Source organism: Stenotrophomonas tumulicola, assembly GCF_014117215.1.
Taxonomy (GTDB): Bacteria; Pseudomonadota; Gammaproteobacteria; order Xanthomonadales; family Xanthomonadaceae; genus Stenotrophomonas; species Stenotrophomonas tumulicola.
Genome location: NZ_JACGXS010000010.1, coordinates 56,756 through 151,122, shown reverse-complemented (window position 1 = coordinate 151,122; position 94,367 = coordinate 56,756). Strand labels below are relative to the sequence as shown.

The window sequence follows — 94,367 nt, the reverse complement described above, 5'->3', positions numbered from 1 at the left end:
GCACAAAAGGGGACGGAGGGGATTAAGTCGTTTTTGGCCGCTGGTGGCCAAAAACGACTTAATCCCCTCCGTCCCCTTTTTTACCAGTCGAGCTGGGCCGGCAGCAGGCCGCGAAGCTCCTGCTCGGTAAGGTTGCGCCACTGGCCGGGCTTCAGTGCGCCGATCTTGATGTTGTCGATGCGGACGCGGCGCAACTGGGTCACCCGATAGCCGAATTCGGCGGCCATCAGGCGGATCTGCCGGTTCAAACCCTGCTGCAGCGTGATGCGAAAGCCGAACTTGGCGATCCGCGAGGTGCGGCATGGCAGCGTCGTCTGGTCATGGATGCGCACGCCGCGGGCCATGCCACGCAGGAACTCATCGGTCACCGGCTTGTTCACTGCCACCAGGTATTCCTTCTGGTGGCCATTTTCCGCACGCAGGATCTGGTTGACGATGTCGCCATTGCTGGTCATCAGGATCAGTCCTTCAGAATCCTTGTCCAGCCGCCCGATAGGGAAAATGCGCTGCTCGTGCCCGACGAAGTCGACGATATTGCCCTTCACCGAACTTTCAGTGGTGCAGGTCACTCCCACCGGCTTGTTGAGCACGATGTAGACATGGCGACGGCCGCCGGGCCGGCTGGCCTGGCGGGCACGCAGTGGCTGCCCGTCGACAAGCACCTTGTCCTCTTCACCGACCACCGCGCCGGTGCCGGCAGGACGTCCATTGACGGTGACGCGGCGTTCGCCGATCAGCCGGTCGGCCTCGCGGCGGGAGCAGAAGCCGGTTTCGGCGATGTATTTGTTGAGACGGATGGTCATGCGTGCATTATCAGCCATGTTGGGGCCGGATATCCGCAGCGTCGCGCCAAGGCAGAAGCGGTAGCGCCGAGCCATGCTCGGCGGGCACCACCAGACACCGCGATGAAGAGCCGCCGAGCATGGCTCGGCGCTACCGCTTTTTATTTCTCATGAAAAAGCCGCATCGTTTCCGATACGGCCTTGATGCGGCCAGCAGGGCATCGCCCTGCTCGACCAACCGGGGTCCAGGTCAGACGCTGCGCGGACCGCGCGGCTTGAAACCATCCCGACGCGGCGGACGGTCGTTGCCACCCGGACCACTGCGACGCGGGCCGCCCTTGTCGAAACGCGGCTTGGACGGCGCACGCGGGGCCTGGCTGATGTCTTCGCCCGGCTCGACACGACGCATCTGCAGCTGCTGGCCGGATACCCAGACCTTCTTCAGGTGGGTCAGCACGTCCTGCGGCATGTCCACCGGCAGGTCCAATACCGAGAAACCATCGTGGATGTCGATGCGGCCGATGAAGCGGCTTTCCAGGCCGGCTTCATTGGCGATGGCACCGACGATGTTCGCCGGCTTCACGCCATGCTGGTGGCCCACTTCGATGCGGAACGTTTCCATGCCCTGCTCCGGCGCGCCGCGCGGTGGCATTTCACGACGCGGACGCTCCTGGAAGCCTTCGCCTTCGGCACGCGGGGCGCGTTCGAAACGTGCGCCACGATCAGCACGCTCCGGACGGTCACCGCGATCGAAGCGCTCGCGCGGAGCACGCTCTTCGCGGGCGGCGCGCACCGGCGGCTGCAGCAGGAACGGCGTGTCACCCTGCATCATCTTGGCCAGCGCGGCAGCGACATCGATCGCCTTCACCTCGTTCTCGGCCTCGAAACGCTCCAGCAACTGGCGGTAGAAGTCCAGTCCGCCCTGGCCCAGCGTCTCGGTGATGCGGGCGGTGAACTTGTTGACACGGTTGTCGTTGACCGCTTCCACGCTGGGCAGCTGCATCTCTTCGATCGGCTGCCGGGTGGCACGTTCGATCTGGCGAAGCATGCCCTTCTCGCGCGGGGTGGCGAACAGGATCGCCTCGCCGCTGCGGCCGGCGCGGCCGGTACGGCCGATGCGGTGCACGTAGCTTTCGGTGTCGTACGGAATGTCATAGTTCAGCACATGGCTGATGCGCTCCACGTCCAGGCCGCGTGCCGCCACGTCGGTGGCTACCAGGATGTCCAGCTTGCCTTCCTTGAGCTGGGCGATGGTGCGTTCGCGCTGTGCCTGCTGCATGTCGCCATTGATCGCCGCCGCAGCCAGGCCACGGGCCTGCAGCTTGCCGGCCAGTTCTTCAGTGCCGGCCTTGGTCCGCGCGAAAATGATCATTGCATCGAACGGCTCCACTTCCAGGATGCGGGTCAGCGCGTCCAGCTTGTGCATGCCGCTGACCCACCAGTAACGCTGGCGGATGTTGGCCGACGTCGTGGTCTTGGTGGCAATGGTGACTTCAGCAGGATCCTTCAGGTAGGTCTGCGCGATGCGGCGGATCTGCGAGGGCATGGTGGCCGAGAACAGCGCCACCTGGCGCTTCTCCGGCAGCTTCTTGAGCACCGCCTCGACATCGTCGATGAAGCCCATGCGCAGCATCTCATCGGCTTCGTCCAGCACCAGCGTCTTCAGTTCGGACAGGTCCAGCGTGCCGCGGTTCAGATGGTCGATGACGCGGCCGGGCGTACCTACCACGACATGTACACCGCGGCGCAGCGATGACAACTGCTGGCCATAGGGTTGGCCGCCGTACACCGGCAACACCCGGAAACCGGGGATCTTGGACGAATAGGTCTGGAATGCCTCGGCGACCTGGATGGCCAGCTCGCGGGTCGGCGCCAGCACCAGCGCCTGGGGCTTGATCTGCTGCAGGTCGATGTTGGACAGTACCGGCAGGGCGAACGCTGCAGTCTTGCCGGTGCCGGTCTGGGCCTGGCCCAGCACGTCGCGGCCTTCCAGCATCGCCGGGATGGTGGCGGCCTGGATCGGCGAGGGGGTTTCGTAACCGACTGCGGCCACGGCCTGCATGACGGGCTCGGAAAGGCCGAGCTGCGCGAACTGCAGCGGCGCCTGGGTATCTTGGGACATGGGGAACTCCGAAGGCACTGCCACGAACGTGGCAGGCGAAAAAAGGGGGGTATTTTGCGCGTAGGGCGCCCTTCTGTCGCGTGCCCTGGCGCTTTTTCGAGCCCAAAGGATACAGCACCTTGCATGAACCCTGCGTACAGCGCCATGGGGCCGCCCACTGGCAACGGGCCTGTCCTACGGCTCCCGTGCCATGCCCCGGCTGCTCCCGCCGCCCGCCATGGCGCACAATAGGCGCCGTTTTCCAAAGGATACCCCCATGCAGATCCTCGAGTTCGACCTTGATGGTGACTACGTGGAACTCAAGCAGCTGCTCAAGCTGACCGACCTGGTCAGCAGCGGCGGTGAGGCGAAGATGGCCATCAGCGAGGGACTGGTGCTGGTCGATGGCACCGTGGAGCTACGCAAGGCGTGCAAGATCCGCGCCGGCCAGCAGGTCGAGTTCAACGACAGCCTGATCCGGGTACTGGCGCTGGCCTGAGGCAATACCGGCCGATAACCGGGGCAGCCATGCCCGCTCTGCCACGTGCGCTACCCCGCGGCAGCCACCGGCTGGGTCAGGTGATGGGCGATGAGCTGGCGGAAGGGTCGCACCCCCTGCGCCATGCGCAGGCCGGCCGCACGCAATACACGTGCCGGTGCGCGTTCGTCGGTGTAGAGGCCGGCGATCGCATTGGTCGCCTCGTACAGCGGCAGGGATGCCAGGCGATGCCCACGCTGGTAGCGCGCCAGCATCCCCGCATCGGCGATATCAGCGCCGCGGGCGTGCTGTGCAGCCAACAGGCCCGCCAACCGGTGCTGGCTGGCCAGGCCCAGGTTGAAGCCGTGGGCGGTCACCGGGTGCATGCCCACGGCCGCGTCGCCGATCAATGCGGCACCCGTCGCGACGAAGCGCTGCGCATACACGCCCACCAGCGGATACGCCTGCGGCCGCGCCACCGGCTGCATCTGCCCGAGTCGATTGCCGAAGAATCCCGTGATGATCCGGCCCAGTTCCTGCGGTTGCATCGCCAGCAATGCATCGATCTGCTGCGGCGGCAGCGTGATCACGGCCGAGGCCTGGTCGCCGTTGAGCGGCAGCAGCGCCATGGTGCACCCGTATCCGAACCATTCCCAGGCCACGTGGCCATGGTCGCGCTCGACCTGCATCCGGCAGACCAGCATCGACCTGCCGAAGTCGCGCGTGCGCGCACCGACCCCAAGCATCCGCCGTGTCGGCGAGAAGCGGCTGTCGGCGGCCACCAGCAGCCGCGCATGCACGCTGCTGCCATCGTCCAGCTGCACCTGATGTCCGTCGGCGACCGGCCGTACACCCTGCACCTTTCGCCCATCCAGCAGTTCCAGCCCTGGCTGCTCCCGCACCGCGTCCCACGCCGCGCGACGGATCAGGTGGTTCGGCACCAGCCAGCCGAGCGGGCCGTGCTGGCCGCGTCCACCGCTGAAATGGAGCGCGAACGGTGACGTACCGTCCATCACCTTGGCCTGGCGCAATTCGGAAATGTCGCCCGGCGGCAACCGCTGCCACACCTGCAACTGTTCAAGGGTCTGCCGCGACGCATGGGTCAGCGCGATCTCGCGTCCATCGAAGGCAGCCTCGGCCAGCGCCTGCCGAGGCTGCGGATCGACCAGGGTCACCCGCAACCCGGTAGCCGCCAACGAGCGGGCAAAGCACAGGCCGACCGGCCCGGCGCCTGCCACCACTACATCCGTTGCCTGCATGCCTGCACCTCCTCCAGCGTCGTCATCACGCCCAGCCTAGCCTCACCGGGACGGCCCGGCCCTTGATCTGGATCATGCCGCGCCTGGGCGGATCACAGCAGCGCCCATGCCAGCATCAGCACGCCGGCCAGCGAAACCACCCAGGCCAGGCTGCGTACGTAGGGAACGCCGAACGCGTACAGCGGCACGTAGACCAGCCGTGCCCAGAAATACAACTGCACCGCCAGTGCCGTACTGCTGTCCTGGCGACCAGCCACCACCACCGCCAGCGCCGCAGCGGCAAACATCGGGAACGTCTCCAGGAAGTTCGCCTGCGCGCGCTGCAGGCGACCGGCCAGTACGCCGACCGGCCTGCTGTCACCATCGCGTGCCGACGCATTCCAGCGTGTGCCGCGTTCGCGGGTCACCGCGGCGGCGGCGGCAAGATATCTGCACGATGCCCAACAGCATCGCCCACGCCAGCATCTGGATCTCGATAGCCATGTCGGTTCCTCAGGCGCCCGGCGGGCGTACGCTGTAGCCGGACAGCCGCCACACCTGGTCTTCATCCAGGCGGAAACTGACCAGTTCGCGGACCGGCTGTGCACTGTTGGCGAACCGGGTCGGGAAGGTAACGCTGACATACAGCCCTTCGGGCACCGTCGCATCGCCGTTGTACTTGACCCGGCTGATGCTGGGCTGGCCGCGGCCGACCAGGGCGCCCAGGCGCGCACGGTCGGCGCCGACGATTTTCAGGAACTCATCGCGCTTCTGCGCCTTGCGGGCCACGGTCGACGCACCGTCCCACGCCTCCCCCGCCCGGTTGCCATCCACCAGTTGCGCCACGCGCAGCGCGGCCTGCTGCATTTCCGCGTTCTGCTTTTCCAGTGCGGCCTGCTGGGCCGGGGTCAATGCCGGTGCAGGCGCCGTCGCCGGACGAGAAGGCGCAGGCGTCGCGGTGGGCGCTGGCTGGACCGGCGTGCTGCGCGCGGCGGCCTGCGCCGCCGGCTGCTGGGCGATGGCCGGCGCCGCCAACGCAAGGGACAGGGGAACCAGCATGGACAACGACAGCGGGAAACGCTTCATGGCCACCTCGACCGGGGAACGTGCCCGCAGTCTACGCCAACGTCCGACGGGCATGACGGTGTCAGTGCGAGGCGGCGTCCTGTGCCAGCGCGGCTTCGCCAGGCGCCTCTGCCGTTCCCGGTTCCGCCTGGCCGGGCACCAGTGCCTGCTCGCTTGCCGGCGCCGTGGGCGCCGGCGGCAGGGTGGCCACATCAATCTCCGACAAGGGACTTTCCTGCGGGCACACCGGATCGGGGAAGCCGAAGCGTTCCTTCAACGCCTGCCCGCAGGTATTGACCGCTTCCAGTTCCGCGCCCTCGTGCTTGCACTGCTGGTCGAACGCCACCAGGAAAGCATCTTTCCGGCGCACGAAATCGTCCCCACACACGCGCATCTGCTTGATGCGTTCCAGGTCGTCCTGCACGGCATTGGTGCCGTCCAGGCCGAACTGGCGCAGTTCCTCGGCACTGAGCAGGCGCAGGCTGCGGTTGGGCACGGTCATCATCAGGTCCGCCACGCCCACGGCCACGCCGTTGCGCTGCAGGTAGTCCTTGACGTTGTCATACACCTCGTGCAGTTCGCGGTTGAGCTCCGCGCGCGAAGTGGCCTTGGAACTGATACGCATCATCCGGTGGATGCCGACCTTGCCCGACACCAGCCGGTTGTCGCCGGCAGCCAGCACGAACACGCACGCACTGTGGCAGATCGAGCCTTCGCGCACCCATATGGTCCAGTTGGATTCGCCGATGCTGTCGCCAGCGACGATGGCCGACTCGACCTGCCCGCCACTGGAATCCAGGTCGAGGATACGCTTGTGGATCCCAAACTGGTCGGCCACCACCGACAGTCGCCATACCAGCTCGGCGAAACCGGCATTGACCTTGCCGCTGTAGCGCACCCGCAGCAGGCCGCGTGCGGCGCAGGCCTGCAGCGCCGGTTCGATCTGCTCCCGCGCCAGCCCCGCGAGCTCCTCGCCATCACCGGGCTCGGTCGCATAGTCGGTGCTGCAACTGATCCACGCCGTGCCATTTTCCAGCGCGGCGGCCGGCCACGGGCGGTCGGCCCGGCTGGCCGGCAGCGGGGTCGGCGGCGGGGCATCGGCCACGTTGATCGACACCATGTGGTCGCCGTCGGCGCTGGGCGCGCGCGTGGCGGCCTCGTTGGCCGTTACATTGCCCGGATTCTCCAGTTGGCTGCACGAAGCCAACGCCAGGCACAGCAGGGGCGACCACCATTTCAGCGACATGAACCATCGAACCGGTCAGGAAACACCCGCACAGTCTAGGGCCTATGCGCGGCGCGGCGACAACCGTTCCTGAACTGCGGCGGGCACCGCACATTGATGTCCGAAAGTGGCGAGCCCCGCCCATGGACTGGGCCTAGACTGTCCCCATGGACGCTACTGCCACCCTCGACACCGCAACCTGCGAACGCGCCCGTCTGGCACGCGACGCCCGCTTCGACGGGCTGTTTTTCACCGCCGTGCGCAGCACGGGCATCTACTGCCGCCCGGTGTGCCCGGCGCCCCCGCCGAAGCCGTCGAACATCAGTTACTACCCGACCGCTGCCGCGGCGGCGGCGGCCGGCTACCGGCCATGCCTGCGTTGCCGGCCCGAACTGTCCCCCGCCGCCCAACAGGCACAGGGCCAGGAAGTGGTAAGGCGCGCGCTGGAACTGATCCACGACGGATTCCTGCAGCAGGACAACGCGACCGCGCTGGCCGCGCGCGTCGGGGTCGGCGCCCGGCAACTGCAACGGTTGTTCGTGGCCACGCTCGGGGCTACGCCCTTGCAGTTGCATACCACCCAACGGTTGCTGCAGGCCAAGCAGCTGCTGACCGAAACCCGGCTGCCGGTGACCGACGTGGCGCTGGCCTCCGGCTTCAACAGCCTGCGTCGCTTCAATGATGCCTTCGTCACCGGCTGCGGCATGCCGCCCAGCGCGATCCGCCGCGTGCCTGGCGCATTGAAACCCGGCCATGACGGACTGCGCCTGCGCCTGGGCTATCGTCCTCCGCTGGATTTCGGCCTGATGCTGCAGTTCCTGCAGCGGCGCATGATCCCCGGCATCGAGCGCATCACCCAGGACCGTTACGAGCGCGCGATCGGCACGCCACGGCACCCAGCGCTGCTGCGCGTGCGCGCTGATCCGCGCCGCAGTGAGCTGTTGTTGCAGCTTGACGGTGTCGATCCGCGGCAGGTGCCCCACCTGGTTCGCCGCGTGCGCCACATGTTCGACCTCGACGCCGACCTGCGCCAGGTGCACGCCACGCTGGCGGTGGAGCCGTTGCTGGCGCGCGGCATCGAACAACGTCCCGGGCTGCGCGTGCCTGGCGGTTGGGAAGGCTTCGAAGTCGCCGTGCGCGCAGTACTCGGCCAGCAGGTCAGCGTTGCGGCGGCGACCACGCTGGCGCGGCGACTGGTGCAGGCGCATGGGCAAGCGCTGGACGGCATGCCGGAAGGGCTGGATCGTCTGTTCCCGCTGCCTGCGCAATTGGTTGACGCACCGCTGGAGGAAATCGGCCTGCCGCGCACGCGTGCGGAAACGCTGCGTGCCCTCGCGCGCGCCTGCGAAAAGGGCCAGCTCGACTTCGGGCCCGGCCAACGGCTGGAGGCGTTCATCCAGCAATGCATCGCCCTGCCGGGCATTGGCGCGTGGACGGCGCATTACATCGCGCTGCGGGCGCTTGGCCAGCCCGATGCCTTCCCGGCTGGCGACCTGGTGCTGCAACAGATGCTCGGCACGCCAGAGAAACGCTTGACCGAGCGCCAGGCCGAGGCCCGGTCGCAGGACTGGCGCCCGTGGCGTGCCTACGCCGTGCTGCACCTGTGGCACCTCTCCGTCCCCTTTGCAGGAGCTTCGCCATGACACTGTATTACGACCGTTTCGACACGCCGATCGGCGAGCTGACCGTAGCCGGCGACGGACATGGCATCAGCCACATCCTGTTCCCGCGCAACCGGCATGACGCCAAGGGACGCGAACATTGGCAGCATGGTCCGCAGATGGTGCGCGACGCGCGCGAGCAGTTGCTGCAGTACCTGCATGGCGAACGCAGCAGCTTCGAGCTGCCGCTGTCACCACGCGGCACGCCATTCCAGCTGCGGGTGTGGCACGCGCTGGCCGGCATTCCCTTTGGGCAGACATGGAGCTACCTGGAACTGGCCACCCATCTCGGCCAGCCCACTGCCACCCGCGCGGTGGGTGCCGCCAATGGGCGTAATCCGCTGCCGATCGTGCTGCCCTGCCATCGCGTGATCGGACGCGATGGCTCGCTTACCGGGTTCGGCGGCGGACTGGAAACCAAGGCAGCGCTGTTGCGCCTGGAACAGCGCCAGGTCGGGCTGTTCGACCCGGCATGACTTTCGTTGTCTTGGGTACGTCATCGCCGCGCCCTAGAATGGCGCGATGACCTATCGACATATTGCCTGGGCGCTGGCCGCCACGTTGCCGCTGGCGGCCTGCTCCACCCCACCCGCCGCCGTCGCTCCCGGACCAGCCGTCGCTGCACACACGGCCGCCACGCCGAAGCTGCTGCTGATCTCCATCGATGGCCTGCGTGCCGACGCGCTGGATCGCGGCATCACCCCGAACCTGCAGCGCATCGTCGATGGCGGCGTGCGGGCACGCTGGATGACACCGTCCTATCCGGCGTTGACCTTCCCCAACCATTACACGCTGGTCACCGGCCTGCGCCCGGACCACCACGGCATCATCCACAACAGCATGGATGACGCCGGGCTTGGCCGCTTCAAGCTGAGCGACCGCAAGGCGGTCTCCACGTCCGAGTGGTGGGGTGGCGAACCCATCTGGGTAGCTGCCGAGAAGGCCGGCGTGCGCACCGCCACCTGGTCGTGGCCAGGCAGCGAAGCGCCGGTGCAGGGCATCCAGCCCAGCCAGTGGCGCCACTATGACGCGAGCGTACCGTTCGAAGACCGCGTGCAGACCGTACTGGGATGGCTCCAGCAGACCGATGCGGATGCGCCGCGGCTGGCCACCTTGTACCTGGAACACGTGGACCATGCCGGCCATGACCACGGTCCCGACTCACCGCAGTATGCAGAGGCGATCGAGCGCGCCGACCAGGTGATCGGCGAGGTGCTGGACGGGCTGCAGCAGCGCGGCCTGGCGGACACCACCAACGTCATCGTGGTATCCGACCACGGCATGGCACCGGTGCCTTCGGGCCAGGCCGTTGCCACCGAAGACATGGTCGACCCTGCACTGGCACGCAGCATCAGCGTCGGCCAGTCGGTCGGCTTCGAACCGCGGGCCGGCCACGAAGCCGCTGCCGGGCAGGCCTTGCTGGGCCGGCACGCGCATTACCAGTGCTGGAACAAGGGTGACCTTCCGGCACGCTGGCATTACGGCAGCAATCCGAGGATCCCGCCGATCGTATGCCAGATGGACGAAGGCTGGGATGCCCTCAGCCGCGAAACGATCGCCAAGCGCGAATTGCGGGACCGCGGATCGCATGGCTACGACAACGCCCTGCCCTCCATGCGGGCCGTGTTCATCGCCCGCGGGCCCTCGTTCAAGCAGGGCCAGCTGATCGAAGGCTTCGACAACGTCGACGTATATCCGCTGCTGGCGCGCTTGCTGCAGGTGCCGGTGCCGGCTACCGACGGCGATCCACAGACGCTGCTGGAAACCCTGCGCTGAGTGCAGCGGCTGCTGCAACAGGTTGTTGCCCCGGTGGCGCCTGCGCGTGCACATCGGCCATGCGATCCTGCATGCCCGTCCCAGCCAGCGAGAACGCCCGCATGACCACCATCATCGCCCCGCGCGTGCACGACATCGGCGGCCTGCAGGTCCGTCGTGCCGTGCCGACCCTGCAGGCACGCAGCGTCGGCCCGTTCGTGTTCGTCGACCAGATGGGGCCCGCCGTGCTGGATCCCGGCACCGGCATCGACGTGCGTCCGCACCCGCATATCGGGTTGGCGACGGTCACTTTCCTCTGGTCCGGCGCCATCGGTCACCGCGACACGCTCGGCTCGGACCAGGTCATCCGCCCCGGCGACGTCAACTGGATGACCGCCGGCCGCGGCATCGCGCACTCCGAACGCACGCCGCCGCCAGAACGCGAACACGGCCATCCGTTGCATGGCATGCAGACCTGGATCGCCCTGCCGAAGAATTACGAGGAGGTGGAACCGGCGTTCCACCACCACAGCGCCGCTACCCTTCCGCAGCAACGACGCAACGGCGCCTGGCTGCGGGTGATCGCCGGCCGCGCCTACGGCGAGGAGTCCCCGGTCAAGGTTTTTGCCGATACGCTGAACGTTGCCATTGACCTCGATGCGGACGCCGAGATCGATATCGACACCGGCCATCGCGAACGCTCGATCTACATCCTGGAAGGCCAGGCCCAGTTGGATGGCGTTGACGTGCCGCCGCAACACCTGATATTACCTGCCGAAGGCGCGCGTGGTCGGCTTCGGGCGAAGACGCCGTTGAAGGCAATGCTGATGGGCGGCGAGCCTCTGGATGGGCATCGTCACTTGTGGTGGAACTTCGTATCGAGCTCCAAAGAGCGTATCGAACAGGCGAAACACGACTGGGAAAATGGCCGTTTCGGCACGATTCCTGGCGACGACAAGGAATTCATCCCGTTGCCAAGCCCCTGATCATCCGTCTGATATCCAGGGGTGTTTCAATCGTGTGAGCCTGCAATCGCTGCCCTTTGGTGCCCGCTTGGGCTTCTTTCCATTGGAGATTTCAGCGATGAGCATGGGCAAACGATTGGCAGCCGAGTTCCTCGGCACGTTCTGGTTGGTCCTCGGCGGCTGTGGCAGCGCGGTGCTGGCAGCGAACTTCGGCGGTGACGGCAACCCGCTGGGCATCGGATTCCTGGGGGTGGCGCTGGCCTTCGGCCTGACCGTGCTCACCGGCGCCTATGCATTCGGGCATGTATCCGGCGCGCACTTCAATCCCGCCGTCAGCGTGGGCCTGTGGGCGGGCGGCCGGTTCGCCGGCAAGGACCTTGCCCCTTACCTCATCGCGCAGGTGCTGGGAGGCCTGCTGGCCGGATTCATCCTGATGCAGATCGCCAAGGGCAGCCCCTCCTTCGCCCTTGATGCCGGGCAGGCCGGCGCATTCGCCAGCAATGGCTATGGCGCACTGTCACCAGGCGGGTACAGCGCCGCGGCGGCCTTCCTGTGCGAGGTGGTGCTGACGGCGGCCTTCCTCGTCGTCATCATGGGCGCTACCCATGGCCGCGCGCCGGCCGGTTTTGCGCCGCTTGCCATCGGCCTGGCATTGACCCTGATCCATCTGATCAGCATCCCGGTGACCAATACCTCGGTCAATCCGGCCCGTTCAACCGCCGTGGCCGTGTTCGCCGGCAGCGGGGCGATTGGCCAGCTGTGGCTGTTCTGGGTTGCTCCCCTGCTGGGCGGGCTGATTGGCGGCCTGATCGCCAAGTGGCTGGGCGAAGACCGTCCCTGACATGCCGCTTCCCGGCAGCCGTTGCGGCGATGCCCCGGGGCGTCGCCGCCCGGCGCGGATAGTTACGCATGAAAGCGAAAATTGTGCACCTGCTCACGTTCCGTTAAGGTCGTCGAATCACCTGCCAGCCTGCCTGGCAGGCCAGCACGGGCACCCGGGGATGGGGCCCGGTCGTCATGGCGGCCAATCCGGTCCGCTGCTGGTGTCACCGACTCGTTGCCTGGGGGAACCATGAACTTCGTGCCTGCCGCCGTCCTGTTCTGCCTGTCACTGCCCATCTTCAGCGCCATGGCGCAGAACACCGCCCAATGCCCATCGCTGCCCGCTGGCAGCAGCCTGCAGTGGCAGGAACGGGTATCCGGCGACCTGCTGGTCTGCCGGGCCAGCACTGGCGAGGGACGCGAAGTGATGAGCCTGATGCTCTCCCGCAACGATCCGGACATTCCCCTGCCGCGCGCCCTGCGCCAGGAAAGGGACAGCTTCGCCGGCGAAACCATGTACTGGTACCAGCCCGACCTGGGCGGCCAGGAACCGCCGGGCTTCGCCGACCGCCGCATCAGCGTGGTGAAGATCGACAAGAACCGTTACGCACAGTTGTCGCTGTACCCGGCCAACAGCGAAGAACGCAGCGGCCTGCAGCAGATGGTCCGTGGCATGAACCTGACGCCAGCGGCCGTAGCCGCCGGGCGCTGAGATGACCGCTGCGTCGGCAGGGCCACCTGCCGGCCGACGCATTGCCGGGCAGGACTCAGAAGCGGCCTTCCTGGAAGTCGACGAAGGCCTGCATCAGTTCCTGGCGGGTGTTCATGACGAACGGACCGTGCCGTGCCACCGGCTCGCGCAGCGGGCGGCCCGCTACCAGGATCAGCCGCGCGCCAGCCACGCCAGCCTGCAGTTGCAGCGCGTCGCCTCCGCCGAGCACGGCCATTTCCTGGCTGGCCACCGCACGCGCATCATCGCCTGCACCGAGGCGCATATCACCTTCGAACACGTAGGCGAACGCATGGTGGCCGCTGGGCAACGTGTAACTCCAGGCAGCGCCCGGGTCCAGGCTGACGTCCAGGTAGACCGGATCGGTGGCCGGCTGCACGATCGGACCGACCGTATCGTCCACGCGACCGGCGATCACCTTCACCTGCACGCCGGACGTGGGCTGCACCAGCGGAATGCGGTCAGGCGCGAACTCCTGGTATTTCGGCGCCGTCATCTTCTCGCTCGCGGGCAGGTTCACCCACAGTTGGAAACCGCGCATGCGTCCGCTTTCCTGTTCGGGCATCTCCGAATGCACCAGGCCGCGGCCGGCCGTCATCCATTGCACGCTTCCCGGGGTCAGCAGGCCTTCATTGCCATGGTTGTCCTTGTGCCGCATGCGCCCATCCAGCATGTAGGTGACCGTCTCGAAACCACGGTGCGGATGGCTGGGGAAACCGGCAATGTAGTCTTCGGCCTTGTCGGTACCAAACTCATCCAGCAGCAGGAACGGATCGAGTTCCGGCAACGCCGCGCCACCAATGACCCGGGTCAGGCGCACGCCGGCCCCATCGGAAGTGGGCGTGCCACGGATGGTACGCAACACGTGGGTAGAAGCCTGGGAGGACATGACAACTCCAGAAAAGGGACTGACAGCAAGATGGTGGTTGCCGCGGGAAGGACCAAGCCTGGCCGCCGCAACCGATTGTTCCAGCGCTGGCAGCCCGGAAGGCCGGGCGACCGCGACGGCGTTACGACCAAAGTACTAGCCTGCAAACCCCCTGTCTGCATTGACCCTGCCAAGGGCAAAGCGGACCCTTACGACGTTCTTCCGGGAGAGGTCACCTCATGAAAGGTTTCTCAAAGCTGGGCTGGGCCGTTCTCGCCCTGCTCGGCGCATTCTGTCTGGGCACCGTCGCACTGCGCCGCGGTGAGCCCATCAACGCCTTGTGGATCGTCGTTGCCGCAGTCTCCATCTACCTGATTGCGTACCGCTTCTACGGCCTGTTCGTGGCCAGCAAGGTGCTCCAGCTGGACCCGACCCGGGCCACGCCCGCCGTGCTGAACAACGATGGGCTGGATTACGTGCCCACCAACAAGCACGTGCTGTTCGGCCACCATTTCGCCGCCATCGCCGGCGCAGGCCCACTGGTTGGCCCGGTGCTGGCCGCGCAGATGGGTTACCTGCCCGGCCTGCTGTGGCTGGTGGTCGGCGTGGTACTGGCCGGTGCGGTACAGGACTTCATGATCCTGGTGCTGTCCAGCCGCCGCAACGGCCGTTCACTGGGCGACCTGGTGCGCGAAGAAATGGGGCCGGTACCAGGTACCATCGCGCTGTTCGGCGCATTCCTGATCATGATCATCATCCTGGCGGTGCTTGCGATGGTGGTGGTGAAGGCGCTGGCGGAAAGCCCGTGGGGCATGTTCACGGTGATCGCCACCATGCCCATCGCGATCTTCATGGGCGTCTACATGCGCTACATCCGCCCCGGCAAGATCGGCGAGATCTCGGTGGTCGGCCTGATCCTGCTGCTGGGCTCGATCTGGTTTGGTGGCATCGTGGCCGCCGATCCGGTCTGGGGTCCGGCCTTCACCTTTACCGCCAAGCAGATCACCTGGATGCTGATCGGCTACGGCTTCATCGCCTCGGTGCTGCCGGTATGGCTGCTGCTGGCCCCGCGTGACTACCTGTCCACCTTCCTCAAGATCGGCACCATCATCGCGCTGGCCGTCGGCATCCTGATCGTCATGCCGGAGCTGAAGATGCCCGCGCTGACCCAGTTTGCCGCCAGCGGAGACGGCCCGGTGTGGAAGGGCGGAATGTTCCCGTTCCTGTTCATCACCATCGCCTGCGGTGCGGTGTCAGGCTTCCACGCACTGATTGCTTCGGGTACCACGCCGAAGCTGCTGGCCAATGAAGCGCACGCACGCTACATCGGCTACGGCGGCATGCTGATGGAATCGTTCGTCGCGGTGATGGCCCTGGTGGCCGCCTCGATCATCGAACCCGGCATCTACTTTGCGATGAACAGCCCGGCGTCGGTGATCGGCGCGGACGCCATCTCGGCGGCGCACTACATCACCACCAACTGGGGCTTCACCATCACCCCGGAGCAGTTGGAAGCAACCGCGGTGGCCATCGGCGAGCCGACCATCCTGCATCGTGCCGGTGGTGCACCGACGCTGGCGGTGGGTATCGCGATGATCCTGCACGAAGCGATCCCCAGCGCGGGCGATGCGATGATGGCGTTCTGGTACCACTTCGCGATCCTGTTCGAGGCGCTGTTCATCCTCACCGCGGTGGATGCCGGCACCCGTGCCGGTCGCTTCATGCTGCAGGACCTGCTGGGCAACTTCATCCCGGCATTGAAGAAGACTGAATCGTGGTCGGCCAACATCCTGGCCACGGCGGGTTGCGTCGCGCTGTGGGGCTACCTGCTGTACTCCGGCGTGGTCGATCCGTTCGGCGGCATCCAGACGCTGTGGCCGCTGTTCGGCATCTCCAACCAGATGCTGGCCGGCATCGCGCTGATGCTCGGCACGGTAGTGCTGTTCAAGATGAAGCGGGACCGCTACGCCTGGGTCACCGCCGTGCCGGCCGTGTGGCTGCTGATCTGCACCACCTGGGCCGGCCTGATCAAGATCTTCGACAGCAACCCGGCACAGGGTTTCTTGGCCCAGGCACACAAGTACCAGGACGCCATCGCCAGCGGCACCATCACCGCGCCGGCCAAGACCGTCGGCCAGATGCAGCAGATCGTGCTCAACGCCTACGTCAACACCACCCTGACCGTGTTGTTCCTGCTGGTGGTGTTCTCGATCCTGTTCTACGCGCTGAAGACCATCGCGGCCGCACGCCGCGCGCCGCAGCGCACTGACAAGGAAACCGAGTACGTGAAGCTGCTGCCGCACCAGATGGCGGATCTCTGATGAGCACCGAACTGGTACCCGTCGGCCAGCACCAGGCCCATCGCCGCGTCTGGCGGCGGCTGGTGCAGACCGCCCGGCTGTGCTGCGGCATCCCGGATTACGACAACTACGTCCGGCACGTGCTGGAGAACCATCCTGATCGCACTCCGATGGACTATCCAACGTTCTTCCGCGAGCGCCAGGAAGCGCGTTACGGCGGAAAGAACGGAGGACGCTGCTGCTGAGCGGTAGTGCCGGGGCGTGCCCGGCGGCGGATGAGATGAGGTAGCGCCGAGCCACGCTCGGCGAACGCGGGTGACGGCCAACGGCGCCGTCACCCGCCATGTACAGGGACCGCCGCCAGGCGGGTACCGCCAACAAGCCACGCTGCCGCATGTGATGCAGTGAAGACAGTGTTAAGCTCGGAAACATGCCGCCGCCTGCGGTTTTTTTTTGCCTGTTTTCTTTCGATCGACAGAGGACCCCATGCCGACCGAACCCGTTTCGGCCCTGATCTCCAGCGACATTGTCGGCCTGGGCCTGATCGCCGCCACCCTTGCCCTGATCTTCTGGGCCGCCAGCGGTCCCACGCCACTGCTGAAGAAGATCTTCGCCTGGGTTCCAGCGCTGCTGCTGTGCTACTTCGTGCCGGCCATCTACAACACCGCCGGCATCATCGACGGCCACAACACCGCGTTGTACAACCCGGTGGCGCGCGACGTGCTGCTGCCGGCCGCGCTGGTGCTGCTGACCCTGTCCATCGATCTCAAGGGCATCGCCAAGCTCGGCCCCAAGCTGTTGCTGGTATTCGTCGCTGGCACCGCCGGCATCATGCTCGGCGCCATCGTGTCCTTCCAGGTGATGAAGCTGATCCATCCGGAAACCGTGGCCGGCGATACCTGGGCGGGCATGGCCGCATTGGCTGGTAGCTGGATCGGCGGCGGCGCCAACATGGTGGCCATGCGCGAGATCTTCGGCACCGACGCCACCACCTTCGGCCAGTTCGCCGTGGTCGATGTAGCTTGTGCCAGCTTGTGGATGGCCATCCTGCTGTTTCTTGCCAACCGCGCCCCGCAGATCGATGCACGCAATGGTGCCGACACCCGCGCCATCGACGAAATGAAGGCGCGGATCAGTGCCTACGAGGCACAGAACGCGCGCATTCCCAGCCTGACCGACCTGATGGTGATCGTCGGCGTGGCACTGGGTGGGGTAGGCCTGGCACATGCCATCGCCGCACCGTTGGCCGGGTGGTTCAAGGCCAACGTTGGTTGGGCCAGCCAGTTCAGCCTGGACAGCCAGTTCGTCTGGGTGGTGCTGCTGTCCACCGCACTGGGGCTTGGCCTCAGCTTTACCCGGGTCCGGCGCCTGGAATCGGCGGGTGCATCGCGCCTCGGCACCGTTTTCCTGTATTTCCTGATTGCCTGCATCGGCATGCAGATGGACCTGCTGTCGTTGCTGGATCGTCCCTGGCTGTTCGTGCTGGGCGTGATCTGGATGGCCACCCATGTACTGGTGCTATGGATCGTCGCCAAGCTGGTCCGCGCCCCCTTGTTCTTCTTCGCCATCGGCTCGCAGGGCAACATCGGTGCAGCAGCATCGGCACCGGTGGTGGCCGCGGCATTCCATCCATCGCTGGCCCCGGTCGGCGTGCTGCTGGGAACGGTGGGTTATGCGACCGGTACCGGCCTGGCCTATGTCACCGGCTTGATCCTGAAATGGATGGCCGGGGCCTGACCTCCGGGCATGCATCGCGGCATGCCCGGAAGGATACCTTTTCCACTTGCGGTAGAGACCGCCGCCCACTAGCCTTCGGCGATCGATCACCACCCAAGGACTGCCCGTGAAACATCGTCATCTCCTGCTGGCCTCGGCGATCGCCGCAGCCACGCTGGCCCTCGCCGCCTGCCAGAAGGAACCCTCGCCAGGCGCAGAAAGCGGCGCCACGACCAGCGCCCCGGCCGGTGAAACCGCGGACCAGTTCGTCGCCCGCATCAATGCCGAGTACAAGGCGGCCTATCCGGAGATGACGTCGGCGCAGTGGCTGTCCTCCACCTACATCAACAGCGATTCCGAACGCGTGGCGGCCAAGGCCAACGAACGCTCGCTGACCCAGCTCAACAGTTGGATAGAACAGGCTGGCAAGTTCGACGGCCAGCCGATGTCCGATGACAGCAAGCGTGCCATCCAGCTGCTGAAGCTGATGTCCTCGATGCCCGCACCACGCGACCCGGCCAAGCTGGCCCAGCTGACCCAGATCGCCACGCGCATGGAAGGCAGCTACGGCGCGGGCAAGTACTGCACCGACGCCAACGATCCGAACTCCTGCCGCCAGTTGGGTGACCTGGAGCAGGTGCTGTCCAGCAGCCGCGACTACGACCAGCAGTTGGATGCATGGCAGGGCTGGCATGGCACCACCAAGGACATGCGGGGCGATTACCAGCAGTTCGTCAGCCTGGTCAACGAAGGCGCCAAGGGCCTGGGCTTCGCCGACGCCGGCCAGATGTGGCGCAGCGGCTACGACATGCCACCGGAGCAGATCGGTCCGGAAACCGACCGCCTGTGGGAACAGGTCAAGCCGATGTACGAACAGTTGCACTGCTACGCGCGCGGCAAGCTCGATGCGACCTATGGCAAGGACAAGGCCGAGGTGGGCAACGGCCTGATCGCCGCGCACCTGACCGGCAACATGTGGCAGCAGGACTGGTCCAACCTTTGGGACCAGCTGCAGCCCTACCCCGGTGCCGGCAGCCTGGACATCACCGCCGCATTGGAAAAGCAGTACCAGGGCAACCTGAGCAGTGCACTGGCCAAGGCCGGCGGCAATGCCAACGTGGAGGGCCTGTACAAGGCGCAGCGTGAGGCCGAGCTGCGCACTGCAAAGCAGATGACCGAGCGTGCACAGGACTTCTACGTGTCGCTGGGCATGCCGGAACTGCCGAAATCGTATTGGGAGAAGACCCAGTTCATCAAACCGCAGGACCGCGACGTGGTCTGCCACGCCAGCGCCTGGGACATGAACATGGAAGGCGATGTGCGCACCAAGATGTGCATCAAGCCGAACGAAGAGAACTTCACCACCATCTACCACGAGCTGGGCCACATCTATTACGACCTGGCCTACAACCCCCTGCCGCCCCTGTTCCAGGGCGGCGCCAACGATGGTTTCCACGAAGCCATCGGCGATACCATCGTGCTGGCGATGACGCCGAAATACCTCAATTCGATCGGCCTGGTCGACAAGCCAGAGGAAAGCCGCGAGGCGGTGATCAACAACCAGATGCGCATGGCCCTGTCGGGCGTGGCGTTCCTGCCGTTCGGGCTGATGATCGACCGTTGGCGCTGGGGTGTGTTCGATGGTTCGATCACCCCGGACAACTACAACAAGGCATGGTGGGACCTGAAGGCCCGCTACCAGGGCGTGGCGCCGGCCAGCACGCGTGGCGAGGAGTTCTTCGACCCGGGCGCCAAGTACCACGTGCCGGGCAACACGCCCTACACCCGCTACTTCCTGGCGCGCATCCTGCAATTCCAGTTCTACAAGGGACTGTGTGATGCATCGGGCTACAAGGGCCCGCTGCATGAGTGCAGCTTCTACGGCAACAAGGAAGCCGGGCAGAAGTTCTGGGCGATGCTGAGCAAGGGTGCCAGCCAGCCCTGGCAGGCCACGTTGAAGGAACTGACCGGTGGTGAAAAGCTCGACGCCGGCCCGATGATCGAGTATTTCAGCCCGGTCAATGCATGGCTGAAGGAACAGAACCAGGGCCAGGCGTGCGGCTGGCAGGCCAGCGCGGCACCGTAATGCCAGACCGGTGGATCCGGTAGAGCGGGGCCATGCCCCGCCGTGGCGAGCCATGCTCCGCTGTGACGGGCATGGCCCGTCACTACCGCCGATCGTCAGTTGTCCTTGCCTGCTGCCAGCCTCGCGGCCAGCGCGGCCTTGAATTCCTCGAAGGTCTGCCCCTGTGCCGTCGCTTCGGCCTGTGCCGCATCGCGCAGCGCATCCGAATAGACCAGGCGTACCGGCGTGCCCTGGCGTTCATGCAGCTCGCCGGCCTGCATGATCAGCGCCAGCACGTGCGCGGCGCTCTCGGTCTGCCCGGCAATGCGTCCATCCATGCCCAGCACCCACTCGCCATCACGGCGCACGATGCCGGCCAGCAGCGTGCGCTGCTGGTCGCGCAGCTCCGCATGCGGTTCCACCGGCGAGGCGGTGGCCTGCTCACGGTTGGCGGCTTGGGTTTCGCGGCGCCGGCGGATGTCGCGGCGCAGTTTGGAGGTGGTCGACATCGGCAGCTTGCAGCATACGGGGGGCGCAAGGATACCCTACACCACCCCGCCCGCTGCTTCACGGCAGCGCGCGCTCGCGCCGGTGCTCCCAGTACCAGAACACGAAACCAACCGCGAAGAAGCCCGCCTGCCCCAATGCCAACTGCAAGGGTGAGTGGCTGAGCAGCGGTGAAACCACGCCTGCCACCAGGGTGCTGGCCATCAACTGCAGGAAGGCCTGCAGCGACGAAGCCAGGCCGCGCTGGTGGGGATACATGTCCAGCACCGCCAGCGCCAGGATCGGGAAGATCAACGCCATGCCCAGTCCGCCTAGGAAGATCGGCAGCACGGCCCATGGCAACGCCAGTTGCGGCGCCAGCGCGACGTAACCGATGTTCAGGACCGCCGAGAGCGCGCAGCAGACGAAACCAGTGGCCACCTGACGGGTCGGCGTGGTGCGCCCTGCCATGCGCCCGGACAGGTACGAGCCGGCGGTCATGCCGCCGATGGTGGGTATGAACAACCATGCGAAACCACCCTCGCCCAGCCGCAGGTGCTGCATCACGAATGCCGGCGCGGAGGCGATATACAGGAAAATGCCGCCGAAGTTGATGCTGCCGGCCAGCGCCAGGCGCATGAAACGCGGATTGGAGCCAATGCGCAGGTAATCGCGTACCAACCCGCGCGGGGACAACGGCGTGCGTGCCTGCACCGGGTGGGTTTCAGGCAGGAAGCGGGCCGTGGCCGCCAGCAACAGCAGCGAGAACACCACCAGGAACCAGAAGATCAGCGGCCAGCCTGCGCCACTGAGCAGGATCCAGCCCCCGATGATCGGCGCGATCGCCGGCGCGATACCGAAGATCATCGATACCTGGCTCATCAAGCGCTGTGCATCATGCCCCTGGTACACGTCACGGATCACGGCACGCCCGACGATCATGCCCACGCCCGCGGAAAGGCCCTGCAGCGCACGGAATGCCAGCAGCGTGGGCAGGTCGGTGGACAGCGCGCAGCCGACCGAGGCCGCTACGAACACCACCAGCCCCCCCAGGATCACCCGCTTGCGGCCCCAGGCATCGGACAACGGCCCATGGGCCAGGCTCATCAGGCCGTAGAACAACAGGTACACGCTGACGGTCTGCTGCACCGCTACTTCATCCACGCCCAGCCGCTGCGCCAACTGCGGAAACGCCGGGAAGATGGTGTCGATGGAGAACGGGCCGAACATGGCAAGGCCTGCTAGCAGCAGGGCCAGGCGGCGGGTCGAGGGCGAAGCGGCAGTCATGGAAGCATCCGGAATGGCCGCGCACTCAATGCGCGGCGGGCGCCGGCCCCGGCCCCGGAAAGGACAGGAAGGCGGCGCCGCATGAATACGAGAATGGCGCCATGATAGGGGGTCGGCCTTCCCATTGCCACGCGATCCCGCCCCGGACCGTCCGGGGAGTCGTCGCGCATTCAGCCGATCTGTCCGGGTGCCGGGTCCCCCGTCCTTCCAGCGCAACCGCTATAATCGACGGGCAACACGGTGGGAGAAGCAGGACACCGCTGCCGAAGGCGCAACGCCCGTAATCGCTCAGGCCCGATACCACCCGCATCAAAACTCTGGAGAGACCGGTTCGATCCGGCGCCGAAGGGGCACGAAGCCGCGCAGATGCGCGCTTCCAAACTCTCAGGCAAAAGGACAGAGGGGCGCCCCGCAAGCTGCCTGTTGGCGGCCTGCCTACGCGCGTGCCCTTTCCCGACGGATCCTTCGCCATGTCCCAGAATACCCCTTCGCTGCGCGAGCTCGAGCACCACCAAGCGTTCGTCGAGCGCCACATCGGCCCCAACGATGCCGAGGTCGCACAGATGCTCGATGTCGTCGGCCATGCCTCGCTGGATGCACTGACCGATGCCATCGTGCCGGTCCGGATCAAGTCGCCGGCGCCGCTGGCGCTGCCCGAATCGATCACCGAGGTGCAGGCGCTGGCCAAGATCCGCGCGATCGCCGACAAGAACACCGTGCTGCGCAGCTTCATCGGCCAAGGCTACTACGGTACCCACACGCCGAATGTCATCCTGCGCAACATCCTGGAAAACCCGGCCTGGTACACCGCCTACACCCCGTACCAGGCGGAAATCTCGCAGGGTCGCATGGAAGCGCTGATCAACTTCCAGACCCTGTGCGCCGACCTGACCGGCATGGAAATCGCCAACGCCTCGCTGCTGGACGAAGCCACCGCTGCCGCTGAAGCGATGACCCTGGCCAAGCGTTCGGCCAAATCGAAGTCGGCCACCTTCTTCGTGCACGACGCCGTGCACCCGCAGACCCTGGAACTGCTGCGCACCCGCGCCGAGCCCATGGGCATCGTGCTGCGCGTGGGTACCCCGGCCGAAGCGCTGGAAGCGGAAGCCTTCGGCCTGCTGCTGCAGTACCCGGACACCTTCGGCCAGGTCGGCGACTACAAGGCGCTGGTCGATGCCGTGCACGCGCGCGGCGGCCTGGTGGCCGTGGCCACCGACCTGCTGGCGCTGACCCTGCTGGCCGCCCCGGGCGAATGGGGCGCGGATATCGTGGTCGGCAACAGCCAGCGTTTCGGCGTGCCGTTCGGCTTCGGCGGCCCGCACGCGGCCTTCATGGCCTGCCGTGACGCTTACAAGCGTTCGATGCCGGGCCGCCTGATCGGCGTCTCGATCGACGCGCAGGGCAACCCGGCCTACCGCCTGACCCTGCAGACCCGCGAGCAGCACATCCGCCGCGAGAAGGCCACCTCCAACATCTGTACCGCGCAGGTGCTGCTGGCGGTGATGGCATCGATGTACGCCGTGTACCACGGTCCGGAAGGCCTGACCCGCATCGCCCGCCGCACCCACCGCCTGGCCTCGATCCTGGCGGCTGCGCTGCGCACCGCTGGCGTGCAGGTGGGCAATGACTTCTTCGATACCCTGCACGTCACAGCGGTCGACGCCGATGCGATCCACGCCAAGGCACGTGCGGCCGGCTACAACCTGCGCGCGATCGACAGCAGCTCGGTAGGCATCAGCCTGGACGAGACCACCACCCGCGATGACATCGTCGCCGTGGCCGCAGTGTTCGGTGCCAGCCTCGACGTGGAAGCGCTGGATGCCAGCACCGCCGACGCGCTGCCGTCCGGCCTGCTGCGGCAGTCCGCATTCCTGACCCACCCGGTGTTCAACACCCACCACAGCGAGCACGAACTGCTGCGCTACCTGCGTTCGCTGGCCGACAAGGACCTGGCGATGGACCGCACGATGATCCCGCTGGGCTCGTGCACCATGAAGCTCAACGCCACCGCCGAGATGATCCCGGTGACCTGGCCGGAGTTCTCGCAGATCCACCCGCTGGTGCCGGCCGAGCAGGCGCTGGGCTACAAGGAACTGATCGATTCGCTGGAAGCGATGCTGGTCGAGTGCACCGGCTACGACGCCGTCAGCCTGCAGCCGAATTCCGGTGCGCAGGGCGAGTACGCCGGCCTGCTGGCGATCCGCGCCTACCACCGCTCGCGCGGCGAAGATCATCGTGACATCTGCCTGATCCCGGATTCGGCGCACGGCACCAACCCCGCCTCGGCGCAGATGTGCGGCATGAAAGTCGTGGTCACCAAGACCGATGCCAACGGCAACGTTGACGTCGAGGACATCCGCCTCAACGCCGAGAAGTACAGCGACCGCCTGGCCGCGATCATGATGACCTACCCGTCCACGCACGGCGTGTTCGAGGAAGAGGTGGTGGAGATCTGCGAGATCATCCACCAGCACGGCGGCCAGGTGTATACCGACGGCGCCAACATGAACGCCCTGGTCGGCGTGGCCAAGCCGGGCAAGTGGGGTTCGGACGTTTCGCACCTGAACCTGCACAAGACCTTCTGCATCCCGCACGGCGGCGGCGGCCCGGGCGTTGGCCCGTGTGCGGTCAAGTCGCACCTTGCCCCGTTCCTGCCGGGCACGCTGGGTGGCAACGGTCCGGTCGGCATGGTCAGCGCCGCCAGCTTCGGCAGCGCCTCGATCCTGCCGATCAGCTGGATGTACATCGCGATGATGGGCACCGAAGGCCTGCGCAAGGCGACCCAGGTCGCGCTGCTCAATGCCAACTACATCGCCACGCGCCTGGCGCCGCACTTCAAGACCCTGTACACCGGTCGCAATGGCCTGGTGGCACATGAGTGCATCCTGGACGTGCGCCCGCTGGAGAAGACCAGCGGCATCGGCGCCGAAGACGTGGCCAAGCGCCTGATCGATTTCGGTTTCCATGCCCCCACCCTGAGCTTCCCGGTTGCCGGCACGCTGATGGTGGAGCCGACTGAAAGCGAATCCCTGCATGAACTGGATCGCTTCATCGACGCGATGATCCAGATCCGCGAGGAAATCGCCGCGATCGAAGACGGCCGCCTGGAACGTGAGGACAACCCGCTGAAGAACGCACCGCACACCGCCACTGCGGTGACCGCCAGCGAGTGGACCCACGCCTATCCGCGCGAGCTGGCCGCCTTCCCGCTGGCCAGCCTGAAGCAATCCAAGTACTGGCCGCCGGTGGCGCGCGTGGACAATGTATATGGCGACAAGAACGTGATGTGCGCCTGCATCCCGATCGATGCCTACAAGGACGACGAAGTCGACGCCTGAAGCCAGGCAGTCCGGCCACGACCCGTTCCACAGACGGCCCGCGCAAGCGGGCCGTCTCTTTTCCATGGGGCCGCCATCCCTGCACGACGAACCACTGTCGTGTTCGGCATTGTCTTTTGCGCCAAATGAAAGACATGGCGCGGGGATCAGCTTCACATCACCTTTGGCGATTGTCTCCCGTCGCATTCAACGTGGCCTACGCGCGCAATGCAATCCAGACACCCATCGCACAATTCCAAAACAGTGCCCATCCTGCGGCATGCGTCACATTGCGCCGCGTTTGCTCTTTCTGCATCGGCGCACGATGCCTCCACGCCCTGACGCTGGCCAGTCAGGACGGATCCCGGATCGCGACCGGGGTCGACGACGCCGCCCATTCCGCGCGGCGAAACCACGTTTCTTGGAGAATCATCATGAATCACCTGAAAACCCTCGTCACCTCGGCTGCGCTCGCCTTCGCCTTCGCCATCCCGGCTGCCAATGCACAGAACGCACCAGGCCAGGATCGCGGCGTAGCGGATTGCGCACTGCAGTTCGTCCAATGCTTGACCGGTGGAGGCAGCGCGGTCACCTGTGGCATCGCGTTCGCACAGTGCCTGGCCAGCGGGGGTGCCGCTGCCGGCGCAGCAGACCGCCGCGAAGACTGAAATCGCACGGGACGGTGCGGACGGAACGGTGCGGACGCGGACACGGACGCACCGTTTCATGACATACGACAGCGGCAGCTCCTGGTGAAATCCTGCCATCAACGGGGAAGGGGGCATTCGGCCGCTTTTGGAGATATTCGATGAACATTCCAATGTCCTTCATCTGCTCTGCAGTGCTTGGTCTGGCAGCACTCGTACCTGGGCAGGCCCATGCCGCGTCGACAGCCCATCCGGAGGGCGCCGTCGACTGCTTCAAACAGTTTTTCCAGTGCTACTACCTCAACGGAGGCGACCTGATTACCTGCAGTGCAGCATTCGCCAAATGCCTGGCGTCCGGGTCCAGTGTCGCCATGCTGCCCGGCCGCAGTGACTGATGCCTTTCCAGTCCGCAGGTTGATTGCTTTCGCTCACCTTTCCATGGAATCGATCATGTTGAAGTTCCGATCCACCGCCGGGGCCCTTGCGCTTGCCCTCGCTCTTGCCGTTCCCACTGCCCACGCGCAGACGTTGCCCAGCGGGAATCCCGTTGCCTGTGCCGTGGAGTTCGTCAAATGCGTGGCTACCACAGGTAACTGGATTACCTGTGGTATCGCATACAGACAGTGCGTGGACAAACCCTGAGCCCGTCGACGGGATGCCCGAGCCGGGCATCCCGTCGGGAACACATTTGCCTACTTCAATGCCGGGGCGGCACGCATTCGTCGAGCGACGGCACTGCCCGACGCGATGACCAGGGTCAACCCGACCATGGACAGGAACTGCAGGCGGGTATCTGCTTCGGAAAGCAGCAGCGCGAAGATCATCGCCAGGATCACCAGCGCGATGATCGTCAGCCACGGGAATGCCGCCATGCGGAACGGCAGCGCCACCCCGGCGGCATCCGCACGGCGCCGCAGCACCAGTTGCGACAGCAGCGACAACGTCCACACCAGCAGGCATGTGGAACCGACGATATTGAGCAGGACCGGCAGCACCTTGTCCGGGAACAGCAGTTCCAGCACCGTTGCGACAAAACCAAACAGCACGCTGGCCAGCACCGCGAACACCGGCACGTGGCGGCGGTCGGCCCAGCCCAGCAGCGCGGGGGCCTCGCGACGCTGCGCGAGCGAGAACATCATGCGCGACGCACCATAGAGGTTGGCATTGAGCGCCGACAGCAGTGCGATGACCGCTATCAGGGTGATCGCAGCGGCCGCACCTGGAATGTTGGCCGCTTCCAGTACCGCTGCGAAGGGCGATTTCAGTGCGGCGCTGGTCCACGGCACCACGGCGATGATCACGCTGAGCGAGCCGATGTAGAACACCAGGATGCGCCATGCCACCGTCCTGATCGCACGCGCGATGCTGCGCTCGGGATCCTCCGTCTCTGCTGCGGCCACGGCCACGATCTCGGTACCGCCAAAGGCGAACACCACCACCAGCAATGCCGCCCCGATCCCAGCCAGCCCGGTAGGGGCAAACCCACCATGGGCGGTGAAGTTGGACAGTCCCGGTGAAACCGCATGCGGCAGCCAGCCCATCAGCAGCGCCACGCCGATCGCGATGAAACCGAGGATGGCGACCACCTTGAGGATGGCGAACCAGAACTCGAACTCACCGAAATTCTTTACCCCCAGCAGGTTGATCGCAGTAAAGAAGAGCATGAACGCCAGCGCCGCCATCGGGACCGACAGCCCCGGCCATACCGTAGCCAGCAGGCCGGCTGCCCCCACCGCTTCAGCGGCGATCACGATCACCAGTTGCACCCACCACAACCACCCCACCGTAGCCCCTGCCGTGGGGCCTAATGCGTCACCCGCATAGACCGAGAACGCGCCGCTGGTCGGCTTGGCTGCCGCCATCTCGCCGAGCGCGTTCATCACGATGATCACCAATGCGCCAGCGACCAGATACGACAGCAATACCGCCGGTCCGGCCAACTGCACCCCCACCCCGGAACCCAGGAAAAGCCCGGCGCCGATGGCGCTGCCCAGCCCCATCATGATCAGCTGTCGGGGCTTGAGCGCATGCTCCAGGCGTGTGGTCGAGGCGGCGGCGTTGGAAGGCGGGTTGGCGGGCATGAAGGGACGCTATGTGCGGCAACAAGACCGCCACATTACCTTGTCCGGCGCCAGCGGGCATAGGCCGGATGGCCTGGCAGCTCAGTTGCCGGCCAATTCGCCGATGCGGACGCGGTAGGCGCGTGGCGAGACACCGGTTTCGGCCTTGAATTTGCGGGTGAACGCGCTCTGGTCGGTGAAGCCGCACGCCTGGCCGATGCTGGCGATGCTGTCGTTGCCATGCAGCAGATGCATGGCCATCTGGATCCGCAGGCGGGTCAGCACCTGCTGCGGGGTCATCTGGAACACCTTGCGGAAGCTGCGCTCCAGCTTGGACAGCGAGAACCCGGTGATGTCCAGCAGCGTCTGCATGCGCACGTTCTCCGCGTAGTGCGCATTGAGATGGGCCAGGGCCAGCCGCAGGTGCTCGTACTGCGCTCCCAGGCTGTGCTTCTGGCCAAGATCACGGGAGATGCCGATCAGCCCTTCGATGCGCCCATCCACCCGCAGCGGCCGTTTGCAGGTGAGGCACCAGCCCGGTTCGCGGTTGGCGAACAGGTGCAGCTCCATCAGGTTCTCTATCACCAACCCATCCAGCACCCGCGCATCCTGGTCGGCATAGTCGGCGCTCAACCCGGTCGGATAGATCTCCGCGGCGGTACGGCCGATGATTTCCTTGCGCGACTTCAGCCCCAACCGCCGCAGCATGGTCTGGTTGATGTGGGTATAGCGCCCCTCGCAGTCCTTCATGAAGAACAGCACGTCCGGAATGGCGTCGAACAGGGATTCGATGTCGGCGGGTTCAACACGCATGCGCATAGCATAACTGACCCGGGTTTCACCTGCGCGGGACCTGGGGTTAACACCCGACGCGCCACTGTCTACCGGTGCAATGCCCCTTCCACCAGGAGACCGTCGATGGCCGCCAGCAAGCCCTCCAGCAAGCGCAGCGCCAGCAAGAAGACTGCCAAGGCCGCCACGCCCGTCCGCAGGCAACGCGGTGACGGCGATGAACTGCATCAATTTGCCGGCGGCACCCATCCCACGCTGACCACCAACCAGGGCCTGGAGGTTGCGGACAACCAGAATTCCCTGCGTGATGGCCCGCGCGGGCCGACGCTGCTGGAAGATTTCATCCTGCGCGAGAAGATCACCCACTTCGACCACGAGCGCATCCCCGAACGCATCGTGCATGCACGCGGCAGCGCCGCGCATGGCTACTTCCAGCTGACCCGATCACTGGCGAAGTACAGCCGCGCCAAAGTGCTGACCGAGGTGGGGGTGAAGACCCCGCTGTTCACCCGTTTTTCCACCGTGGCAGGTGGTGCCGGCTCGGTGGATACCCCGCGCGACGTGCGCGGTTTCGCGGTCAAGTTCTATACCAAGGAAGGCAACTGGGACCTGGTCGGCAACAACATCCCAGTGTTTTTCATCCAGGATGCGATCAAGTTCCCTGACCTCATCCACGCGGTGAAGATGGAGCCGGACCGGGCATTCCCGCAGGCCGCCAGCGCCCACGATACATTCTGGGACTTCATCTCGCTGATGCCCGAATCGATGCACATGGTCATGTGGGCGATGAGCGACCGGGCCATCCCGCGCTCGCTGCGCATGATCGAAGGATTCGGCATCCACAGCTTCCGCCTGCTTGATGCCGACGGCGCCTCCACCTTCGTCAAATTCCACTGGCGTCCGAAGCTGGGGCTGCAGTCCACGATATGGGACGAGGCAGTGAAACTGCAGGGTGCCGACAACGATTTCCAGCGCCGTGACCTGTTCGAGTCCATCCAGCGCGGCGACTTCCCGGAATGGGAGCTGGCGGTGCAGCTGTTCACCGAGGAAGACGCCGAAAACTTCCCGTTCGACCACCTGGATCCAACCAAGATCATCCCCGAAGCACTGGTGCCGCTGCAGGTGATCGGGCGCATGGTGCTGGACCGCTGGCCGGACAACTTCTTCGCCGAGACCGAGCAGGTGGCGTTCTGCCCGGCCAACGTGCCGCCGGGCATCGATTTCAGCAACGATCCGCTGCTGCAGGGACGGCTGTTCTCCTACCTGGATACCCAGCTGATCCGCCTTGGCGGTCCCAATTTCAACCAGCTTCCGGTCAACGCGCCCAAGTGCCCCTTCGCCAACCACCAGCGCGACGGACACATGCAGATGCAGGTACCGAAGGGTCGGGTCGCCTACGACCCCAGTTCACTGCAGGAGGACAGCCCGCGCGAAACCCCCACCGGCTTCCGCAGCCACGCCGGCAGCGATGATGGCCGCAAGGGCCGCACGCGTGCAGCCAGTTTCGCCGATCACTACAGCCAGGCACGCATGTTCTTCCGCAGCCTGGAAAAGCCGGAGCAGGCACACCTGGCCAGCGCCATCGTATTCGAGCTGTCCAAAGTGGAAACGCCCCACGTACGTGAGCGCGTGGTCGGCCAGCTGCGCAACATCGACGCATCACTGGCACAGCGCGTAGCCGATGGACTGGGCATGGACACGCTGCCCGCGCCAGCCCCGACCGCCCTGCCCGCGCAGGACCTGCCGAAGGCTCCGGAGGTGCGCGTGATCGGGCGTGGCAAGGACACGGTGCAGGGCCGTTGCGTTGGCATCCTGTTCGACCACGGTTCCGATGCCGGGGTGATCGCCAGCCTGCGCAAGGCCGCGCGGAAGGCCGGTGCCGAGGTGAAGCTGGTGGCACCCACGCTGGGCGGCGGCGTGCTCAGCGATGGCAAGCTGCAGGCGGCAGATGGCCAGTTGGCCGGCACGCCATCGGTGCTGTTCGATGCGATCGCCGTGGTGCTCAGTGCGGACGCGGCCAGATTGATGACGAAGGAATCTGCCGCGGTGGATTTCGTCAGCAATGCTTGGGCACACCTGAAAGCCATTGCCCGCGACGAAGGCGGCGCGACCCTGCTGAAGGCCGCGCGCGTCGGCAGCGACGCAGGTGTCGTCGATGCGGCTGACTCCAAGCGCTTCCTCGCCGCCGCCGCAACCCGCCAATGGGCGCGCGAACCCAAGGTGCGCCAGCTGGCCTGACCCCATCGATGGAGAAACCGACATGACACAGGGTGACAAATCCGCCTATACCGACAAGCAGAAGCGCCAGGCCGCGCACATCGAGGAAAGCGAAAAGGAAAAAGGCCGTTCCGCCGAGGACGCCGAGCGCATTGCCTGGGCCACGGTGAACAAACAGGATGGCGGCGGCAAGAAAAGTGGCAGTGGGCGCGCCGGAAGCAGCAGGCCGGGCCATCACTGACCCGGCCGCGCGCCAGCGTTTTCACGGTTACTGCGCATGCAACAAGGGCAAGGTAGGGGCAACCAACGCATGGAGTTCCGAATGCTGCCTACCTGCCCGCCGTGTTCCCATCTGCTTGCCGCCTGCATCGGCCTGGCCTTTGCTTCGACGGTCTCCGCACAGGTGCCCACGCCGGCTGCACCGCAGGCAGCCGCCATCGCAGGGGCCCCGCTGGACACCGCGCCGCGCTCGCCGTTGCATGCACAGGTGCTGCTGGACCGCGCCAACTTTTCGCCCGGGCAGATCGACGGCGTGACCGGTTCCAACCAGCGCCGTGCGGTGGAAGGATTCCAGCGCGCGCGGGGCCTGGAAGCCACCGGGGAACTCGACGAGGCGACCTGGAAGGCGCTGGGTGCCGAAGACACGGTGCCACTGGCACGCTACACACTGACAGCCGAGGACGTCGCCGGCCCTTTCCAGCCAACGCCGAAGGGACCGGCCGCCCAGGCAGCGCTGAAGACGCTCGGCTTCGGCTCGGTGCAGGAAGCACTTGGTGAGCGATTCCATGCATCGCCGGAGCTGTTGGAAGCACTGAATCCCGGCATCGACCTGGGCAGGGCGGGATCGGTCATCCAGGTTCCCGACATCGGTAGCGGCCCGCTGCCCAAGGCCACCACGCTGGTGGTCGACAAGTCCGCATCCACCCTGCGATTGATTGATGCCCAGGGCAAGGTGCTGGCACAGGTGCCGGTGTCATCGGGCAGCAGGCATGACCCGTTGCCGATCGGCCGCTGGAAGATCCTGGGCATCTCGCGCGATCCGACGTTCCACTACAACCCCAAGCTGTTCTGGGATGCGAAGAAGGGCGAGAGCCGGCAGACGCTGCCACCTGGGCCGAACAACCCGGTGGGCCGCGTGTGGATCGATATTTCCAAGCCCCACTATGGCCTGCATGGCACGCCGGAACCCGGCCATGTCGGCAAGACCGAATCGCACGGTTGCGTGCGCATGACCAATTGGGACGCGCTGCGGGTTGCCGACGCCGTCGATGCCTCCGTAACCGTGGTGATGCAGGAGTAAGCAGATGCGCCTGATGCCGTTGATTGCAGTGGGACTGGTCGTTGGCGTGGGCGCCGGATGGTGGCTGCGCGGGAACCCGGGAGAAGCCTTGGACATCGCGCCGATGGATCCTGCCTCTGTGCTGGCGGCAACCGATGAGGCGGCCATGCAACGGGCTGCAACCCTGCCGGAACCTGCTGCAGACCCGCCGGGCGAAGCCCGTCCCTCCTCCGGCAACAGGCTGCTGTTGCCGGTGCAGGGCGTGCAACCCTCCCAGTTGAGCGACACGTTTACCGATGCGCGCAGCGCCGGACGTGTCCACGATGCGATCGACATCATGGCCAGCGAAGGCACGCCGGTACTGGCGGTCGCCGACGGCCACATCGAAAAACTGTTCGACAGCGAACGCGGTGGCATCACCATCTACCAGTTCGATCCGGATGGCCTGCACTGCTATTACTACGCCCACCTGCAACGGTATGCCGATGGGCTGGCTGAGAAGAAGCAGGTCAAGCGCGGCGATGTGATCGGCTACGTCGGCAGCAGCGGAAACGCGAACCCCGACGCGCCGCACCTGCATTTCGAGGTGCACCTGCTGGGGCCTGAAAAACAATGGTGGAAGGGCGAATCGATCAACCCCTATCCGTTGCTGGCTCCCCGGTAATGACGGGCCATGCCCGTCACACAAGCAAAAGCAGCGGGTCATGGACCCGCTCTACCACCGATCATCAGCATGCTCCGCCCGGATGTTCGAGCGGCCAGCGCCAGGTAGTGACGGGCCATGCCCGTCACATAGGCAAAAGCAGCGGGTCATGGACCCGCTCTACCACCGATCATCAGCATGTTCCGCCCGGATGTTCGAGCGGCCAGCGCCAGGTAGTGACGGGCCATGCCCGTCACACGGGCAAAAGCAGCGGGTCATGGACCCGCTCTACCACACAAAGAGGCCCCGCTTTCGCGGGGCCTCTTCCTGATCAGGCGAACGGGTCCTGCAGCACCATGGTGTGGTCACGGTCCGGACCGGTCGACACGATGCTGATCGGGCAACCGGCCAGCTCTTCCAGCGAACGCAGGTAAGCACGCGCGGCCGGCGGCAGGTCTTCCCAGTTGGTGATGCCATGGGTGTTCTCGGTCCAGCCCGGGAACTCCAGGTACACGGGGGTGCATTCTTCCCAGCCCTGGCCATCCAGCGGCGCGTACTCAGTGCGCTTGCCGCGGTATTCGTAGGCGATGCACACCTTCAGCTTTTCCATGCCATCCAGCACGTCCAGCTTGGTGATGCACAGGCCGCTGATGCCGTTGATCGCCACCGCGCGCTTCAGCGCCACGATGTCCATCCAGCCGCAACGACGCGGGCGGCCAGTGGATGCACCGTACTCGGCGCCACGGTCGCGGATGCCCTGGCCGATCTCATCGTCCAGCTCGGTCGGGAACGGGCCACCACCGACGCGGGTTGCGTAGGCCTTGGCGATACCCAGTACGTAGTCGATGGAATCGGCACCGACGCCCGCTCCGGCCAGGGCGCCGCCAACGGTGGTATTGGAGCTGGTCACGTACGGATAGGTGCCGTGGTCGATGTCCAGCAGCGCGCCCTGCGCACCCTCGAACAGTACGCGCTTGCCCTGCTTGCGCAGCTCATGCAGGATCCCGGCCACGTCGGACTTCATCGGCTGCACGTACTCACCGAAAGCCAGCGCTTCGTCGAAGGTCTGCTGGAAGTCCACCGCATCGGTGCCCAGGTACTTGGTCAGCACGAAGTTGTGGTAATCCAGCGCGGTGCGCAGCAGTTCTTCCAGCTGTGCCGGGTAATGCAGGTCAGCGATGCGGATGCCGCGGCGCGCCACCTTGTCTTCGTAGGCCGGGCCGATGCCACGGCCAGTGGTGCCGATCGCCTTGCCGCCAGCGGCACGCTCGCGCGCCTGGTCCAGGGCGATGTGGTACGGCATGATCAGCGGCGCGGCCGGGGAGATCTTCAGGCGTGAACGCACTTCCACGCCGGATGTTTCCAGCTCGGCGATTTCCTTCTGCAGCGCGGCCGGGGAAATCACCACGCCATTGCCGATCAGGCACAGCGCGTCGGCGCGCAGGATGCCCGACGGGATCAGGTGCAGCACGGTCTTCTTGCCGTTGATGACCAGCGTGTGGCCGGCATTGTGACCACCCTGGAAACGCACGACGGCACCGATTTCCTCGGTAAGCAGATCGACGATCTTGCCCTTGCCTTCATCGCCCCACTGGGCACCAAGCACTACGACAGACTGACCCATGACGGGCTCCTCGAATTGTGTGCGGCCATCGGGGCCGCGGACGGGTAGACCGCGGCAAGGCCAGCCAACGCGGGATGGCCGCTCCAGCGGGGAGCAGCCGGCGATGGAAAGCCCGGACACGGAAAAAGCCGAACGGGAGGCCCGTCCGGCTTTTGTGCATTATCCGGGTTTCAGGTGGCCGCTGCCACCCCGCTGGCGTGTTCCGTCAGCCCGGGTTCGAAGAAGCAGGCTGGGGGGCACGCGGCAGGATGCGGGCAAATGGCGCGGTGGGTCGCGGCATACAGCCGAATGCCTGATCGAACCCTTGCAGCTGGCGCGCCAGCTCCGCGCGGAAGGGCCCCGGCGGATGCGGATCCTCACCCGCCTGCCGTTCCAGCTGCGCACGGGTCGGGTTGGCGGCGTGCAGGCTGGCGGCGGCCATGAAGAACCGCGGGGGGTCGAAGCGGCGCCCGGCAAGCTCCGCCTCGGCCTCGCCGGCACGCTGTGCGGCACTGAGGCCGCGAAGATCGCAGGCGGCCTCTTCCAGCACCCGCGGCGCGTCAAGGTGTGCCTGCCCGATCCACAGATCGTCAATGCGCTGCTGGATGGCGGCGTCTTCCTGCTCCAGCAACGCCTCACCCTGTTGGCTGAGTCCGGGTTCGTCAGCCAGCAGGTGCGCCAGCTCATGGCCCAGCAGCGCGCCAAGCATGCCCCATTCCGCTTCTGGAGATTGACCGGATGCTGCGGCAAGGGTGGCCAACATCGCCGGCGACACGCGTACCTGGCGGTCGATCACGTGCGTTTCCAGGGCGATCCAATGGGCCAGGGGCGCGGCGGCGGCGGACCGGTCATTGCCGATGATGGCGACGATCTCGCGCACCTCCATTGTGGCCAGTGCCTGCAGGCTGTCCAGCAAATGATCCGAAGCCTGCAGGCGGCTCCAGTCGCTTCCACTGCCGCGATAGGCCACCGACACGATCGCTGCGTCCAGTACCGACTCCAGCACGGCCTTGTCCGCGGCCGGCAACGAGGACTCGGCGACATCGTTGCGGAACACCTCCCTGACCTGGTCGAAGATCTGCGTTGCACGCTGCGCCAGCGCGGGATCTGCCCCGTCGCCGTACCAGGCACTCAAAGCCAGGGCGCCGCCGCGGGTCGATTCCAGCCAGGGCAGGAACATGTCCGGATCGATCCTGCCATCCAGGTATGGCGCCACCCGAAGCGCCTGCTGGAAGCGCAGGAACATCTTCCAGTCGTCCATCGACCGGGTCGACAGCAGTTCCCGCACCTTCCTGCACGCCTCGATGCTGGTGTGCAACGGGATGGCCGGATCCAACCCCAGCGCCTGCCACGCCGCTGCCCAGGGGAATCCTGGAAGGGCCGCATCGGCCTCGGCCTGCGTGTAGGCGCCCAGATGGTCTGGCGCCTGTGCCAGCACTTTCTCCATGTCCAGCACGGTCCGCGCAGCAACCACGGCTTCGCCTTCGGTCATGCCGGTCCTGGCCAGCAGACCGGCGATCCGCTCCAGGTAGGCCACGACATCCGGGTGGGTGGCAGGCTGCCGGTAGATCCCGCGCTGCTCCTCTGGCCGCAGGGCGATATCGGCCACCATCACCCCGGCATGGAAGTAGCGTTCCAGCCCGAGCACCGATTCCCGCCCCTGGGCCATGCCTGTGCAGATATGCCGTTCCACGTCGGCCCGGTTCGACAGTGCATTGATCGCATCCAGTCGCGGCACGAAGGACGCCCATTGCGGGCCGGAACCGGACAGGGCATTGGCCCGGATGCGGGCGATGGCACCCTCGGCGCCCACTGCCTGGAGGGACGCGCGGGAAAGCCGGTCTTCCAGGCCTGCAGCAACCGCACGTCTTGCGTCACCAAAGAAGCTGGGCATTTCGCTGCTGGCGGGATGCTGCAGCTTCCAGAAGCCGTTGACGTACTGATCGAAGTCCGTGCAGGGGCTGGCGAGCCACGCCGCGATTCCCTGCCAGAGCAGTGAGCTGCCCCCGCCCATGCTTTCTTCCGCGACAGCCAGCGTTTCCTCTTCCGCCAGTTCAGCCAAGGGCTGGCGGAACCCTGAGAGCAGTCCGGCGGGGAACGCGCGGGCGGTGCCGAGCCCATCGGCAGGAGACGGCAGCGCGCGCAACTGCCGGGCGTCGGTAATCGCGCGCAGGCCAGCAGGCCCGAACGGCGTGCGTGATGCGGGGAGCGAGGCCGATGCGTTGGCAGATATCCGCGCAGCGGTACTGGCGAACTGCTCGCCGGCAAGCAACAGGGCGGTGCATGCCGTCAGTACGGTCCGCGTATCCCATGGCCGGTTGCCAACGTATCGGATGCCCGGCAGCGGGCGCGGAGCCTGCCGGTTGCTGCCGGATACCGGACCCCTGCGCTGCGCCTGGCGGACCTCGTTGTTGCCCTGGCTGCGGCGAACATCACTGGATGCTAGCGGCATCGTCGTTGCTCCACACCACGGAGCCTGGACACTAGGCCAGTCGTCCCGCCACTTTAAGTGCTGAACCCGACAACGAGCGATTCCTGCAATGCCACCGCCAGGCTTAGTGCCGCGCCCACCACAACAAACTGAGCCCGGCCAGCAGCACCACGCCGCCAAAACTACGCAGCGCCGGCCCTGGCAGGTCCAGCAACCGCTCGGCCATGCGCTTCCACGCCAGCGGCGCAGCGAACAACAACAGGCCTTCCAGCACGGCCACCAGGCACAGGGCGGCGAACAGGTCTTTCATCGAAATACTCCACGAAAAGCACGGGGCCCGGACATGCCGGGCCCCGTGTAGGAAGCGAAGCGACGACCTCAGCGGTCGTTCTTCATGTACTGCAGGAACGGATCATTCTTGTCCAGCACGATCACGCCGTTGCCATCGGTCAACGAATTCCGATAGGCCTCAAGGCTACGGGTGAAGGCGTAGAACGACGGGTCGGTCGAACCGGCGCGACCGTAGATGCTGGTCGCCTCCGCATCGCCCTCGCCTCGCAGCCGCTGCGCGTCACGTTCGGCCTCTGCCACCAGCACCGTCGCCTCACGATCGGCCTGGGCACGGATTGTGAGCGATTGTTCCTCGCCCTCCGCACGCAGCTTGGCCGCTTCCTGCTTGCGTTGCGCGCGCATGCGCTCGTACACGTCGTTGATCACCTGGCTGTCGGTCGGCAGGTCGATCTGCTTGATGCGCAGGTCGATGATCTGCATGCCCAGGCCCTGCACCGCTTCATTGATGCCGGTCAGCTGGTCGGCGATCAGTTCGCTGCGGTCACCGGACACCAGCTGGGTGAGCGAACGCGAGTTGATCTGGTTGCGCAGCGAGTCGGTGATGATCGGCGCCAGGCGGGCATTGGCCACGCGCGGATCGCCACCGGTGGCGCGGAAGTATCCGCGGACGTCGGAGATGTAGCCGATGGCGAAGAAGTCGACGCTGACGTCCTTCTGTTCGGCGGTGAAATAGCGCGCCGGTGCGGTATCAAGCACCTGGAAGCGGCGATCGAACACCCGCACCGACTCCACCAGCGGCAGTTTGAAGTGCAGGCCCGGCTTGATGTCCGCGCGCACCACCTTGCCCAGGTTCAGCACCATGCCGGTCTGGTCTTCGCGGACCACGTACACGGAGCCGAGCAGGCCGAACAGGATCACGACCACCAGGCCGATCCACAGGGAATTTCTCATTGGCTGCCCTCCTCACGGCCGCTCGGTCGTCCCGTCGGGCGGCCAACCGGCCGACCTGCATCACGCGGGGCGGGGGCTGCACTGCCAGTGACGGCAGGCAGCACGACATCCGGGTTGGAGAGCGGCAACTGCGCTGCCCCCCCCACCCGCGAATCGCCCGGAACGGGCACGTACAGCAGCTGGCGACCATCGCCGCCGATGATCTTGCGGTTCTCCGACAGCACCTGCTCCACCGTTTCCAGCCACAGGCGCTTGCGGGTCACTTCCGGCGAGTTCCTGTACTGCTCCTGCAGCAACGTGAAGCGCTGGGCATCACCCTCTGCGCGGGAAACCACCGCCGCCTTGTAGCCTTCGGCCGTGGTACGGGTGCGCGCGGACTGGCCACGGGCTTCCGGGACCACCTTGGCCGCATAGGCCTGCGCTTCGTTGATCAGGCGCTCCTTGACCTGCTGCGCGCCGTTGACCTCGTCGAACGCGGGCTTGACCTCTTCCGGCGGACGCGCATCGGGCAGGGTGAGCCCGGTGACGGTGACGCCGGTGCGGTAGGCCGCCAGCAGGGTCTGCAGGCGGGTCTCGGCGGCCGTTGCCAGCGGACCACGGTTGTTGAGCACCGAGTTCAGGTCGGCACGTCCCACTTCCTCGCGCACCGCACTCTGCGACGACTGCTCCAGCACCTGGTTGGCATCGAAGGTGCCGAACAGGAACAGGCGCGGGTCGTCGATGCGGTACTGCACGTTGAGCGAGACATTGACGATGTTCTCGTCGCGGGTCAGCACCGGGACCTGGATCGAGAAGGTCTTGATCTCGGTGGCGTTGACCTTGGTCACCGACTCGATCGGCCAGGGCAGCTTGAAGTTCGGGCCGGGCTGCAGGATCCGCGAGAACTGGCCGAAGCGCAGTACCACGCCCCGCTGCTGCTCACCGATCAGCTGGAAGCTGGAAAACAACAACAGCAGCACCGCCGCCACGGCGATCCAACGAACAATGCCTCCGTCCAACATGTCCTTCAACGGACCGGGGAAACCGCCCCAGCCACCACCAAATCCGCCGCCGCGGGGCTTGGAGGGCCCCCGTCGGTTCTCGTCGGGACCTTGTCCGCCCCTGTTGCCGCCGGGTGTATTCCAGGCCATGCACGCTCCATCTCAATTGGGCCGCGTCACGGGCCGTTCCCGTGACACCAGCCATATACCGGTTGGGTGATTCTACAAGATGGGGCAGACCAGCAGGATTGGAAGGGGGTAAGGTGACGATTCCTTCGTCAGCGAGCGTTTCAATGGCCTTTCCGGAGACTTTCACGGCCTTCCGCATCCACAAGGACGACCAGGGCCACCATGGCGGCCTGGAGCAGCTGCGGCTGGACGACCTGGCCGCCGGCCAGGTGCTGGTGCGCGCGCAATGGTCTTCGGTGAACTACAAGGACGCGCTGGCGGGGACCGGCAAGGGCCGCATCCTGCGCAGGTTCCCGCTGGTGGGCGGCATCGACGTGGCCGGGACCGTGGTGGCTTCCACCGACCCGGCATGGCGCGAGGGCGATGCGGTGCTGGCTACCGGCTGTGGCCTCAGCGAAACCCGCGATGGCGGCTACAGCCAGTATGTGCGGTTGGAATCCAGCGCGGTGATCGCCCAGCCTGCCGGTTTGACCGCGCGCGAAGCGATGGTCCTGGGCACTGCCGGCTTTACCGCTGCACTGGCCCTGCTGCGCCTGCAGGACAACCGGCTTGCCCCCGCACACGGCCCCCTGGCGGTGACCGGCGCCAGCGGCGGCGTGGGCAGCCTGGCGGTGGACATCTTCAGCCGGGCTGGCTACGACGTGCATGCCATCAGCGGCAAGGCGGAGCAGGCTGACTGGCTGCGCTCGATCGGGGCGGCGGAGGTCCTGCCGCGGCAGGCACTCGCAGACACCGGCCCGTTGCAGTCGGCACGGTTCGGCGGTGGCCTGGACAACGCCGGCGGCCCCATGCTGGCCAGCCTGCTGGCACAGACCGTGCCCTATGGCAGCGTGGTCAGTGCCGGGCTGGCTGCCGAACCCTCGCTGGAAATGACCGTGATGCCGTTCATCCTGCGTGGCGTTTCGCTGCTGGGGGTGTCTTCGGCCAATGCGCCGCGCGATCTGCGCGAACAGGTATGGGAGCGGCTGGGCGATGCATGGAAGCCGGCACACCTGGACAGGATCTGCACGCGCGAAATCACCCTTGCCGACCTGCCCCTGGTCTTCGAGGGCATGCTTGCCGGCGGTTCACACGGGCGAACCGTCGTACGGATCGACTGAACGTGGCAGGCGGGCGACGGACGGTGCCGCCCGCGCTTCACCCCGGACCGAGCCGCGCACTACACTGCGAGCATCATCCGGGGAACAACATGGCACGCATCCTGATCGTCGACGACTCACCGTCGCAGCTGTTGGGGATACAGCGCATCGTCGAGAAGCTGGGCCACCAGATCCTGACCGCCACCGATGGAGCGGCCGGGGTGGAAGCAGCACGCGCCCAATTGCCCGACCTGGTGCTGATGGACGTGGTGATGCCCAACCTCAACGGTTTCCAGGCCACGCGCACGCTGGCGCGCGACGAAACCACCCGGCACATCCCGGTCATCCTGGTCACCACGAAGGACCAGGACACCGACCGGATGTGGGGCATGCGCCAAGGTGCCAAGGCCTACATCACCAAGCCATTTTCGGAGGATGAGCTGTCCGAGGTGCTGGAGCGGGTGTTCGCCGGGCAGGCGGGATGATCGCGAACGAAAAGCGGTAGCGCCGAGCCATGCTCGGCGGAAACCATCAGGCTTCATTCCCCCCAAACCCGCCGACCATGGCTCGGCGCTACCGAGGCGGGGCGGTTGCCCTGGCTTCAAGCCGTGCGCAGCACAACGGCCATCACACCGTTTCGCCGAAGGCCTTGGCCAGGTCGCGGTAAGCCTGTTTCTGCACGTCATCGGCAGGGCTCGGCGCGATGATCTCCAGCTCGATGATCTGGTCGCCCTCTGGATTCCCCGGCAGCCCCCGCCCACGCAGGCGCAGCTTGCGCCCCGCATCCGAATCGGCCGGGATCTTCAGTTCCACCGCGCCACCCAGCGTCGGCACGCTGATGCTGGTGCCCAGCGCCGCTTGCCAGGGCGTCACCTGCAGGGTGTACAGGATGTTGCGGCCATCCACTTCGAACTGCGGATGCGCTGCATATTCCACTTCCAGCAGCAGGTTGCCGCCGCCGGTACCCTGCCCTCCCAGGCGGATCACCTGGCCAGGACGGATACCCTTGGGCACGCGCACGTCCAGTTGCCGGCCGTTGACCGTGATGCGCAGCGAGTCACCGTTGTAGGCCGCCTCCAGGGGGACCGACAGCTTCGCCCGGGTGTCACGATTGGGCGCGTGTCCACCGCTGCTGAAACCCGCACCGGGCCCACGAGGGCCGGCACCACGCTGGCGGGCGAACAGGCTTTCGAAGAAATCGCTGAAACCCGCACCGCCACCGGCACCGCCGCCGAACACTTCCTCGAAATCGTAGCCACCGCCGCCGGCGTAATTCGGCGGCACGTTGAACTCTTCGCCCGGCCGGTAGCCCTGCGCGCGAAGCTGATCGTAGGCCGCGCGCTTCTGCGGATCACGCAGCGCTTCGTATGCCTCGTTGATGCCCTTGAACTTGTCTTCGGCGCCGGCCTCCTTGCTGACGTCCGGATGGTACTTGCGCGCCAGCCGCCGGTAGGCGGTCTTGATCTCCGCATCACCCGCGCTGGGCTCCACCCCCAGGGTGGCGTAGTAATCCTTGAATTCCATGCTGCTACCTCGAAATGATCCGCCGGTGCCGGGGACCGGCCGGCGCATATTCTACCGTCTGGCGGGTGAGGGCCCCGGCCGCCACGCCTTGATCCTGCGCAATGCCCCGCACGGTGCCGGAGCGCATCATCATGCTGCCACCCTCCACCGCCCGTCCGGCCAAGATGGGTGTGCACGCAAGGTTCTCAAGTCCTTGACGCAGCCATCCCACCGCCATGCCTAACCTGACAGGCCTGCAAGGAGTCCCCATGAGCATCACCGTTGGCGAGCAGATTCCCGAAGTCACCCTCAAGCGCATCCGTGATGGCATCGAAACCCTGGATACACGCGCATTGTTCGAAGGCCGCAACGTGGTGCTTTTCGCAGTGCCGGGCGCGTTCACACCCACCTGCTCGGCCCACCACCTGCCGGGTTTCGTCGAACACTTCGCCGCATTCCGGCAACGCGGCATCGAGGTGTACTGCATGGCCGTGAACGATCCCTTCGTGATGAAGGCGTGGGCCGAAAGCCAGCACGTTCCCGCCGGGCTGCTGATGCTGTCCGACGGCAACGGGGAATTCACCCGGGCGCTCGGCCTTGAGATGGACGCCAGCACGTCAGGCATGGGGGTGCGCTCCCGGCGTTTCGCCCTGTACGTGGAGGACGGCACCGTCCGCGAAGCGTGGATAGAAGCGCCCGGGAAATTCGACATCTCTTCTGCCGAGCAGGTGCTGGAGCACTTGCCCGGCTGATTCATCGGAACGCCGGGCCAGGCCCGGCACAACCAGGAGAACAGGCCAGCCATGTCAAAGCCAGCCAAGCACCATCCGGTCTATCCCGCCGGCATCAGCGACCGCCAGACGCTGCGTGAAAACGCCCGTCGCAACGTCGAAGACGGCGCGATCACCGACAGCTACAGTGCCGACCGCAAGGCAGTCATCCACCTTCTCAACGACGCGCTGGCCACCGAGTATGTCTGCGTGCTGCGCTACTACCGCCACTTCTTCATGGCCAAGGGCATGCTGGCCGATGCGGTCAAGGCGGAGTTCCTCGAACATGCCCAGCAGGAGCAGGCGCATGCCGGCAAACTGGCCGAACGCATCGTGCAGCTGGGCGGCGAACCGGATTTCAATCCCGATACGCTGAGCGCGCGCTCGCATGCCGAGTACAAGGAAGGCAGCGACCTCCGCGACATGGTCCGCGAGAACCTGGTTGCCGAGCGCATCGCCATCGACAGTTACCGCGAGATGATCAACTTCGTCGGCGACAAGGACACCACGACCAAGCGCATCCTGGAAGAAATCCTGGCGCAGGAAGAGGAACATGCCGATGAATTCGCCGACCTGCTGGATGGCTGGATCGGCAAGTAGCGGCATGATGGGGTGGCGGGCAACGGTCGGTCGCCCCCATCGACGGCACGCCGGCCTACCGCAGCACGCGGAACCGCACGCGCGTCCAGGTGCCATCGCTGGCCAGTGCGGTCAGCGCATGCTCACCTGGCTGTTCCAGGCGCTGGCTGAAAGACTGCGTGCCGCGGGTGCGTGCGATCCAGCGCCCGTCCAGCAGCCAATCGATCTCCTGGTCACTTCCCAATGCCCGAAGCTGCAGGCGCACGCCCTGCGCAGCGCCGGGGGAACGTGCCAGCGTTGCACCATCATTCAATCCATCGATGTGCAGCGCGATGCTGGACTGGCGACCATCATCACGGCAGTCGGCGGCCAACGGGGGAAGTCGCGAGGCATCCCGGTTCGCCTGCGGCAACCACGGTGACAGCAGCGCAGGCCAACGCGCGAGTTCGCGTTCGGCTACCACATGGGGGGCGCTGCAATCGGCGGACAGCCGCCGCCCGGTGGTCGCGTCCACCTGGTAGCGTTGTCGGCCTGGCTGCCAGCGACGTGCATCGCGTTCGGCGAACGTCGGCGGCACATTACCGTCCAGCAACCAGGCTGGCATGCGACGCTGGCACAGCCCTGCATGCAGCGCATCGGCCAGCTCGCCGCTGGGCCAGCAGATGTCCGCCCGGCTGACGCTGGCCGGCATGGTGGCCGGTGCATTGTCGCCGCGCTGCCTCGGCAGGCTGTCGACCACTTCGAACAGCAACGGCAACGCCGTGACCGCACCATACTGCCCAGGTAATGGCGTTCCATCCGGCCGTCCCACCCATACCCCGACCGTATGGCGACGCGTGCTGCCAATCGCCCACGCGTCGCGGTAGCCATAACTGGTCCCGGTCTTCCATGCCACCCGCGGTCGCCCGCCCGGATCGAAGGTATCGGTGCCCTGGCCCGGTCGTGGGTTGGACTCCAGCATCTCGCGGGTTATCCAGGCCGCCCCTGGCGACACCAGCCGGCGCTCCACCAAGGGCTCGGCATCGGTGTAACGGACACGCCCGGCGATGCCATCACGGTTGAACGCGGCAAAGGCCCCGACCAGGTCCTCCAACCGTGCCCCGGTGCCACCGAGGATGAGCGACAGGTTCGGCGCGCTTCCGCGCGGGAAGCGCAGCTGGATGCCGGCATGCGAAAGCCGGGCCGCGAATCGTGCACGCCCCACGCGATCCAGCAGGTCCACCGACGGCACGTTCAACGACAGCCGCAAGGCGGTGGCGGCGCTGACCGGACCATTGAAGGCTTCATCGAAGTTGCCGGGCCGGTAGCCGCCGAAGCTCTGCGGTGCATCCACCAGCAGGCTTTCGGAATGGATCAACCCATCGTCCAGTGCCATCGCATACAGGAAGGGTTTCAACGTCGACCCGGGCGATCGCCATGCCTGCACCATGTCCACGTGGCCCAGCCGCTGACGATCCCCGAAATTCAGCGTTCCCACGTACGCACGCGCCTGCAGCGTCTGGTTGTCCACCACCAGCAGTGCCGCGGACGTGCGTTCGGGCAAGCGGGAGAAGTAGCTGGCCAGGCGCTCTTCCAGCGTGCGCTGCAGGCCTATGTCGATGCTGCTCTGGATACGTGCTTGACCCGCATGCGCTGCATGCAGCCGTTGCGCCAGCAGTGCCGCGTGCAGTGGTGGCCGCAGCGAACGGGCCACCACCGTTTCCATGCGCGCATCGGCAACCGCCTCGTTGGACCAGTCGCCCAAGGCCGCCATCCTTGCCAGTACCTTGTCGCGCGCCTGCTGCGCCGCCTGGGGGTGGCGGTCCGGGCGCAGCCTGCTGGGCGCCTGCGGCAGCACCGCCAGCAGCGCCGCTTCGGCATGCGAAAGCTGTGCCGCTGGTTTGCCCAGATAGGCCCAGCTCGCCGCTTCGACGCCCTCGATGGTGCCTCCATAGGGCGCGCGCTCCAGGTACAGCGCAAGGATCTGGCGCTTGGACAGGTGCGCTTCCAGCTGCAGCGCGCGCAGCATCTGCTTCAGCTTGCCCCAGGGCGTACGGGTATGCGGATCCAGTATGCGCGCCACCTGCATCGTCAGCGTCGAGCCACCGGATACGATCCGGCGCTGCCGCAGCATCTGGCCGCCGGCACGCACCAGTGCCACTGGGTTGATGCCCGGGTGCCGCCAGAACCAGCGGTCTTCATACCCCAGCAAGGCCTGCAGGTACAACGGCGATACATCGTCCACCGAAGTCGGGTAGCGCCAGACACCCTCGGCATCGGCGAATGCGCGCAGCGGACTGCCATCGCGCGCCACGACCAGGGTGCTGGTATCGCGCTGTGCCGGCAACGGTGGCGGGAATGCCTGGTCCAATGCCAGCAGCAGTACCAGCAAGCCCGCCGTCGACCAGCGCAGGCAACGCAAAATCAGCCGCGACCGATGTTTCCAGTACCTGCGCACGCCGGACCATGCGCTCAAGCCGACGCTCCAGGGGCGGGTACGTCATCACTGGGCCAGTGCGTCCTGATCTGCCCGCGCCTGGGGACATGGCCTTCCCCATGAACCTCCCGGAGCTGACGATGACCTCCCCCGCTTGCATGCCCCGCCTCCAGGCCGCGCTGCTTTCTGCCGCCCTTTGCCTTGCCCTGCCCGGCGCCATGGCCGCCGAACCTGCCCCGCACTGGGGCTACGAACAGATCGCCGCACCAACGCAGTGGGCCGAGTTCGCGCCGTCCTGCAGCGGCAACCTGCAGTCCCCCATCGACCTGTGGAGCAGCTCGATCCAGCATGGCACGCATCGCAAGCTGTCGGCCGACTATGGGTATGCACGCTTCGATGTCGTCAATAACGGGCACACCCTGCAGGCCACGCCGCAGCCGGGCAAGGACAACTACATCGAACTGGAAGGCGAGCGCTTCAACCTGCTCCAGTTCCATGTCCACACCCCCAGCGAGCACCGGGTAGATGGCCGTGAGCACGCAATGGAACTGCACCTGGTACACGCCAACGCGGACGGCAAGCTTGCCGTCGTCGCGGTGTTCTTCGATGTCGGCGAGCCCAACACCGCCCTGGGGGAACTGTTCGAGCGCATCCCCGGCGAACTGGGCCAGGCCGGCAATGCCATCTCGCTGTACAGCCGCATCAATCCGGAAAAACTGTTGCCCGACCATTCGCGCGTGGTCCGATACACCGGTTCGCTTACCACCCCGCCGTGCTCGGAAGGCGTGCTCTGGAACATCGAGCTGGAGCCCCAGCAGCTGTCCCAGGAACAGCTCGATGCCCTGCGCCATGTCTATCCCCACAACGCCAGGCCGATCCAGCCGTTCAATGCACGCCCCCTGGCCGACGAACCCGCGGCCCGCTGAGCAACGCATCCGGGAGGCGCCCATGCGCTTCCCGGAAACGCCCGGTGGCAGCCGTGGTCACGGCTGCACCACCGTGATCGACGCCGGATTGCTCCGACCGACGCCGCGCAGCTGCGGGCGGTACATGTCTTCCACCAGTGATGGCGGCACCATGTACGTTCCCGGCGTCACCGCACGCACCAGGTAGAAGACCGTAGCCTTGCTGCCACGCGAGAGCTTGAGTGCGGCGACGTAACGGTCATCGCGGAATTCTTCGTGCTGCACCTCGGCCGCATTGCTGCGGTCGTCGATGCCGATGCCATCGACCACCACATCGGCCCACTGTTTGGCATCGCCCAGGTTGAAGTTCTCGATTTCCAGGCCAGCCGGCAGCAGGTCGGTCAGCAGCGCATCGGGCATGCTGCTGTCGGACGTCACGGTGACGCGTACGATCAGCGCCTCGCCTTCCTTCAGCGGACGGGGCGACCATGGCTTGCCATCGGTGCCGAACCAGCTGCGTTCCACCCCGATCACGCTGTTGTCCGGCGCGGGTGCACTGCGGGGAATGCCGGCCACGTCGATGCTGGCGAACATTGGTGGCTCGCCGGTGGGCGCAAAACGCACGCCACTGGCCAGCTGCGCGGCATCGAAACTGCGGCCGAACAGCCTGCGCCCATCGATGGCCTCGCTCCGTGCCCCGATCACCAGCTCACCGGCCACCAGCTTGTCCTGGTTCGCCGCCAGTGCCTTGCCCAGTCGCGCAATGGCCACCTGTTCCTGCGTGCTCAGCCACAACCAGCCACTGTTGCGCCGCGCATCCAGCTCACGGCCAAGTTCGACCGAACGGGCATCCCAGGCCGGCTTGGCCAGGTTGTGCTCATGGGTCAGCGCGATCATCAACGCATCGTCGCGGATGGCACTGCCGTAGTCGCCGAAATACGACGGGCGCTCGCTGCTGGGCTTGGCGAAACCGGCAGCGATGGCGGCCTCACCACGCTTGCGGTCTCCCTGCAACGACAGCGCTACGCCCAGATGCACCAGCGGCAGGCCACCGATGGCCTTGCCACGTTCGTTGTCGTACAAAGTCCGCAACGTGCCCAGCGGGGCGCGGTTGACCCGGGCCAGCACGTAACCGGAATACGCCTGGTTGGCGAACTTCAGGTTGTCGCGCCGGTCCTGCCCATAGAAGGGGTTGCCGCCGGACAGCAGGTCTTCGCCCAGCCGGGCCAGGGCCTTCTGCAGCACGTTGTCCGGCACCGCGAAGCCGGCATCGCGGGCATCGAGCAGGAACTCGGTGATGTACGGGGTCAGCCACGGATTCACGTATCCGTCGTCACCCCACATGGAGAAGTTGCCGTTGGCCACCTGCATCGAGGCCAATCGTCCGAACGCCCCTTCCATGCGCTCGCGACGCACCTTGGCATCCAGCCCATCGGCCCCCAGCATCGTCGACGTCGCCTGGTCCAGGATCAATGCGGCATAGCCCTTGCTGGTGGTCTGTTCGGCGCAGCCATATGGGTAATCCAGCGCCCCTTGCAAGGCACTGGCGAACGGGATGGGCGGCAGCGGGCTGACCAGCAGGCGCGCTGTCACCGACCCGGCCATCAGGCCGTCAGCGAGACTGCTGTCCAGCGCGACCGGTGCCAGCGGATCCAGCGTACGCACCTGGGAGCGCAACACCTGCGGCCATGCCGCGCGTACCGGCAGGTCGTAGCGGCGGTCGGCCTTGAAGCCGTTGCCATCCACGCGCACGCGCAGGCTGGCCACGCCATGGCCTTCGCGCGCACCGAGCGGGAAACTCAGCGTGGTCTTTGCATCGGCAGCCAACTGCATGCTGCGACTGCCCTCGCCCAGGCTCAACGGGCCTTCGGCATCCACGCGCACGTTGAACTGTCCCGGCTTGCCGGTGAAGTTCTGCACATCCAGGGTCACCGTACTGCGGTCACCGGGGGCAAGCACGCGCGGCATGCTGGCTTCGGCCAGGATCGGTGCACGCACCACCGTTTCCACGTCGCGTCGGCCATAGTGGTCATCGGAATAGACCAGCGCCGACACCCGCAGCGTACCGTTGAAATCAGGCACCTTCAGCCGGACGCGCGCATTGCCGCCGGCATCGAGCTGCACCGGGCCACTGAACAGGTCCACGGTCTGCACCCGCGCCGTCGGCCGCTTGGCCTGCGGCAACGCCTGCAGGGCCATGTCGCCGCCAAACTTCAGTTTCCCGCTGCTGCCGTCGAAACTCTCGATCACCCGGCTGTAGATGTCATAGGCATCGATGCCCAGGCGCCGTTGCGCGAAGAAATGCGCCGCCGCATCCGGCACCGGGAAGCGGGTGATGTTGAGGATGCCCACGTCCACGGCCGATACGGTCACGTGCGCCGCCTTGCCGGCCAGCTGCGGCACGCTGACGGTGATCGGCAGGTCCTGTTCGGGGCGCATCTGTTTCGGCGCCACCAGGCCAACCGCCACCGTACGGGACTTGCGGTCCATGGGTACGTGCACCACGCCCACCGCGCGCGCCGGGGTGATCTTGCTGGGCGCACTGCCACCGCGGAACACCAGCGCCGTGATGTAGACGTCGTGGCGCTCCCAGTCGGCAGTGACCGGAATCCTGAACGTGCTGCCCGGCTTGGCGTCGATGTCCTGCACATACAGCATGCGGTCGGTCTCCACCATCAACAGGCCACGCCCGGCATGCGGCGGGGTTACCGTCACCTGCAGCATGTCACCGGCCTTGTAGCCGGTCTTGTCCAGCGCCAGCTTGACCTTGTCCGGACGCGCGTCCAGGCCACGATTGTCATCGCCCCAGCTCCAGCCGGCGCGGAACGGATAGCGGCTGGTCAGCCCGGTCGCCGGATCGAACACATCCACCCGATACTCCCCCCATTCGACCGGGACATCGAAGGCCACCGCACTGCTGCCGGCATCGACGGTACGGGTATCCTTGTTCTCGAAGCGGCGGGTGAAATCGTAATCCCAGCGATTGTCGTTGAAGGTCCAGTGGTAATCACGCAGTTCGCGCACCAGGGTGACCTTCATGCCCTTGGCCGGCTGCGGCGTGCCGGCCGCATCCACGCGCAGCAGCTCGAAGCGCGCCGTGCCATTGGCATCGGCGCCGTCGCCCGGATCGAACAACGGGCGTATGCCGACCAGCGCCGGTGCCGGCCACATCACCCGCTTCAGGCTGCGGGTAACGGTGCGTCCGCCGGTTTCGTACAGGCTGCCGGACAGCACAGCGGCCACCGGCGTCTTCGCCTTGGCGGCCTCTTCAGGAAGATCGATGTCCTGGCGCAACTGGCCATTGGCCGCCAGCCCGGTGTCGACCACGTCCTTGGCTTCGCGCGGCAACTGCACCGTAGGGTCGCCGAAGAAGTACCCCGGCAGGCCCTCGACAGGTTGCTGCTCCACGGCTACCGCCAGCCGCGCGGTGAAGCGGTTGCCGTCGGCCGGCGCGCCATACAGGTAGGCGCCGTCGACATGCACGCGCAGCGGGTCGCCGGGCTTGAGGTGCTTCTGCGGGCTGTCCAGGTCCAGCTTCATGCGCTCGGGCAGGAACTCCTCGATGCGCAGGGGCATGCCCTGGATCGCTTCCTTGCTGGCCGGGTCGGTGCGGAACTCGACCTGCCAGCGCCCGGTGGGCGCCTCAGCGGGAATCAGCTGCTCGAAACTGAAATAGCCCTGCGCCCCGGGTTGCAGGCGCGTTTCGCGGAATATCCTGCCGTCAGGTTGCTTCAGCCGCAGGAACACCGGCTGCTGGCCGTTGCCATCCTTGCCTGCGGCAACCGGCTTGCCGTCGTTGTCGCGCAGCAGGGCCGACAACCGCACGGTCTCGCCCGGGCGGTACAGGTCGCGTCCGGACCAGGCGAAGACATCGAACCAGGCATTGTCACGACCGGACACGGCGAACTCGCTCAGGTCCAGCGCCGGCTGGTTGAATGGCAGGAAGCTGGTGTCCTTGCCACTGCCGGCAACCAGTACGTGGCTGGCATCCAGGGTGTAGTCCAGCAATGCATTGCCATTGCCGTCGGTGCTGCCGCGCAGGACCACCTCGCCCTTGCCATCCAGTACGCGCACGTCCACCTTCTTCAATGGCGTACCGTCCTTCAGTGATGCGGTGTGCACGAACAGCTTGTCCTTGTAGGCACGGGTGTGCAGGCCGATGTCACTGACGGTGAAGAACGCCGTGTCGAACTCTCCGTCGAAGGCGCCGGTGCGCTTGAGCACGGCGAAATACAATCCCGGCTCCTGCAGTTCCTTGATGTCCTGCGTCGGCAGGTAGGTCAGCACGCGCTCGTTCTGCTTGCCGCCCAGGATGAAGCGGTTGACGTAGACCGGCTCGGCCAGGCGGCTGATCGGCGTGCGTTCGCTATAATCACTGTCCAGTTCCCAGCTGCCCCGGCGGCCGCCACGCTGGTACTGGCTGAAGAAGGTCGGCAGCTCCTTCTCGCGCACGCGCAGGAACTCCACGTCCACTTCCGGCACGTTGACCGATACCACCGGCAGGCCGCGGCTGTCGCGTGCCGGCAGCACGCTGCCCTGGGAGGCAAAACCGGCCACCGGCTTCAGTTCGCCACTGAAGACCTTCTGCCGCAGTTCCTTGCCCAGGCGGTTGCCATCGGCGGCCAGCAGGTCTGCCGACACCACCAGCGAGTACTCCCTGGCCGCTTCGACGAAGGGATAGCGCAAGGTCCTGCCGTCATCGGACAAGGTCCAGCTGCTGTCCTCGCCGCCGACCTTCTCCTCGAAGCGCACCAGCGTGTCGAAATCCTGGGTGCCCACCAGCGGGCGCGAGAATTCCAGTGCCAGCGACAGGCCGTCGTTCTTCTGGTCAGGATAGGCCCGCAGCAGCACGAACTCCGTCACCTGCTCGGCCTGGGCCGTGATCGCTTCGCCGCTGGCCGCCGGCAACTGCCCGCTGTCGTTGCGGCTGCACCCAGGCAATCCCCCCAGCACGCCTGCTGCCAACAGGGCTGCCGCCCATCCCCAATGCCGAAGCCGCGCCGGACCGGTCATGTCGTCACTCCTTGATCTAGGCAGCCAGTATAAGGGGACCATCAATGCGTTGATGCCGCTGCGCTCGCCGGGCATGGCCCGGCGCTACCCCTCCTTATGGCCTGGCGCTAGCCCTCCCTGGCGTACAGGCCGACATAGTCCTGCACCGGCATCGCCGCCAGCGCCACCGGATCCTCCGACGCGGCCAGGATGTCCTGTCGCTGCGCCGGGCCGAACCGGTTCGACACATGACGCTGGAACTTCTCAAGCAGCAGCGGCATGCCTTCGCTGCGACGTCTTGCATGGCCCAGCGGATATTCCACCACCACTTCCGGCAATTCGCTGCCGTCATCGAAACGCACGGCCAGGCCGTTGGCGATGCTGCGCTTGCCGGGGTCCAGGTAATCCGCACTGAAGCCGGGATCCTCCACGCACTGCATTTTCGCCCGCAGCATGTCGATACGCGGATCGGCAGCGACCGCATCTTCGTAATCAGTCGCCTCCAACCGGCCATGCAGCAGTGCGACCGCCACCATGTATTGCACGCAGTGGTCGCGATCGGCGGGGTTATGCAACGGGCCGTGTTTGTCGATGATCCGCACGCAGGCCTGCTGCGTACGGATCACCACCTGCTCGATCTCCTGCACCGACCTGCCCGCTGCCTGCAACTGCCGATGCAGGGCGATCGCTGCCTCCACCGCCGTCTGCCCGTGGAACTCGGCCGGGTAGCGGATCTTGAACAGCACGTTCTCCATCACGTAGCTGCCGAACTCCCGCTCCACCTGCAGCGGCTGGCCACGCAATGACACGTCCTGGAAGCCCCAGGTGGGCGCGCTCAGCACCGAGGGATAGCCCATCTCACCGGTTTCGGCCATCAACGCCAGGCGGACCGCACGGCTGGTGGCATCGCCCGCCGCCCAGCTCTTGCGCGATCCGGTGTTCGGCGCATGCCGGTAGGTGCGCAGCGCCTGCCCATCGACCCAGGCCAGCGACACGGCATTGAGCATGCGCCCGCGATCCAGCCCCAGCATCCCGGCCACCACGGCCGTGGAGGCCACTTTCACCAGCAGCACGTGGTCCAGCCCAACGCGGTTGAATGCGTTGCGCAGCGCCAGTACACCCTGGATCTCATGAGCCTTGATCATCGCGGTGAGCACATCACGCATGCGCAGCGACGCCCTGCCGGACCGGCACAGCCAGTCGGCAGCGGCCAGGATCCCGCCCAGGTTGTCGGAAGGATGGCCCCATTCGGCCGCCAGCCAGGTGTCGTTGAAATCCAGCCAGCGCACCATCGCACCGAGATTGAAGGCCGCCTGCACCGGATCCAGCACGTGCCCGGTTCCCGGCACCCGCGCACCGTTCTCCACCACGGTGCCAGGTACCAGCGGTCCCAGCAGTTTCGTGCACGCGGGGAAGGACAGCGCTTCCAGCCCGCAACCCAGCGTATCCAGCAGGCAGTAGTGCGCGGTCTCATATGCCAGCGCCGAGTCGATCGAGGTGTCGCGGACGTAGTCGACGATGTCCACCAGCAGCGCGTCCCACGCGGCGCGGTCGTTGGATGGGGCGAGGTTGCTGGACATCATCGATCTCCTCTGTAACGTCGGGTCATGCCCCGCGGATCACCGCCAGGCGAGGCCGCTGCGTTCGCCGGGCATGGCCCGGCGCTACAACGTATCGGCAGGCACGCGCACCGTCCCTTCCATCAGCACGCGTGCGCTGCGGCTCATGATGGCCTTGGTGACTGTCCACTGGCCGTCAAGGCACCGGGCTTCGGCCCCCACGCGCAAGGTGCCCGACGGATGCCCGAACGTCACCGCCTCGCGTGCGCCACCACCGGCGGCCAGGTTCACCAGGGTGCCCGGGATGGCCGCCGCGGTGCCGATGGCCACTGCCGCGGTGCCCATCATCGCGTGGTGCAGTTTTCCCATCGACAGCGCGCGGGCATGCAGGTCGATCTCGACGGCGGCAATCTGCTTGCCGCTGGAAGAAACGTAATCCTGCGCGGGCGCGACGATGGCGACCTTGGGCGTGTGCTGGCGCGTAGCGGCAAGCTCGATGCTGTCGATCAAGCCCATGCGCACCGCACCGTGGGCACGGATCTTCTCGAATTTCTCCAGCGCAGCACGATCGTCGTTGATCGCCGGCTGCAGCTCGGTGCCGGTGTAGCCCAGGTCAGCGGCATTCAGGAAGATGGTCGGGATGCCGGCGGTGATCATCGTCACCTGGAAGCTGCCGACGCCGGGCACGTCCAGCGTATCGACCAGGTTGCCGGTGGGAAACATCGCCCCGTCCTCGCCGTCGTCGGAGGGATCGAGGAATTCCAGCTGGATTTCCGCAGCCGGGAAGGTCACCCCGTCCAGCTCGAAGTCACCGGTCTCCTGTACCTGGCCGTCGATGATCGGCACGTGCGCGAGGATGGTCTTGCCGATGTTGGCCTGCCAGATGCGTACGCTGCACACACCGTCATGCGGCACGCGCGCCGGATCGATGAAACCGTTGCTGATCGCGAACGGGCCGACCGCGGTGCTCAGGTTGCCGCAGTTGCCGCTCCAGTCGACGAACGCCGTGTCGATGGACACCTGGCCGTACAGGTAGTCGACGTCGTGATCCGGCACCGAGGGCGTCGAGATGATCACGCACTTGCTGGTACTCGATGTCGCACCGCCCATGCCATCGGTGTGCTTGCCGTACGGATCGGGCGAGCCGATCACCCGCATCAGCAGCGCATCGCGCGCGGTACCGGGCACCTGCGCTGCGGTCGGCAGGTCCTGCAGGCGGAAGAAGACACCCTTGCTGGTGCCGCCACGCAGGTAAGTGGCAGGAATGCGGAGCTGGGGGAGATGGGTCATGTCGGGATGCCTTGCAGGGAACCAGGGATTCAGCGCTGTATGGCCAGCGCGGGTGAGTGTCGTCTTTGCCGGGTCTGCATGCTGCGACGCTCCCAGCGGAACAGCCACAGGATGAGCAGCTTGGTGCTGCCGTCGCAGGCCCGCACGTTGCGCGGGCCTGCGTGCCATCACGCCGCCTGCGAGGCCTCCAGGAAATCCTGCGCGAAGCGCTGCAGCACCCCGCCGGCCTCGTAGATCGACACTTCTTCGGCCGTATCCAGGCGGCAGGTAACCGGCACCTGCAGTTGCTCGCCGTTCCGGCGGCGGATGACCAGGACCAGCCCGGCGCGCGGCACGCGCTCGCCCAGCACGTCAAAGGTCTCGGTGCCGTCGATGCCCAGGGTCGTGCGGTTGACGCCGTCCTTGAACTCCAGCGGCAACACGCCCATGCCGATCAGGTTGGTGCGATGGATGCGTTCGAACCCTTCGGCCGCGATCGCCTCCACGCCGGCCAGGCGCACGCCCTTGGCGGCCCAGTCACGCGAACTGCCCTGCCCATAATCCGCTCCGGCGATGATGATCAACGGCTGCCTGCGCTCCATGTAGGTCTCGATCGCTTCCCACATCCGCATCACCTGTCCTTCCGGTTCCACGCGTGCCAACGAACCCTGCTGGACCTGGCCGTCGACGACGACCATTTCATTGATCAGTTTCGGGTTGGCGAAGGTGGCACGCTGCGCGGTGAGATGGTCGCCACGGTGCGTCGCATAGGAGTTGAAGTCCTCCTCCGGCAGGCCCATCCTGGCCAGGTATTCGCCGGCCGCACTGCTGGCCAGGATGGCATTGGACGGCGACAGATGGTCGGTGGTGATGTTGTCGCCCAGCACCGCCAATGGACGCATGCCGGTCAACGGCCGCTCTCCGGCCAGCGCGCCCTCCCAATAGGGCGGACGACGGATATAGGTACTCTGCGGACGCCAGTCATACAGCGGGGCGACTTTCGGGCCCTGGTCGACCTTGAAGGTGAACATCGGCCCGTAGACCTGCCGGTACTGCTCCGGCTTGACGCTGGCGGCGACCACAGCGTCCACTTCGGCGTCGCTTGGCCACAGGTCCTTCAGGGTGATTGCATTGCCCTGCGCATCCACGCCCAGCACATCCTTTTCGATGTCGAAACGCACGGTGCCTGCAATCGCATACGCAACCACCAGCGGCGGCGAGGCCAGGAAGGCCTGCTTGGCATAGGGATGGATGCGGCCGTCGAAGTTGCGGTTGCCCGACAACACCGCAGTGGCGTACAGGTCGCGGTCGATGATTTCCTGCTGGATCGCCGGATCCAGCGCGCCGCTCATGCCATTGCAGGTGGTGCAGGCAAAACCGACGATGCCAAAGCCCAGCTGCTCCAGGTCCGGCAACAGTCCGGAAGCTTCCAGATACAGCTGCACGGCCTTGGAGCCAGGCGCAAGCGAACTTTTCACCCACGGCTTCCGGTCCAGTCCCGCGCGGTTGGCATTGCGTGCCAGCAGTGCCGCGGCGATGACATTGCGCGGATTGCTGGTGTTGGTGCAGCTGGTGATGGCCGCGATGATCACCGCGCCATCGGGCATCAGGCCCTCTGCCTGCTCCTGCCTGCCGGACGCCAGCTTGGCCGCGTCGGCAATGCCACGCGCCGCCAGTTCGGTCGTCGCCACGCGCTTGTGCGGGTTGGATGGGCCGGCCATGTTGCGCACCACGCTGGACAGGTCGAACTGCAGCACGCGTTCGTACTCGACCGCGGCCAGGTCATCCGACCACAGGCCGGCAGCCTTGGCATAGGTTTCCACCAGTTGCACCTGCGCTTCCTCGCGGCCGGTCAGGCGCAGGTAGTCCAGGGTCTGCTGGTCGATGGAGAACATCGCCGCAGTGGCACCGAATTCCGGCGTCATGTTGGAGATGGTGGCGCGGTCGCCGATGCTCAGCGCACGCGCACCCTCGCCGAAGAATTCGATCCAGGCACCCACCACCTTGGCACCGCGCAGGAACTCGGTCAGCGCCAGCACGATGTCGGTGCAGGTGATGCCCGGCTGCGGCCGCCCGGCCAGCTGCACGCCGATGATGTCCGGCAGGCGCATCCACGAGGCACGGCCGAGCATCACGCTTTCTGCTTCCAGCCCACCCACGCCGATGGCGATCACGCCCAGCGCGTCCACGTGCGGGGTATGGCTGTCGGTGCCGACGCAGGTATCCGGGAAGGCCACGCCATCGCGCACCTGCACCACCGGCGACATCTTCTCCAGGTTGATCTGGTGCATGATGCCGTTGCCCGGCGGGATCACGTCGACGTTCTTGAACGCCTTCTTCGTCCAGTTGATGAAGTGGAAGCGATCTTCATTGCGGCGGTCCTCGATGGCGCGGTTCTTCTCGAACGCGGCCTTGTCGAAGCCCGGGAACTCCACCGCCAGCGAGTGATCCACGATCAACTGGGTCGGGACGACCGGGTTGATCTGGGCCGGATCGCCACCGGCATCAGCGATGGCGTCACGCAGGCCGGCCAGGTCGACCAGTGCGGTCTGGCCGAGGATGTCATGGCACACCACGCGCGCGGGAAACCACGGAAAGTCCAGGTCGCGGCGACGTTCGATCAGCTGGCGCAGCGAAGCGTCCAACGTGGCCGGGTCGCAGCGGCGCACCAGGTTCTCGGCCAGCACCCGCGAGGTGTACGGCAATGTCGCATAAGCACCTGGCTGGATCGCATCGACCGCGGCACGGGTATCGAAATAGTCCAGCGAAGTGCCGGGGAGGGTCTTGCGGTAATCAATATTCATGGCTGGCGATAGCTGCTTCTCTGGCGGGCCGGGTGCGTGGTTGCGACCGCCCGGGCGTCTTTCCGCCGCCCGGGCCGCCTGCATCACTTGCGCTTGTCGATCGGCACGAAGGCCTGGTCTTCCGGGCCGGTGTAGTTGGCGCTGGGACGGATGATCTTGCCGTCGATGCGCTGTTCGATGATGTGCGCGCTCCAGCCGGAGGTGCGTGCGATGACGAACAGCGGGGTGAACATCGCCGTCGGCACGCCCATCATGTGGTAGCTGACCGCACTGAACCAGTCCAGGTTGGGGAACATCTTCTTGATGTCCCACATCACCGTTTCCAGGCGCTCGGCGATGTCGTACATCTTCATGCTCGACTGTTCTTCGGACAGTTCGCGGGCCACGTCCTTGATCACCTTGTTGCGCGGATCGGACACGGTATAGACCGGATGACCGAAACCAATCACCACTTCCTTGCGCTCCACCCGTGCCTTGATGTCGGCCTCGGCCTCGTCCGGGTTGTCGTAGCGCTTCTGCACTTCGAAGGCCACTTCATTGGCGCCACCATGCTTGGGCCCGCGCAATGCACCGATGCCACCGGCAATCGCGCTGTACATGTCGCTACCGGTGCCAGCGATCACGCGGCAGGCAAAGGTGGAAGCGTTGAACTCATGTTCGGCATACAGGACCAGCGAGGTGTGCATCGCCTTGACCCACGATTCCTGCGGCTTCTCGCCATGCAGCAGGTGCAGGAAGTGGCCGCCGATGGAATCGTCGTCGGTCTCCACGTCGATGGCGCGACCGTTGTGGCTCCAGTGGTACCAGTACAGCAGCATGGACCCCAGGCAGGCCATCAGCTTGTCGGCGATATCGCGCGCACCCGGGTGGTTGTGGTCATCCTTCTCCGGCGCCACGCAGCCAAGCACGGAGACACCGGTGCGCATCACGTCCATCGGGTGGGCCGACGGCGGCAGTTCCTCCAGCGCCGCCTTGACCGCTGCCGGGATGCCGCGCAGCGACTTCAGCTTCGCCTTGTAGGACTTCAACTCGGCCCGGGTGGGCAGCTTGCCGTGCACCAGCAGGTGGGCGATCTCCTCGAACTCGCTGGTGGTGGCCAGGTCCAGGATGTCGTAGCCACGGTAATGCAGGTCGTTGCCGCTGCGACCGACGGTACACAGCGCGGTATTGCCGGCGGCAGTGCCGGACAGGGCGACGGATTTCTTCGGCTTGAAGGTCGGGGTGGCAGTCGTATCGTTCATGTGTTCCTCCCGGAATTGCGTTGCAGCAGGTTACTTCTTGGCGGCGAACAGTGCATCGAGCTGCTGTTCGAAGGCGTGATAGCCGATGCGGTCGTACAGCTCTTCCCGGGTCTGCATGCCGTCGACCACGTTGCGCTGGTGTCCGTCGCGGCGCACCGCTGCATAGACGTTCTCGGCGGCCTTGTTGGCGGCGCGGAACGCAGACAGCGGAAACAGCTGGATGGCCACGCCGGCCGAGGCCAGCTCGTCGCGGCTGAACAGCGGGGTGGCACCGAACTCGGTGATGTTGGCCAGCACCGGCACCTTCACCGCATCGACGAAGCGCCGGTAGGTATCCAGGTCATAGGCCGCCTCGGCGAAAATGCCATCGGCGCCGGCCTCGACACAGGCGATCGCGCGTTCGATGGCCGCATCCACGCCGTCGACCTGGATGGCATCGGTGCGCGCGATCAGGAAGAAGTCCGGATCGGTCCGGGCATCGGCAGCGGATTTCACCCGATCGACCATTTCACCCTGCGATACGATTTCCTTGCCCGGACGATGGCCGCAGCGCTTGGCGCCGACCTGGTCTTCGATATGGCAGGCGGCGGCGCCAGCCTTGATCAGCGACTTCACGGTACGCGCGATATTGAATGCGCTGGGTCCGAAGCCGGTATCGATGTCGACCATCAGCGGGAGGTCGCATACATCGGTGATGCGGCGGACATCGATCAGCACGTCTTCAAGCGTGTTGATGCCCAGGTCGGGCAGGCCGAGCGAACCAGCCGCCACACCACCGCCGGACAGGTAGATCGCGCGGAATCCGGCGCGCTTGGCCAGCAACGCATGGTTGGCGTTGATCGCGCCGATCACCTGCAACGGCGATTCGGCGGCCAGCGCCTGGCGGAACCTGGCACCAGCGGAAGGAAGGGAAGTGGCAGTCATGCAGCAGTCCTGGCGTGAAGTCCAGAGATAGGCGCAAGCACCGTGCCAACCTGCAACCCGTTGATTTCATTGGCGTCGCCATGGATCCGTCATGAAACATATGAAACATTGAAACGGATGTATCATGAAACATCCTCCCTCACGGCGAACGACATGCACGCCCCCCGCCCACCGTTCCCCTTCGCCGACCACGACGCCAGCCGGCCGGTGATCTGGACGGTCAGCGTCTCACGCCTGACCGGCCTGCTGGGTGACGTGATCCCGGAGTTCGATCGCCGTGCGCGCATCGAGCAGATCAACCTCGGCTTCGAGGAGGCGGTGGCCCTGATCAACCAACGCCTTCGCGGCGAGCACTGCGACGTGGTGATCGCGGGTGGTTCCAACGCCGCCTGGCTGCGCAGCCGGCTGGACGTTCCGCTGGTGCCGATCCAGGCCAATGGCTTCGACCTGATGGAAGCGCTGGCGCGCGCCCGCCGCATCGCCCCGCGCATCGGCCTGGTCACCCATGCCGGCGACGTACCGACCCTGGCCAGCTTCCAGGACAGCTTCGGCCTGCAGATCGAACACCGGCGATTCGTCACCCGCGAAGATGCGCGCGACTGCATCGCCGACCTGCGCGCCAACGGCATCGAGGTGATCGTCGGCACCGGCATGGCGATCGACCATGCCGAGGCCGCCGGCCTGCAGGGCGTGCTGCTGTACTCGGCCGACAGCGTGCGACAGGCATTCGAGCATGCCCTGGAATTGACCCATACGCTGGCACGCTCCGGCAGCCGCCCGGCACGTACGCGCCGACGCGACACCCAGCGCGGCGATGGCCACGCCCTGCTGGGCAACAGCCCTGCGATGGACGTGGTCAGGCAGCACATCGCGCTTTACGCCCCGCACGAGAGCACCGTGCTGGTCAGCGGAGAAACCGGGACCGGCAAGGAACTGGTGGCCCGCCAGCTGCACGCATCCAGCGGCAGAGGCGGCCGCTTCGTAGCACTCAACTGCGGCGCGATCACCGAATCGTTGCTGGAAGCAGAGCTGTTCGGCTACAGCGACGGCGCCTTCACCGGCGCGCGCCGCGGTGGCCGCATCGGCCTGGTGGAAGCGGCCGACGGCGGGACCCTGTTCCTGGACGAGATCGGCGAACTGCCACTGCCGTTGCAGACCCGGCTGCTACGCGTGCTGGAAGAGCGCGAAGTATTGCGCGTAGGTGCCACTGAGCCGACCCCGGTGGACCTGCGGGTGGTCGCCGCTACCCTGCAGTCACTGCAACAACGGGTACAGGCCGGACAGTTCCGGCGTGATCTGTATTACCGGCTGGCGGCACTGCACATCAGCCTGCCGCCACTGCGTGCACGCCGTGATGACATCGCGCTGCTGGTCCAGCACTTCTTCCGCCAGTTGCGGGGCATCGATGCGCCGCTGGACCGGCGGGCGCTGGCGACACTGGAGGCGGCCGACTGGCCCGGCAACGTACGCGAACTGCGCAACCTGGTCGACCGCCTGCGCATCCACTGGCAGCCCGGCGAGGCGCCGATCGACCATGCGCGGCTGCTGGCGCTGGCGCCTGAGCTGGGCGGCGGCCAAAGCGTGGGATTGCCCTTGGAGGGGGAAGCCGGAAAACCCTCGCACGAGCAGTTGCAGCAACTGCTTGCCAGCCATCGCAACGACCGCGAGGGCATGGCGCTGGCGCTTGGGATTTCGCGCACGACGCTATGGCGCTGGCTGCGTGCCGCGGGACTTGGCTGAGCACGACGCGCTGGGCGGCCCCGCATGCATCAGGTGCGCCGTGGCGCCCATGGTGCTTCCAGCGCGAAGCGACCGCTGCCTGCCACCGCCACCCATAGCAACAACACCGCCAGCGGCACCTCGGACAGATAGAAGAACCAGCTCAACCAGTCCAGCATGCCCAGCCCGGCCGGGATCCGCGCGATACCATCGGTCAGCGCTGCCACCACGCAGATCGCCGCCAGCAGCAGCGCCGCCGGCCGGCTGAGCAGGCCCAGCACCAGCAATGCCCCTGCGATCCATTCGATGCCGCCCAGTATCGGCGCGCTCATGCCTGGCCAGGGGATGCCGGCATCGTTCAACGTGTGCAGCATGCGTTCGCGCCCGGCCTCGGTGAACAGCTTGTTCCAGCCGGACACGCTGAACATCACGCCAGCCACCACCCGCGCCAACAGCAACAAGCCCGCTTCCGCGCCCCGCCGCAGTGGCGCGACCGCAAACACATCGGGAAATCGCTTCATTCTGCAGCCCATACGTGGAGAGAGCTGCGAGCGTGCGGCACGACCACCGGTCAGGCAATGGGTGGCAGCCGCACCGTCCGCGCCGCCTTGTCGAGGCGCGCTCCACACCGGGCCGTTTACGTCAAAACCATCGACGACACGCCGTCATGGATACAGCAACCGCTTGCCCCACAGGCCCTGGCCGTCCTTTTCATAGCACCAGCGTTCGTGCAGGCGGAACTGCGCGCCATGCCAGAATTCGATCCGGTCCGGCACCACGCGCAATCCGCTCCAGCCGACCGGCCGCGGCACCGGCAGGCCTTCGAAACGCGCTTCGGCATCGGCCACGCGGGCATCGAACTCCTCCCGCGATGACAGCGTCCGTGACTGCTGCGAAGCCCAGGCACCGATCTGGCTCATGCGCGGGCGGCTGGCGAAATAGGCGTCGGCCTCGGCATCGTCCACCTGTTCCACGCGGCCTTCGATGCGGACCTGCAGCCCCGCCTCGCGCAGGCTTCGCCACAGGAACAGCAACGCGGCCTGCGGATTGGCCTGCAGCTCGCGCCCCTTGGGGCTGTCCAGGTGGGTGTAGAACACGAACCCGCGGGCATCGAACGATTTCAGCAGCACGGTGCGCGCCGAAGGGCGGCCATGCGCATCCGCAGTCGCAACGGTCATGGCATTGGGTTCGACCTCGCGGCTCTGCCTGGCCTCTTCGAACAGGCTGGAAAACCGGGTCAATGCTTCGGTGTAAAGATCGCTCATCGAGGGCTCGTTTCTCATGCGGATTGGGCTATTGTGGCGGCATGCCTGCAGCTGCGTACATGCCCAACCCGAAAGGCTTCCCGGACACGCTTGTCGAACAGGCGCTGGATGATGCACTGGACTGTGGCGCCAAAGTACCCGTATTGGCGATCAGCGGCCTGCAGGGCAGCGGCAAATCCACCCTCGCCCTGCAGGTCGTTGCGCGTGCACAGGCGCGCGGCCTGCGTGCGGCCGCCCTGTCCATCGATGACGTGTACCTGACCCGCGCCCAGCGCCAACGCCTGGCGCGCGCCGTACATCCATTGCTGATAACCCGTGGCCCGCCCGGCACCCACGACCTGCCACTGGCACATTCAGTGCTGGATGCCGTGGTGGCGCGGCAGCCATTGGCCCTGCCGCGTTTCGACAAGCTGGCCGACGAACGCGTATCGCCTGCACAGTGGCCGCAGCTGGCCGAACCACTGGACCTGCTGGTGTTCGAAGGCTGGTTCCTTGGTACGCCGGCAGAGCAACCGGCCGCGCTGGACACCCCGCTCAACGCGCTGGAGCGCGAGGCCGATGCGGACGGACGCTGGCGGCGCTGGTGCAATGCCGCGCTTGCCGACAACTATCCCGGCCTGTGGCAGCGCTGCGACCGGCTATGGTTCCTCCAGCCTCCGGATTTCTCCGTGGTGCCGCGCTGGCGCTGGCAGCAGGAACAGAACCTGCAGGCGGCGCAACCAGGCCGCAGCGGCATGACCCGCCCGCAGCTGGACCGCTTCGTGCAGTACTACGAGCGGGTCAGCCGGCAGGCGCTGCGCGCCCTGCCGGACGTGGCCGACCGGGTGATCGCGCTGGACGGACAGCGCCAAATCATCGGCGTCCGCTGAGCCACCGGCTCATTCAACCAGGAAGGTCACCTTCAGGTTGACCCGCCATTCGGTGATCTCGCCATCGCCGTTGGTGACCACCTTGGTCTCGTTGATCCATGCCCCCTGGATGCCTTTTACCGTGCTGGATACCTTCTTCAACCCACTGCGCACGGCATCCTCCACGCTTTTGGGAGAGGAAGCATTGACTTCGATGACCTTGGCGATCGACATGACGGCGGCTCCAGAGGCGCGCGGGACGTTCCGCGCACCCCGATGCTGGGCCCGTGGGCCGTAAAGGAATGTCACGGAGGTGTTAGCATCACGGCCGATGAATCCTGCTCCGAACCTGATCCTGATCGGCCCGATGGGGGCCGGCAAAACCTGTATCGGCCGCCGCCTCGCCGAACGCTTCACGCTGGACTTCATCGACGTCGACCAGGCCATCGTGGAGAGCGCCGGGGCCAGCATCCCGACCCTGTTCGAACTGGCCGGCGAAGCAGGCTTCCGCCAGCACGAGCGGCAGGTGCTGCAGCGGCTGATGGCCGGCCGCGGCCAGTTGGTTTCCACCGGCGGTGGCGCGGTACTTGATGCCGGCAACCGTGAGGCGATCGCCCGGAATGGCTTCGTGGTCTACCTGCGGGTCAGCGTGCAAGCGCAACTGGAACGCCTCGCGCGCGACAAGGGGCGTCCGCTGCTGCAGCGCCCGGACCGCGAACAGGTCCTGCAGGACCTCGCCTTCCAGCGCGACCCGCTGTACCGGCAACTGGCCGATCTCACCCTGGACACCGATCCCTATACCGCCACCGAGGCCACCTCCCACCTGGTGGTGAGGCTGGCCGCACTCTGGCAGCGACAGGACCTACCCGCATGACCCCCCACTCCCCCCTGCAGGTCGCCGTTGGCGGCGCGCACCCCTATTCCATCACCATCGGCCCCGGCCTGCTGGCCGACGGCCAGGCCCTCGCCGCCTGCGTCCGCGGTCGCCACGTGCTGCTGGTCAGCGACAGCGGCGTGGCGCCGCTGTACCTGGCAAAGCTGCGCGCAGCGCTGCAGCAGGTACGCCCCGACCTGCTGGTCGGCGAGCACGTGCTGCCCGCCGGCGAGGCGTCCAAGACGCTGGCCGAGTTCGGCCGCGTGATCGAGGCGCTTGCCACGCTCGGCGCCACCCGCGATGCCTGCGTGGTCGCACTGGGCGGCGGCGTGGTCGGCGACCTGTCCGGATTCGCCGCTGCCTGCTGGATGCGCGGCGTGGACTGCGTGCAGGTACCGACCACCCTGCTTGCCATGGTCGATTCCTCGGTCGGCGGCAAGACCGCCGTGGACATCCCGGCCGGCAAGAACCTGGTCGGGGCCTTCCATCCACCGCGCGCGGTCATCGCCGACACCCTGGCGCTGTCGACGCTGCCTGCCCGCGAACTGCGTGCCGGCCTGGCCGAAGTGGTCAAGTATGGCGCACTGGGCGATGCCACGTTCTTCGACTGGCTGCAGCAGCATGCCGGTGCGTTGCTGGCCGGCGACAGCGCGCTGCTGGCCGAAGCCATCGCCCGCAGCTGCGCGCACAAGGCGGCGATCGTCGCGCGCGATCCCTTCGAGAAGGGCGAACGTGCACTGCTCAATCTCGGCCATACCTTCGGCCATGCGATCGAAACCGAGCAGGGCTATTCTGCACCGGGCCGTGAAGCACTCAACCACGGCGAAGCGGTAGCGGTCGGCATGCTGCTGGCCGCACGCCTCTCCACCACGCTGGGCATGGCAACGGCGGCCGATGAGCAACGCCTGCGTGCCCTGCTGCAGGCACTGCAGTTGCCGGTGGAGATCCCGGCAGGCCTGGAGCCACAGGCGCTGCTGGGGCGCATGCGGCTGGACAAGAAGAACGTCGCCGGCCGCTTGCGCCTGGTGTTGTGGCGCGGTATCGGCCAGGCTGAAGTGGTGCCGGACGTGGACGAAGCAGCCGTGCTTACGGTGCTGGAGCCCCGCTGACCGGCATCGGGCAACGCGCAACGCCGTAGCGCCGAGCGATGCTGTAGCGCCGAGCCATGCTCGGCGAGCGCAGTGGTCATGGGCGCGGTGCCGGAGCAGCAAACCGCCGAGCATGGCTCGGCGCTACGGGTTGGTGGCCGGACTCAGCCCGCGACGATGTACTGCTGCAGGTGCTCCAGTTCCTGCTGCTGCGCGTCGATGACCGCCTTGACCAGGTCGCCGATGGAAATGACGCCCACCACCGCACTACCTTCCACCACCGGCAGGTGCCGGATGCGGTGATCGGTCACCAGTTGCAGGCAATGTTCCACCTGCGCGCCCGGCCCTACCGTGACCAGCTGCGCGGTCATGATGTCGGCAACCGGCGTATCGCGCGAAGAGCGGTCGCGCAGCACGATCTTCCGCGCGTAGTCGCGCTCGGACAGGATGCCGGCCAATCGTGGCCCGTCCATCACCAGTACCGCGCCAATGCCTTTTTCAGCCATCAGGCGGATCGCATCCACGACCGCCGCATCCGGCGCGACCGCATGAACTTCAGGAGACTTGCCGTCCAACAACTGCCGAACTGTGGTCATCTGCCTGCCCTCCCGGGGTGGGTTCCAGATTCGAGTCTGCCACGCCCGGTGCGATGCACGTGTCAACCAGGTACAGCGGCCGCTGCTTGGACTCCTCGTACAGACGACCGAGATACTCCCCGATCAGGCCCAGGGCGATCAGCTGCACCCCACCCAGGAACAGGATCACCGCCATCATGGTCGGCCAGCCTGCGACACGGTCGCCATACAGCGCCGCCTTCACCACCACGCCTATGGCGAACAGGAAGGCGCCTGTCGCAGTCAGCATGCCAAGGTACGTCGCCGCCCGCAGCGGCACGGTGGAGAAGCTGGTGATGCCTTCCAGCGCGAAATTCCACAGCTTCCACAGGCTGAACTTGCTGTCACCGGCGACCCGGGCCTGCCGATGGTAGGGCACCGCGATCCGCCGATACCCTACCCAGCTGAAGAGCCCCTTCATGAAACGGTGGCGTTCGCGCAGGCCATCCAGGGCCTGCAGCGCGCGCGGCGACAGCAGGCGGAAATCGCCGGTGTCGGCGGGGATGGGGGTGCGCGACAGGCGTCCGATCACCCGGTAGAACATCCGGGCGGTTGCGCGCTTGGTCCAGCTTTCCCCTTCGCGCGCCAAGCGCGTTCCATACACATTGTCGTAGCCTTCCCGCCAGCGCGCCACGAAGGTAGGGATGAGTTCGGGGGGATCCTGGCAGTCGGCATCCAGGATCATGGCGGCCCCCTCGCCCACGCGGTCCAGGCCGGCGGTCAGTGCCGCCTCCTTGCCGAAGTTGCGCGACAACCGTAGTGCCGAAACACGCCGGTCCTGCCGTGCCAGCGCGCTGATGCAATCCCACGTCGCGTCGATACTCCCGTCATCCACGTACAGGACGTGCCCATCAATGTCGCGCATGGTGGTGAGCACGGCCAACACGCGCTCGTGCAGGTGCGGCAGCGCGATCTCTTCGTTGAAGACGGCAACGACGATGGTCAGGCGATCCTTTCTCATCGCCTGATTGTACTCAGTCGTCCTTCAGGTAGGCGTTGCCGCCCAATTGCCGGGCCTGCCGCTGGATCCAGGCGGCGCGCCGCTGTACATAAGGCCCCGGTCGCGCAGCATCGTAGCGTCGCGGCGCCGGCAGCACCGCAGCCAGCCGTGCGCTCTCCGAAGCCGTCAGCTGCGACGCGTCCTTGTTCCAGAATGACCGCGCGGCCGCCTGCACGCCATAGATGCCATCGCCGAACTCGGCGATGTTGGCGTACACCTCCAGGATCCGCTGCTTCGGCCAGAACGTCTCGATCAGCAGGGTGTACCAGACCTCCAGGCCTTTCCGCAGCCAACTGCGCCCCTGCCACAGGAACAGGTTCTTCGCCACCTGCTGGCTGATCGTGCTGGCGCCACGCAGCCGACCGCCGGCCGCATTATGGTCGCGTGCTTTCTCTATCGCCTGCAGGTCGAAGCCGCGATGCAGGGGGAAACGCTGGTCTTCGGCCGCCACCAGGGAAATCGGCAGGCTGGGCGCAATCTGCTCCAGGTCGCGCCACTGGTAGTGCAGGCGATAGGCACCATCGGCCTGCGCCAGCGCCTCGCCATACCGCCACAGCATCACCGTGGAAACCGGTGGATCGATGAACCGCAGCAACAGCACCTGCAACACGCTGAACGCCGCCAGCAGCACCGGCAGCCACAACAGCCGGCGCCAGCGCCAGCGCGCCCTGGCCGCCGGCGGCTCCGCCTTGTGGTTATCCTGCCCTGCCCCCATTACTGGCTCACCCTTCTTTCGCTTGGTTGTCGGCACATTATCCGGCAACCGACTCCCTACGCGTACCGAGCCGATGACCGACCAGAATGATTCCCTGACCCGTTTCCTGCTGCCCGATGCCGGCGTCCGCGGCGTACATGTACGCCTGCAGGGCGCCTGGCAGCAGATCCTTTCGCATGGGCACTACCCGGTGAACGCCGCGGGCATGCTGGGCGAAGCCTGCGTGGCATCCGCCCTGTTCACCGGCCATACCAAGGTCGATGGCCGCCTGTCGATCCAGTTGCGCAGCAGCAGCACGCTGCGCACCCTGTTTGCCGAATGCACCGCGGCCGGTACCCTGCGCGGCATCGCGCGGGTCGAGGATGACCAGGATGCGCCACGTGAGCTGGCCGCCCTGGGCGAAGATGCGGTACTGGCCATCACCATCGAGAACCCGGGGTTGGACCCGCGCGAACCGCAGCGCTACCAGAGCCTGGTCAGCCTGACGGCGCCCAGCCTGGACGAAGCCTTCGAAGACTACTTCCGGCAATCGGAGCAGCTTCCGACGCGGCTGCTGCTGGTGGCCGACGCGCAGGGCGCTGCGGGCCTGCTGCTGCAGAAGCTGCCCGGCGACGAGGGCGACGAAGACGGCTGGAACCGCATCAGCGCGCTGTTCGAGACGCTGGGCAAGGCCGAACTGCTGGCAACGCCGGCCGAGCAGCTGGTACATCGCCTGTTCCATGAAGAAGCCCCGGAGCTGATGGGCAGCAAGGCGCTGCGTTTCGGCTGCTCGTGCTCGCGTGAACGGGTGACGGCCATGCTGGAATCACTGGGCGAGGAAGAAGCCCGCGCCGCCGCCCAAGCCACCGGTTCGGTCGATGTCCGCTGCGAATTCTGCGGACGGGAGTATCACTTCCCGTTGACGGAAGTGGAGATACTGTTTCAGGGTGCCGGTAGCTCCATACCCGCACCTGAACGCCTTCAGTAAAGCACGCCATCACCGCAGCGAGTTCGTGTTCTGGGGAGGACAACGGCTTGTTAAAGAATCATAAACCGCCTACGCTCCAGTTCCCGTATTCGCGGGAACTTGTCGTTTTCCTGTTGGTCTGACTCATTCCATGCATTCTTTCCTGCGCCTGCCACTTGCACTGCTGATCGCCCTCGGGACGGTCGCGGGCGCGCATGCCCAGGCCAAGGACACGCGTACGGTCATTCCGGTGTGGAACAAGGGCAGCGGCAAGGTAGAGGCCCTGCTGTACCTGGAACCGACCGGAGAACAGATGGCCGGGGCACGCTGGCATTTCGGCCGCAGCTCGCTGGATGCGGCATTCGGCCTGTCGTCCGGCGATTCGCTTGGCCTGCTGTGCAACAGCAGCCGCGGCACCAGCATCAGCGGACTGGCCAGCCACTGCATGCTGGCCAGCCTGGGTGATGATGAAGATGAATTGTCGCGCCGCTTCAGCGGCACGGCCGCCTTCAACCGTGCTGGCGGACGTGTCGGCCTGACCGTGGGCACCGGCCGCGAGACACTGCCGGCCTGGTTGGCAGGCCCCAACAAATCGCCCTCGCTGCGCGCGGAGCAGAACGACCTGACGGTCTTCGGACAGAAGAACATTGGCCGCGAAGGCTTCGTTTCCATTGGCGGCACCTACGCCAAGGCACGGCTGGTTCCACTGGCCGATGCGTCGCCCTCCATCGTCAACCGCTGGGACAGCCGCAGCATCAGCATCGGCGCCGGCTACGGTAATTTCAGCGGAAACATCATCGGTCGCGTGGTGGACGTGCCCGGCCAGCCAGGCAAATGGGAAGGGCTGGGGGTTGGCCTGACCTGGCGCACGCCCTGGTCCGGGCAGTTGACCGTGGGTGCGGAGAACGTGGTGAGCCGGGGCAAGAACCCATTCTCACCACGCAATGAGAGCAACGATGACGGGACCGTTCCGTACGTGCGCTACGAGCAGGATCTGTAAGCAGCTGATCTAAAGACGTTTTTTTCAGAGCGCCCCGGATTCCGGGGCGTTTTCGTTTGCGTGGCCGTTATCGGCCTTTGCCGAATTTCACCAAAATCACGCGAATCATTAACAAAGCTTTAATTTTGGAAAAGACGGAAGTAGTATCGGGATCAGCCCAGCGAATTTTGGCAGCGCCTTTCGCTTCCTTCGCGGGCCATACCACGTAGCTACCAAGACAACTTGGAGAGAGAGCCCAATGAACCGCAACAGCAATAAACTGCGTGACGCTGTCGTCATCGCGCTGATCACCAGCGCTGCCGGCACCGGCGCCGCCATCGCGCAGGAAACCTCTGGTACCACCAACCTGGATCGCATCTCGGTCACCGGTTCGCGCATCCGCCAGGTTGACGTCGAAACCGCCCAGCCGGTCCTCACCATCTCGCGCCAGGACATCCAGAACCAGGGCTTCAGCTCCGTCGGCGACATCCTGCAGAACATCTCCGCAGCCGGTAGCCCGAACTTCAGCCGCGCCTCGCCGCTGACCGCCAACCAGGAAGCCGGTGGCCAGTACATCGACCTGCGCAACCTGGGCGCACAGCGCACTCTGGTGCTGGTCAATGGCAAGCGCCTGGGCATCACCCCTGACGGCTACCAGGACATCTCGGTCATCCCGACCTCGATGGTCGAGCGCATCGACGTACTGAAGGACGGCGCCTCGTCGATCTATGGCTCGGATGCGATGGCCGGCGTGATCAACATCATCACCCGTCGCAACTTCGACGGCGCTGAAGTCAACGTATACAAGGGCCAGTACAGCCAGGGCGACGGCGAGAAGGAAACCTACGACTTCGTGATGGGCTTCTCCGGTGACCGTGGCTCGCTCACCGTCGGTGCCGAATATCACAAGGAAGAGGGAGTCTGGGCCAAGGATCGCCCGTTCACCGCAGATACCTATCCGGATTGGGATCCGGCCTCCTCGCTGACGCCGGTCGGTCAGTACGGCAATTACAACCGTAACGCCAACCGTTGGCAGCGCAACGCGGACGGCACCCTGCGCCTGGATGACGACGGCAATCTGATTCGTTCGTCAGCGGCATGGTCGGTAGCCAATCGTCCCGGTGATGCCATCGGTGCTGACGACTTCCACCCGCAGCGCGCCGAGGACCAGACCCGCTCGTCCGACCAGATGCACCTGTTGACCCCGCTCGAGCGTCGTTCGCTGTTCGTCAGCGGCAACTACGACATCACCGACAACATCCGCTTCACCACCGACCTGTCGTACACCAAGCGCCAGTCGCAGCGCCAGATCGCAGGCTACCCGCTGCAATCCTCGGCATTCGGTACCCCGATGGCCGGCGCGACGTACGTGACCAACCCGGATGGCAGCCGCAGCTACGTCAGCAACGGCAGCTACTTCAACCCGAACGGCAATGCAGATCTGTATGATCCGGACGTGGCTGGCCTGGTTGATTCCGACGGCAATCCGTACTCTCAGACCAACGATATCGACTTCCGTCGTCGTGGTTGGGAAATCCCGCGCACCACCGATTCGACCCTGACCACCTGGCGCTTTACTGCAGCTCTGGAAGGCTCGTTCGAAATCGGCGATCGTTACTTCAACTGGGATGCGGGCTTCCTGTACAACGAGAACGACAGCCTGCTGGTCAACAACGGCAACTTCTACATCCCGGCCGTCGCTGCGGCCGTGGGTCCGTCGTTCATGAATGACCAGGGCAATATCGTCTGCGGCACCCCGGGCAATGAGATCGCGGGCTGTACGCCGTGGAACCCGTATGCTGGTTACGGTGCAGGCGGTGAGCAGTATTCGCTGTCCGATCCGAATGTGCAGAATTACCTGTTCCGTGAAGAGCACGCCACGGGCAAGACCAGCACCCATAACTACTTCGCCAACCTGTCCGGCACAATCGTAGCGCTACCGGCCGGTGATCTGGGCTTCGCGGTGGGTTACGAGTACCGCAAGGAGGACGGTGAGTTCAATCCTGATGCCATTGCACAATCGGGTGACTCGACCAACCTGGCTTCGGGCCCGACCTCTGGCTCGTACTCGGTCGACGAGTTCTACCTGGAACTCAGCGTGCCGATTCTGGCTGACCTGCCGTTCGCCAAGGAACTGACGCTGGACGTCGCCACCCGCTACTCCGACTTCACCAGCTTCGGTGATACCACCAACAACAAGTTTGGCCTGAAGTGGCGCCCGATCGACGACCTGCTGATCCGTGGTACTTATGCCGAGGGCTTCCGCGCTCCGACCATTGGCGATCTGTACGGCGGCACGTCGCAGACCTTCCCGACCAACTTCGTTGATCCGTGCGATAGCGTCTACGGTGACGTCGGCGGCAGCGCGCGTTGCGTCCAGGACGTCGGTGCTGGCTATCGCCAGTTGTCGCAAGGCTTCGTCCCAACCACCGGTCGTGCAGCGCAGAGCCCGGTTCCGTTCAACTCGGGCTCGAATCCGCTGCTGACTCCCGAAATGTCGGAATCCAAGACCATTGGCTTCGTGTACAGCCCGAGCTACATCAGTGGCCTGACCGTGGGTGTCGACTGGTGGAATATCCGCATCGACAACACCATTGTCACTGACAGCCCCAACCTGATCATGGAGGACTGCTACGTCCGTCTGATCGAGTCGCGCTGCGCGATGTTCACTCGTGATCCCAGCAACGGCAACATCGTCGGTGAACTGAACTACGGCAACCGCAATGCTGGCTATACCGAGACCGAAGGTTTCGACTTCGATATCGGCTATGTCCGTGACACCGATTGGGGCCGTTTCTCCGTCAAGTCGGCCACCACGTATGTCGGCAAGTACGAAGAAAAGTCCACCGACGATCCGGAAGCAGTACCGTCCCAGGTCAACGGATTCGGCGCATCCTTCCGCGTCCGTTCGAACCTTGGATTGGGTTGGAGCCTGAATGACTGGTCGGTCAACTGGAACCTGCGTTATTACTCCGGCACCAAGGAAAGCTGCCGCTTCACCACGCGTTGCACGCTGCCGAACTACAGCGCACCGGATACGCTGGGCACCATTTCCCCGCAGACCGAACTGGGCGCAGTAACCTTCCATGACGTGCAGGTTTCCTATGCCGCGCCGTGGAATGCCACCGTCTCGGTTGGTGCCAACAACGTGTTCAACAAGGTTGGCCCGATGATGACCTCGCAGCCGAGCTCGAACTTCTCGTACTACGGCGGCTACGACATCGGTCGCTTCCTGTACCTGAAGTACAACCAGAAGTTCTGATCGGTTCATTGATCGACAACGTCTGAAACAACGGCCCCGAAAGGGGCCGTTGTTTTTTATGCGACAGCATGGAAAGCGATGCGCTGCACGCACGAAAAAGCCGCGAAAATCGCGGCTCTTCTGTTCCTCAACGCGGCGATATGTGGTTCCGCTCTATCGGGTCACCCCGGGATCAATGTGTCGATCACATGCTCCACATACGCCTCGAATTCCTCACGCGCCTGCTTGGGCTGCTGCAGCTGCAACGACAGTTGCAGGAAGCCCACGTAGGCCGCATAGGCCAGCCGTGCGCGATGGCGCGCATCGGTGGAACTCAGCCCCGCCTGGCGGAACGAGGCAATCAGGTAATCCATGCGCCGCTGCGATACGCGGTCAATCACCGGACGCACCATCGGGTGGTCCAACGCCTTCAACAGCTCGCTGTAGATGATGTGCGGCTGTACTTCATGCGCCACCACCTGGAACAGCTGGCGCAGGCGCACGCGTGGGTCGGGCACCTCTTCCAGGCTACCGAAGACCTGTTCCTGCTCGAACAGCTCCCAACGTTCCAGCGCGGCCTGCAGCAAGGCGTCGCGCGATGGGAAGTGCCAATAGAAGCTGCCCTTGGTCACCCCAAGACGACGCGCCAGCGGTTCAACCGCTACCGAGCCGACACCTTGTTCAGCAATCAGATCGAGGGCCGCCTGTGCCCAGTCTTCAGCACTCAGGCGGCTGTTTCGGCCAGCGCGCGGTTCGCTGGCGGGAGTTTCGGATTCGCTCATTGCCTGATTTAACCATACGGCGCAGTTCGTTGCAGTACGCCTTGGCATATTAAGTGACGGTTACCGCCGGGAGCGAGGCGCTGCATCGCACCATACGATGCAGTATTGACATCCCCTGCCAGGGCTCCATACTAATAAGTATGGTCACACCCCCTGCTCCCACTACGTTGCCGAACCTGCGCCTGGACGCAGCGCATGGCATGGTCCTGTCCGCTTCAGCCGACACCCGCGGACGGCGCGGACCGGTGCTGTTTGCACACGGCTTCGGGCAGACCCGGCACGCATGGACCGCCACCGCCCGGACCCTTGCCTCGCACGGCTTCCAGACTCTTGCTTACGATGCGCGCGGCCACGGAGATTCGGACTGGAACGCCGACGGGTTGCCCTACCATGGCGACCAGTTCGCCGACGACCTGATCGTGCTGGCAGGCGAGCAGGCGCGCGCGCCCGTGCTGGTTGCCGCCTCCATGGGAGGACTGTTCGGACTGCTGGCTGAATCGCGCTGGCCGGGCCTGTTTTCCGCCATGGTGCTGGTCGACATCACCCCACGCTGGGATACCGCCGGCGTCGAACGCATCCTCGCCTTCATGACCGCCCATCCGCAGGGATTCACATCGCTGGCCGAAGCGGCCGATGTCATCGCCGCCTACCTGCCACACCGCCCGCGCAAGTCCGAAACATCCCTGCGCGCACTGCTTCGCGAAGACGACCATGGCCGCTGGCGCTGGCACTGGGATCCACGCCTGGTCGCCGAACTCGCACGCGACAGCGAGCAGCACCAGGACGCGCTGGCAGACGCTGCGCGCCGCGTGAAGTGCCCGCTGCTGCTGGTCAGTGGCGGGCGCAGCGACCTGGTCACGCCCAGGACCATCGCCGATTTCCTGGCCCTGGCACCGCATGCGCAGCATGTGCAGCTGCCGCAGGCCACGCACATGGTCGCCGGCGATGACAACGACGCCTTTACCGCTACTGTGTTGCACTATCTGGACGTGTTGCCCCCGGCCCCGCCCGCAGCATCGTCCGCCGAACCCGAGCACGTCACCGGAGCACGCTCATGAGCATCGTTCTTCCCTTCCTCGCCCTGCTGCTTGCAGGTGCGTTCGCGGCCTACCACCGCATGCGGCTGATCACGTGGACACTCATCACCCTCGCGCTGCTGGCGGTGTGCTGGTTCGTGCCCTACATCAACCAGACCGCCACGATCGTGGCCGCTGCCATCCTCGCCGTCATCGCCGTGCCGCTGCTGCTTCCCTTCATCCGCAAGCCGCTGCTGACGGCCCCGATGATGAAGGTATTCCGCAAGGTCCTGCCGCCCCTGTCGCAGACCGAACGCATCGCGCTGGAAACCGGCTCGGTCGGTTTCGAAGGCGAACTGTTCACCGGTGACCCGGACTGGAACATCCTGCTCAACTACCCCAAGCCGCAGTTGAGCGCCGAAGAGCAGGCGTTCATGGATGGCCCGGTGGAAGAGCTGTGCAGGATGGTCAACGACTGGGAAATCACCCACGTCCACGCCGACCTGCCGCCGGAGCTGTGGGCCTTCATCAAGAAGAACCGCTTCTTCGGCATGATCATCCCGAAGGAATACGGCGGCCTGGGCTTCAGCGCGCTGGCCCACCACAAGGTGATCCAGAAGCTGGCCTCGGTGTCATCGGTGGTGAGTTCCACCGTCGGCGTGCCCAACTCCCTGGGCCCGGGTGAGCTGCTCAACCATTACGGCACCCAGGAACAGAAGGACCAGTACCTGCCGCGCCTGGCCGACGGCACCGAAGTGCCCTGCTTCGGCCTGACCGGTCCCTTCGCCGGCTCCGATGCCACCTCCATTCCGGACTACGGCATCGTCTGCCATGGCGAGTGGAACGGCGAGCAGGTGCTCGGCGTCAGGCTGACCTTCGACAAGCGCTACATCACCCTGGCGCCAGTCGCCACGCTGATCGGCATGGCCTTCCGCATGTATGACCCGGATGGTTTGATCGGCGAGACCCGCGACATCGGCATCACCCTGGGCCTGCTGCCGCGCGATACTGCCGGCGTCGAGATCGGCCGCCGCCACTTCCCGCTGAACTCGCCGTTCCAGAACGGCCCGATCAAGGGCAAGGACGTGTTCATCCCGCTGACCCAGCTGATCGGCGGTGCCGCGATGGCCGGCAAGGGCTGGAACATGCTCAACGAATGCCTCGCGGTCGGCCGTTCGATCACCCTGCCCTCCACCGCCAGTGGTGGTGCCAAGGCCGGCGCTGCGGTCACCGGCGCCTATGCGCGCATCCGCAAGCAGTTCGGCCTGTCGGTTGGCCGCTTCGAAGGCGTCGAAGAAGCGCTGGCGCGCATCGGCGGCAAGGCTTACAAGATCAGCGCGCTGTCGCAGGCCACGGCAGCGGCGGTGGACCGCGGCGACGTGCCGTCGGTGCCCTCTGCGATCGCCAAGTACCACTGCACCAGCATGAGCCGCGAAGTGATCTCGGACATGATGGACGTGATCGGCGGCAAGGGCATCATCCTCGGCCCACGCAACTTCGCCGGCCGCAGCTGGCAGGCCGCGCCCATCGCGATCACCGTGGAAGGCGCCAACATCATGACCCGCAGCCTGCTGATCTTCGGCCAGGGCGCGATCCTGTGCCATCCGTGGGTAATGAAGGAAATGAAGGCCGCGCAGGATCCGGACCGCAAGGCCGGGCTGCAGGAGTTCGACCGCAGCCTGTTCGGGCACATCCGTTACGGCATCTCCAACGCGGTGCGTTCATTCTGGTTCGGCCTGACCGGTGCACGCTTCGGCGCTGCCCCGGGCGATGCCTATACCCGCCGCTATTTCCGCAAGCTGGACCGCTACTCGGCCAACCTTGCGCTGATGGCCGACATCTCGATGATGACCCTTGGCGGCAAGCTGAAGTTCAAGGAATCACTGTCGGGCCGCCTGGGCGACGTGCTGAGCCATGTGTACATGACCAGCGCCATGCTCAAGCGCTACCACGACGAAGGCGCACCGCAGGCAGACCAGCCACTGCTGGCATGGGCATTCCATGACAGCGTGCACAAGATCGAGGAATCGCTGTCGGCGGCACTGCGCAACTTCCCGATCCGCCCGATCGGCTGGCTGATGTGGCTGCTGATCTTCCCGCTGGGCCGCCGCGCCGAGGCGCCGGGCGACCGCCTGAGCCGCCGCGTCGCCGCGCTGCTGATGTCGCCCAACGAGGCCCGCGACCGCCTGGCTGACGGCGTGTTCCTGACCCCCTGCGAGAACAATCCCGGTGGCCGCATCAACAGCTACCTGGCAAAGGCGATCATGGCCGAACCGGTGGAGCGCAAGTTCCTGAAGGCGCTGAAGAGCAAGGGCATCGAAGCGCTGGACTACAACAAGCAGCTGGACGAAGCCGTGGCCGAAGGCGTACTGACCCAGGACGAGCGCACGCTGCTGGAAGAGCTGCGTACGATCACCCTGGAAGCCATCACCGTGGACGACTTCGACACCGAAGAACTGCGCTCGGCCGGCTATCGCGATCAGCAGCAGAAGCAACCCGGCTCGCAGCAGGCGGCCTGAATACCGCTGCCAGGGCAGGAATGGGAACGGCGGGCTTCGGCCCGCCGTTCTTCGTTGGTTCGCAGGGCCGGTAGCGCCGGGCCGTGCCCGGCGACAGCGCTCAGTACAGGCTGCCGCCCGCCCGCCAGATCGCCGCCAGCGCCAGCAACGCCGGCACTGCCTGGATGAAGAAGATGCGCTTGTTCACGCTCCAGGCTCCATAGCACCCTGCGACCACCACGCAGGCCAGGGAGAAGATCGCTATCTCCACGTGGTGCCCCAGGAGTCCGTAGAGGATTCCTGCCGCCAGAAACCCGTTGTACAGGCCCTGGTTGGCCGCCAGCACGCGGGTTGCCTCGGCCTTCTCCGGGGTATTGCGGAACGTCCGCAAGCCAAGCGGACGCGTCCACAGGAACATTTCCAGCACCAGGAAGTAGACGTGCAGCAAGGCGACCAGCAACGTCAACGATAACGCGATCCAGATCATGGGCAATCCTTCCGAAGTTGCACCGAGCTTACTACCAGCCCCATGCGGCTACCGATCACGCGGCAGTTTCTTTTCTTCGCGTAGTACGCCGAACGCGGCCACGGTCATCATCGCAGCCACGACGATGCCACCAGCAAACACCAGGTGCGACCCCATCAGCGACAGCGCCTTGTGCACCCAGGCGAAGCCCAGGTCCGCCCCGCGGTAGACCACCGTATCGATGGCTGCGCCGGCCTTGTAGCGCCACTGGCGGTCCACACGGGTGTAGATCGTCTCGCGTGCAGGCTTGAACAGCGAAAACTCGCTGGCCCGGGTCACCACCTGCACCATCGCCACCAGCATCGGCAGCGGCGAGGCAGCCAGCACCGAGAAGCCAAGGATGATGGCGAACGCCGGAACCAGCAGTGCCGGGGCGATGCCGTGGCGCGACAGCAACCAGCGCGTCAGCGCCAGCTGCACCACCAGCGTCAGCGCGTTCACCGCCAGGTCGATGTGCGAATAGAACGCCGTGCGGGCATCCTGATCAGGGTAGGCCAAGCGGACGATGGAAGCCTGTTCGTTGTACAGCAGTGTCCCCACCCCGACGCCGAACAGCACCAGCACCGCCAGCCAGCGCAGCAACGGCTCGCGCATGATCAGCTTCAGCCCGTCCAGCACGCTGCCGCCCATCGGTTGTTCACCGGAGACCAGTTGCTGCTCGCGCTCACGCGCCACCGCCCAGTGCCGCAGCCGCCAGATGCACAGCAGGCAGATGCTCAGGAAGCCCGCCGACACCAGCATCAGGTTGGCAATGCCCACGCGCTGCACCAGCGCGCCGGTAATGAGTGGCCCCAGGAAAGCGCCGACGGTGCCCGCCGCGCCGATGTATCCGTAGTAGGCACGCGCCTGCGCGTTGGAGAACACATCGGCCATGAAGCTCCAGAACACCGCGACCGCGAACAGGTTGAACACGGCAATCCAGAAGAAGAAGGCCATGCCGCGCCCCGGCACGTTGCTGTCGAACATCACATGGAAGCCGAGCAGGGTGACGATGAAGAAGCCGTACACCACCGGCATGAATACCCGCCGCGGATACCGGCTGACCAGCCAGCCGTACAACGGCTGCAGCAGCAGCATGATCAGGAAGACGCAGGTGAACAGGAACTGCAGCACGAAGTCCTGCAGGGCCACGCCGTGCCCGGCGAACCAGGCGATCAGGGCCTGCGGAAACACTTCCTGCAGGTCGGACGAGGAGGCCATCGCTTCGCGTACCGGCCGCAGGACGTAGTAGCCGCTGAGCAGGCAGAAGAAGTACAGGAACGACCACCACAATGCTGGAGACTCGTGCAGGGCAAGGGCGAGCCGACGTATCGACCCACCCGGGTTCGCCGCGCTCACGCGTCACCCGGCGCGCGCGGAAGGCGGCAGGAGGAAGGCATGGGCAGCTCCGGAGGCGGGAAAGCGCGTACGTTATCCAATGCACTGCAACATCGCCAGCGGCGCGGATCACCCGGCACCTCTTTGACGCTGGCAAAACACCATCTTTTTCAACAAGATGCGCATTCATCTTCGCTTTGTTTGTGCAACGATGAAAAGCGGCGATAGAATCGGACGCAGCAGTCGCGCTCGGGTCCAGATCGATGAACAGAAACAGCAGGCGTCGTCCATTCCGTACGGCGGCCACCGGAATGCTGGGCATGCTGATGCCCGTGGCCATGTCCACCACCGCGCAGACAACGCCGGCATTGCCGCCGATGCCCGCGAACATCGAATCGGCGGTGGTCACGCCGGCGCATACCCAACCCGCGGCCTATCGCACCAGCCTGCCCGTCAACGCGAAGGCACCCGCTGCGGGCTTCGATGTGAGCCAGATCGAGGCAATAGCCCAGCAGCTCACCTATGGCGAGCGTGTCCCGGGCATGGCCGTTGCCATCGTGCAGGGCGGCCGCGTCCTCAGCGCACGCGGCTACGGCGTCACCGACGTCAACAATCCGCTGCCGGTCGATTCGCACACCGTGTTCCGGTTGGCGTCGCTGTCCAAGGCATTTGCCGGCACCATGGCCGGCCTGCTGGTCAACGATGGCACCCTGCGCTGGGACAGCAAGGTCACCGAGTATGTGCCCGGTTTCCAGCTCACCACCCCCGAAGCCACCGAACGCCTGACGGTGGCGGACCTGCTCAGCCACCGCGTCGGCCTGCCCTACAACGCGTATGACCGTGACGTCGAAGCAAATGCTGATTACTACACGCTGACCCACAAGCTGGCCTCGACTTCGCTGAAATGCCTGCCGGGCGAATGCTATGCCTACCAGAACGTGGCCTTCAGCCTGATCGGCGACGTGGTCTATGCCGCCTCGGGCAGCTTCTACGAACAGTCGGTCGAACGTCGGCTGTTCAAGCCGCTGGGCATGGACGATGCCAGCCTGGGCCTGGCTGGCATCCAGGCCAGTTCGCGCTGGGCGCGTCCGCACGTGCGCAGCCGCAACGGCTGGGTGTCGCTGACGCCAAAGCCGACTTACTACCGTCTGGCACCCGCCGCCGGTGTCAATGCCAGTGCCAGCGACATGGCGCAATGGCTGCTGGCACATACCGGGCATCGTCCCGACGTACTCCCCGCTCCGCTGCTGGCGACGTTGCATTCGACCCTTGTCAGTACACCGGGCGAAATGCGTTCGGGCTGGCGCCGCGAGCGCCTGCACTCGGCCGGCTATGCGCTGGGCTGGCGCAATTTCGACTATGCCGGCCACGAGGTGGTGTTCCATGCTGGCGCCGTGCAGGGCTACCGCGGCCTGGTCGCGCTGGTACCCGAACGCGACCTTGGCATCGCCATCCTGTGGAATGGCGAGAGCAGCCTGCCCAGCGGCCTGCTGCCCACGGTGCTGGACGCGGCGATCGGCCTGCCCACCCAGCGCTGGCTGGACATCGACACCGATTTCGGCAGCGACAACCTGATGACCGAGAACGCACCAGCCAAGGACAAGCGCAAAGGCGCGTCCGCCAACCGTGCGGTAGCCTCCCCACGCTGATCAAAAAGGGGGACGGAGGGGATTAAGTCGCAAATGACCCGTTCGTGCGGGAAGCGACTTAATCCCCTCCGTCCCCTTTTTCGTGCATAAAAAAACCCCCTCTCCGCTGGGCAGTCGGAGAAGGGGCTTCAGGATACGGCTATCGGGATTGCTTAGATCAGCGGTGCCGGGGTGGCCGGGAGGGCCACCGGAGCGGCCTTCTTACGACGTACTGCCGGCTTGCGAGCGGCCTTCTTTGCAGCCGGCTTCTTCGCAGTGGCCTTCTTGGCGGCCTTCTTCGCGGTCTTCTTCACCGCCTTCCTGGCAGTCGCCTTCTTCGCGGTGGCCTTCTTGGCTACCTTCCTGGTCGCCTTCTTGGCTACTTTCTTGGCTACCTTCTTGGTGGCCTTCTTCGCCGTCTTCTTGGCCGCCTTCTTTACCGTCTTCTTCGCGGGCTTGCGTGCGACCTTCTTGGCTGCCTTGCGGGCAGTGGTCTTCTTCGCAGCCTTCTTGGCGGTGGTCTTCTTGGCGGCCTTCTTCGCCGTCTTCTTCACTGCCTTCTTCGCCGTCGCCTTCTTGGCGACCTTGCGGGCGGTGGTCTTCTTGGCAGCCTTCTTCACTGCCTTCTTGGCGGTCGCCTTCTTGGCTACCTTCTTCACTACCTTCTTCGCAGCAGCTTTCTTGGCTACCTTCTTCGTCGCCTTCTTGGCGGCGGGCTTCTTCTTCGCAGTTGCCATGGGATGGCTCCTCGTCAGTGATGGAGAGTTGATACGCCCAGGTAAATCGAACCCGCTGGAACTGCTGGCGGGGGCCGCCGGCGTGTTGTCCGCGCCGTGACGGATGCAACGATGCACGCTTCGATCGGCGAGGCTGGCATCGTGGCAGAACGGAGGGTGCATTTCGTCGGGGGAAGCTGTGCCGACTCCACTGTCTGTCGACGTGTAGTGGATGTCCGGGTTGTGCTTTGCGCCTGACGATTGATCTGATGCACTCGGTTTGGCAGTAAAGGTCTGCTGGGCGAAACCTAATCACGCTTTTTTTGGCTGTCAACAACCCCCGTCAAAAATTTTCACGCCAAGGCTGCCATTGAGCGACCTCGGGGATGGGGTACAGCACATGCCGCGGCGTCCATTGCATGCACATTGCAGGGACCGAAATCATCGCGACGCCATGTCACCCATGCAGGAAAGTGCTTTAAACAAGCCACTTTTACATCGCGACCAAAACGCGCGCGCGCACTGCCTCCGCGAAGGCGCCAAGCCCACGCCGCGCGCGACGCCTGTTGGAACGCTTCGAAAACACGGTGTTTTTTTTTCACACGGGGAAGGCCGTTCCGCAGGGTGCAAACGCGGTTTTGCGCAAAACTTTTCGCGACACCTCAGGCGATGTCCAGGCCGATGGTGCGCGTAACGACCCGGCCGGTGCGTGGGCTCATGAGCAAATCGCGTTGTCGACTACCGCAATGGTCATGAGCGTATCCTTGGTACATGGCGCACAAAAAAGGACCGCCCTGGGGCGGTCCTCGGGAACGACATGACGCTGGCAATCAGTGGTCGTCGTCTTCCAGCAGTTCGGCGTACGCATCCGGGTCCAGCAGCTCGTCCAGCTCATCGGCGCTGGCCGACTCGACGACATAGAGCCAGCCGTCGCCATAGGCGTCTTCGTTGATGGTTTCCGGCTTGTCGGTCAGCGCTTCGTTCACGGCAATGACCTTGCCACTGACCGGACTGTAGACATCCGATGCCGCCTTGACCGATTCGACGACCGCGATGGCTTCGCCCGCCTTCGCATCAGCGCCGACTTCGGGCAGCTCGACATACACCAGGTCGCCCAGCAGGCCCTGGGCGTGGTCGGAAATACCAACAGTGACGCGGCCGTCGCCTTCGACGCGCGCCCACTCGTGGGACTTGAGGAACTTGAGGTCGCCGGGGATCTCGCTCATGACACTGCTCCAGGAATACAGGTGTGGAAAAAACGCGGGTAGTGTAACCAACCGGCCGGGCCTGCTGGCAGGCCCAGGCCGATATTCGTCGATCAGGCGTCGACGAGGACGCCTGGCTGGGCCTGGCCTTCGCGCACGAAGGGGAACTTGACCACGCGCACCGGCACCTGTCGGCCGCGGATGTCCACGTGCACCTGTCCGATCTCGCCAGCCGGTACGCGGGCGAAGGCGATACCCTTGGCCAGCGTCGGAGAGAACGTACCGGACAGGATTTCGCCCTGGCCGCTGGCCGTGGTAACCGCCTGTCCGTGGCGCAGCACGCCCTTCTCATCCATGACCAGGCCGATCATCTGCCGCGCGTCACCGGCGGCCTTCTGCGCCTCCAGCACGTCGCGGCCGATGAAACCGCGGCCTTCATCCAACGACACGGTCCAGGCCAGCGCGGCTTCGTAGGGGGTGATGTCCTCGTCCATGTCCTGGCCATACAGGTTCATGCCGGCCTCCAGACGCAGCGTATCGCGCGCGCCCAGGCCAGCCGGCTTCACGCCCGCCTGCAGAAGCTGGTTCCAGAAAGCGACGACGGCATCCTGCGGCAGCAGGATCTCAAAGCCATCCTCGCCGGTGTAGCCGGTGCGCGCGACGAACAGCTCGACGCCGTCACCGGATCGAACCTGCGCTGCCGCGAAGCGGGCCAGCTTGCCCAGCACGTCGCGGCCCGCCGGGTCGACCAGGCCGATCACCGCGTCGCGCGCCTGCGGCCCCTGCACGGCGAGGATTGCCAGGTCCGGCCGCTGTTCGACGTCGACGTCGAATGGCTTTGCCTGGGTTCGCAGCCAGGCCAGGTCCTTCTCGCGGGTGGAAGCATTGACCACCATGCGGAAGAAGTCCTCGCCGAGGTAGTAGACGATCAGGTCGTCGATGACGCCACCGCGCTCGTTGAGCATGCAGGAGTACAGCGCCTTGCCCGGGACTTTCAGCTTGTCCACCGAATTGGCCAGCAGGTGGCGCAGGAACGGCTTGACCTGTTCGCCGCGCAGATCGACCACGGTCATGTGGCTGACGTCGAACACGCCGGCTTCGCGGCGCACCAGGTGGTGCTCATCCAGCTGTGACCCGTAATGGATGGGCATGTCCCAGCCTCCGAAGTCGACCATCTTGGCGCCGAGTGCGCGGTGGGAATCGTTGAGCAGCGTCTTCTGGGTCATGACCGGGTCCGGCAACAGGGAAACGAAGCGGCCATTATCCCAGATTGATCGGCAGCACTGCGCTGCACCGCCGCAGGCAGAAGCAAAAGCGACGGCAACAGCAAAAGCTGCAGGGCTGCTGTTGGGTGGGGCGGGATGGGCCGGCGGGGGACGCAGAAGCTGCATAACGCCCCCGGCAACCCACCCCGCCCCACCTTCGACAGGTCCATGGGAGCCATGGAACCTTCGGTAGCGCCGACCCTGGGTCGGCGGAAGGTGTCAGGAGATATCAAAGGAATCCGCCGAGCATGGCTCGGCGCTACCGCCATTCTCTTTTTCATCATGCGGCGGGCGATAAGGAGCCGGGCCATAGCCAGATGCATCTTCACCGCCCCCACCGCGAGGGGTCTCACCCGTTCGCTTCCACCTGCAGCACGCCACCGGCCACCGCCACCACCCGCACCCGGGTGCCGGCAGCCAGGTCCGGGCCGGTCACCTGCCACGACGCATCATCAATGCTGACCCGACCCTGCCCTGCCACGATGCCCTGCTGCAGCACCGCCACCCGACCCACCAGTTGTTCTGCCCGGCGGTTCAGCAGCGGCGCGTCGCTTGCCCGCGCGCGGGTGCGGCCCCAGCGTCGGTAACACTGGATCGCCACCACGCTCAACAGGACGAACGCCACCACCTGCCACAGCAAGGGAATGCCCGGCAACAACACGACGATCAGGAACACCGCTGCCGCCCCGATGCCGATCCACAGCATGAAGGCGCCGGGCGCAAGTGCTTCGGCAGCGAACAGCAGCAGCGCCAACGCGCCCCAACCGACCACTTCCCAGCGCATGTCAGCCTCCAATGCGCGGCGGCACCGCGCGCCCGGACTTCTCTTCCTGCTTGGCGAAGGCATGCTTGGCCAGTTCGGCCACGCCCGCGATCGAACCGATCACCCCGCTGGCCTCCATCGGCATCAGCACCAGTTTCTGGTTGGGCGAGGTGGCCAGTTCCTTGAAAGCCTCCACATACTTCTGTGCGATGAAGTAGTTGATCGCCTGTACGTCGCCCTCGGCGATCGCCACCGATACCATCTGCGTCGCCTTGGCTTCGGCTTCGGCCAGTCGTTCACGCGCCTCCGCGTCGCGGAATGCGGCTTCCTTGCGGCCTTCGGCCTCCAGCACGGTGGCCTGCTTTTCGCCATCGGCACGCAGGATTTCCGATTGCCGCGCGCCTTCGGCCTCCAGGATCTGTGCACGCTTCTCACGTTCGGCCTTCATCTGCCGCGCCATCGCGTCGAGCAGGTCGCGTGGCGGCTGGATGTCGCGGATTTCGATCCGGTTGACCTTCAACCCCCAAGGGTTGGTGGCCTGGTCGACCACGCTGAGCAATTGGGCGTTGATGACCTCGCGCTGGCTGAGCGATTCGTCCAGGTCCATCGAGCCGATGACGGTACGGATGTTGGTCTGCACCAGGGCGATCATCGCCACCTCCAGGTTGGCCACCTCATAAGCGGCCTTGGCCGCATCGAGTACCTGGAAGAACACCACGCCGTCCACCCGCACGGCCGCATTGTCCTTGGTGATGACTTCCTGGCTGGGCACGTCCAGCACCTGCTCCATCATGTTCACCTTGCGGCCTACCCCGTACACGATGGGGATCAGGAAATGCAGGCCGGGCGACATGGTGTGGGTATAGCGGCCAAAGCGCTCCACCGTCCATTCATAACCCTGCGGCACCATGCGCACCGCCTTGAACAGGATGACCACGGCCACGAAGGCCAGCACCACGGTAAAGAACATCGTCGGGAACATCGCGCTTCCTCTTCCATGAAAACCGATCTGCAGCATACCGCGCCGGGCGCTTCGTACACCGGGACGTGGCAGCGGCAGGGGCAACGGGAAGCAATCCGGCGGCCCGGGCCATGGCCGGCGGGCGGTTGCGGGCCGGTGGGCAAGACCGTGGGCAAGAAGCCGCCGAGCATGGCTCGGCGCTACTGCTCCGGTGGCAGCCGCTCAGATGCGGGTGGTGGCCATGAAGCGTTCACGGTCCTGCGCGGTACGCCGGCGGATCTCCGCCAGCGCTTCATTTTCGGTCGCCTCCAGCATCGCCTCGAACAGGCGCTGGAAGTGATGGCGCATCGCATTGCGCGCTGCAACAGGATCACGCGCGGCCAATGCCTCGAAGATCGCCATGTGCTCGTCCGCCCGGCTCGCGCCATCATCGTGGCAGACCCGCGCATAGACCTCGCTCACCCGCGGCAGGTCGCTGCGCATGCGCCAGATCTGCTGCACGAAATACTCAACCACCGGATTGCCCGACAGCCGCGCGATGGTCAGGTGGAAGCGGCGATCGAAGTCGCCGGCCTCTGCGTCGGTCAGGTCGCGCCGGCACAACGCGTCGGCCAGCACGCGTAGCTCGGCGATATCCTCGTCGCCCAGGTTGCCCGCCGCCAATGCCGCCGCCTCGGCCTCGAACACTGCGCGCGCAGCGGTCAGGTCGAAGGCACTTACGTCAGGGAAACCACCCTGCCCGTCCAGGGGGCGCGGCTTCACGTACACTCCCGATCCGATCCGGATCGCGATCCATCCCTGCGCTTCCAGGGCGATTTCCGCCTCGCGCACGGTTACCCGGCTGACACCGAATCGTTCGGCCAGTTCACGTTCGCCGGGAAGCCGCGAGCCCGGCGGGAATTCGCCGTCCTCGATCAGCTTGCGAAGCTTCGTGGCAATGGTCTGGTACAGGCGGTTGGCGGACATGAGGCTGACCCTTGGTGGTTCCCTCCGGCACCGTCCCGGGCCACCGCGCGCGGGGCTGGTCCGGTTGGAGCAACGGCGCGGCCCTGGAGGCCGCGCCGTCTCGTTCAGAACTTGTATCGTACACCGAAATACGCACGTCGCCCGTAGCTCACCACCTCGCGGAAGTTGCCATACAGCGGTTGGTACGCCACACGCGGCTCGTTGGTGAGGTTCATCAGCTCCAGCGACAGCGACAGGTGCTTGTTGACGCGGTAACGGGCCCGCAGGTCCACGCTGGTGTTGTCATCGTAGTACCGGTTCTGCTGGGCGGCATTGCCGGTGAAGTCCTGGTAATAATGCGAGCGGAACTTGCCGATCGCCTGGATGTTGAAGCGGCCGATGTCCCAATACAGCGAGCCGGACAGTACATGCCGCGAGAAGCCACTCAGCCCAGCGGTCGGCACGATCGCCGGCAGCACGGTGCCGTCACTGTCCAGCTGCTCGCCCAGGCGTGGATCCTGGGTCTGGTAATCGGTATCGGCATAGTTGTAGCTCAGTTTGAAACCCATGCCGTCGAAGGGCTTGGGCAGGTATGAGAAGCGATGGGTCGCGCTCAGTTCCAGGCCGGTCAGCGTGCTGTCCTCATCGGTAGTAACCTGCTGGCGTACCGGCACGTTCACCGTCTGCCCGTTGATGGTGTAGGTTTCGTCCACCAGCGCGGTGGCCGTGCCGCCATTGAACTGTTTCCAGTACACGGCGCCGGCCAGCAAGGTATCGGCGTTCGGGTACCACTCCAGCGACAGGTCACCATTCCAGGACATCAGCGGCTGCGCAGCCGGATTGCCGCTGGCGCTGATGTCATCCAGCGCGTCGGCCAGGTCGGTATAGGTGGAATCACTGTTTACCCGGATGGTGCGTCCGGCACCCAGCGCAGCGATATCCGGACGCGACATGCCACGGTAGGCACCCACGCGCAGCAGCAGGTCCGGACGCAACTCGAAGCTGGCGTTGAAGCTGGGCAGCAGCTTGTCATTGCCGGCCTTGAATACCTGGGTGGTGAAATCACCGGTCGGCTGCAGGCGGATGCTGCCGTCGCCGTTGTCGACGATGGCCAGGTCGGTGCGCACGCCTTCCGAACGCACGTCGGTCTTCACCCAGCGCACGCCGACATTGCCGGTGACCGGCAGGCCAAACCATTCGCTGCTGAACTCACCCAGCAGGTACAGCGCGCGGGTCTTCTCGGTGATGTCCACGTTGTTGGGATCCTGGAAATCCGGATCCAGGCCGCTATCGGAGGTGCCGCGGAAGGACTGGTACAGGCACGTCGGGTCGAAGTACGCCCATTCGGAAATCGTGTTGCCACTGGTGGCATCCATGAAGTCCTTCTGAGGGAACGGCGACCGGCACGCCTGGTTGGCCGCGATGATGCTGGCCTTGTCCCCTGCCACGCGCTGGTCGTAATCAGTGACCAGGGTATTGTCGCGCAGGCGGTAGTCGGCCTGGCTGGCACGCAATCCCCCCTTGATGCGGGTGAAGAATCCGCTTTCCGGCAGGAAGCTGGCATCGAAACGACCGGCGCGGATCTCATGGTCGTTCTCGGTGGCGCTGGAGCTCACCCGTGCGGCACCGGTATAGGCATCCCAGTTGTTGACGTCGAATGCAGGGTCCAGCGCCACGCTGGGCACCTCACCGTCCCACGCCCAGTCGTAATCGACATAGCCGGTGGTGCCGCTGCTGATGCCCGGCACCACCGCGTCGGCCGTATCGCGCTGGTTGGCACGCAGGCGGGTCATGCGTTCGTTGTCCACGCGCCGGGTATGCGAGTACGACAGGTCGGTGGATAGCTCCCACGCCGGGCTCGGGCGCACGATCAGGTTCAGGCCGCCTCCGGTGTATTCCTCGTTGCGCCAGTATCGGTTGGACGTGGAATCGATGGAGGTGCTGCCGGAAAGCTGGCGGACGATGCCATTTTCATCCACGACGCGGTCAGTGATGCCACGGCGCGCGTTGGACAGGCTCAGGTCGCTACGGTTCTCGTTCCAGTTGCGGTCGGTATGCTCGAAATCGACATTCACCTCGACCACGTCGTTCGGCCGCCACTGCACTGCAGCGAACTCGCTCTGGCGGTCATTGCGTTCCTGCTTCAGGCGATAGATGCGACTGCTGGGCACCAGGTAATACGGCGCACCGGCGGCAATGGCTTCTGCACCGGGCTCGGCACAATTTGCGTTGGCAACGTTCACCGTGCCATCGCAGGCATACCAGGTAGACCCGCTGGTGATGCTTTCTTCCGGATCTGAACCATCCAGGCGCTGGAAGCCCAGCGAGATACCGAGCTGGCCGCCATTGCTGAACTCGAACTGGTCGATGTAGCTGGCCGTACCGCGGTACCCGATGCCATCGTCATCGCTGAACTTCTTGTCGTACTCGGCCCAGCTGCCACGCAGGTCGATCTGCGCCGCACGCTTGCCATACTCCAGCGGCTTGACCGTCTCCAGGCCGATCGTACCGGCCACGCCACCCTCGATGATGTCGGCACGCTGGGTCTTGTAGATGGCCACGGTGTTGACCAGCTCGGCCGGGAACATGTTGAAGTTCACCGAGCGATCGCCGCTGCCGTTGGTGATCTCACGGCCATTGAAATTGGTGCTGCTGAGGAACGCACCGAGGCCGCGGATCGAGATTTCCGACGCGCCACTCTTGTCCCGCGTCGACGCGGCGCCGGTCAGCGTTTCGATGGCGTCGGCCAGCGAAGGGGCTGGCAGGTCGCCGATATCCTCAGCCGACAGCACGTCGGAAATGACGGTGTCATCGCGCTTTTTGTTGATCGAACTCTGCATCGACTCGCGGATGCCGGTGACCTGCACCTGGTCGAGCGTGGTGGCAGGGTCCGGTTCGGCCTGCTGGGCCAGCGCGGGGCCAGCCAGCGCACAGAGCGCGGTCAACAGCGCCATGGCCAAGGGGGTTCGATGGATCGGTGCTGCAGGTAAGACACTGGCAATACGCGGCATGGTTTCCTCCTCCCAAAGGATGACCCGCATCACGGGCCTGGGCAAAGCTTCGACACGCAGGCATACAAATGTCAACCAATTGGACTGATTATTTCGCCTTACCTTTGATCTAGGCCAGTTTGCAAGCAAATCATGTGCTTCTGCAGCATGACTTTGCGCCACCCATGCCCTACAAATACCCATCAACTGGACTGGCACATCGGTTTACACTTGACCCGGTCCATCATTGGACGCGTCCGCATCGGAGGGGAAGACCATGCAGTTCCCATCACGCCGCTTGTCGGCAAGCCTGATCCTGGCAGCCACATTGCCGCTGGCCGCCAGCTGCCACGCGGCCAGTCATCTGGTCCACGATGCAGGCGAGTTCGCCATTGCTGCCGCCGCCCTGCAACCCGGCGACGAAGTGGTGCTGGCCAATGGCACCTGGACCGATGTCCGCCTGCTGTTCAAGGCTAACGGCACGGCTGCCGCCCCGGTCACCCTGCGCGCACAGACCCCGGGCCAGGTGATCCTGAGCGGCCAGTCCGACCTGCGGCTGGCCGGCGAATACCTGCACGTTGCCGATCTGGTGTTCCGTGAAGGATTCACGCCGGGCGATGCGGTAGTGGCCTTCCGCGAATCCAGCAAGGCGGTCGCCCGGCACAGCCGCGTCACCGGATTGGTGATCGACGACTACAGCAATCCGGACAGCGGCGACCAGGACCAGTGGGTGATGCTGTATGGCGCGTTCAACCGGCTCGACCACAGCCAGCTGCGCGGCAAGACCAACGCCGGCCCGACCGTGGTGGTGGTGCGCGACGCCACGCAGGGCCTGGACAACCAGCACCGCATCGACCACAACTGGTTCGGCCCGCGGCCGGAACTGGGCGTCAATGGCGGGGAAACGCTGCGCGTCGGCGCCAGCGATGCGTCGCTGAGCGACTCCAACAGCACCGTCGAGTTCAACTGGTTCGAGGGCTGCGACGGCGAAACCGAAATCGTCTCCAACAAATCCGGCGGCAATACGTATCGTGGAAACGTGTTCTACCGTTCGGCCGGCGCCCTGACCCTGCGCCACGGCAATGGCAACCGGGTGATCGACAACGTGTTCATCGGCGATGGCAAGGCAGGCACCGGTGGGGTGCGGGTCATCAACGCCCGGCAGCTGGTGAGCAACAACTATTTCCAGGGACTGGCCGGCAGCAGCAACCGGGCCGCCCTGGCGGTGATGCATGGGCAGGCCGACGCCGCGCTTTCCGGTTACTCCCCGGTGGTGGACGCGGACCTGGAACGCAACACGTTCGTCGATATCGCAAAGTTGAGTTTCGGGGTCGGCTACAACGAGCAGAGCGGCGTCGTGGTGCCGCCCAGCAGCAGCCGCTTCAGCGGCAACCTCGTGGTCAACCGCAACGGCAAGGACCCGGTGACGGTCAACGGCAACCTGGCTGGCGTGGCATTCAGCGGCAACCTGCAATCGCCACAGGCCTCCACCGCGCTGCCCGGTGGCGTCGACGGTGCACAGGTAGCGCTGGCGCAATCCCCCACCGGGCTGTGGATACCCTCGCCCGCGCTTGGCGATATCGGCGCAGCCCCCAGCCTGGCCGTGATACCGCGCGACGATACCGGGGTGTCCTGGTATCCAAAACAAGGGGAATGGACGGAAGCGGCCACTGTCGGCCACCGTCTGCCCGCCAACGGAGCTGATCGATGAAACAGACGTGCCTGTCCTTCGCCCTTGTCCTTGCCTGCGCCGGGGGGGTGCTGGCCACGATGCCGTCGCCGCCTGCCCAGGCAGCGACAACCGCAACGTCGGAAAGTTCGGCCGCACCGGTGCTGGTGACCCCGGCGCAATGGCAGCAGATGGCCAGCCAGGGCGAACGCTATCCATGGTTCGCCAAGGAACAGGCACGCACCGAGGCACAGCTGCGGAAGATGATGCGCGCCGGCATCGACGTCCCATTCCCCAAGGACAAGGGCGGCGGCCGCACGCACGAACAGCACAAGCGCAATTACCAGGCACTGCTGGCGGCCGGTACGCTGTACAGGCTGACAGGCGACACTGAGTACGTGGACTACGCGCGGCGGATGCTGCTGGAGTACGCCAGGCTGTACCCCACGCTGGGGCCGCATCCGGAAGGCCGTGGGCAGATCCCGGGGCGCGTGTTCTGGCAGGTGCTCAACGATTCGGTGTGGCTGGTCAATGCGGTGCAAGGCTACGATGCCATCCGCGATGCACTGCCGGCCAAGGACCGGCAGACCATCGATGACAACGTGTTCCGGCCGATGGCCGAATTCCTCGCCAGCGAGCCGAAGAACTTCGACCAGATCCACAACCATTCGACCTGGGCAGTCGCGGCCACCGGCATGACCGGCTATGTGCTGCGCGACCAGGAACTGGTGGAGAAGTCACTGCGTGGCAGCCGCAAGGACGATACGTTCGGCTTCCTGCGCCAGATCGACCTGCTGTTCTCACCCGACGGATACTACGAGGAAGGTCCCTACTACCAGCGTTATGCGCTGGCGCCCTTCCTGCTGTTCGCCAACGCCATCGAGCGCAACGAGCCACGACGGAAGATCTTCGAGCGCCGCGACGGCGTGCTGCTGAAGGCGGTGGACGTGCTGGTGCAGAGCAGCTATGGCGGGCTGTTCTTCCCGATCAACGATGCCATCCTGGACAAAGGCGTGGACACTGAAGAACTGGTGGCCGGCATCGGCATCGCCTACGCGCGTACCGGTGATGGCCACCTGCTGTCGGTCGCCGAACAACAGGGCCGCCTGCTGCTGACGCCGGAAGGACTGCAGGTTGCACAGGCGCTGGCGGATGGCAAGGCGAAGCCGTTCGACTATCGACCGATGCTGCTGCGCGATGGCCCCGACGGCGATCGTGGTGGCCTGGCGATCCTGCGCATGGGCGGCGAAGGCGGCCAGGCGCTGGTGCAGAAGGACACCATGCAGGGCATGGGCCACGGCCACTTCGACAAGCTCAACTGGCTGTTCTACGACAACGGCCAGCCGGTGGTGACCGACTACGGTTCGGCGCGCTTCCTCAACGTGGAAGCCAAGCGCGGTGGCATCTACCTGGCCGAGAACCGCAGTTGGGCCAAGCAGACCGTTGCCCACAACACCCTCGTGGTGGACGAACGCAGCCACTTCAACGGTGATTGGAAACGCGGCGAGGAACACGCACCGACGGTACGTTTCTTCCAGGCTGACGAGGACACCCAGGTGGCCTCCGCGACGATGCGCGATGCGTACCCCGGCGTAACGTTCACCCGTACCCAGGCGCTGCTGCGGCATCCCGACCTGGGCCTGCCGGTGGTGCTGGACCTGCTGCAGGTGCAGGGCGCGAAGCCGGCGCGCTATGACCTGCCACTGCACTTCAATGGACATATCGTCAGCACCGGCTTCCAGGCCGAACGTTTCGTCGACCAGCGCCCGGTGCTGGGCAAGGACAACGGCTACCAGCACCTGTGGCTGGATGCGCGCAGCCCTGCCAGCAGCGAGGCGCGTACGTTGGCCTGGCTGCTCGATGGCCGCTTCTACAGCTACCGTTTCGGCAGCAGCGCGCCTGCGCAGGCGTTGCTGGTGGAGAGCGGCGCCAACGACCCCGAGTTCAACCTGCGCCGCGAGCCGGCCCTGGTGCAGCGCGTGGAAGGCCAGCGCGCGGTGAGTTTCTTCAGCGTGCTGGAGCCGCATGGCGAGTACAACGGCACCGCCGAATACGTGCACGGCGCCGACAGCCAGATCCGCGACCTGGTGCGGGTGCGCGGCACCGACGCAGAACTGCTGGAACTGCGCCTGGCCAGCGGCGCCCGCATTGCATTGGGCGTGGCCGACGACAGCACGAGCGAGGGCGAGCACACGGTCACCGTGGATGGCCATGCCTACCGCTGGCACGGCAGCCACGCACGCATGGACCGGACCGCCGGCAAGGAAGCGGCGCGATGAACGCAACCTCCCCGCTGCAGGGCCTGCGCAAGGTCCCGGTGCGTTCAGCCGTGCGCTGGCTGATCGTCGGCCTGATCGCGGTGGCCACGGTCATCAACTACATCGACCGCAACGCATTGGCGGTGATGTGGCCGGAAATCGCCCGTGAAGTCGGCGCGACCAAGGATGATTATGCGTTGCTGGTGACGGTCTTCATGCTGTTCTACGCCGCCGGGCAGTTCCTGTTCGGCCGCGTGTTCGACCTGATCGGCACGCGCATGGGCTTCGCCTTGTCGATCAGCGTGTGGTCGATTTCCATCGCCCTGCACGCCGTTACCCATTCCATCCTGTCTTTCAGCCTGGTGCGCGCGATGCTGGGGCTGAGCGAGGCCGGTGCCTGGCCTGGCGCGGTGAAGGCCAACGCGGAATGGTTCCCGGCGCGCGAACGGGCATTGGCGCAGGGCGTGTTCAATGCCGGCGCCTCCATCGGCGCCATCGTGTCGGCACCGGCGATCGCCGCGCTGTACCTGTGGCTGGGCTGGCGCGGCACCTTCGTACTGGTGGGCGCGCTGGGCTTCCTGTGGCTGCTGCCGTGGCTGTTCGTATACCGCGCCGGGCCGGACAAGCATCCGTGGGTGAGCGATGCCGAGCGCCGCCTGATCCTGCAGGACCAGCAAGGTGCCGATGCGACCACCGCCGCGCCGCGCGGCGTACGCGAACTGCTTTCCCACCGGCAGAGCTGGGGCATGCTCGCCTGCCGTTTCCTGCTCGACCCCATCTGGTGGTTGTTCGTGTCCTGGCTGCCGATCTACCTGGCGGAAACCTTCGGCTTCGACATCAAGCAGATCGGCCTGTTCGCCTGGGTGCCCTTCGTCGGCGCCATGCTCGGCAGCCTTGCAGGTGGCTGGCTGTCCGGACGCCTGATCCGTGCCGGCCACAGCGTGGACCGCGCGCGCAAATGGTCCATCACGTTGGGTTGCATCGTGATGGCACCGGCGCTGCTGGGTGCGGTGCTGGCCAACGATCCGCTGCTCGCGGTACTGACCATCGCCGCGGTGCTGTTCGGTTTCCAGGTGGCCATCGGCAACATCCAGACCTTGCCGGGCGACCTGTTCGGTGGTCGCTCGGTGGGCACGCTGGCCGGGCTGGGTGGGCTGGCCGCGGTGGCCGGCACGCTGATCACTACCTGGCTGGTTCCGGTGCTGACCCGTCAATCCTATGCGCCGATGTTCATCCTGGTCGCCGCGCTGGTCCCTCTTTCGCTGGTGGCGCTGTGGTGGCTGACCGGCACCGTGCGCCGCCTCGACGAGCCGTCGCCAGGCGCCTGACCCGCATCTCTTTCGCTTGTTTCCCCACGTAACAAAGGAGTTTTCCGCATGTCATTCCAGGACAAGGTGGCCATCGTCACCGGTGGCGGCCGCGATATCGGCCGCGCCATCTCGATCAAGCTCGCCGCCGCAGGCGCACGTGTGTGCTTCAACTATGCCAACGACGAAGCCAGCGCGCGCGAGACGCTGGCGATGATCGAAGCCGCTGGTGGCCAGGCCATCGTCC

Annotated in this window: 75 protein-coding genes, 2 pseudogenes and 1 riboswitch (1 of these 78 cut by a window edge); of the genes and pseudogenes, 37 read left to right on the top strand and 40 right to left on the bottom strand. The window is 65.7% G+C overall.

From position 1 onward, the window contains the following. Positions 1-80: 80 nt before the first annotated feature. Together H4O11_RS16230 and H4O11_RS16225 are read right to left on the bottom strand one after the other, a co-directional pair. Positions 81-803: a pseudouridine synthase gene (locus tag H4O11_RS16230; RefSeq protein WP_182340735.1), complete on the bottom strand. Its 723-nt coding sequence runs from the start codon at positions 801-803 to the stop codon at positions 81-83. Between the two features lie 229 nt (positions 804-1,032). Continuing rightward, on the bottom strand, positions 1,033-2,904 hold the full coding sequence (locus H4O11_RS16225; RefSeq protein ID WP_182340732.1) for a DEAD/DEAH box helicase: 1,872 nt from the start codon (positions 2,902-2,904) through the stop codon (positions 1,033-1,035). 256 nt (positions 2,905-3,160) lie between these two features. Between H4O11_RS16225 and H4O11_RS16220 the strand changes: the two genes are divergently transcribed. Next, positions 3,161-3,382: an RNA-binding S4 domain-containing protein gene (locus H4O11_RS16220; RefSeq protein WP_182340729.1), complete on the top strand. Its 222-nt coding sequence runs from the start codon at positions 3,161-3,163 to the stop codon at positions 3,380-3,382. A 50-nt stretch (positions 3,383-3,432) separates the two neighbouring features. On the opposite strand, the gene ubiM is transcribed toward H4O11_RS16220, so the two are convergent. The 4 genes and pseudogenes from ubiM to H4O11_RS16200 form a co-directional block, all read right to left on the bottom strand. After that, positions 3,433-4,620, bottom strand: a complete 1,188-nt coding sequence (gene ubiM / locus H4O11_RS16215; RefSeq protein ID WP_182340726.1) for a 5-demethoxyubiquinol-8 5-hydroxylase UbiM — start codon at positions 4,618-4,620, stop codon at positions 3,433-3,435. A gap of 92 nt (positions 4,621-4,712) precedes the next feature. Beyond that, a pseudogene (locus H4O11_RS16210) lies at positions 4,713-5,103 on the bottom strand (MAPEG family protein). Positions 5,104-5,112: 9 nt separating this feature from the next. Continuing rightward, positions 5,113-5,685 carry a DUF4019 domain-containing protein gene (locus tag H4O11_RS16205; RefSeq protein ID WP_182340724.1) on the bottom strand — a complete coding sequence of 191 codons (573 nt, stop codon included), beginning with the start codon at positions 5,683-5,685 and terminating at the stop codon, positions 5,113-5,115. 61 nt (positions 5,686-5,746) lie between these two features. Next, positions 5,747-6,910, bottom strand: coding sequence for a COG3904 family protein (locus H4O11_RS16200; protein ID WP_182340722.1), 1,164 nt, complete (start codon positions 6,908-6,910; stop codon positions 5,747-5,749). A 146-nt stretch (positions 6,911-7,056) separates the two neighbouring features. Here H4O11_RS16200 and H4O11_RS16195 point away from each other — a divergent pair, with 146 nt between their 5' ends. The 6 genes from H4O11_RS16195 (at position 7,057) to H4O11_RS16170 (ending at position 12,804) form a co-directional block, all read left to right on the top strand. Further along, on the top strand, positions 7,057-8,532 hold the full coding sequence (locus H4O11_RS16195; protein WP_182340719.1) for a DNA-3-methyladenine glycosylase 2 family protein: 1,476 nt from the start codon (positions 7,057-7,059) through the stop codon (positions 8,530-8,532). After that, positions 8,529-9,026, top strand: coding sequence for a methylated-DNA--[protein]-cysteine S-methyltransferase (locus H4O11_RS16190; RefSeq protein ID WP_182340716.1), 498 nt, complete (start codon positions 8,529-8,531; stop codon positions 9,024-9,026). Before H4O11_RS16195 ends, H4O11_RS16190 begins: the two co-directional genes overlap by 4 nt. Positions 9,027-9,072: 46 nt before the next feature. Further along, on the top strand, positions 9,073-10,326 hold the full coding sequence (locus tag H4O11_RS16185) for an alkaline phosphatase family protein (RefSeq protein WP_182340713.1): 1,254 nt from the start codon (positions 9,073-9,075) through the stop codon (positions 10,324-10,326). Between the two features lie 101 nt (positions 10,327-10,427). Next, complete coding sequence (locus H4O11_RS16180) at positions 10,428-11,291, top strand: pirin family protein (RefSeq protein WP_182340710.1); 864 nt, start codon at positions 10,428-10,430, stop codon at positions 11,289-11,291. 97 nt (positions 11,292-11,388) lie between these two features. Beyond that, positions 11,389-12,111 carry an aquaporin Z gene (aqpZ, locus tag H4O11_RS16175; RefSeq protein WP_281367603.1) on the top strand — a complete coding sequence of 241 codons (723 nt, stop codon included), beginning with the start codon at positions 11,389-11,391 and terminating at the stop codon, positions 12,109-12,111. A 231-nt stretch (positions 12,112-12,342) separates the two neighbouring features. Beyond that, the gene (locus tag H4O11_RS16170; protein ID WP_182340707.1) at positions 12,343-12,804 is read left to right on the top strand and encodes a hypothetical protein; all 462 of its coding nucleotides are present in this window, start codon (positions 12,343-12,345) and stop codon (positions 12,802-12,804) included. Between the two features lie 55 nt (positions 12,805-12,859). Here the strand turns inward: H4O11_RS16170 and H4O11_RS16165 are convergent, their stop codons facing one another. Further along, positions 12,860-13,711: a pirin family protein gene (locus tag H4O11_RS16165; protein ID WP_182340704.1), complete on the bottom strand. Its 852-nt coding sequence runs from the start codon at positions 13,709-13,711 to the stop codon at positions 12,860-12,862. 218 nt (positions 13,712-13,929) lie between these two features. Between H4O11_RS16165 and H4O11_RS16160 the strand changes: the two genes are divergently transcribed. The 4 genes from H4O11_RS16160 (at position 13,930) to H4O11_RS16145 (ending at position 19,792) form a co-directional block, all read left to right on the top strand. Next, positions 13,930-16,011 carry a carbon starvation CstA family protein gene (locus tag H4O11_RS16160; RefSeq protein WP_182340701.1) on the top strand — a complete coding sequence of 694 codons (2,082 nt, stop codon included), beginning with the start codon at positions 13,930-13,932 and terminating at the stop codon, positions 16,009-16,011. After that, on the top strand, positions 16,011-16,235 hold the full coding sequence (locus H4O11_RS16155; RefSeq protein ID WP_182340698.1) for a YbdD/YjiX family protein: 225 nt from the start codon (positions 16,011-16,013) through the stop codon (positions 16,233-16,235). Before H4O11_RS16160 ends, H4O11_RS16155 begins: the two co-directional genes overlap by 1 nt. A 241-nt stretch (positions 16,236-16,476) precedes the next feature. After that, complete coding sequence (locus H4O11_RS16150; RefSeq protein WP_182340695.1) at positions 16,477-17,727, top strand: DUF819 family protein; 1,251 nt, start codon at positions 16,477-16,479, stop codon at positions 17,725-17,727. A 106-nt stretch (positions 17,728-17,833) separates the two neighbouring features. Beyond that, positions 17,834-19,792: a M2 family metallopeptidase gene (locus H4O11_RS16145; protein ID WP_182340692.1), complete on the top strand. Its 1,959-nt coding sequence runs from the start codon at positions 17,834-17,836 to the stop codon at positions 19,790-19,792. A gap of 95 nt (positions 19,793-19,887) precedes the next feature. Here the strand turns inward: H4O11_RS16145 and H4O11_RS16140 are convergent, their stop codons facing one another. Together H4O11_RS16140 and H4O11_RS16135 are read right to left on the bottom strand one after the other, a co-directional pair. Then, a complete protein-coding gene (locus H4O11_RS16140; RefSeq protein WP_182340690.1) occupies positions 19,888-20,280 on the bottom strand; it encodes a hypothetical protein in 393 nt (130 codons plus the stop codon). A gap of 58 nt (positions 20,281-20,338) precedes the next feature. Then, positions 20,339-21,544: a multidrug effflux MFS transporter gene (locus tag H4O11_RS16135; protein WP_182340687.1), complete on the bottom strand. Its 1,206-nt coding sequence runs from the start codon at positions 21,542-21,544 to the stop codon at positions 20,339-20,341. A 307-nt stretch (positions 21,545-21,851) separates the two neighbouring features. Then, positions 21,852-21,954, top strand: a riboswitch (glycine riboswitch). Between the two features lie 60 nt (positions 21,955-22,014). On the opposite strand from H4O11_RS16135, the gene gcvP reads away from it, so the two are divergent. The 3 genes from gcvP (at position 22,015) to H4O11_RS16120 (ending at position 25,903) form a co-directional block, all read left to right on the top strand. Next, positions 22,015-24,882: an aminomethyl-transferring glycine dehydrogenase gene (gene gcvP / locus H4O11_RS16130; RefSeq protein WP_182340684.1), complete on the top strand. Its 2,868-nt coding sequence runs from the start codon at positions 22,015-22,017 to the stop codon at positions 24,880-24,882. 413 nt (positions 24,883-25,295) lie between these two features. Beyond that, complete coding sequence (locus H4O11_RS16125; protein ID WP_182340681.1) at positions 25,296-25,529, top strand: hypothetical protein; 234 nt, start codon at positions 25,296-25,298, stop codon at positions 25,527-25,529. Between the two features lie 140 nt (positions 25,530-25,669). Continuing rightward, positions 25,670-25,903 (top strand): hypothetical protein, encoded by a 234-nt coding sequence (locus H4O11_RS16120; RefSeq protein WP_182340678.1) that lies wholly within the window; start codon positions 25,670-25,672, stop codon positions 25,901-25,903. A gap of 297 nt (positions 25,904-26,200) precedes the next feature. On the opposite strand, the gene H4O11_RS16115 is transcribed toward H4O11_RS16120, so the two are convergent. Next, complete coding sequence (locus tag H4O11_RS16115) at positions 26,201-27,589, bottom strand: amino acid permease (protein ID WP_182340675.1); 1,389 nt, start codon at positions 27,587-27,589, stop codon at positions 26,201-26,203. Between the two features lie 81 nt (positions 27,590-27,670). Continuing rightward, the gene (locus H4O11_RS16110; protein ID WP_182340672.1) at positions 27,671-28,381 is read right to left on the bottom strand and encodes an AraC family transcriptional regulator; all 711 of its coding nucleotides are present in this window, start codon (positions 28,379-28,381) and stop codon (positions 27,671-27,673) included. A gap of 105 nt (positions 28,382-28,486) precedes the next feature. On the opposite strand from H4O11_RS16110, the gene H4O11_RS16105 reads away from it, so the two are divergent. The 4 genes and pseudogenes from H4O11_RS16105 to H4O11_RS16090 all read left to right on the top strand — a co-directional run bounded on the left by H4O11_RS16105 (position 28,487) and on the right by H4O11_RS16090 (position 32,520). Further along, a complete protein-coding gene (locus H4O11_RS16105; protein ID WP_182340669.1) occupies positions 28,487-30,598 on the top strand; it encodes a catalase in 2,112 nt (703 codons plus the stop codon). A 22-nt stretch (positions 30,599-30,620) separates the two neighbouring features. Beyond that, positions 30,621-30,803 (top strand): annotated as a pseudogene (locus tag H4O11_RS16100) (HupB); the annotation flags it as partial. 96 nt (positions 30,804-30,899) lie between these two features. After that, positions 30,900-31,877, top strand: a complete 978-nt coding sequence (locus H4O11_RS16095; protein ID WP_182340663.1) for a L,D-transpeptidase family protein — start codon at positions 30,900-30,902, stop codon at positions 31,875-31,877. A 4-nt stretch (positions 31,878-31,881) separates the two neighbouring features. Further along, positions 31,882-32,520: a M23 family metallopeptidase gene (locus H4O11_RS16090; protein ID WP_182340660.1), complete on the top strand. Its 639-nt coding sequence runs from the start codon at positions 31,882-31,884 to the stop codon at positions 32,518-32,520. 310 nt (positions 32,521-32,830) lie between these two features. On the opposite strand, the gene H4O11_RS16085 is transcribed toward H4O11_RS16090, so the two are convergent. The 5 genes from H4O11_RS16085 to hflK form a co-directional block, all read right to left on the bottom strand. Further along, complete coding sequence (locus H4O11_RS16085; protein ID WP_182340657.1) at positions 32,831-34,123, bottom strand: adenylosuccinate synthase; 1,293 nt, start codon at positions 34,121-34,123, stop codon at positions 32,831-32,833. A gap of 205 nt (positions 34,124-34,328) precedes the next feature. Further along, positions 34,329-36,554: a M13-type metalloendopeptidase gene (locus H4O11_RS16080; RefSeq protein WP_182340654.1), complete on the bottom strand. Its 2,226-nt coding sequence runs from the start codon at positions 36,552-36,554 to the stop codon at positions 34,329-34,331. A 103-nt stretch (positions 36,555-36,657) separates the two neighbouring features. Beyond that, the gene (locus tag H4O11_RS16075) at positions 36,658-36,843 is read right to left on the bottom strand and encodes a DUF2065 domain-containing protein (protein WP_182340651.1); all 186 of its coding nucleotides are present in this window, start codon (positions 36,841-36,843) and stop codon (positions 36,658-36,660) included. Between the two features lie 68 nt (positions 36,844-36,911). After that, positions 36,912-37,775, bottom strand: coding sequence for a protease modulator HflC (gene hflC / locus H4O11_RS16070; protein ID WP_182340648.1), 864 nt, complete (start codon positions 37,773-37,775; stop codon positions 36,912-36,914). Then, positions 37,772-38,905, bottom strand: coding sequence for an FtsH protease activity modulator HflK (gene hflK, locus H4O11_RS16065; protein ID WP_182340645.1), 1,134 nt, complete (start codon positions 38,903-38,905; stop codon positions 37,772-37,774). The genes hflC and hflK overlap by 4 nt, the downstream gene beginning before the upstream one ends. Before the next feature lie 143 nt (positions 38,906-39,048). Between hflK and H4O11_RS16060 the strand changes: the two genes are divergently transcribed. Together H4O11_RS16060 and pilH are read left to right on the top strand one after the other, a co-directional pair. After that, entirely contained in the window at positions 39,049-40,044 is a 996-nt protein-coding gene (locus tag H4O11_RS16060; RefSeq protein WP_182340642.1) for a YhdH/YhfP family quinone oxidoreductase, read from the top strand. 89 nt (positions 40,045-40,133) lie between these two features. Then, the gene (gene pilH / locus H4O11_RS16055; RefSeq protein WP_182340641.1) at positions 40,134-40,508 is read left to right on the top strand and encodes a twitching motility response regulator PilH; all 375 of its coding nucleotides are present in this window, start codon (positions 40,134-40,136) and stop codon (positions 40,506-40,508) included. Positions 40,509-40,650: 142 nt separating this feature from the next. Here the strand turns inward: pilH and H4O11_RS16050 are convergent, their stop codons facing one another. Then, complete coding sequence (locus H4O11_RS16050) at positions 40,651-41,547, bottom strand: DnaJ C-terminal domain-containing protein (protein WP_182340639.1); 897 nt, start codon at positions 41,545-41,547, stop codon at positions 40,651-40,653. A gap of 248 nt (positions 41,548-41,795) precedes the next feature. On the opposite strand from H4O11_RS16050, the gene H4O11_RS16045 reads away from it, so the two are divergent. Both H4O11_RS16045 and H4O11_RS16040 read left to right on the top strand, forming a co-directional pair. Continuing rightward, the gene (locus H4O11_RS16045; RefSeq protein WP_182340637.1) at positions 41,796-42,278 is read left to right on the top strand and encodes a peroxiredoxin; all 483 of its coding nucleotides are present in this window, start codon (positions 41,796-41,798) and stop codon (positions 42,276-42,278) included. 51 nt (positions 42,279-42,329) lie between these two features. After that, positions 42,330-42,896 carry a ferritin-like domain-containing protein gene (locus H4O11_RS16040; RefSeq protein WP_182340635.1) on the top strand — a complete coding sequence of 189 codons (567 nt, stop codon included), beginning with the start codon at positions 42,330-42,332 and terminating at the stop codon, positions 42,894-42,896. Between the two features lie 55 nt (positions 42,897-42,951). Here H4O11_RS16040 and pbpC read toward each other — a convergent pair whose 3' ends face one another. Next, positions 42,952-45,312, bottom strand: a complete 2,361-nt coding sequence (gene pbpC, locus H4O11_RS16035) for a penicillin-binding protein 1C (protein ID WP_182340750.1) — start codon at positions 45,310-45,312, stop codon at positions 42,952-42,954. Positions 45,313-45,431: 119 nt separating this feature from the next. Here pbpC and H4O11_RS16030 point away from each other — a divergent pair, with 119 nt between their 5' ends. Beyond that, positions 45,432-46,217, top strand: coding sequence for a carbonic anhydrase (locus H4O11_RS16030; RefSeq protein WP_182340633.1), 786 nt, complete (start codon positions 45,432-45,434; stop codon positions 46,215-46,217). A 57-nt stretch (positions 46,218-46,274) separates the two neighbouring features. Here H4O11_RS16030 and H4O11_RS16025 read toward each other — a convergent pair whose 3' ends face one another. The 6 genes from H4O11_RS16025 to prpB form a co-directional block, all read right to left on the bottom strand. Continuing rightward, a complete protein-coding gene (locus tag H4O11_RS16025) occupies positions 46,275-51,209 on the bottom strand; it encodes an alpha-2-macroglobulin family protein (protein WP_182340631.1) in 4,935 nt (1,644 codons plus the stop codon). A 107-nt stretch (positions 51,210-51,316) separates the two neighbouring features. Then, entirely contained in the window at positions 51,317-52,768 is a 1,452-nt protein-coding gene (locus H4O11_RS16020) for a bifunctional 2-methylcitrate dehydratase/aconitate hydratase (protein WP_182340629.1), read from the bottom strand. An 84-nt stretch (positions 52,769-52,852) separates the two neighbouring features. Beyond that, positions 52,853-54,037, bottom strand: a complete 1,185-nt coding sequence (gene prpF, locus H4O11_RS16015; RefSeq protein ID WP_182340627.1) for a 2-methylaconitate cis-trans isomerase PrpF — start codon at positions 54,035-54,037, stop codon at positions 52,853-52,855. A 167-nt stretch (positions 54,038-54,204) separates the two neighbouring features. Continuing rightward, positions 54,205-56,820 carry a Fe/S-dependent 2-methylisocitrate dehydratase AcnD gene (gene acnD / locus H4O11_RS16010; RefSeq protein WP_182340625.1) on the bottom strand — a complete coding sequence of 872 codons (2,616 nt, stop codon included), beginning with the start codon at positions 56,818-56,820 and terminating at the stop codon, positions 54,205-54,207. A gap of 83 nt (positions 56,821-56,903) precedes the next feature. Beyond that, complete coding sequence (gene prpC / locus H4O11_RS16005) at positions 56,904-58,061, bottom strand: bifunctional 2-methylcitrate synthase/citrate synthase (RefSeq protein ID WP_182340623.1); 1,158 nt, start codon at positions 58,059-58,061, stop codon at positions 56,904-56,906. A gap of 30 nt (positions 58,062-58,091) precedes the next feature. Beyond that, on the bottom strand, positions 58,092-58,985 hold the full coding sequence (gene prpB, locus H4O11_RS16000; RefSeq protein ID WP_182340621.1) for a methylisocitrate lyase: 894 nt from the start codon (positions 58,983-58,985) through the stop codon (positions 58,092-58,094). Between the two features lie 153 nt (positions 58,986-59,138). On the opposite strand from prpB, the gene prpR reads away from it, so the two are divergent. Continuing rightward, entirely contained in the window at positions 59,139-60,725 is a 1,587-nt protein-coding gene (gene prpR / locus H4O11_RS15995) for a propionate catabolism operon regulatory protein PrpR (RefSeq protein WP_182340619.1), read from the top strand. 29 nt (positions 60,726-60,754) lie between these two features. Here prpR and H4O11_RS15990 read toward each other — a convergent pair whose 3' ends face one another. Further along, positions 60,755-61,225, bottom strand: a complete 471-nt coding sequence (locus H4O11_RS15990; protein ID WP_182340617.1) for a DoxX family protein — start codon at positions 61,223-61,225, stop codon at positions 60,755-60,757. A 144-nt stretch (positions 61,226-61,369) separates the two neighbouring features. Then, a complete protein-coding gene (gene pdxH, locus H4O11_RS15985) occupies positions 61,370-61,969 on the bottom strand; it encodes a pyridoxamine 5'-phosphate oxidase (protein WP_182340615.1) in 600 nt (199 codons plus the stop codon). Positions 61,970-62,010: 41 nt separating this feature from the next. Here pdxH and H4O11_RS15980 point away from each other — a divergent pair, with 41 nt between their 5' ends. Then, a complete protein-coding gene (locus H4O11_RS15980) occupies positions 62,011-62,838 on the top strand; it encodes a kinase (protein ID WP_182340613.1) in 828 nt (275 codons plus the stop codon). A gap of 9 nt (positions 62,839-62,847) precedes the next feature. On the opposite strand, the gene H4O11_RS15975 is transcribed toward H4O11_RS15980, so the two are convergent. After that, positions 62,848-63,051: a dodecin family protein gene (locus H4O11_RS15975; RefSeq protein WP_182340611.1), complete on the bottom strand. Its 204-nt coding sequence runs from the start codon at positions 63,049-63,051 to the stop codon at positions 62,848-62,850. A 97-nt stretch (positions 63,052-63,148) separates the two neighbouring features. Here H4O11_RS15975 and H4O11_RS15970 point away from each other — a divergent pair, with 97 nt between their 5' ends. Beyond that, on the top strand, positions 63,149-63,691 hold the full coding sequence (locus H4O11_RS15970) for a shikimate kinase (RefSeq protein WP_182340609.1): 543 nt from the start codon (positions 63,149-63,151) through the stop codon (positions 63,689-63,691). Next, on the top strand, positions 63,688-64,800 hold the full coding sequence (gene aroB, locus H4O11_RS15965) for a 3-dehydroquinate synthase (protein WP_182340607.1): 1,113 nt from the start codon (positions 63,688-63,690) through the stop codon (positions 64,798-64,800). Before H4O11_RS15970 ends, aroB begins: the two co-directional genes overlap by 4 nt. Positions 64,801-64,943: 143 nt before the next feature. Here the strand turns inward: aroB and H4O11_RS15960 are convergent, their stop codons facing one another. The 3 genes from H4O11_RS15960 to mtgA are packed head-to-tail and all read right to left on the bottom strand — an operon-like array spanning position 64,944 to position 67,108. Further along, positions 64,944-65,375, bottom strand: coding sequence for a CBS domain-containing protein (locus H4O11_RS15960; RefSeq protein ID WP_182340605.1), 432 nt, complete (start codon positions 65,373-65,375; stop codon positions 64,944-64,946). Beyond that, positions 65,335-66,354, bottom strand: a complete 1,020-nt coding sequence (locus H4O11_RS15955) for a glycosyltransferase family 2 protein (protein ID WP_182340603.1) — start codon at positions 66,352-66,354, stop codon at positions 65,335-65,337. The genes H4O11_RS15960 and H4O11_RS15955 overlap by 41 nt, the downstream gene beginning before the upstream one ends. Positions 66,355-66,367: 13 nt before the next feature. Then, a complete protein-coding gene (mtgA, locus tag H4O11_RS15950; protein ID WP_182340601.1) occupies positions 66,368-67,108 on the bottom strand; it encodes a monofunctional biosynthetic peptidoglycan transglycosylase in 741 nt (246 codons plus the stop codon). Positions 67,109-67,181: 73 nt separating this feature from the next. Between mtgA and hslO the strand changes: the two genes are divergently transcribed. The 3 genes from hslO to H4O11_RS15935 all read left to right on the top strand — a co-directional run bounded on the left by hslO (position 67,182) and on the right by H4O11_RS15935 (position 72,295). After that, a complete protein-coding gene (gene hslO / locus H4O11_RS15945; protein ID WP_182340599.1) occupies positions 67,182-68,075 on the top strand; it encodes an Hsp33 family molecular chaperone HslO in 894 nt (297 codons plus the stop codon). A gap of 130 nt (positions 68,076-68,205) precedes the next feature. Beyond that, the gene (locus H4O11_RS15940; RefSeq protein WP_182340598.1) at positions 68,206-69,054 is read left to right on the top strand and encodes an XOO1806 family protein; all 849 of its coding nucleotides are present in this window, start codon (positions 68,206-68,208) and stop codon (positions 69,052-69,054) included. Positions 69,055-69,292: 238 nt separating this feature from the next. Further along, a complete protein-coding gene (locus H4O11_RS15935; RefSeq protein ID WP_182340596.1) occupies positions 69,293-72,295 on the top strand; it encodes a TonB-dependent receptor plug domain-containing protein in 3,003 nt (1,000 codons plus the stop codon). 161 nt (positions 72,296-72,456) lie between these two features. Here H4O11_RS15935 and H4O11_RS15930 read toward each other — a convergent pair whose 3' ends face one another. Next, the gene (locus tag H4O11_RS15930; protein WP_182340594.1) at positions 72,457-73,056 is read right to left on the bottom strand and encodes a TetR/AcrR family transcriptional regulator; all 600 of its coding nucleotides are present in this window, start codon (positions 73,054-73,056) and stop codon (positions 72,457-72,459) included. Between the two features lie 140 nt (positions 73,057-73,196). On the opposite strand from H4O11_RS15930, the gene H4O11_RS15925 reads away from it, so the two are divergent. Continuing rightward, positions 73,197-74,114 carry an alpha/beta fold hydrolase gene (locus H4O11_RS15925; RefSeq protein WP_182340592.1) on the top strand — a complete coding sequence of 306 codons (918 nt, stop codon included), beginning with the start codon at positions 73,197-73,199 and terminating at the stop codon, positions 74,112-74,114. After that, the gene (locus tag H4O11_RS15920; RefSeq protein WP_182340590.1) at positions 74,111-76,591 is read left to right on the top strand and encodes an acyl-CoA dehydrogenase; all 2,481 of its coding nucleotides are present in this window, start codon (positions 74,111-74,113) and stop codon (positions 76,589-76,591) included. Before H4O11_RS15925 ends, H4O11_RS15920 begins: the two co-directional genes overlap by 4 nt. A 100-nt stretch (positions 76,592-76,691) precedes the next feature. Here H4O11_RS15920 and H4O11_RS15915 read toward each other — a convergent pair whose 3' ends face one another. Further along, positions 76,692-77,057, bottom strand: a complete 366-nt coding sequence (locus tag H4O11_RS15915) for a DUF1304 domain-containing protein (RefSeq protein ID WP_182340588.1) — start codon at positions 77,055-77,057, stop codon at positions 76,692-76,694. A 48-nt stretch (positions 77,058-77,105) separates the two neighbouring features. Then, entirely contained in the window at positions 77,106-78,434 is a 1,329-nt protein-coding gene (locus tag H4O11_RS15910; protein WP_182340586.1) for an MFS transporter, read from the bottom strand. Positions 78,435-78,676: 242 nt separating this feature from the next. Here H4O11_RS15910 and H4O11_RS15905 point away from each other — a divergent pair, with 242 nt between their 5' ends. Further along, the gene (locus tag H4O11_RS15905; protein ID WP_182340584.1) at positions 78,677-80,062 is read left to right on the top strand and encodes a serine hydrolase domain-containing protein; all 1,386 of its coding nucleotides are present in this window, start codon (positions 78,677-78,679) and stop codon (positions 80,060-80,062) included. 152 nt (positions 80,063-80,214) lie between these two features. Here H4O11_RS15905 and H4O11_RS15900 read toward each other — a convergent pair whose 3' ends face one another. From H4O11_RS15900 to H4O11_RS15870, 7 genes are all read right to left on the bottom strand, one after another. Next, positions 80,215-80,778, bottom strand: a complete 564-nt coding sequence (locus tag H4O11_RS15900) for a hypothetical protein (RefSeq protein WP_246333547.1) — start codon at positions 80,776-80,778, stop codon at positions 80,215-80,217. Positions 80,779-81,587: 809 nt separating this feature from the next. Next, positions 81,588-81,983: a glycine cleavage system protein GcvH gene (gcvH, locus tag H4O11_RS15895; protein WP_182340580.1), complete on the bottom strand. Its 396-nt coding sequence runs from the start codon at positions 81,981-81,983 to the stop codon at positions 81,588-81,590. 92 nt (positions 81,984-82,075) lie between these two features. After that, the gene (gene gcvT, locus H4O11_RS15890) at positions 82,076-83,188 is read right to left on the bottom strand and encodes a glycine cleavage system aminomethyltransferase GcvT (RefSeq protein WP_182340577.1); all 1,113 of its coding nucleotides are present in this window, start codon (positions 83,186-83,188) and stop codon (positions 82,076-82,078) included. Positions 83,189-83,576: 388 nt separating this feature from the next. Next, the gene (locus H4O11_RS15885; RefSeq protein ID WP_182340575.1) at positions 83,577-84,011 is read right to left on the bottom strand and encodes an NfeD family protein; all 435 of its coding nucleotides are present in this window, start codon (positions 84,009-84,011) and stop codon (positions 83,577-83,579) included. A gap of 1 nt (position 84,012) precedes the next feature. Then, a complete protein-coding gene (locus H4O11_RS15880) occupies positions 84,013-84,972 on the bottom strand; it encodes an SPFH domain-containing protein (RefSeq protein WP_182340574.1) in 960 nt (319 codons plus the stop codon). A 201-nt stretch (positions 84,973-85,173) separates the two neighbouring features. Continuing rightward, positions 85,174-85,917, bottom strand: a complete 744-nt coding sequence (locus H4O11_RS15875; protein ID WP_182340572.1) for a FadR/GntR family transcriptional regulator — start codon at positions 85,915-85,917, stop codon at positions 85,174-85,176. A gap of 104 nt (positions 85,918-86,021) precedes the next feature. Continuing rightward, positions 86,022-88,907 carry a TonB-dependent receptor gene (locus tag H4O11_RS15870; RefSeq protein ID WP_182340570.1) on the bottom strand — a complete coding sequence of 962 codons (2,886 nt, stop codon included), beginning with the start codon at positions 88,905-88,907 and terminating at the stop codon, positions 86,022-86,024. A gap of 256 nt (positions 88,908-89,163) precedes the next feature. Between H4O11_RS15870 and H4O11_RS15865 the strand changes: the two genes are divergently transcribed. The 4 genes in view from H4O11_RS15865 to H4O11_RS15850 are tightly spaced (at most 48 nt apart) and all read left to right on the top strand, a layout consistent with a single transcriptional unit that may run on beyond the window. Further along, positions 89,164-90,597, top strand: coding sequence for a polysaccharide lyase 6 family protein (locus tag H4O11_RS15865; RefSeq protein WP_182340568.1), 1,434 nt, complete (start codon positions 89,164-89,166; stop codon positions 90,595-90,597). Continuing rightward, positions 90,594-92,834, top strand: coding sequence for an oligoalginate lyase (locus H4O11_RS15860; RefSeq protein WP_182340566.1), 2,241 nt, complete (start codon positions 90,594-90,596; stop codon positions 92,832-92,834). Before H4O11_RS15865 ends, H4O11_RS15860 begins: the two co-directional genes overlap by 4 nt. Then, positions 92,831-94,141: an MFS transporter gene (locus H4O11_RS15855; RefSeq protein ID WP_182340564.1), complete on the top strand. Its 1,311-nt coding sequence runs from the start codon at positions 92,831-92,833 to the stop codon at positions 94,139-94,141. The genes H4O11_RS15860 and H4O11_RS15855 overlap by 4 nt, the downstream gene beginning before the upstream one ends. Before the next feature lie 48 nt (positions 94,142-94,189). Continuing rightward, positions 94,190-94,367, top strand: partial view of an SDR family NAD(P)-dependent oxidoreductase gene (locus H4O11_RS15850; protein ID WP_182340562.1) — the 5' end (the start) only. The gene runs 575 nt beyond the window's last position; 178 of the gene's 753 nt are visible here — the first part of the coding sequence; the start codon lies at positions 94,190-94,192; its stop codon lies beyond the right edge, outside the window.

Excerpts from the sequence above, each read along its gene's own strand:
- H4O11_RS16230 (WP_182340735.1), bottom strand. The coding sequence starts at position 803 with ATGACCATCCGTCTCAACAAATACATCGCCGAAACCGGCTTCTGCTCC.
- H4O11_RS16225 (WP_182340732.1), bottom strand. The coding sequence starts at position 2,904 with ATGTCCCAAGATACCCAGGCGCCGCTGCAGTTCGCGCAGCTCGGCCTT.
- H4O11_RS16220 (WP_182340729.1), top strand. The coding sequence starts at position 3,161 with ATGCAGATCCTCGAGTTCGACCTTGATGGTGACTACGTGGAACTCAAG.
- ubiM (WP_182340726.1), bottom strand. The coding sequence starts at position 4,620 with ATGCAGGCAACGGATGTAGTGGTGGCAGGCGCCGGGCCGGTCGGCCTG.
- H4O11_RS16205 (WP_182340724.1), bottom strand. The coding sequence starts at position 5,685 with ATGAAGCGTTTCCCGCTGTCGTTGTCCATGCTGGTTCCCCTGTCCCTT.
- H4O11_RS16200 (WP_182340722.1), bottom strand. The coding sequence starts at position 6,910 with ATGTCGCTGAAATGGTGGTCGCCCCTGCTGTGCCTGGCGTTGGCTTCG.
- H4O11_RS16195 (WP_182340719.1), top strand. The coding sequence starts at position 7,057 with ATGGACGCTACTGCCACCCTCGACACCGCAACCTGCGAACGCGCCCGT.
- H4O11_RS16190 (WP_182340716.1), top strand. The coding sequence starts at position 8,529 with ATGACACTGTATTACGACCGTTTCGACACGCCGATCGGCGAGCTGACC.
- H4O11_RS16185 (WP_182340713.1), top strand. The coding sequence starts at position 9,073 with ATGACCTATCGACATATTGCCTGGGCGCTGGCCGCCACGTTGCCGCTG.
- H4O11_RS16180 (WP_182340710.1), top strand. The coding sequence starts at position 10,428 with ATGACCACCATCATCGCCCCGCGCGTGCACGACATCGGCGGCCTGCAG.
- aqpZ (WP_281367603.1), top strand. The coding sequence starts at position 11,389 with ATGAGCATGGGCAAACGATTGGCAGCCGAGTTCCTCGGCACGTTCTGG.
- H4O11_RS16170 (WP_182340707.1), top strand. The coding sequence starts at position 12,343 with ATGAACTTCGTGCCTGCCGCCGTCCTGTTCTGCCTGTCACTGCCCATC.
- H4O11_RS16165 (WP_182340704.1), bottom strand. The coding sequence starts at position 13,711 with ATGTCCTCCCAGGCTTCTACCCACGTGTTGCGTACCATCCGTGGCACG.
- H4O11_RS16160 (WP_182340701.1), top strand. The coding sequence starts at position 13,930 with ATGAAAGGTTTCTCAAAGCTGGGCTGGGCCGTTCTCGCCCTGCTCGGC.
- H4O11_RS16155 (WP_182340698.1), top strand. The coding sequence starts at position 16,011 with ATGAGCACCGAACTGGTACCCGTCGGCCAGCACCAGGCCCATCGCCGC.
- H4O11_RS16150 (WP_182340695.1), top strand. The coding sequence starts at position 16,477 with ATGCCGACCGAACCCGTTTCGGCCCTGATCTCCAGCGACATTGTCGGC.
- H4O11_RS16140 (WP_182340690.1), bottom strand. The coding sequence starts at position 20,280 with ATGTCGACCACCTCCAAACTGCGCCGCGACATCCGCCGGCGCCGCGAA.
- H4O11_RS16135 (WP_182340687.1), bottom strand. The coding sequence starts at position 21,544 with ATGACTGCCGCTTCGCCCTCGACCCGCCGCCTGGCCCTGCTGCTAGCA.
- gcvP (WP_182340684.1), top strand. The coding sequence starts at position 22,015 with ATGTCCCAGAATACCCCTTCGCTGCGCGAGCTCGAGCACCACCAAGCG.
- H4O11_RS16125 (WP_182340681.1), top strand. The coding sequence starts at position 25,296 with ATGAATCACCTGAAAACCCTCGTCACCTCGGCTGCGCTCGCCTTCGCC.
- H4O11_RS16120 (WP_182340678.1), top strand. The coding sequence starts at position 25,670 with ATGAACATTCCAATGTCCTTCATCTGCTCTGCAGTGCTTGGTCTGGCA.
- H4O11_RS16115 (WP_182340675.1), bottom strand. The coding sequence starts at position 27,589 with ATGCCCGCCAACCCGCCTTCCAACGCCGCCGCCTCGACCACACGCCTG.
- H4O11_RS16110 (WP_182340672.1), bottom strand. The coding sequence starts at position 28,381 with ATGCGTGTTGAACCCGCCGACATCGAATCCCTGTTCGACGCCATTCCG.
- H4O11_RS16105 (WP_182340669.1), top strand. The coding sequence starts at position 28,487 with ATGGCCGCCAGCAAGCCCTCCAGCAAGCGCAGCGCCAGCAAGAAGACT.
- H4O11_RS16095 (WP_182340663.1), top strand. The coding sequence starts at position 30,900 with ATGCTGCCTACCTGCCCGCCGTGTTCCCATCTGCTTGCCGCCTGCATC.
- H4O11_RS16090 (WP_182340660.1), top strand. The coding sequence starts at position 31,882 with ATGCGCCTGATGCCGTTGATTGCAGTGGGACTGGTCGTTGGCGTGGGC.
- H4O11_RS16085 (WP_182340657.1), bottom strand. The coding sequence starts at position 34,123 with ATGGGTCAGTCTGTCGTAGTGCTTGGTGCCCAGTGGGGCGATGAAGGC.
- H4O11_RS16080 (WP_182340654.1), bottom strand. The coding sequence starts at position 36,554 with ATGCCGCTAGCATCCAGTGATGTTCGCCGCAGCCAGGGCAACAACGAG.
- H4O11_RS16075 (WP_182340651.1), bottom strand. The coding sequence starts at position 36,843 with ATGAAAGACCTGTTCGCCGCCCTGTGCCTGGTGGCCGTGCTGGAAGGC.
- hflC (WP_182340648.1), bottom strand. The coding sequence starts at position 37,775 with ATGAGAAATTCCCTGTGGATCGGCCTGGTGGTCGTGATCCTGTTCGGC.
- hflK (WP_182340645.1), bottom strand. The coding sequence starts at position 38,905 with ATGGCCTGGAATACACCCGGCGGCAACAGGGGCGGACAAGGTCCCGAC.
- H4O11_RS16060 (WP_182340642.1), top strand. The coding sequence starts at position 39,049 with ATGGCCTTTCCGGAGACTTTCACGGCCTTCCGCATCCACAAGGACGAC.
- pilH (WP_182340641.1), top strand. The coding sequence starts at position 40,134 with ATGGCACGCATCCTGATCGTCGACGACTCACCGTCGCAGCTGTTGGGG.
- H4O11_RS16050 (WP_182340639.1), bottom strand. The coding sequence starts at position 41,547 with ATGGAATTCAAGGATTACTACGCCACCCTGGGGGTGGAGCCCAGCGCG.
- H4O11_RS16045 (WP_182340637.1), top strand. The coding sequence starts at position 41,796 with ATGAGCATCACCGTTGGCGAGCAGATTCCCGAAGTCACCCTCAAGCGC.
- H4O11_RS16040 (WP_182340635.1), top strand. The coding sequence starts at position 42,330 with ATGTCAAAGCCAGCCAAGCACCATCCGGTCTATCCCGCCGGCATCAGC.
- H4O11_RS16030 (WP_182340633.1), top strand. The coding sequence starts at position 45,432 with ATGACCTCCCCCGCTTGCATGCCCCGCCTCCAGGCCGCGCTGCTTTCT.
- H4O11_RS16025 (WP_182340631.1), bottom strand. The coding sequence starts at position 51,209 with ATGACCGGTCCGGCGCGGCTTCGGCATTGGGGATGGGCGGCAGCCCTG.
- H4O11_RS16020 (WP_182340629.1), bottom strand. The coding sequence starts at position 52,768 with ATGTCCAGCAACCTCGCCCCATCCAACGACCGCGCCGCGTGGGACGCG.
- prpF (WP_182340627.1), bottom strand. The coding sequence starts at position 54,037 with ATGACCCATCTCCCCCAGCTCCGCATTCCTGCCACTTACCTGCGTGGC.
- acnD (WP_182340625.1), bottom strand. The coding sequence starts at position 56,820 with ATGAATATTGATTACCGCAAGACCCTCCCCGGCACTTCGCTGGACTAT.
- prpC (WP_182340623.1), bottom strand. The coding sequence starts at position 58,061 with ATGAACGATACGACTGCCACCCCGACCTTCAAGCCGAAGAAATCCGTC.
- prpB (WP_182340621.1), bottom strand. The coding sequence starts at position 58,985 with ATGACTGCCACTTCCCTTCCTTCCGCTGGTGCCAGGTTCCGCCAGGCG.
- prpR (WP_182340619.1), top strand. The coding sequence starts at position 59,139 with ATGCACGCCCCCCGCCCACCGTTCCCCTTCGCCGACCACGACGCCAGC.
- H4O11_RS15990 (WP_182340617.1), bottom strand. The coding sequence starts at position 61,225 with ATGAAGCGATTTCCCGATGTGTTTGCGGTCGCGCCACTGCGGCGGGGC.
- pdxH (WP_182340615.1), bottom strand. The coding sequence starts at position 61,969 with ATGAGCGATCTTTACACCGAAGCATTGACCCGGTTTTCCAGCCTGTTC.
- H4O11_RS15980 (WP_182340613.1), top strand. The coding sequence starts at position 62,011 with ATGCCTGCAGCTGCGTACATGCCCAACCCGAAAGGCTTCCCGGACACG.
- H4O11_RS15975 (WP_182340611.1), bottom strand. The coding sequence starts at position 63,051 with ATGTCGATCGCCAAGGTCATCGAAGTCAATGCTTCCTCTCCCAAAAGC.
- H4O11_RS15970 (WP_182340609.1), top strand. The coding sequence starts at position 63,149 with ATGAATCCTGCTCCGAACCTGATCCTGATCGGCCCGATGGGGGCCGGC.
- aroB (WP_182340607.1), top strand. The coding sequence starts at position 63,688 with ATGACCCCCCACTCCCCCCTGCAGGTCGCCGTTGGCGGCGCGCACCCC.
- H4O11_RS15960 (WP_182340605.1), bottom strand. The coding sequence starts at position 65,375 with ATGACCACAGTTCGGCAGTTGTTGGACGGCAAGTCTCCTGAAGTTCAT.
- H4O11_RS15955 (WP_182340603.1), bottom strand. The coding sequence starts at position 66,354 with ATGAGAAAGGATCGCCTGACCATCGTCGTTGCCGTCTTCAACGAAGAG.
- mtgA (WP_182340601.1), bottom strand. The coding sequence starts at position 67,108 with ATGGGGGCAGGGCAGGATAACCACAAGGCGGAGCCGCCGGCGGCCAGG.
- hslO (WP_182340599.1), top strand. The coding sequence starts at position 67,182 with ATGACCGACCAGAATGATTCCCTGACCCGTTTCCTGCTGCCCGATGCC.
- H4O11_RS15940 (WP_182340598.1), top strand. The coding sequence starts at position 68,206 with ATGCATTCTTTCCTGCGCCTGCCACTTGCACTGCTGATCGCCCTCGGG.
- H4O11_RS15935 (WP_182340596.1), top strand. The coding sequence starts at position 69,293 with ATGAACCGCAACAGCAATAAACTGCGTGACGCTGTCGTCATCGCGCTG.
- H4O11_RS15930 (WP_182340594.1), bottom strand. The coding sequence starts at position 73,056 with ATGAGCGAATCCGAAACTCCCGCCAGCGAACCGCGCGCTGGCCGAAAC.
- H4O11_RS15925 (WP_182340592.1), top strand. The coding sequence starts at position 73,197 with ATGGTCACACCCCCTGCTCCCACTACGTTGCCGAACCTGCGCCTGGAC.
- H4O11_RS15920 (WP_182340590.1), top strand. The coding sequence starts at position 74,111 with ATGAGCATCGTTCTTCCCTTCCTCGCCCTGCTGCTTGCAGGTGCGTTC.
- H4O11_RS15915 (WP_182340588.1), bottom strand. The coding sequence starts at position 77,057 with ATGATCTGGATCGCGTTATCGTTGACGTTGCTGGTCGCCTTGCTGCAC.
- H4O11_RS15905 (WP_182340584.1), top strand. The coding sequence starts at position 78,677 with ATGAACAGAAACAGCAGGCGTCGTCCATTCCGTACGGCGGCCACCGGA.
- H4O11_RS15900 (WP_246333547.1), bottom strand. The coding sequence starts at position 80,778 with ATGGCAACTGCGAAGAAGAAGCCCGCCGCCAAGAAGGCGACGAAGAAG.
- gcvH (WP_182340580.1), bottom strand. The coding sequence starts at position 81,983 with ATGAGCGAGATCCCCGGCGACCTCAAGTTCCTCAAGTCCCACGAGTGG.
- gcvT (WP_182340577.1), bottom strand. The coding sequence starts at position 83,188 with ATGACCCAGAAGACGCTGCTCAACGATTCCCACCGCGCACTCGGCGCC.
- H4O11_RS15885 (WP_182340575.1), bottom strand. The coding sequence starts at position 84,011 with ATGCGCTGGGAAGTGGTCGGTTGGGGCGCGTTGGCGCTGCTGCTGTTC.
- H4O11_RS15880 (WP_182340574.1), bottom strand. The coding sequence starts at position 84,972 with ATGTTCCCGACGATGTTCTTTACCGTGGTGCTGGCCTTCGTGGCCGTG.
- H4O11_RS15875 (WP_182340572.1), bottom strand. The coding sequence starts at position 85,917 with ATGTCCGCCAACCGCCTGTACCAGACCATTGCCACGAAGCTTCGCAAG.
- H4O11_RS15870 (WP_182340570.1), bottom strand. The coding sequence starts at position 88,907 with ATGCCGCGTATTGCCAGTGTCTTACCTGCAGCACCGATCCATCGAACC.
- H4O11_RS15865 (WP_182340568.1), top strand. The coding sequence starts at position 89,164 with ATGCAGTTCCCATCACGCCGCTTGTCGGCAAGCCTGATCCTGGCAGCC.
- H4O11_RS15860 (WP_182340566.1), top strand. The coding sequence starts at position 90,594 with ATGAAACAGACGTGCCTGTCCTTCGCCCTTGTCCTTGCCTGCGCCGGG.
- H4O11_RS15855 (WP_182340564.1), top strand. The coding sequence starts at position 92,831 with ATGAACGCAACCTCCCCGCTGCAGGGCCTGCGCAAGGTCCCGGTGCGT.